Below are 115,002 nucleotides of genomic sequence, written 5' to 3'. Positions count from 1 at the left end.
AGACCGGCTGCCCCTGAGGCGATCCATCGGCGGTTCACGTGAGCAACTCCCCCGGCGCATCGAAGTAGCGATCCCGGATCGCCTCGGCGGTGCGATAGGCCAGCGCGCCGACCGTGCCCGTCGGGTTGTATCCGGCGTTCTGGGGAAAGAGCGCAGCCCCGGTGACGAAGACGTTCGGCGTGTCCCAGACCTGTCCATAGCTGTTGGTGACGCTGTTGCCGGGGTCGGTTCCCATGATCACGCCCCCGGTGGCGTGCGTGCTCTGGTACTCGTCGTAGCGGTAACCCCCGAGTTCCTCCGTCACCGTCATGCGATCGGGGTTCATGGCGCGGAGGATCTCCGTGCCGCGCTCGGTGAGGAAGCGGTACATGTTCCGCTCGTTCTCCCGCCAGTCGAAGGTGATGCGCAGCAGCGGCTGACCGTACGCGTCCTTGTAGTGCGGGTCCAGGTCGCAGAAATTGCCCTCGTAGGCCGGGCTCTCGGCCTCGAAGCCGATCCCGCCGACGCTGTCCCAGTGCTGGGCGATCGCGGCCTTCCATTCGGCTCCCCACTGCCGGTCGGTGAAGCCTTCGAGCAGGGTCGCGACCGTGCCGATCGGCTCGCGCTGCCCGGCGGACGGGTAGAGCCGGCCGCCGCCGATGAAGTCGACCTCGGAATGGTCGAAGTTGTCGCTGTTGAAGTCGTGCACCTGGGGGACGGTGCAGCCGTTGCCCATGTAGAAGTTGAAGTTCCGCCCCTCCCACAGACCTTGCACGGGCTCCTGGTTGAGCTGGTAGGTGTAGTTGCGGCCCACCATGCCGCGATCGTTGCCGATGCCGTCCGGATGGGCGTTGCTGCGCGCCAGCAGGAGATTGCGGATGTTCTCGAGGGTGTACGCCGTGGACATGACGACTTCTGCCGGCTGGAAGTGCTCCTCGCCGTCAGCGTTGACGTAGCGGACACCGGTGGCGCGGCCGTCGGCGTCCGTCTCGATGCGCAGGACGTGCGAGCGAGTCCGGACCTCGTACCGTTCCGTCGCGAGGGCCGGAGGGAGCCACGTGGTGATGGGGCTCGTCTTCGCGCCGACCTCGCAGCCGTAGCGCGTGCAGAAGCCGCAGTAGAGGCAGGCGGCACGAGTGTTGCCGAACGGGTCGGTCCAGCCGCGCGAGAGGATCCCGGCCGGCGTGGGGAACGGGTGGAGGTCCAGCCGTTCGGCAGCCCCTCGGAACAGCTCGCCGAACGCCATCGACGCCAGTGGCGGGTTCGGGTAGCCGCGCTGACGGGGCCCCTCGAACGGGTTGCCACCGTCGATGCGCACGCCGTTGATGTTGCCGGCCTGGCCGGACACGCCCATATCCCACTCGAGCGCGTCGTAGTACGGCTCGAGCTCGTCGTAGCTCAACGGCCAGTCCTGGACCGTCATCTCGTCGGGAATGCGGTCGGCGCCGTAGCGCTCCTCGTGATGGGTCCGATACGCGAAATCGGTGGGGTTGAACCTCCACGTCAGTGCGGTCCAGTGCACCATCGCACCGCCCAGCCCGCTGCCGGGGTGGAAGGAGCCGTACTGCCGCATCGGCAGCGCCGGCACGCCCTCGTGCGGACGCCACGTCCAGGAGACCTTCTCGAGGTCCTGCATCATGGCGAACCGGTTCTGGAACTTCAGGGTGTCGTGATTGTGCTGAAAGTCCGGGTACGTCCACTGTTCGGCGCCTTGCTCGATCGAGACCATCCGCAGATCCGTCGACGGCAGTACGAGGGCCGCGATGATCGAGGCGGTCATGCCGCCGCCGATCGTGACGATGTCTACGGGGTCGTGCTCGATCATCTATCCGTCCTTCACTCCGCGCCGGGCTTGTTCGAGCGCCTCACGGGCCGCGTCGTCGGGTCGGTCGGGATTCATCGGCGGAAGGTGGTCATGGGGCTGCGGGCGCTTGCGAGTTCCGCCGAGCATCTCCCCGGGAGAGTAGGAGCGTTGCGGGCCCGGGAAGCCGATGAGCGTCCAGCCGACCATGTCCTGGTTGCCGCCGTATGACGGGTCCGAGAACATGCCCTCCATCGTGTCGGCGTGCAGCGTGGAGAAGAACTGACCGGGACTCAACTCCCCGAAGGCGTCACGCGCCGCGCCTTCTCGCTCTCCACCCCCCTCAGGACCCGTCGCTTCGTTGCTCGCTCCGGTGCCTTGGTCGTCGCCACCCTCGCTGGTCTGCTGAATGTCGTCGAGCACGGTGAGCAGCGCATCCCGGTCGTCCTCGCCCAGCTGGTGGAACGGCCCGTCGAACTGCGACTGCGCGAACCGGTCGAGGGCCTCCAGACCTTCGCGGTACGTCCGCTGCGGCGTTCCCTCGGACTGATAGCCGTACCGGTAGAGCTCCGATCGCGCGACGACGAGCGGACCCGAGGGCGTGGCGGTCGAGCCCTCCTCGACGACCTCGACGAACGGACCGTCGATGAACGTCGGTTCGGCGAATCCGCCCGCACCGAGCTTGCGATCGATGTAGTCGACGACCCCGGCTTCCCGGGCCCCGGGATCGCCCGCGGACCCTGGGACGAGTCGCTCGACGATCGCGGCCACGGTCACGCGTTCCGCGTCGGTGAAGAAGCGCGGAGGCGGCTCTCCTTGCCCGTCGTGCTCCTCGTGCGATCCGGTTGCCCAGGGAGCGGCGACACCGACGAGCACGAGTCCTCCGGCAGCCGCGCCGGTGGCCAGGAAGGCACGACGCGACAGTCCCCCCTCGGAGCTTGTCGGTTCCGACATGCATCCTCCCGCGCTCGTCGCCGGCCGGTCGTTCGCGTCCAGCCAGCGTAGGCTGACGTGAGCACGGGCACAATCCGGCCGACCACGATCTCGGCCGCCAGCGAGACGGGGGCGAACCTCGCGTGACGTCACGCCAGACCGCCGAAACCCGGGTTCTTCCTGCGCTGCCGCCACGTCTCACGCTCGCGGTGATGAGCGTCGGGGCGCTGGCAGCAGCGATCATCGTCATGACAGCATTCGGCCCGGATTCGGGGTCCCGGCTGCCGGCCACGCTGACGCACCTCGCCGCCATGGCGGCGGCCGTCCTCACCTGCGGGCTCCTCCTCGCCGCCGGATGGCTCCTTCCATTGCATGGCCGATCCCTTTCAGCAGCCGCCTTGCGCCTGTGCCGCATGTCGACAGCGATGGCGCTCGTGGCCGCCCTCGCGGCCGTCACCCATGTCGTGATCGATGTGAGTACGTTCCTCGACGTCTCCCCCGCCGCGGCGGTCACGTCAGACGCCTTCTGGACGCTGCTGGCGGAGGTGCGCGCGTATCGCGGCGATCTCGGCCAGGCTGCGCTGGCGCTGCTGGCCGGAGCGCTCGCGCTTGCCGTGCGACGGCCCGCCGAGACTCTCGTCCCCCTCGGACTCGCACTGCTCAGCACTGCGCTCCCGGCGATCGTGGGACACGCCGCGTCGGGCCACCGGCACGTCCTCGGCACCATGTCGATGGCGGCGCACGCCTGGGCTGCCGCCCTGTGGGTCGGCGGGCTGGCCGCTGTGGTCATCGGCGCGCGTCTCGTGCCGACCGCCGACACCGCCCTCGTCCGCCGTTTCAGCCGGCTTGCCCTCGGTTGTTTCCTCACCGTGGCCGCGAGTGGCCTGCTGTCGGCGGCTCTTCAGCTCAACGGCCCCCGCGATCTTCTGACCACCGACTACGGAGTGGTCCTGACCGCGAAGATCGCCGCACTCGTCGGGCTGGGTTGCCTCGGCCTGATCCACCGACGTCGCGTCATCCAGGCGCCCTCGCGGTCCTCCGGCGACTTCGCCGCTCTCGCCGCTCTCGAACTGCTGATCATGGGCGCTGCGATGGGCCTCGCGGCGGGCTTGACCGCCGTCCAACCTCCGAGCGCGAGCGCAGCAACGCAACCCGGCTCAGCGGCGGAGGCCATCCTCGGCTATGCGCTCGATGCACCACCGACGCCGGCCACCCTGCTCCTACCCGTACACCTCGACCCGTTCGGCCTCCTCGTCACCGTCCTCGTCGGGGTGCCCTACGTCGCCGGCGTTCTCACCCTGCGCCGGCGCGGCGACCAGTGGCCCTGGCACCGTAGCCTGGCGTTCGGGGCCGGCGTCCTGCTCATCGTGCTCGTCACGTGCACCGGCACCGGACGGTACGCGGCCGCACTGCTGAGCGTCCACATGGCGCAACACATGACGCTGAACATGATCGCTCCCGTGCTGCTCGCCCTCGGCGCGCCGATCACCCTCGCACTGCGGGCGCTTCCACCGGCGGGCCGGCGCACGCTGCTCGCGGCGATGCGCTCGCGCGTCGGTCGCTTCCTCACGCTGCCGATCGTCGCCACCGCCATCTTCGTGGGCGGGCTCTACGGGCTGTACTTCACACCGCTGTTCGAACTCGCGATGAGCCACCACTGGGGTCATCTGCTCATGCAGGCCCACTTCCTGGCATCGGGGTTCCTCTACTACTGGATGGTGCTCGGCGTCGATCCCGATCCGCGCCGGTCGTCGCGTCTCCTGCACATCCCGATGCTGGTCCTCGTCATGCTCACCCACACGATCTTCGCGGTCGTGCTCGTCTTCGGCGGCACGCCGATCGGGGGCGACTACTTCGACTCCCTCCAGCTCGACTGGGCACGACCGCTGCTCGACGATCAGGCTTTGGCCGGGGGAATCGCCTGGGCCGTCGGTGAATTCGTGACGATCGCCGTGCTGGCCGGCCTGATCCTCCGCTGGTTCGCCGATGCTGACCGGGCCGACCGTCGTCAACGCGAGCGACGCCGCCCCCAGGGCACGGAGCGGAGGTGAGCGTCGACCAGCGCGAGCCGTCTGTCGTGCCTAGCGTGGTGCCATGATCACCCGCGATGTCGCTGACGGCGTGCACCTCGTGTCGTACGCTCACGTCAACTGCTATGTCATCGAGGACGCTGACGATCTCACCCTCGTCGACGCGGGTCTGCCACGTATGTGGCCCATGGTGCTGGAACTCATTCGGCGGCTCGGACGGCACCCCGACGACATCCGTGCCCTCCTGCTCACCCACGGTCATTTCGATCACGTGGGGTTCGCCGCGATGCTGTACCGCGAGCACGCAGTGCCGGTCTGGGTTCATCGAGACGACGCCCGCCTCGCCGCTCATCCCTACCGGTACCGGCCGCAGAGCAACCGCTTCCTGTACCCGCTGCGGCACCCGCGTTCGCTACCGGTACTCGGGCAGATGGCGGCGGCCGGCGCGCTCACGGTGAAGGGCATCGCGGTCACCCGGGCGATCACCACCGAGTCCGCGCTCGACGTTCCCGGGCGACCGGTCGCGTCGCACACGCCCGGCCACACCGATGGCCATTGCATCCTCCACCTGCCCGAGCGCGACACCGTCATCAGCGGTGATGCGCTCGTGACAATGGACCCCTACACCGGCAAGACAGGTCCGCAGATCGTCGCCTCGGCAGCAACGAAGGACACGCGTCAGGCGATCGCCTCCCTCGACGCGCTGGCTGCCACCGAGGCGAGCGTCGTGCTGACCGGTCACGGGGCCCCCTGGACGCGAGGCGCCGCAGCGGCGGTCGATCAGGCCCGCGTCGTCGGCGAGCATTGACGGCGACGGGTCAGAAGTAGCGGTTCCCGTTGAGCCAGCCGACGAGCACGACACCGACGGTGGCCACCGCGAGGTAGGACCAGGCGTAGATCCTCGGCCGGTCCTTGCCGCTCAGCAGACCGACGACGACCACCGCGGCGAAGGTGCCGAGGAGCACGGCGAGACTCGGGTACGCCGCCACACGCAGCACGTCGACCACACCGAGCGGAAGGTCGGTGAGACCATCACTCACCCGGCCACTGATCAACGGGCGATTCGTACCTGTCAGCGTCGTCCACTGCACCGCGACGGAGTACGCGACGGCGAGCCCGAGGATGACCCCGGACCAACGCCGCCGGGCCGACGGCTCGTCCTTGCCGTGCGCGAGAAAGCGGGTCGCGAGCGCGAACACCATCGCGACGACCAACGGTGCGGCGAACACCAGCACGGACACCCAGTATCCGGGGTGGAGCGGCCACCGTTCGATGACGGCGTCACCGTCGAGCTCGAAGGCACGGGCGAGCCCGTGCACGAGCAACGGCACGAGTTCGACGAGGGCGAGGCCGAAGAACAGCAGAAGTCCCACGGCGGCCCAGACGGTGAACCGGCTGCCGTCACGCGACTGCTTCCGTCGTGCTCGTGACTCTCGCTTCTCGCTCACATCCGGAGCCTACTGGAGCGACGCCCCGAGCAGACGCCCTGACTGCATATCCTGAACTCATGAGCAGCAGCGTGGTGATGGGAGATCAGTTGATCGCGCGCATACCCGTCGACGAGCGGGGCGACGCGCTCATCGACGTCCGGCAGCACGCACCCGAGTTGCGATGGTCGACCCTTTACGCCGAGCCAACTGGCGCCTACTCACGGTTGAGAACCGGTGTGCTCCAACGACTGAGAAAAGCTCGCAACGCCCTCCCTCCGGGTTATGACTTGTTGCTCGTGGAGGGCTACCGCCCGTACGACGTACAACAGCGCTACTACGAGGACCACTGCTCCGAACTTCTGGAGCGATACGGGCCGCTCGAACCGGACACCCTACGAGGACTCGCCAGTCGCCATGTTTCGCCGCCGGACGTCGCGCCCCACGTGAGCGGCGCGGCGATCGATCTCGTCCTCAGCGATGCCGAGGGCAACGCCCTCGACATGGGTACACGCATCAACGCCACCCCGGACGAGAGTGACGGGGCGTGCTACCTCGATGCCCCCAACATCACCGACTTCGCTCGGGGGCATCGCGACATTCTCGCCACCGCCATGGCGACCGCGGGCTTCGCGGCGTATCCGCCCGAATGGTGGCACTGGTCCTACGGTGACAGATACTGGGCCTTTACGCTGGAGGTTCAGTATGCCCTGTACGGACCGGTGCACCCCTGACCACGGGGTTCGCGGCACACCCCGCCGAGGTGACCGACGGGATGCGCCACTCGATGACGCAACGTCACCGAAGCGGCGCGGGTTGGGAGGGACAGGGTTTCGCGCCGCCGAGCCGAACGTACGTGACGGGGAGCGGCGCCCACTCTCCCGAGCGGACGATTCACCCCGAATCTCACCCCGCACACCGTAGGAAGTCGAGGACCCGGCTCTGCAGTGCTTCCGCCGCGGCTTCGTCGTAGCCCGGAAGGGACGGATCGGCGAACAGGTGTTCAGAGCCCGGATAGAGGAAGAGCTCGCCGTCATCGGCCTGGCTCAGAACGTCACGCGCGGCGTCGAGGTCGCCCTCGTCAACGAAGGAACGGTCCGCGTTCATCGCGTGGATCTGCACGGGAACCTCGGGCGGCCAGCGGTCGCCGAACTCCTGGACCGGCGCGCACGCGTGCATGAGGACCGCGCCGCGCGCGCCCTGACGAGTCTGCACCAGGTACTGCGCGGGCAGGACTCCGAGCGAGAATCCGGCATACACCGCCGTGGCGGGGACGTTCTCTGCCGCGGCCACGCCGCGGGCGATGATCTCAGCGAAACCGACGGAGCGGACGTAGTCGAGCCCCTCGTCGAGCGTGGCGAATGCGCGCCCCTCGAACAGGTCCGGCGCATGAACCGCGTGTCCGGCGTCGCGCAGCGTTTGCGCGAACGCCATCACCCCGCGCGTGAGTCCGTGAACGTGGTGGAAGACGACGACCTCGGCCATGAAAGCACGATATGACCGATGTCAGGCCTCCGCTCCCGGAGTACGACGCGTCTCGACCAGCTCCTCCGCCACCTCCGCGAGGCGGGTGTTGGTGTGCTGCGAGACGCGTCGCAGCATCGCGAAGGCGCGCACGGCGTCGAGCTGGTAACGCTCCATGAGGATGCCCTCCGCCTGGCCGATGACGGTGCGGGTCGAAAGCGCCGTCGACAGATTCTGGACGAGATCGATCAGCGCCAGGTGCGACGACGCCTGGGCTGCGAGCAGCTCGGCCTCCTGCAACGCCTGCGCATTGAAAGCGTCGACGCCCTTGCCGTAGAGCTCGAGGACACCGAGAGTCCGATCCCCCACGTACAGGCGCACACTCACCACGCTGTGGTAGCCCGTGCCCATGACGACGCGAGGAGCCCACGTCGGCCACCGCGATTCGTGCTCCAAGTCGACCGCCGAGACCGGGGCATCCGATTGGAGAGCGTCGCTCCCCGGACCCTCACCGAAGCGCCGCTGCAGGTCCCCGGCTCGCCGCGCGCCGTCCTCGGTGTAGGCGACGCTCGGCGTCTGGCCGTCTCGTCGCGCAAGGCTGATCCGCCCAGCCGCACATCCATCGATGGCGGCGGCAGCGAGTTCGGCAATCTCGCGGGCCAGATCGGCGACCGAGTCGATACTCGTCCACTGCCGTGCGGCATCAGCCAGCCTTCGCGCGAAGCTGTCGCTCACAGGTCGTCCTACCCCATGACGCCCGGATGGCCACTTTCTGACCGCGACGTCGCGGAACATAGTGTACGAGATCGCTCGAGTCGACGAACGCAGCGGCTGTAGAGTCTGGATGTGCGTCGGTCTGGCATCATGGCCGGCAGTCATGAAGGAGGCGATCGGCGTGGTGCTGAGCCTCGATGACCTGACGCAGATCGTGAGCGAGCTGAGCGAGCTCGCCGACCTGGACAAATCCCTCGACCTCGTCACCTCGTCGGCGCGCTGGTTGTTCGGAGCCGATGAGGTCGGGGTCACCCTGCTGAAACCGGGCGGCCGCTTGGAGACGGTCGGACCCACCGCTCCGATCGCCGCACGAGCCGATGGACTCCAGCATGAACTCGGCGAGGGGCCGTGCGTCGACGCCGCCACCGAAGCCCGCATCGTCCGCACCGACGACCCCGCCAACGATGAACGATGGCCGCGCTGGGGTCCGGCCATTGCGCAGTTGGGCGTGCGCAGCAGCATCTCCGTCGATCTGGTGAACCGTCAGGTGCGGCTCGGCGCGCTGAATCTCTACGGGAGCCGACACGAGCAGTTCGCCGATGTCGACCCCGAGGAACTGAGGACTTACGCGACGCACGTCATGGCAGTCCTGGGCGCGATGCACCGGATCGAGTCGTTGGAATCAGCACTGGAGAGCCGCACTTTGATCGGTCAAGCCGAGGGCATTCTGATGGAGCGGTTCTCCATCGACGCCGTGACGGCGTTCGCGGTCCTACGGCGCGCCTCGCAGCATTCGAACGTCAAGGTGCGCGACCTCGCCGAGCAACTCGTGCACCGGGGCGACATCTCGGGCATCCTTGGCGATCATGGCCCCTGATCGCGCCCTGCTCCTCATCGACCTGCAGGAGCAGTTCTTCGACCCGCCGGGACTGCAGAAGGTCCGGGGGGACCTCGTGACCGCGGTTCAGCGGCTTCTCACTGCCGCCCGACAGGCCGGTGCACCGATGATCAACGTACGGACCGTGCACCGACGGGACCGATCGACCTGGGCACTCAACATGCTCGAGGACGACCAGCCGATGGTCCTCGAGGGTTCTCCCGGCGCCGCGCCGCTGGTCGAGCTGGACCTCGCCGGGGCGCACGAAGTCCTGAAGACCCGCGACGACGCGTTCTTCGCGACCGAGCTCGATGCGCTGCTGGAGCGGCTGGGCACGCGGGAGCTGGTGCTGACCGGAGTCGAGACCGAGGCGTGCATCGCCCTCACCGCCTCGAGTGCCTACGCACGCGATCTCCGCGTCCATCTCGCCACGGACGCCATCGCCTCGGCCGACGAGGAACAACACCGGCGCACCCTCGAACTCCTCCACGCGCAGTACCGACAGCCGCTCGTCGCTGCCGACGACATCCGCTTCGACTGACGCTTCCCTTGCACCGGGCACTGCCCCGTGAAACAGTGAAACCTCGGTTCGACACCAGCCGCATCGCCCGCGTCCTCGCAAAGGGCACCGATGATCGGGTATTACGCGGACCACGAAGGTCGCGACCACCTGGGCCGGATACTCGCGTTGACCGGCGCGCTCGACGAGCCCGTCACCGTCTTGTCCTCACACAGCCGTCCGCTCGAAGCGTCGATGCCGTGGCTCACCCTTCCCGTCGCACTGGACCATCGCCCGGCACGGCGTCTGGCATCGCGATACGCAGCGACTGCTGGACGAGTCCGATGTGGTGATCTGCCACGCGGGCCAGGACGTCATCGCCGAGGTGAGCGCCCGTCGTCGACCGGCGGTGATCATCCCGCGCGAGCGGCCGCACGAGGAGGAGCTGTGCGCCGCTGAAGCGCTGCGGCGCGGGGCCTGGCCGGCGCTCGTGAGCTGGTCCTTCCCCGCCCGAGGATGGCCAGAGCTCCTCGACGAGGCGCGCAGTCTCGACGGTGCCGCGTGGTCGTCCTGGTGTGACGGGCTGGGCGCACGGCGCTTCGCCGCGACGCTTCAGTCCCTGGTCCTGGCCTGAGCGGACGCCTCCGGTTGCCGGTCCCCTCGATTCAGCTTTGGATGGATGACATGCGCGACCAATCGCTCTCTCTCATCCGCCGCGGCTACGACTTCACGCGCTGGCTTCGCGACGATGATCCGGGACCGGTCACGACCCGACTGATGGGGCGGCCGGCGACGGTCATCGAGGGTGTGGAGGCCGCGCGGTTCTTCTACACCGAGCCCACGCTGTCGCGCAAAGGCGCCGCCCCGCCGATCCCGGCGATGACCCTCTTCGGTCCCGGAGCGATCCACAGCACGGACGACGACGAGCACCGTCATCGCAAAGCACAGTTCGTCGACCTGCTGGACGAGACGGCCGCGTTCGACGTGGCCCGGCGGGCCGGAGCCGAGTGGGACCGCCGGATCGCCGAACTCGGGTTCGTCCCCGACGTTTTCAGCATGGCGTGCGAAGTCCTCTTCACCGCCGTCCGGGACTGGGCCGGGGTGTCCGCTGACGCGGTCGGTGTCCGGCGCGGCACCTCCCAGATGGTGTCGATGATCGACGGTTTCGGTTCCGCGGGGCGCCGTCAGCTCCGCGCGGTCAAGGGCCGCATCGGCGCCCAGCGGTGGGCTCGCGCCGAGATCAAGCGGGCCCGCAAGAGCGGGGAGACCGAGACGCCGCTGGGCACAGTGGCGTCGTGGACGGGACCGGACGGACGTCCTCTGCCGCTGAGCGTCGCCGCCGTGGAACTGCTCAACGTGCTGCGGCCGACGGTCGCCGTGGCCTGGTTCGTCGCGGCCGCGGCCGAGAGCTTCGTGGAGTGGCCGGAGTACCGATTCGCGGTGAAGGTCCGTTCGGTCGATCCGAAGGCCTACGCTCACGAACTGCGCCGCTACTACCCGTTCGTGCCGGTCCTCGCCGCCCGACCGCGCACGGCCGCGTCGTTCGAGGGGCACGAGGTGCCGGCGGGAGGCCGGTTCGTCATCGACATCTGGCAGCACCTCAACGACCCCGAAATCTGGACCGACCCGGAGAACTTCCGCCCCGAACGGTTCAACGATCGCGTGGCCGGCCAGTACGACCTCATCCCGCAGGGCGGCGGTGACAAGCGAGACGGTCACCGTTGCCCGGGCGAGGACGTCGCGATCGAGCTGATCGAGGTGTTCGCCGTCCGGCTCGCCGAGTTCGACGCGATCGAGGGCCATGGCCCTTCGATGCGGGGCAACCACAGTCGGATGCCACCGCGCCCCTACCGGGCGAGCCTGACGCTCTGAGCGAACTCAGATGTCGAGGTCGGTAGTGTCTGTGTCGTCGAACTCGTGTCCGGACATCACCGCGGCCCGCGCGATCGCGATGCCGCCGATCACCGAGGTGATGAGCTGCAGTGCGATGGCGATGACCACCTTGACCGCATCGATGGGGTGAGGATCCACCAGCACCGTTCCACCGACGACGAAGGACACCCCGAGCCCAGCTGCCGTGGCCACAGCAGACGTCCGCATGAACGGATCGCGCAGCTTCAACAGGCCCACGCCGGCGATCACGAAGATCAGCGCGCCGACCACGACGAGGATCTGTCCGAGCAGCTCGTACCAGCTCATCGACGTCCCCTTCCCATGACCCGAGCGAGCGAGACCGCCGACAGGAACGCGACCAGGGTGGCGACGAGAACGAGATCGTAGGTTCCGATGCTGCCGGCTCGGGTGCCGATCAGGGCGATCTCCGCGATGATGCCGAAGCTCAAGAGATCGGCGGCCACGGCGCGATCCGCGGGAGTTGGCCCGAGGACGATACGCACGACCGCGAGGACGATGGCCACCGCGACCACCACGACGGCGATGTCGATACCCGTCATGCGCGATACCCTCCCTTGATCGTCACGGCATTGAGCATCCGGGCCTCCATCTCGCGCAGATGGTGCACTGCGGTGTCTCGGTCCGGGTCGTACATCGAATGCACCAGCAGATCTCGACCGCCTTCTCGCTCCACGACACCGATGGTCAACGTGCCCGGCGTGAGCGTGATCAGCGACGCGATCGCGGTGAGTTGCGCGTCCGTCGTCGACTGGGCGGGCATGCGCACCACGCGTGGAGTGGCTTCGCGTCCTGGGGTGACGATGTCGTGGCTGACCTGCGAGGCGCTCTTGAGTACCTGGCCGATGTACCAGAGCGTGAAGAGGACCAGTCGCCACGGCATCGAGAGTGCGCCCTTCATCGCAGCACCTCCGTCACATAGACCGACGTGTCGCGTAGCCCCTCGGCCGCGACCTCGGTGAGCGGGATGAGCAGCTGAGCCCCTAGCCCGAGCGCGATGGTCACGGCCGCCAGGACCGCCCCCGGCGCGGCAAGCGACCACGGGATGCGCCTGGTCGGCGCCTCGCCCTCCGGGACCGGCGACATGAAGACCGCGTTCCAGATCCGCAGCATCGCCAGCAACGTGACGAGGCTCGCGGCGATGAGCACGACGGCGAGCACCACGTACCCCGCGTCGATCGTCGCGATCACCAGCACCAGTTTCGCCACGAATCCGGAGAACGGCGGCAGGCCCGCGAGCGAGAGGGCTGCGATGGCGAAGGTGGCGGCGACCAGCGGCTCGCGCCGGCCGATCCCCCGCAACCTGTCGATCCGGTCGGTGCCGTAAGTGTCCTCGATCGCGCCCACCGAGAGGAACTGCGACGCCTTCACCACCATGTGGTGCAACAGGTAGAACAGGCCCGCGGCGAGACCTCCGATGGTGAACAGTCCGACGCCGACCAGGATGTAGCCGATGTGGCTGACCATGCTGAACGAGAGCATCGACCGCATCGAGCGTTCACCCGCCGTGGCCATCGCCCCGACGGCGATCGTCGCGCCGAAGATCACCAGCCCGACGAGCAGCCACCGGTCGTCACCGTCGAAGATCACCGCGTACAGCCGGTAGATCGCGTACACCGCGACCTTGGTGTGGAGCCCGGAGAACAATGCCGTGATCGCAGGAGACGTCGACGGGTAGGCCTGCGTCAGCCAAGCGTGGGTCGGCAGCAGCGCGGCTTTCATGCCGAGCGCGGCGAGCGCGATCGCCGCGGCTGCGGCGACGAGCCCGGACTCCTTCGCGGCTCCCGCCAGCAGGCCGAGATTGACCGTGTCGGCGGTGGCGTACACCAACCCCACGGCCATGAGGAACAGCGTCGAGACGAAGAGGTTGAAGCTCACGTAGAGGCGCGACCCGTAGACGGAGCGCTCGGTGCCTCGCCCGCGCCGCGCCAGGATCATCAGTCCGTACGAGGGCATGAGCATGACCTCGATGAAGACGAAGAGGTTGAACAAGTCGGCGGTGAGCAAGGCGCCGTTGACGCCGGCGGTCATCGCCAGCACGAGCGGCGCGAACAACCGGATGCGCCCGACTCCGCTGGAGACCGCGTACCAGCAGCACACCAGCGACAGGCCGCTCGTGAAGGTCAGCATCAGCGCCGAGAGCATGTCGGCGGCGAACGGGATGGCGATGCCCGGCAACCAGCCGCCGACGCCGTCGACGAGCACCTCGCCCTGACGGGTCCCACCGATCAGGCCGAACGACGCCACGAACTGGGCCGCCAGTGTGGCGAAGAGCAGCGCCAAGGGCCAGCGACGTCCCTCGCGGGCGAACGCGGCGATGCCGGCGGCGATGAGCGGCACGGCAATGAACAGCGGCAGGATCGCACCGCTCATCGGTCCTCACCTTCCTCGTCCTCGTCCTCGTCATGGCGACCCGAGATCGCCAGCGAGAGCAGATAGATGGTGATGGCGAAGGCGATGACGATCGCGGTCAAGACGAACGCCTGCGGCAACGGATCGGCGGTGACGGCGGCGTCCAACTCGCTTCCCAGCGGTTCCCCCCGCCGCGCGATCCCGCCGGTGCTGAACAGCAGCAGGTTGGCGGCATGGCTGAGGAGGACGAAGCCGAGCACGACGCGCAGGAACGTGCGGGCGGTGAGCAGGTAGACGGCCCCGGCAACGAGCACGCCGACGGTGATGGCGAGCGTCATCGGCTCTCACTCCCCTTCGTCAGGACGCGAGGAACGCCGAGTAGGTCGAGCGCGCCGAGGATGACGCCGAACACGGCGAGATAGACACCGACGTCGAAGACCAGCGACGACGTCAGGTGGTACCCGAACACGTAGCCGTGCAGCGGTGTCAGGAAGGACTGCTCGGCGAAACCGAGGAAGCCGCTCGCCGCCGCGACCACCACGCCGGCGCCGGCGATCGACAGGTACGGCAGACCCGAACGGGCGTCGTCGTCGGTCGGTGCGGCGAGGTAGCGCAGGGCGAGGGCGGCCGCTCCGATGAGGGCCGCAATGAAGCCCCCGCCCGGTGCGTTGTGACCACGCAGCAGCGCGTAGATCGAGCCGAAGACCATGAGCGGGATGAGCAACCGAGCGAACACCCGGATGAAGACCATGTTGAGCGCGGGCGGCTCGAGCATCCGCGAGGCCGTCGGCAGCACTGGCCGCGTCATCTGGGGGCGGGCCTCGACCAGCGCGGCGATCGCCAGAGCGGCCACCGCGAGGACCACGAGTTCGCCGAAGGTGTCCAAGGCACGGAACTCCACCAGGATCGTGTTGACGACGTTAGATCCGCCCGTGGCCTCCGGACCGTTTTCGATGAACCACCGACCGACGGTCGACAACTCCGAGCCTCCGGTGAACACCAGCGTGGCGAACGTCGCGACGACGCCCGCGGCCACCGCCAGCACCGCCGCGACGATGCTGCGGCCGCGGGGACGCCGCGGGAAGCCCGGTGGAAGATGGCGAAGTACCAGCACCATGATCACGACGGTGAGGATCTCCACGAGCAGCTGCGTCAGCGCAACGTCGGTCGCACCGAGGGTGAAGAACCACAGGGCCACCGCGAAGCCGGCGATCCCGACGGAGATCACGGCACCGAGCCGCGTGCGCGCCAGCAGTGTCGCCAGGACACCGCCCGACACCACCAGCAGCAGGCCCGCATCGACCCAGGTCGACGGCACCGCCTCCCAGGTCGGGCGCAGCATGACCAGGCCGCCGGCACCAATCAGCGCGACGAGCACGAGCGGAACCGCCAGATGCGCGGCCGGCGCGGTCGTGCGACCGAAGTCGCCGAGCCGCCGCCCTCCGACGACCACGCCGTGCTGGATCGCTTCGACGGCGCCGACGCCGGTGATCGGGAAGAGCCGCCGATCGAGTGCTCGATCGACGCCGCGGCGGGCGAGGATCAGCACGACCCCGGCGGCGATGGCCGCGAGGGAGAGACCGAGTGCCGTGTTCACACCGTGCCAGAGCGCGAGGTGCACGTCGGCCGCACCGCCCGACGCCGCCACCGCGCGCCCGACGACGGGATCGAGCACGGGCGCGAACAGTCCGAGCGCGCCGGCGGCCAGCGCCCCGACCGCGATCGCGGCAGCCATGGGCCACGTCCCGCGGGCCGGCGTGAGCGGGGTCGGCGTGCCGGGCAGCGTCGAGACCACCACGCGGCCGCTGTACGCCACGGTGATCGCCGCCGACAGCGCGACGAGCGCCGCGAGCCACAGACCCGTTCCGTGCAGCGCGCCGTCGATGACCAGTTCCTTGCTGACGAACCCGAGCGTCGGCGGGATGCCGCCCATCGCGATCGCCGCGACGAGGATCAAGGCGGACGCGAACGGCATGCTCCGCAGCAGTCCGCGCACCTCGCGGATGTCGCGCGTACCGGCGCGTTTCTCCAACAGTCCGACGTAGAGGAACCCGGCGGACTTGAACGACGCGTGGGCGATGACGTGGACGACCGCGGCGGTGAGCGCCGTGGTGGTCCCGATGCCGATCACGAGGGTGAGCAGACCCAGATGGCTGACCGTCGAGTACGCCAGCAGGGCTTTGAGATCGGTGCGCTGCAGCGCGAAGATCGCCCCGATGAACGAGGTCACGAGGCCCACGCTGATCAGCAGAACCGACCACACCGGGGCGTGCGACGCAGGCTCGGCGAAGCGCAGCAGCAGGTAGATGCCGGCCTTCACCATCGCCGCGGCGTGGAGGTACGCGCTCACCGGTGCCGGCGCCACCATCGCATCGGGCAACCAGGCATGGAAGGGGAACTGCGCGGACTTGGTCATCGCTGCCACCGCGACGAGGACGGCGACCGTCGCCGCGAACGTGCCGTCCTCCGCCCAGGCGGGGTCGGCGAGGGCGGTCGTCAGGTGAGTCGTGCCGGTGCGGACGGTGATCGTCGCGACGGCCGCCAGCAGGCACAGGCCGCCCGCGACGGTGACCAGGAGGGTCCGGGTCGCCGGGGGGCCGGCGTCGGGACCGGAGCGAAGGATCAACAGGTAGGAGCACAGCGTGGTGAACTCCCAGCTCACGAACAGCAGCACCAGATCGTCGGCGAGAACCAGCATGGTCATCGACGCGGCGAACGCCGTCATGAGCGTGTAATAGCTGACCGTCGGTTTACCCCGGAAATACGCCGTGGAGTAGATCATTACCAGCGCGCCGACGACGAGCACGAGGGCCACGAAGACCATCGACAGCCCGTCGAGCCGCAGTCGTAGCGCGATGTCGAGGGAGGGGATCCAGGGGACGGACTGTTCGACGTTCGCGTCGTAGCCGAGCAGGAACGCCATCGCGGCGAGCACCAGCAGGCCGGCGGCCAAGGGCCAGCCGGCGCGGTGGCCGAGCCAGCGAGCGAACAACGGCGCGAGCGCCGTCAGCAGCCAGCCGCCGATGAGCAGGCCGAGCAGGGTCATGAGCACGCTTTCGGGGACGACGACACAACGCCGACCAGTCTTCCCGGCACACCACGAACGCCGCCGAGTCTATCCATGCGCAGGTAAGGTCCCCCTCCCCCGGGTCGCGTCACCATGCTCCTCTCCCAGGGGCTGGGATTCATTCGACGCGCAGGGCGACGAGCGTCATATCGTCGTCGAGGGTGCCGGGCACCGCGTTGACCAGCGCATCCACCCACGAGCGCAGGGACGCTCCGGCCGGTCGGGCGGCACTCGCCTTGCGCAGCACGGCCAGCGATGCGTCGAGCGGGACGTTGCGACGTTCGACCAGACCGTCGGTGAAGATCAGCAGAATGTCACCCGCGCGCAGCTGTTCGACGACCGACACGGCCTCGCCCATCCCGACCCCCAGCAGCGGCCGCGGAGTAGCGCCGATCGGATTGACCGAACCGTCGCGGACGAGCAGCGGCGGCAAGTGCCCGGCGCTGGCGACCTCGACTACCCGGCCCGCGGGCTCGAACACCACGATCACCGCCGTCGCCGTCTGCCCGGGGATGAGCGAGCCCATCAGGTGATCGAGACGATCCAAGCAAGAGGCCGGCGAGTGACCGTCTGCCAGATACGCGCGCAGCGCCGTGCGGACCTGCGCCATCGCGGTGGCGGCACCGACGCCGTGGCCGGCGACATCGCCGACGACGAAGGCAGCGCGGCCGTCCGGCAGGGAAAACTCGTCCCACCAGTCGCCGCCGAGCTGACTGCCTTCCGCGGGACGGTAACGAGCCAGCACCTCGAGTCCTTCGACCTCCGGTGCTTCGTCGAGCACGAGCGTGCGCTGGAGCGATTCGGCGATCGCGATCTGCTCACGCGAGCGCCGCAACAACTTGGCCTCGAGGTACTGACGCAAACGGTCCACCGTCTCCAGCTGCCACGTCCGCCACGGCTCGCTACGGCCTCGTACGACGCCGCGCCACTTCTCGAAGGACTTGCGCGGGCTCAACCGCACGTCCGGCCCTTCGGCCGCTGCGATCTGCTTGTTGCGCGGATCTCCGCCCCAGTCGACGACGCGCACCAACTCCTGGCGCACGAACATCAGGGTCGCGGTGCCGATTTGCGTGACGAGTGCTCCTGCGGGGACGTTCTCCCGCCCGGCCAGATCGGGCTGGAGCACCCCGATCTGGTGACTGCAGTGCACGGGGCTCTCGTTGGTCCGCATCGCTGCAGCGATGCGCTTCAACAAGGCTGGGTCGTCAGGAACGTTTCCGATGGTGAGCAGGTCACCGTCGTGCCACAGCGCTGCGCCGTCGGCGTCCACTAGCTCCAGCAGCCGAGCGTCGTTCATGAGCGTCTTGAGCGGGTAACCCGGGTCGCCCGCGAGGCGGGCGGTGATCCCGGACAGCACCGACTGGGCGACGAGCTCCTCGATCCGCGTGTCCGAACGCTCCCGCTCATCGATGAGCTGCGATGCCGTTTGCCCCAGGAACTCTGCCATGGAGCGGACGTCGTACGGGACGTGATGCGGGCCCGAGTAGTGATGACACGCCACCAGTCCCCACAGTTGTCCGTCGCGCACCATCGACACCGACATCGAAGCCGTGACCCCCATGTTGCCCAGGTACTCGAGGTGGATCGGCGAGACGCTGCGCAGCACCGAGTGGGACAGGTCCAACGGCGAGCCGGAGTGCGGATCGAGCACCGGGTCGAGCGGCACCGGCGTGTAGGCGACGTCGGCGATGAGGCGCGTCCAGTTGGTGGTGTAGAGGCGACGTGCCTGGGCCGGGATATCGCTGGCCGGATAGTGCAGTCCTCGGAAGGAGTTGAGGTCGTCGCGCTTCTCCTCGGCCACGACCTCGCCGTTCCAGTCCTCGTCGAAGCGGTAGACCATCACCCGGTCGAAGCCCGTGAGATCGCGTACCTCGACGGCGAGTCTCTCGCACAGCTCCTCGATGCTCTGCGTCTCGCTCAACCGGCCCATCGCCGCGCGCGCGGCCCGGTACGTCACGCGGTGAGCGCTGAGAACGCGCTCGCGTTCGATTTCGACGAGCACACGGGGGCCGGAGCGGTGCACGACGAGGTCGACGGGGACGCCCAGCAGGTCACCGTGAGCCGGCTCGCCGGGAAGGACCACGTGAAGCGGTTCGCTGAGATCGTCGGCCACCAGCGCATCGCGGATCGCTCCGGCGGCGGCGTGGCCCAGGGCTCGTTCGAGCGGCTGACCAAGGAGGCTCTGGTGATCGGCACCGATGGCAGCGGCACAGTTACTGGAGGCGACCACGATCGTCGCGTCCTCGTCGATCGCCAGCAACACCCCGTGCGGCTGGATCGCACCGGGGATATGGATGGGTTCGCGCTCACACGTCGACAGGTCGACCGGGTCGTAGGCCGGGGTGTGCGCGGCCGGAGGGACATGGGAGTCCACGTAGATCCTCAATCCTTCGATCGCCGGGCCGCCTGCTTTTTCAACCGGTCTGCCTCACCTTAGCGGTCGGGTCACCAGAAGACGAGAATCCGTCCGCGGAAGCTCAGCGTCCGCTAGGCAGGACAGGGGCGTCGACGGTCTTGAGACGTAGTGCGAGAATCATCAGACATGAGCCCCGATCAGCCCGCGATCCTCGCTGCCGAAGACGGTAGCGGCGTCGCCGCGCTGCTCCGGCGGGCGCAAGCCGTGGCCGATCAACTGCAGGCCGATGCCGAAGAGGAAGCGCGTCGGGCGACCGAGAACGCGCAGCGCCTCGAGGAGGAGGCTCAGCGCCTGCACGCCGAGGCGCGCGCGGCGCACGAGAAGGCGACGAGCGACCTGAATCGCGCCGAGTCCCAACTCGACGAGGCGTCCAAGGACGCTCATCAACTCATCATCGACGCGAGTGACCAGGCGAGCGTGCTCATCCAGACGGCCGAGCAGCAGCGCGACGAGATGCTGGCCGATGCTCAGGAGCTCGCCGGTCGGCAGCGCGCGGAGGCCAAGGAGATCCTCGACCGCGCCACGCGCGAGGCCGAGGAAGCACTGCAAGCGGCACAGGACGAGGCGGAGCGTCTCGTCGCCGGGGCCGCCGAGCGGGCACAGGAGCGCGACGACGCCACCGCGGAGCTGGTGCAGGAGCGCACCGACGCGGCCGAGGCGGAGGCCACCGCGATCCTGCACCGCGCCCGCACCCGCGCCGAGGAGCAACTCGGCGCCGCGACCCAGGAAGCCGACCGGCTGCGCACGGAGGCTGCGGACGCTGCACGCGAGCACCGTCAACTGGCTCACGACGAACTGACCGCCGCACGGCAGCAGGCGGCCGCGTTGGTCAATGACGCCCAGCAGGAGGCCGACCGGATCCTCACCGAGGCCCGCGAACAGATGCGTTGGACGCAGGAGACCGTCGCCTCGCTGCTGCAGACGGCCGAGCTCGAGGGCCGGCTGGTCCGGTTGACCGGTCACCGCGACGCCGCCGCCACCGTCCGTCGCACCCGCGCCCGCACCTCCGAGGTCGTCCGGCGTCTTCGCTCGCGGCTGGAGGCGCAGGTGGCTCACGCCGAGCAGGAGGCACAGGAGCTGGCCGACGCCGCCCTCGCCGTGCAGCGGCAGGCCGAGGAACGGGCACAGAGCGTCCGGGCCGAAGCCGACGACCACGCGGCCGCCGTGCGGCGCCGCGCCGACGACTACGCCGCCGCCACCGAGGAGCGGGCCTCCCGCCGGCTCGCGGAGGCCGAGTCGGGAGCCAAGACTCTGCGCACGCGCGTCGCCGAAGAGGTCGTGCGCACGCAGCGGCAGGCCCACGACGAGGTTCAGACCCGGCGCGAGGAAGCCCACCGGCTGCTCAGCGAGGCGCGCGTCGAGGCCGACGAGTTGCGTCGCGAAGCGCGCACCATGCTCGACGACGCTCGCGAGGAGGTCACCCGACTTCGCGAGCGTCGCGACCAGATCACCGCCGAGCTCGGCCAGCTCTCGGGGGTCATCTCCGCGCTGGCCGTGCCCGAACGATCCGACCCGACCCCTGAGGACGAAACGTCATGACTCCCGATTCCCCCTTCGACTTCCGCATGGTCCTGCGGGGCTACGAGCCCGCTCAGGTCGACGCGAAGCTGCAGGCGCTCGCCGACGAGGCTGCGGTCTCGCGTCGGCGCATCAACGAGCTGACCGCGTACATCGAGAAGCTCGAGACGGAACGCGACCTCGCCCGCCAGGAGAGCGAGGGCCCGATCGAACCGCCCTCGTTCGAGCACCTCGGCGCCCGCGTCGGCCAGATCCTCGCGCTCGCCGAGGAAGAGGCGCGCGAGATGCGCGAGCGCGTCGGCGCCGAGTTGGACGCCCGTCGCGCCGAGATCGAGGGATCGGCCCAGCAGATCCGCGACGAGGCCGACCTTTACGCCGAGAAGCGCCGTGCCGACGTCGATGCCGAGGTCGCCCGTCTTCTTGAGGACGCCCGTCGCACCGCCGACGACCGCATCGATTCGGCCGACCGCGAGGCCGCCGGCCGTCTGCAGGAGGCCGAGGCGGTGTACGAGGAGCAGCGCGCCAAGGCCGCCAAGGCGTCGGCGGACTTCGAGAAGACTCTCGCCGAGCGCCGCGCCGCCGTGGAGCAGCAGTTCCAGGAGCAGCTCGCCGACGCCGAGCGCCGCAGTTCGGAGCTGGAGGCGCAGCTGGAGAAGCGTCAGGCCGAGGCCGACGCCGAGTACCAGGACAAGCTCCGCGAGGCGAATCGTCTCCTCGGGGACGCGCAGGAGCGCGCCGAGCAGATCGTCAGCGAGGCCAAGGCGACCGCGGCCAAGGTCCGGGCCGACTCCGAGCGCGAGCTCGCCGCCGCGATGCAGCGCCGCGACAGCATCAACGCTCAGCTCGCCAACGTGCGGCAGATGCTCGCCACGCTCACGGGCGGAAACGTCCCGATCGCCGATCCGTTCGATCCGGAGAACGCCGAGGAGCTCGAGACCTCGGACCTGCCCGTGGACGAGGATGACGTCGACGAGCCGGTCAGCGACAAGACCCAGGAGATCCAGGCCCTCGACGACGCCGAGCACACCCAGGTCCTCGAACTCGACGAACCCGCCGACGACGAAGACAAGCGCAAGTAACCCGCCGAGGCCACGTGGTCTCGATACGTCGGTCGCTGAGCGACCGAAGCGATCTCTAGGTGGTCGAGTAGCGACCGAGGAACGAGGGAGCGGATCGAGACCACGTCACGCAACCTGGTCTCGATACGTCGGTCGCTGAGCGACCTCCTACTCGACCACCTACGCCCGAGTTTGATGGCCGAGTAGCGGCGATCCCTGCATAGGTGGTCGAGTAACCGCGAGGAACGAGCGGTGCATCGAGACCACGTCACGCAACCTGGTCTCGCTCGACTACCTATGGCCGGGTGACGTGGTCGAGGGCGTCGGCGGGGGTGGACAGGACTGTCACCTCATCGGCATCGGTCCAGGGCGGCGGGGTCCGGCGCACGACGACGACGGGAATGCCGCGCTCGGCGGCCACGTCCAGCTTGGGCCGCGTGTAGCTGCCACCGGAGTCCTTCGTGACGACGACGTCGGCGCCGTGGTCGGCCATGATCGCGCGTTCACCGTCGAGCGTGTACGGGCCTCGGCTGGTGAGGACGCGCCAGGCCGCCGGAACCGGCTCGTCCGGCCGGTCCACGACGCGGGCGAGCACGGCGTGGTCGCGCAACGGCTCGACGAAGTGGCTCAGGTGCCGCCGCCCGATGGTCAGCATGGGACGTGCGCCGAGGCGCGCGGCACGACGCGCGGCAGCGTCGTGATCGTCCACCCAGTGCCACTGCTCCGCCCCGGGCGTCCCGCTCCATCCCGGTCGTTCCAACCGGACGTACCTGACGCCCTCGGCGCGAGCCGCGAGGTATCCGTGGCGGGTCATCTGCTCGGCGAAGGGATGCGTCGCGTCGATGACCGACGTGATGTTCTCCGAGCGCAGGAAGGCGCGCAGCCCGTCGATGCCGCCGAAGCCGCCGATGCGGACCGGGCCGACGGGGAGCCGCGGCTCGGCGACGCGGCCGGCGAGCGACGACAGGAACGGCTCCCCTCGCTCCTGAAGCAGCGCCGCCACCGCGCGCGCCTCGCTCGTCCCACCGAGCACCAGGACGGTCATCGGCCCGCTCCGGGAGCGAGCACGGGCAGGCGACCGGGACCGTCGTGGGAGAGCGCGAGCAACGCGTCGAGATCGAGATGCTGCTCGGCGAGGTCGGCGAGCAGGTCGAGCCGCGCCTCCCGGGCGGCGCCGAAGCTGACCGACGACTCGGGCAAGGTCCGCCCCGCGCGTACCGCCACCTCGCGCAGGAAGGCGCGGCGGAAGCCGTCGGACTCGAGGCTGCCGTGCCACATCGTCCCCCAGACGCTCCTGTGATGGGCGCCACCGAGGAAGGGCTCTCCGCCGTGCACGGTGATGCGTCCGTGGTGGATCTCGTACCCCTCGACCGGTTCACCGAGCGCTTGACCCGAGGGGAGTCGGAGCACCTTGTCAACGCCGAAGTCCGTACTGACGTCCAGCAGTCCGAGCCCGTGCCCGATCGCCCCGGCGTCCCCCTCGACACCGTCGGGGTCGCGGATCTCGCCGCCGAGCATCTGGAATCCGCCGCAGATGCCGAGCACCGCTCCCCCGCGGCCGACGTGGTCGAGAACGGCGGCGTCGAGACCCCGCGCGCGCAACCAGGCGAGGTCCGAGAGGGTCGTCCGCGTCCCGGGAAGCACGACGAGATCGACATCGTCGAGAGCCCGGGGATCGCTCGCGAAGCGCACATCCACGCCCGGTTCGAGCGCGAGAGCGTCGACGTCGGTGAAGTTGCTGATCCTCGGCAGCCGCACCACGGCGACCCGCAGCGGATGCTCGGTCCCGCGCTCGCGCCGGCCCTCGAGATCGAGCGCGTCTTCCGAGTCCAGCCACAGACGAGCGTCCCACGGCAGCGTTCCGTAGACGCGACGACCGGTGAGGGTCTCGAGCTGCTCGAGGCCAGGGCGGAGCAGTCGCTCGTCACCGCGGAACTTGTTGACGACGAATCCGGCCACGAGCGCCTGGTCCGCCGCATCGAGGAGCGCGACCGTGCCGTAGAAGGCAGCGAACACGCCGCCGCGGTCGATGTCGCCGACCACCACGACCGGCATCCCGGCGTGACGGGCGAGCCCCATGTTGACGTAGTCGCTGGCCCGCAGGTTGATCTCGGCCGGGCTGCCGGCCCCCTCGGCGATGACGAGGTCGAACCGCGAGCTGAGATCGTCGAACGCGCCGTGGGCGAGCGCCCCGAGATGCCGCCGGCCCTCGACGAAGTCCATCGACGCGATCGTTCCGGCCGGGCGGCCCATCGCCACGACGTGGCTGCGCCGGTCGGTTCCGGGCTTGAGGAGGACGGGGTTCATCGCCGGTTCGGGGCGCACCCGGGCCGCGACTGCCTGAATCCACTGGGCGCGACCGATCTCGGCCATAGTCCCGTCGGCGGCCTCGCACACCATCGAGTTGTTGGACATGTTCTGCGCCTTGTACGGCGCGACCCGGACGCCGCGTCGGGCGAAGGCGCGGCACAACGCGGTCGTGACGATCGACTTCCCCGCGTCCGAGGTGGTGCCGGCCACCATCAGCCGAGCGCTCACGCCGGGCTCCGGAGGAGCGCCAGGTCCATGATCCAGCCGGCGGCGTCCTTGACCCGCTCGCGGGCGGCCCGGATCTCGGGCAGGGCGTCGGCGACGGTGCCGTGGGCCAGCGCCTCGTCGGCCGTGCCGAGGTTGGCGCCCCACCAGATCGTCCAGTCACCGAGCGCGGCGAACGGTTCGATCGACGACAGCAGCATCGCCGCGATGTTGCGCTCCCCCGCCGCGACCGCGTCGGGCAGGTTGCGCCCGGTGGTGAGGTGCAGCGGCTGACCGACCTCGTGCAGGACGATCGCGTGCCGGGCCGCGAGCAGTTGCAGGCTCGAGACGCCGGGGATGACGTCGACCTCCAGCGGGCGCGACGCGGCGACGGTGTCGAGGATGCGGAGCGTGGAGTCGTAGAAGGCCGGATCACCCCAGACCAGGATGCCGACGTCGCCGGGAGCCTTGTCGAGTGCCGCGGCATATCGTTCGGCCCGCGCGGTGTGCCAGTCGGCGACGGCCTTGCGGTACGCGGCGGCATCACCGGCCACCCGCGCGCTTCGGTCCCGTTCGGGATCGCGCACCACGATCGTCGGCGGCGGCTGCGGCACGTGCCGGGCCACGAGTGCCTCGCGGGCGGCCACCAGCGGATCGTCCTCGCGCTTCTCGACGACGAGGTACGCGTCGACGGACCGCAGCGCGTGCACCGCTTCAACGGTCAACTGGTCGAGACCGCCCGGCCCGATGCCGATGACCCGAACCCGCATCACTGTCCCTCCCTCACGCGTTGAGTGTGACGTTTGGCAGGCAGATCAGGCGAATTTCGCTGCCTTTCGTCACACTCAGCGAGTTCTCCGGCGGCGGTCACTGCCGGTCTTCCAGCTCGCCCTCGACCTCGAGGTAGACGGACTGGAGCGCGGCCAGGGTCTCGGGGTCGGGTTCGGCCCACAGCCCGCGGTCGGCGGCCTCGTGCAGCCGCTCGACGATCCCGCGCAGCGCCCACGGGTTCGACTGCCGCATGAACTGCTGCGTCTGCTCGTCGAGGACGTAGGACTGCGCGAGCTGCTCGTACATCCAATCGTGCACGACGCCCGTGGTGGCGTCGAAGCCGAACAGGTAGTCGACCGTCGCGGCCAGCTCGAAGGCGCCCTTGTACCCGTGGCGCTGCATCGCGCCGATCCAACGCGGGTTGACCACGCGGGAGCGGAACACCCGGCTCGTCTCCTCGGCGAGCGTGCGGGTCTTGACCGCGTCGGGCGTCGTCGAGTCGCCGACGTACGCCTTCGGGTCCTTGCCGGTCAGCGCGCGCACCGTGGCGACCATGCCGCCGTGGTACTGGAAGTAGTCGTCGGAGTCGGCGATGTCGTGCTCGCGAGTGTCGATGTTCTTGGCCGCGACCTGGATGCGCCGGTAGTTCGCGCGCATGTCGTCCGCGGCGGGCGCTCCGTCGAGGTCGCGGCCGTAGGCGAACCCGCCCCACGCCGTGTAGACCTCGGCGAGGTCGGCGTCGTCGCGCCAATTGCCCGACTCGACGACCTGGAGGATGCCGGCGCCGTACGAGCCGGGCTTCGACCCGAAGATGCGGGTGCGAGCGCGTCGCTCGTCGCCGTGGTCGGCGAGGTCGGCCTGCGCGTGGGCGCGCACGTAGTTCTGGTCGTCGGGCTCGTCGAGTTCCGCGACCAGCGCGACGGCGTCGTCGAGCATCGCGATGACGTGCGGGAAGGCGTCGCGGAAGAAGCCCGAGATGCGCACGGTGACGTCGATGCGCGGACGGCCGAGTTCCTCGAGACCGATGACCTGAAGGCCGTTGACCCGGCGCGAGGCCTCGTCCCACTCCGGCCGCACGCCGAGCAGCGCGAGGACTTCGGCGATGTCGTCGCCGCTGGTGCGCATGGCCGAGGTGCCCCAGACCGAGAGGCCGACCGACGTCGGGTACTCGCCGGTCTCGTCCAGATGCCGCTGCAGTAGCGAGTCGGCCATCGCGACGCCCGTCTCGTACGCAAGGCGCGACGGCACCGCCCGCGGGTCGACCGTGTAGAAGTTGCGTCCGGTCGGCAGCACGTTGACCAGTCCCCGCAGCGGCGAGCCGGAGGGACCGGCGGGGATGAAGCCGCCGTCGAGCGCGTGGAGGACGGCGTCGAGCTCGTCGGTGGTCTTGGCGAGGCGCGGGACGACCTGAGTCGCAGCGAACTCGAGGACGCGGACGACTTCAGGGTCGTCGTGCAGGCCGGCGGCGGCCGCGGCGTCCCACCCGGCGTCCTCCATCGCCTGGACGAGCTCGCGGGCGCGCTGTTCGATCTCGTCGACCGAGCCGAGCTGCGCGTCCTGCTCCTTGAGCCCGAGTGCGGCGCGCAGTCCGGGCACCGCACCGGTCTCGCCGCCCCACACCTGCTGGGCCCGCAGGATCGCGAGGACGAGATTGACCCGGGCCTCCCCGGCGGGCGCCTGCCCCAGGACGTGGAGGCCGTCGCGGATCTGGGCGTCCTTGACCTCGCAGAGCCAACCGTCGACGTGGAGCAGGAAGTCGTCGAACTCCTCGTCGCCGGGGCGCTCCTCCAGGCCGAGGTCGCGGTGCATCTCGGCGGCGTGCATGAGGGTCCAGATCTCGGCGCGGATCGCCGGGAGCTTGGCCGGGTCCATCGCCTGGATGTTGGCGTACTCGTCCAGCAGCTGCTCGAGGCGGGCGATGTCGCCGTACGACTCGGCACGCGCCATCGGCGGGATGAGGTGGTCGACGATCGTCGCGTGGGCGCGGCGCTTGGCCTGCGCACCCTCGCCCGGGTCGTTGACCAGGAACGGGTAGATCAGCGGCATGCTGCCGATCGCCGCGTCGGTGGCACACGAGGCCGACAGCGCGGCGTTCTTGCCCGGAAGCCACTCCATCGAGCCGTGCTTGCCGAGGTGGACGGCCGCGTGCGCGCCGAAGCCCCCATCCCCGACCGCACTGCCCAGCCAGCGGTAGGCGGCGAGGTAGTGGTGACTGGGGGCGAGGTCGGGATCGTGGTAGATCGCGACGGGGTTCTCGCCGAAGCCGCGGGGCGGCTGGATGAGGATGACGACGTTGCCGGCCTGCAGCGTGGCGAGCACGATCTCCTGCTGCTCGTTGACGAACAGCGAGCCTGGCGCCGGGCCCCAGGCCTCGGTGACCTCCTCGACGAGATCGTCGGGGAGCTCGGACAACCAGCGGCGGTAGTCGTCGGCGCTGATGCGCACGTGGCTCTCGGTCAGCTGACCGGCGGTGAGCCACTCCTCGTCCTGACCGCCGGCGTCGATCAGCGCGTGAATGAGCGCGTCACCGGCGGCGGTGTCGTCGTCGAGGTCGAGACCGGGGATGTCGCCCGGTGCACCGAGGTCGTACCCGGCGTCGCGCAGGCGGCGCAGCAGACGGATGGCGGAGACGGGGGTGTCGAGGCCGACCGCATTGCCGACGCGGCTGTGCTTGGTCGGGTAGGCCGACAGCATGATCGCGAGCTTGCGTTCGGCAGGCGGCGTGTGGCGAAGCCGGGCGTGCGAGACCGCGATGCCGGCGACGCGGCGGCAGCGCTCCTCGTCGGCGACGTATCGCGGGAGGCCGTCGGCGTCGATCTCCTTGAAAGAGAACGGCGCGGTGATGATGCGGCCGTCGAACTCGGGGATGGCGACCTGGTTGGCCGAGTCGAGCGGGGTGACGCCGTCGTCGCTGGCCTCCCACTCGGCGCGGCTCGACGTCAGGCACAGCCCCTGGAGGACCGGGATGTCGAGGGCCGCGATGCGTTCGACGTCCCAAGCCTCGTCGTCGCCGCCCGCGCTCACCGCGCCCGGCACCTGACCGCCGGCTGCGAGCACCGTGACGACGAGGGCGTCGAGCGTGCCGAGCGCCTCGTACAGGTCGTCGGGCGCGGAGCGCAGCGAGGACGAGAAGATCGGCAGGCCGACGGCCTCGCCGGTCGCGTCGATCGCGTCAGCGAGCGCGTGCGCGAAGTCGGTGTTGCCGCTGGCCTCGTGCGCCCGGTAGTAGAGGACACCGATGCGGGGCAGGTCGGCTGCCGGTGCCGGACGGTCCGCCCAGCCCCAGACGGGAAGCACGGCGGGCGGCTCGAAGCCCTCGCCGGTCAGCAGGATCGTGTCCGACAAGAACGCGTGCAGCTGAGCGAGGTTGGCGGGGCCGCCCTCCGCGAGGTACCGATGCGCCTCGGCCGCGACACCCATCGTGACCGTCGAGAACTCCATGAGCTGCGCGTTCGGCTGCTGCTCGCCACCGAGAACGACCCGAGGCACGTCGGACTCCAGCAGCCCGGCGGGAAGGTCGTCGGGCGATCCGAGGATCCGCGCGACGACGAGATCGGCCTCGGCCAGCAGCCCAGCCACGGCGTCGTCGGTCAGCCGGGCGGGGTTGCCGTAGCGGTAGTCCGCCCCGCTCGCGCGAGCGGACAGCAGGTCGGTGTCGGACGTGGACAGCAGCGCGATGCGCGTCATGTTCCTCCTCGGGGTTCTCGCCCCTCTTGGCCGGAATCGTCGCGGTCAGTGTCTGGCTTCGGCCGGGCTGAGCCGGCCTCACAGTGGCGGAACCGCCCCGGATTCGCACCGGGTTCCTGAGATCACGACGACGTGAGTCGCCTCAGCCTAGCCCGTCGGCCGTGCGGGGGCTTACTCCGATCCCGGTCAGGGTCGTCGCGTCGAGCTCCAACACTTGTTCCTCGGCGAGCGATGCGAGGTAAGCAGCCCGCACGGAGGCCACCTCGTCGGCCGGCAACCCGGCGAGGGCACCGACGAATCCCGATCCCGTGACGACGAGCCACGCCAGCTCGTGTCGCACGTGATCGCCGACGCCATCGCGCACGCCCAGGAGCCGGCCACCACCGGCGACGCCGCATCCATATCCGAACAGGAAGTGACACCATGACCGAATCATTCGACCGCCGAGCACCTGGTCAGCGAGCACGAGCACGGCGAGGGCTGCGGCCACGAGGCCGTGGTCCACGACGACCACGTCGACTACCTCCACGACGGGCATCGCCACGCCGCCCACGACGACCACTAGGACGAGCACTGACGCGCAGCGCCGCTGTCATGACCCCGGGGACACCGAGTACTGCCGCAACAGCCCCACCACCCTGACAGCACACTGCTCGGCGTCCTTGGCCCTGAACTGGCGAGGATGCTCCTCGCCGGCCCTCGGCCGCCACCGCCGCACCGCGATGTAGGTGACCTCGGGGTCGTGCGCGTTCGCGGCGCAAGCCTTCCGCCAGCACGCCATACTCAGCAACACCGCGCCAGGAGTCGACCGGACCACCGGCCGCAGCGCGTCGAGGGCGTCGTCGGCCCGCTGCCCGCAGTTCTCGCCTGCACACACGGCGACGAGCACCTCGGGGGCTCCTGCATGGTCACGCGTCATCGTTCCCCCACAGCCGGCCTCGGTCAGACGCCACGAGGCCAAGCGTTATGAGAATGAGTGTCAATAAGCTCCCCGCCGGCAGGAGGAGCGACAGCCTTTTGCCGTTCCCGCAAATTCCCTTGCCCGTTCGGGTCGCGCCCGTCACGCTCATCCCATGGAACAGAGCTATGACGTCCTGATCGTGGGCGGGAGCGCGGCAGGGCTGAGCGCCGCCCTCACCCTCGGGCGCGCGCTGCGGCGCGTCGCGGTGATCGACGCGGGCGAGCCGCGCAACAGGTTCGCCGTCCACATGCATGCCGTGCTGGGCAACGAAGGCCAAGAACCTGGGGCGCTTCTGCACCAGGGACGAGACGAGGCCGCCGCCTACGGCGTCACCTTCCTCGAGGGGAGAGCACGCGGCGTCATCGCCGGTGACCGCGCGGTCACCGTGGCGACGGACCAGGGCGATCTCACCGGGCGAGCGCTCATCGTCGCGACGGGACTAACCGACGAACTGCCGGCACTTCCCGGGCTCGCCGAGCACTGGGGAACATCCGTGCTGCACTGCCCCTACTGCCACGGGTGGGAGGTGCGCGGACAGCGGATCGGCGTGCTGGGAGGCTCGCCGATGTCCACCCACCAGGCCCAACTCGTGCGGCAGTGGACCGATCAGCTCATTTTCTTCACCGCCGGCGGCGACCTCGATCCCGAGCTTCGGCACCGCCTGGAGGCTCGGGGAGTCGAGCTCGTCGACACGCCGGTGAGCACCGTGCTCGGTGAGGACGGCCGACTCAGCGGAGTCCGTCTCGAGGACGGGCGGGAGGTCCCCCTCGACGCGCTCTTCGCCGCTCCGCGGCCCCACCCCAACGACCAGCTGCTCGCCGAGCTCGACCTCGATCGCATCGAGTCCCCGATGGGCAGCTTCCTCAGCGTCGACCCGATGGGCCAGACGAGCCATCCGCGGATCTGGGCGGCGGGCAACGTCGTCAATGCCGCGGCGAACGTTCCCGTCTCGATCGCCGCCGGAACCATGGCGGCGGGGGCCGTCAACATGGCACTGGTGACCGAGGAGTTCGACGACGCCGTCGCGGATCGCGCGCCGGAACCCCATACGTCCGAGGACGTGTCGCCCGAGGACTTCTGGGAGACCAGATACGCCGAGAGCGGCCCCGTGTGGTCCGGCCGGGTCAACCCGACGATGGCCGACGTCGTCGCCGAACTCACCCCGGGCGAGGCACTCGAACTCGGCTGCGGCGAGGGCGGCGACGCCGTCTGGCTGGCCGAGCAGGGCTGGCAGGTGACCGCCGTCGACATCTCGCCCACCGCAGTGGCGCGAGGCGCGCAGGGCGCTCAACAGCGAGGCGTCGCCGATCGAATCACCTGGATCGCCCACGATCTCGCGAGCTGGCAGCCGGAGGGGGCGTTCGATCTGGTGACCGCCTCGTTCTTCCACTCCACGGTCGAGCTTCCCCGGACGGAGATCCTCCAGCGCGCGGCGGCGCAGATCCGCCCGGGAGGCCACCTCCTCGTCGTCTCCCACGTGTTCGAGAACGACGACGACATTCCGCCGTGGGCGTGGCGTCGCGAGCCCGCCGCGGACGATCACGCGAAGGAGCCGACTCTGCTCACCCCGGCCGAGGAGATCGCCGAACTGGCTCTCCACCCTGCCCACTGGGCGATCGTGGTCGAGGAGATCCGCCGGCGAGAGGCCGTCGGTCCCGACGGTCAGACGGCGAAGGTCAAGGACGGCGTAGTGCTGCTTCGGCGGAACGCGTGAGACCGTCAACGGCCCGTCCAGTCGCGCTCCGCCACCGTCGCTGATCAGCTCGCTCGATGCGGACCAGACCCGGCTGCACCTGAGTGAGGACGAGTGGAGGCCGGCGAGAATACCGCTCAGCGCACGGCGTAGACGACGTAGTCGTCGTAGAGCTGCCACGCGGTGCCGACCTCCGCGAAGCCGGCATTCGCCAGCGCCGCAAGACGGAAATCGACGGCGGTAGGCGGAGTGCCGTCGCGTCCGGCGAACCTCCGGTCTCGCTCGGCCGCACGTTCGTCATGACCGGGGCGGACGCTTATTGCGTCCCACCACTCCTGCCACGTGAGGGCACCGGCGGTGAAGGCGGCTTCCTGGGTCCGGCGGTCGTGATCGGCGGCCCACCGACCCACATGCGGCGTGCGCGCGTCGAAGCGGAAGTGGTCGCCGTCGAGGAACACTCCACCTGGGCGGATGAGATCGGCGACGTCGCCGAACAGCCGGACGAGCTGAGCGGGCCACAACCAGTGCAACGCCGTCGTCGACACGGCGGCATCCACCCGCGGAACGTCGAGCACGGATCGCCAGCTCGGATCGGTCAGATCTGCATCGACCACCCGAACGCGATCGCCGTACGGCGCGAGGTACTCCCGCGCAAGGTCGAGCAGTACGGGGTCGTAGTCCACAGCGAGGACGCGCGCGTTCGGCAGCCCGTCCAGAACACGCCGCGCGAGTGACCCTGGCCCGCACGCGAGGTCGAGCACCGTCGCCTCGTCCCCACCAAGGGTCTGCTGCAGCGCGTCGATCATCACCGCAAAGCGCTGCTCGCGCTCGGCGATGTAGGCCGCCTGTTGGGCATCCCACTCCTCGACGGCCTGCCGGGCGTTCACTGGACGAATCCCAGGTCGCGCAGGCCATCGGCCAGCTGTTCGATACCGTCGACGTTGCGAATCGACGGGTCCATCGTCGTACCTCCCAGGATGATGTAGCGGCGGTTCTGCACCGCAGTCAATTGGCTCGTGATCGGGTCGGACTCGAGGAAGGCGATCTTCGCGTCTGCGCTGTCGCCGTCGTCACCACGTTCGAGATCGGCGAGCACGAGGACATCGGGGTCGCGCGCCGCGATGGCCTCCCAACTGATCTCAGGCCACAGTTGCCGCTGATCCTCGAACGCATTGCTGGCCCCGACCGCACGGGTCATGAGCGCCGGCGCGCCGCAGCATCCTGCCATGTACGGGGCGCGCGTCGAGGAGTACCACCACGCTAGCGAGACGTCGTCCAGCCCCAGGTCGGCCGACGCGGCGTCAGCCCGCTCGCGGAGCTCGCCGATCAGTTCCTGGCCGTCCTCCTCGATGCCGAACAACGTCGCGATGTCATCGATCTCGGCGTAGAGATCCTCGAGGGAGAGCTCTGAGGATCGCTCGGCCTCCTGTCCTCCGCATTCGCTCGGCGACTGATAGGTCGGCACGCCGAGTGCCTCGAATCGATCGCGATCACCGATCCCGTCCTGGGTGAAGGCGTAGGCGAAGGTGGAGTAGACGAGGTCCGGTTCCAGGTCTAGCACGCGTTCGAGCGCAGGGAACTCTTCCTGGAACTTGTCGACTGCGTCGAACTCGCCGCGCAGATGCGGCAGCACCTGCTGGTCCGAGACTCCGACCGCGGCGATGCGATCGGCGAGACCCAGGCTCAGCAGAAGCTCGGTGGCCGGCTGGTTGATGGCGACCGCTCGCTCGATAGGGGTCGACACGCTCACCTCGCGATCGCAGTTCTCGACGACGCGCGGATAACCGGGGGCCTCCGGTGACGACGTCGACGTCGAGCCGGGGCTGCATGCGGCGAGTGCCACGGTGGCCATAGCGGCGAGGGCAGATGTGGCAAGTCGCGAGGTCATGAGATGCCTTTCGTTGTGCGAACGCCACGGGGGCGGGCGAGGTCGTCGAGCCGCCGGCCGCCGACGAGGTGCTCGTCGACGAGTCGGACGACGTCGGCGGGTTGCACGGGGCCGTACCAGGCGTCGTCCGGATGCACCGCGACGACGGGCGCGTGGTTGCACGGGAACAGGCACGCGGTCTGGGTGACGAGGACGTCGTCGTCACCCAGGCCGCGATCGTCGAGGGCATCGGCGAGAGCGCGTGCGGTCGCGGCTGCCCCCTTGGCCGAGCAACGCGGCCCGCGACAGACGAGCACCTGGTCCCGAAAGCCCGGCACGTCCTCCCATGCGGCCGATTCCAGCGGCGCTTCGCGCCCGGTCACTGCGGAGGCGACCACCTCCACCTGGACGTCCGCGTGGTCGCGCACCCAGTGCGCCGCGACGCGCCGCAGCCACGAGCGAGCGGGCGCGGGTCCGTGAGCAGGCAACCGCACCAGCCGGATCGACGTCGCACCCTCGGCTGCCAGTGCATCGAGGGCGTCGGTGAGCGAGGGGTCCCCGACCTGCAGGTACGCCAGCGAGGCGCCGACAACCTCGGCCAACTCCGTGAGCGCCGCGTGGTCCGTCACGGCGTCCACGCTCATCGCGACGATCAGGACGGCCGGCGACTCGGGCGTGCCACCCCGGGATGTCCGAGTCAATGGGACACCGTCGGCGGATAGAAGCTGATCGCTACTCGACCGGTGATCGGATTCGGCTCGACCGACGCCTCGACACCGTAGACCGCGCGCAGCAGTTCCGGGGTCAGGACTTCTTCGGGAGCGCCGCTGCTCATCACGCGGCCTTCGTGGAGCACCATCAGGTGGTCGCAGAACATGGCGGCCAGGTTGAGGTCGTGCAACGCCGCCACGACCGTGAGACCGATGTGCTGGACCGTCGCCAGCAGCTGGAGCGCATGCGCGATGTCCAGATGATTGGTCGGCTCGTCCAGCGCTAACACCGTCGGCTCCTGAGCGAAGGCGCGAGCGAGTTGCACCCGCTGCTGCTCCCCGCCAGACAGCCTGTGCCAGGAACGGTCGGCCTTGTCCGCCATCCCCACCTTCTCGAGGTGATGCAAGGCGATCGCGCGGTCGACCTCACTGGACCCCTGCCATGCGGATTGGTGCGGGATGCGGCCGAGCAGCACGACCTGAAGCGCGGTCAGATCGATATCGGTGGTGACGTTCTGCTCCACGAGGGCCAGTCGACGGGCGAGCTCACGGCGAGGAAGTCGCGCGATGTCGTCGTCTCCGATCACGATCGCCCCGCCGTCCGGCGCGAGAAGCCGGGCGATGCTGCGCAGCAGTGTGGACTTTCCGGAACCGTTGGGTCCGATGATCCCGGTGAATCCGCCCTCGGGCACCAGCACGGTGGCGCCCTGCAAGACGGCGGAGCCGCTGAAGCTGACGGTCACCTCCTGCACGGAGAGCGGTTCGCCGGTCGCCAGATGGCTCATGCTGCCCTCTGCCGACGCCGCAACTGCCACACGAATACCGGGACGCCGATGAGGGCGGTCACCACGCCGACCGGCAACTCACGGGGCGCGAACACACTACGGGCGGCGACGTCGACCCATAACAGGAACAAGCCGCCCACCAACACCGACGCCGGTAACAGGTACCGGTGGTCAGCCCCGACCAGGAACCGGACCGCATGTGGAACGAGCAGCCCGATGAACCCGATGGCGCCGCTGACGGAGACCAGAACGCCGGTCAGCAGCGAACAGCCGACCAGCAGTAACCAACGGATCTTATTCACCTCAACCCCCAGGCTCGCGGCAGCGTCGGCGCCGAAGGCGAAGGCGTTCAACGCGCGCGAAGCCCACCAGCAGATCGCCGCCGCCGGAAGCAGCGCCAGCAGGGCGATGAGGACAGAGTCGTGGCGAGCCCCGGCGAGCGATCCTGACAACCAGAACTGCACTCCCAGCGTCTTGTGCGGATCCGCGATCCACACGATGACGAACGAGGTACAGGCCGCGAAGAAGGCACCGACCGCCACCCCGGCGAGGATCGCGCGGTCCGGCCGGATGACCCCCGACGTCTGCGCGATCGTCAGCACCAGCAGGAAGCTGCCTAAGGCTCCCAGGAAGGCGCCGCCGGAAACCGCGACCATCCCGCCTCCGAAGCCGGCGACGATGACGAGCACCGCGCCGAGTGAGGCGCCCGAGGAGATGCCCAGCAGGTAGGGATCCGCCATGGGGTTGCGCATCAACGTCTGCATCACCGCGCCCACCATGGCCAGGCCACCGCCGACCATGATCGCTGTCAGCGCCCGGGGCAGTCGAAGGTTCCACAAGACCGCCGCGTCGATCTGGCTGACCTGAGTCCCGCCCAAGCCCAGAGCATCGACACGCAGAAAGGAGAGCCCGAGCCGGTCCGTCACCACGGTCCACACTTCTCGCAGCCCGATATCGGCTTGACCGACGGCGACCGCCACCAGGCAGGACACGGCCAGCGCCACGACGCCGACGCCGAGAAGCGCCAAGGGGCGTCGCTGCCCACGCTGCGCCAGCTCGGTGCCGCTGCTGCCGTCGACACCCCGGCGCGTCTCGATCGCGGTCACTGAGCGGAATCCCACGTGCTCAGCGCTTCGCTGATGCTTCGAATTCCGTCGATGCTCTGAAGGCCAGGCGTCGTCTGCGAGAAGGGCAGTTCCACGATGCGGTCGTCCTTGAAGGCGCGCAACTGGCTCAGCGTCGTGTCGCCGGCAAGGTACTCGCGCTTCTCCTGCCAGCTTTCGCTGGTGTCGGCCATCACGATGAGGTCAGGGTCGCGGTCGATGACCGCTTCCCAACTGACGTCCGCCCACGCGCCCTCGACGTGACTGAAGATGTTGTCCAAGCCCAGAGCGTCCATGACCATGTCGGGGCCACCGCAGCACGCTCCGGCCGTCAGCTGGTCGGTCCCCATGTCCCACCAGAACACGGTCAACGGCTCGTCGGTCTCAGGAATCGAGGCTCGCGCTTCCTCCAAAGCCGCCCGCTGCTCAGCGACCACCTGCTCTGCGCGTTCGGGCACCCCGAGCAGATCGCCCAGCTCCGTCAGCTCGGCCCAGAAGTCCTCGAATCTCAATTTCTGAGTCGTCTCGCGGTCGGGACAGCGACCCGGCGAAAGGTAGCTCTCGATATCGAGCGCCGCCAGATCCTCCCGCGTCATGATGCCGTCGTTCTCTCGAAAAGCGCTGGGATAGACGGAGTACACGAATTCCGGTTCGTGCTCGAGCATGGCTTCGGCGCTCGGATAGGAGTCACCGCTGGAGTCGATGACGTTCAAGTCGTCGAATTCTTCGCGCAAGTCGGGTTTGATGCCTGATTCCTCGCCGTCCGCCGCAACGATACGGTCTCCAAGACCGAGTGCGAGCAGGTTCTCCACAGCCGAGGAGTTGAGCGCGACGATCCGGGTGGGTGGCTCGTCGAAACTGACCCCGCGCCCGCAGTTCTCGACCGAGACCGGGGTCTCGTCCGATGGGGCGTCGTGTGCAGACGGTGAATCGGCGGCGCCTGCGCACGCAGCGAGCAGAACGGCCGAAGCCAGGGCAGAAGGCAGAAAACGGGTACGGACGACCATTGCGGTCCCTTTCGTCCGAGGCTCGTACGCGGAGCCGTGAGGGGCGGATGACGCACGCGAACGTGCGGCCAGCAGGTCTTCGGACTCGGGATCGATCGAACGGAGCGCCTTCCCAAAACAAGTCCAGTGGCGTGTTGCTCCGCCCGTCACCCTCACCGCTGCGCGTCAGTCCCGGACTCTCACCGGGTTCCCTGGCTCATGCGAGCACGACTGGCGCGAGCAATGTAGCACTCGCACTCAGCCCTGCGCGAGCACACAGTCGCCGCAGTATCCGCCGCCGGGAGTCCGGTAGTACAAGCAGCAGGAGTTCCGGACGAAGCGCCGGTCGACGATCTCGCCGTGCCCGTGCAGCGGTTCGCGGCGCAGTGCATCGAGTGCCAGGCGCGTGGCTCGCGATGCCGGATCCGCGCCGACGCGATGCAGCGCCGCGACGGCTCCGAAGGCGGCCGAGGCGGCGTTGCCCCACAGCACGATGCGCGACAGCGAGAAGGCCTCGGCGAAGCGCTCGACCAGCGGCGCGACGGCGCCGGTGAGGGCGCTGGCCATTGGCTCCACGTCGCCAATGCACTCCACGGCCAGCATCCAGGGCCCCGAGTCGGCCGGTCGCCACCACGTCCTGTCCAGGGTGATCGTGGGCGGGGGTGTGGCCGTCGCGGTCGCTCCGAGCACTGGCGAGACGAGCTGGGAAAAAAGCCCGAGGGCGACGGTCGACGCCGCGACGCGGACATCGTCGGCGGCGTCACCGAGTCCCAGGGCACCGGCGGTGTGCTCGACCCGGGTCTCGAGCGGTCCCGGCTCCAGGAGTGTGGACAGAGGCGCCCAGTCACCGTGCGGCTCGTACCGGTCGACCGCGAAGAACGGACCTAGGGCCGCCAGCGCCGCCAGCGTCCCGTCCAGGTCACCCACGCCCGCACGCTAACACCGCCCGGGGGTGCGGAGGGCCCACGCACTATCGGTGGTCGAGTAGGCCGAAGCTCTGCGGAGTCCTCGTCGAGACCACCTCACCACCTCGCCGATGCGGTCGACCTCGAGGACGTCGTCGGCGACGAGCGGCACGCCGAAGAGCTAGGACTGGTCGCGGAAGATGTCGATCACTGCCACGGCGTAGACAGCGGCGATGTAGCCCCAAGTCCGCGAGTCGAGACGATCAGCTCGCGACATCGCTCATCAGAGGCCATCACGGCGCCACGCTGGCGCGGAGTGAGCGACGCGTGCATCCTCGTCAGAGGTTGAGGTCGCGCAGGAGCGAGGTGACCCGGCTTTGGATGTCATCGCGAATGTCGCGAGTCTGCTCGAGTGTGGCGCCGTCCGGGTCCGGAACGTCCCAGTCGAGATACTGCTTGCCGGGAAAATAAGGGCACTCATCGCCGCAACCCATCGTCACGATCACGTCAGCCGCGTGCAGGACGCTGTCAGTCAGCGGTTTGGGGTAGGCAGCGGTCAGGTCGATGCCGCGCTCCGCCAGCACGGCGACGACGCGCGGGTTGATTTCTCCGGTCGGCGCTGAACCAGCAGAGCGCACATGAATGCGCCCGGGAGCGAGATGCTCGGCGATCGCCGCAGCCATCTGCGAGCGGCCCGCATTGTGAACGCAGACGAACAGGATTTCCGGGACCGGCTTGGGGTGGGTGCCCTCGGCCTGGGCCCGGGCGGTCAGCAGCTCAGTGGCGTAGCGACGCACCAACACCGGCAGATAGGTCTGCACCGTGGCGGTCGGTTCGAGCGCTCGCCGAGCGTTGCTGACGGCGTCCTCGATCTGGGCCCGGGTGAAGACGCCGTCGAACACATACACGAGGTCGTCGACGGTGGCTCGGTGGGCGTCTGGTGCGGTAATGCTCATGCGTTGACTCCTGTCGGTGAGAAGCGGCGTAATCCTGAATCGAGTGGCAGCCATCCTTCGTCCGCAGCGACTGCTCGGACCTGATCGTCCCTTCATCAGATCGATGATCTTCGATCTAGCACCACCGTAACAGCACATCGACGTTTGTCAATGGATCAGCGAGGTGCCGGTCCGCTGGGCGTTGACACGGGTGCGAATGGTCGAGTAGGGCGGACCCTGCGGAGCCCGTATCGAGACCACGTCACGTCTCTTCTGAAGGGATCGCTCGAGGGGTCAGCTGCGTGAGGACGCATCGCCAGCCGTCAGCTCCATGGACCAGGATGTCGGTGGTCCACTCGTCAGCGGCGATCGCCTGGCCGAGGTAGGTGCCGGCGGTGCGACCATGCGTTCGGACGATCGCTACGGATCCGAGGCGTGTGATGCCGAGGATGTCGTGGGTCATGCTGGTGTGCTGGAGCGACCCGTCAGCGACCACCGCGTGAAACCGGGCACGGCTGATGGCTCCTGGCTGGTCGACGAGTATCCAGTCGTCTGTCGTGAAGCGCGCCATTCGGTCGACGTCGTTGGAGACGATCGCTTCGGCCCAGTTGCCGAGAAACTCAGCGATGTCGCGACTGTCGTCGTCGCTCGCGGCCGAGGAGGGTGCAGTGTCGGGCATGTCTCGGTCTCCTTACGTAGGGGCGGTCTGCGGAAGGCCTGGAGGCCCGGTCCACGGCTCGTGTTCGTGCGCAAGCCACACGCGGTCGGGGTTGAGCGCGCGCACCGCCCGCTGGCCTTCGGTCTGCGGGTCGTTGAGCTCTCCCGACCACACCGCGACGTCGCCGGCGACGATCGTCGGACGCACGCCGATCTCGATCACGACGATCTGTGTACCGCGTGTATGGCCGGGGGCGGGGACGAGCCGCAGACCCGGCAACAGCTCGAGTTCTCCATCGACGGGCACATAGTTCACGCCGGGTGGGTCGACCCATTCCCTGATGTACTCGTCGTTCACGCGCGCGTCGTCGAGCTCTCGGCGCTGGACGTAGATGGGCCGGCCAGGGAAAAGGTGGTTGCCGCCGCAGTGGTCTCCGTGCAAGTGCGTGTTGATCACGATGTCGATGCTGTCGAGATCGAGGGCCTGCTCGCTCAGCGGTCGGAGGCGCGGCGCCATGGCGGCGGCACGTGGATGCACCTCGGTCATCCCGGTGTCGACGAGCACGCGGGCCTCGGGGTGCTCGATGCGGTGCACGCAGACCGGCATCACCTCACCTTCCACCGTCAGGTCGGCGACGTGGATCGGTGTGATGGCAGGCGCGGAGGTCGTCGTCACTGGTGGCCTCGGTGGGGGCTCGAGACGGTGAGCTGTCGCGCCAACGGCGAGACGATGATGGTCGCGGCGACGGCGTGCGCCGCGACGAGGACGGCTTTGCTTGCGGCATCGTCAGGGAAGGCGATCGCTGGAACCAGCGAGAAGGCGAAACCGGTAGCCGTTGCGATGAGGAACCGTTTGCGGGTGCGCAGGAGCAGGGCGAGCCCGATGCCGAGAACGGCCCCGACGATGGTCCACATCGCGAAGGCCCCGGGAGGAATCGGAACCGCGTCGACCTCCAGGCTCACGTCGGCCGCCTTCGCGATCACCGCCAGGCCCGTGGTGGCGAGGGCGGCCGCCACCCCGGCGATGGCGCCGGTCTTGGCGAGAGAACCGAGCCTCGCCATGGTCACGCCACCGCCTTCAAATGGAGGGCCAGCCGGTCGAAGATCGGGCGGGTGTCTTCGATCATCTGCGCGAAGAACTCGTTCTCCCAGTCCGCGCCGGTGCCGTAGGCGCTGGTGACGACGCGCACGATCGCGCTGCCGCCCGAGACCGATTCGATGAGAAACTCGGTGGCGATGGGGCTGGTGTGCGCCAGGTCCGCATAGACCTGCTCCAGGGAGGCACCGATGGACTCGAACCACGTCGCCATCTCCGGGTCGACGTCCTCCGGCCCTTCTCCGATCGGCCACGGTTCCTCGTAGGCGAAGCGCTGACGTGGCGTGTAGTCGGTGACGACGCCGCTCGAAGTCATGTCGCCCAGATCGAACGCCACTTCACCACCGACGCGAGGATCGAGTCGCGTCGGCACCATCCAGGCAGAGATGCCCTCTGCCGTGGCGATCGCCTCCCACACCTGCTCGGGCGTCGCCGGGACCTCGTAGGTGAACTCCGCCCGGTGCACCGCCCGTGGCGGTTGTTGCGAGCTGTTCATGGTTCCTCCTGCGGTTTGGGGTAGGACGCGACGGTCAGTCGGTGGGGCCGCCCGTCGTCGTGGTGATAGCGGGAAACGAGGTCGGTCAGCGCCGCCTGCAGCTCGCTCGCAAACGCGGCGCGGTCCTCAGGGGAGGCGAAACCGATGACGGTGTCGACGGTCAGGGTCGGCACCCGGGTCTCGGTGCCCACGCTGGCGGTGATCGCACCGAGTTCGGAGACCGCTCGGCCGCTCACCGCGATCAGGTAGGCCGCAGAGAGGCGGTCGGCGATCTGGCCGGGGTCGATGGCGCTGCGTTGCACGACTCCGGGCGAGACGGCGATTCGGCGGGCGCTGCGACGTACGAAACGCTCCGTGATGCCACCCCAGGCGCGCGTTTCAGCAGGCTCCACGAGGCCGTGAGCCTCGAGTGCCTTGAGGTGGTAATTGACCTTCTGCCGCGTCAGGCCGACTGCTGCCGCAATGGTCGTCGCTGACCCCGGCTCGTCCAGGGCGTCGAGGATCGCCGCACGAACCGGGTCCAGGGCCACCTCGACTGCCTTCGGGTCAGCGAGTACGTGCACGTCACTCATGCGGTCACGCTACGCCTTGACAACTTTCTTTGTCAAGGCGAGACGCAGCTCACCTGCCACCCAGGCGCAGGCGCAGGCGGTCGAGGAGGAGGTCGCTCAGCGACCACACATGGAGCCATCGCAGGCGGGGCGTGGCCGCGATGGAGCGAGACCACGTCACCTCACGTGGTCTCGATACGCGGCTCGTTCCTCGCCGCTACTCGACCACCAACAACTCGGGTGGCGCCGCTACTCGACCACCGAGGATGCGGTCGGCTGGGGCGTGCTGATGGTGCCGTGGGCGAGGTGGAGGACGACGTCGCTGGCGCGCAGGGCCTCTTCGTCATGGGTGGCGTGGAGCACGACGCGACCCTCGGCTGCCAGCTCGGCGAGCAGGTCCGCGACCACCCGCCGCACCTCGCTATCGAGGCCCGTCGTGGGCTCGTCGAGGATGATGACCGGCGCCCCGGTCGTCAGCGCTCGGGCCATGAGCGTGCGCTGGACCTGGCCACCGGAGAGCTCGTCCAAACGCCGCGAGGCGAGAGGATCGATTCCCACGCGCTCCATCGCACCCTGCACAGCACGTCGGTCACTGCGCCGCAGTGGCCGCCACAGGCCGCGGTCGCTCCAGGCCCCCATCATCACGACGTCGCGGACCGTCACCGGCAGCCGCGAGTCGAGATCCGTGCGTTGCGGGACGTACGCGATGCGACCGGGCAACTCGACGGTTCCGCGGTGAGGGCGGCGCACTCCGCACACGATGTCGAGCAAGGTCGACTTGCCGGCGCCGTTGTCGCCGCGCAGCGCGGTGACCTCCCCGGCCCGCACCGACAGCTCGGCACCCTGCAGCACCGGCCTGTTCGGGTAGGCGAACCACACGTCACGCACACGAAGCTCGGCTGTCGTGGCGGCGGACGAGACCAACATGCAGACCCCTATCGAAAACGATTCTCATCTGCATTGTACGGTCGTGCCGTGGACGTTCTGACCGAGCCCTTCGCCGTCTCCTTCGTGAGCCGGGCTGCCGTCGCCGGCATCCTGGTCGCGATCGGGTGCGCCTGCGCGGGAACCTGGGTCGTCCTCCGCGGCATGGCCTTCCTCGGCGACGCGATGTCGCACGGAATGCTCCCGGGGGTCGCCACCGCCTCGCTCCTCGGCGCGAGCCTGCATCTCGGAGCGGCCGTCGCCGCGGGGGCCATGGCGGCGGGCGTGAGCGCCCTGCAGCGCAGCCGGCGGCTCGGCAACGACACGACCATCGGCCTGCTGTTCGTCGGGATGCTCGCGCTCGGCGTCATCATCGTCTCGGCCTCGTCGTCCTTCGCGGTCGACCTGACCGCGTTCCTGTTCGGCGACGTCCTCGGTGTCCGCTCCAGCGAGGTGCTGGTGCTCGCCGCCACGACGGCGGTGATCGTCCTCGTCACCGTCGTGGGACGGCGAGCCTTCCTGCTGGCCGCGCTCGATCACCGCATCGCGCACACCACGGGTCTTCGCCCTCGCCTCACCGAAGGCGTGCTGCTCGCGCTCCTGACGCTGGCGATCGTGTCGTCCTTCAGCGTCGTCGGCACCCTGCTGGTGTTCGGCATGCTCATCGCCCCGCCGGCCGCGGCACTGCTGTGGACCTCACGCGTGTCGTCCGCGATGGTCCTGGCCGCGGTCTTCGGCTGCATCGCGGTGCTCGGCGGCCTCGTCATCTCCTGGCACGCCGCGACGGCCGCCGGGGCGACCATCACCCTCACCGCGGTCGGCATCTTCGCGCTCTCCCTCGGACTCTCGTCCCTGAAGCGCCGCGCGACCTCACCCCTCCCGACCGAAAGGACGCTCGTCTCGTGAAGTTCAGGACCTTCTGCGCCGGCTTCGCCGCCACCCTCCTCCTGGCCGCGTGCTCATCAGCGGGAACCCAGGATCAGGATCCGCCGTCCGGACACGGTCACGGAGCCGTCAGCGGGGCGAGCGAAGAAGCCGAAGCGCAGTACCACCTCGTGGTCGCCGACACCGAATCCGGCGCGGTGGCGGTCATCGACCTGCTCGACGAGTCGGTCGACACGGCGGAGGTGGCTGCTCCGGTGACGTCGCTGGCCTCCGATGGCCGCTTCGCCTATCTCGGCGCCGACGAGCAGACGCACGTCCTCGACACCGGCGTCTGGACCTGGCCGCACGGCGACCACAACCACTACTACCGCGGCGAGCTCACCGACCTCGGCGCTCACGACTGGGGCGCCGGCCACACCATCGGCGGCTTCGGCACGGCGACGGCCGCCTTCGACGACGCGAGCGGTGAGGTGACGGTGGTGGATCGCGACGCGCTGGAGGACGGCGACGTCACGACGACGACGTTCGACGTGGGCGATCCGCACCACGGCTTCGCGCTCGGCGTCGGCGACCGGCTGCTCACGACGACCTCGTCGGGATCGAAGCTCCCCGACGGCCTGCAGTGGCGCGACCACGACGGCGAGGTCGTCGAGGAGCTCGACGTGCCCTGCGCTGACCTGCACGGAGCCGCCCGCGTGCGCGCCGTTGCCGTCGTGGCCTGCGACGGCGGCGCGCTCGTGGTCGATGCCGACGGCACTGCACTGGTGCCGTACCCGGACGGCACCCCGCCCGACGACCGGGCGTGGTCGTTCGCGCAGCGGCCGCACAGCACTGAGCTGGCGGCGCTCCGCGGCGAGGCCGGAGCCTGGCACTTCGACCTCAACGCCCGCACCTGGACCTCCCTCGACGCGCCGAACACCGTCGCCACCGTGGCCCTCGGAACCGGCCTCGGCGTGCTGACGCTGGACGCGTCGGGCACGCTGCGTCACCTCGACGCCACGGGCGCAGTCGTGGCCGAGGCGCCCCTGGTCGACAAGGTCGACCCCGAGAACCCGCCGACCATCGTCGCCGACGCCGCGCGCGCCTACGTCAACGACGCGGATGCGGGCGTCGTGCACGAGATCGACTACGCCGACGCGCTCCGCGTCTCCCGCACGATCGATACCGACGGTGTCACCCCCACCTTCCTCGTGGAGACGGGATGGTGAGGCGCGGCATCGCGCTGGTGCTCGCGGCCGCGCTCGGCACGGTCGGGCTCGCGGGCTGCGCCGGGGACGGACCCGGAGAGGGCAGCATCGTCGTGACCACCAACATCCTCGGCGACGTGGCTCAGCAGATCGTCGGCGACGAGGCCGAGGTCGTCGTCCTGATGCCCGACGGTGCCGATCCTCACTCGTTCGAGATCTCCGCCCGCGACGCCGCCACAGTGGAGAACGCCGCCCTCGTGGTGAGCAACGGCCTGGGCCTCGAGGAAGGCGTGCAGAACTCCGTGGACGCGGCGGCGGAAGCCGGCGTTCCCGTGCTTGCGGTCGGCGAGGAGGTCGACCCGCTGGAGTACCAGGAGGGCAGCTCCCGCGGGCAGGCCGATCCGCACTTCTGGACCGACCCCGAGCGCATGCGCGAGGCCGCGCGGCTCATCGCCGAGCAGGTCCTCGAGCAGGTGCCGGACATCGACGCGGCCGCGGTGCAGGCGCGAGCGGCCGAGTACGACGACGAGCTGGCCGCCCTGGACGACGAGATGCGCGAGGCGTTCGACCGCATCCCTACGGACCAGCGCACCCTGGTGACCAACCACCACGTGCTGGGCTACCTCGCCGATCGGTACGGCTTCGAGGTGCTCGGGGCCGTCATCCCCAGCGGGACGACGCTCGCCTCACCCAGCGCGGCGGATCTCGACGCACTCGCGACGGCCATCCGCGAGGCGGGAGTACCGGCGATCTTCGCCGACTCGTCCCATCCCGACCGGCTGGCGCAGGTGCTCGCCGAGACCGCGGGAGTCGACGTCGAGGTGCACTCGCTGTACTCCGAATCGCTCACTGCCGACGGCGAAGCCGCCACGTACCTCGGGATGATGCGCGCCAACACCGCCACCATCGCGACCGCCCTCACCCCCTGATTCCCGGCCAGATCGGCCACACCCATCGAAGGAGAAACCATGCGAAGGACCCGATCCACCCTCGTGCCGCTCGCGGCCGCGAGCATGCTCGCGCTCGCCGCCTGCGGCAGCACGAACGACGACGCGGCAGGTGACGGAGGCTCGAGCGATCGGTCGATCGACCACCCGATCGTGACGACCTACGACGGCGGCCTGATCGTGCTCGACGGCGAGACCCTCGAGGTCGCCGAGGACATCGAGCTCGACGGCTTCAACCGCATCAACCCCGCGGGCACCGACGACCACGTGATGGTCTCCACGTCCGAGGGCTTCCAGGTGCTCGACGCGACCGCCGGCGAGCTCACCGACATCGTGTTCGAGGCCGACACCCCCGGACACGTCGTCCGTCACGCGAACCTCGCGGTGCTGTTCGCCGACGGCACGGGCGAGATCACGACGTTCGACCCGCACGACCTCGACGGCGGCGAGAAGCCCGCGACGCAGACCTACCAGACGCCCGAGGCCCACCACGGGGTCGCCATCCAGCTGGAGAACGGCGACATGCTGAGCACGCTGGGCGATTCCGAGACCCGTGTGGGTGCCCGGGTCGTCGACGCGGACGGCAACGAGATCGCCCGCGCCGAGAACTGCCCCGGCGTGCACGGCGAGGCGACCGCCCGCGACGAGGTCGTCGTCATCGGCTGCGAGGACGGCGTCCTCACCTACGCCGACGGCGAGTTCACGAAGATCGACAGCCCGACCGAATACGGCCGCATCGGTAACCAGGCCGGCTCGGAGGAGTCCTCGGTTGTGCTGGGCGACTACAAGCAGGACCCGGACGCGGAGCTGGAGCGCCCCACGCAGGTCTCGCTCATCGACACCACCACCAACGAGCTGCAGCTCGTCGACCTGCCGGCGAGCTACACGTTCCGCTCGCTCGCCCGCGGCCCGGAGGGTGAGGCGCTGGTGCTCGGCACCGACGGCAAGATCCACGTCATCGACCCCCAGTCCGGCGAGATCGTCCGGTCGATCGACGTGATCGACGAGGAGTGGAGCGAGCCGCTGGACTGGCAGCAGCCGCGCCCGGCGATCTTCGTGCGCGAGGGCACCGCCTACGTGAGCGACCCGGCCGCACAGCAGATTCACGCCGTGGATCTGGAGTCCGGTGAGATCACCGCGACGGCCGACCTCGAGGTCGCGCCGAACGAGCTCAGCGGCGTGCTCCACGCCCACTGAGCGCCGGCGGGTGCTCACCGCGTGGCACGATGACGCGGTGAGCACCCGCACCCGCGCCGACCGCTGCCCGGGCGTCCTGCGCCCGTGGATCGCGGACGACGGCGCGCTGGTCCGCCTGCGGCTCGCGGGCGGACCGCTGCGGCACCTGCACAACCTGCTCGACCTCGCCGAACGCTGGGGCGACGGCGCCCTCCACCTCACCTCGCGGGCGAACGTCCAGCTGCGGGGCATCGACCATGCCGACGGCTGCGTTCCGCCGGACTTCGTGGACGCCGTGCAGGGGCTGGGTCTGCTTCCCGCGCCCTCGCACGAGCTGGTCCGCAACATCGAGATCTCCCCCCTGACCGGCCGCGCCGGCGGGCGAGCCGACGTCCGCCCGGTCGCCGCCGACCTCGACCGGCTGCTGTGCGCCGAGCCGGCGTTCGCCGCCCTGCCGGGACGCTTCCTCTTCGTCCTCGACGACGGCCGCGGCGACATCGCCTGGCGCCCGCTCGACCTCGGACTCCTCGCCCTCGACGCCGCGACCGTCCAACTGCGGCTCGGCGCCGACCACTGGGGCGCGACCGTGCCGCTGCATGCCGCCGCCAAGAGCCTCGCGGAGTTGGCGCGGCATTTCCTCGATGCACGAGGTGGTGGTCCCGAGGCTGCCTGGCACGTCGATGAACTGGACCACCCCCTCGAACCCGCGGCGCCTCGCGACCCGCGGACCCACGTGCAGGCCCGGCCGTGGACGTTCGGCATCATCGAACAGCGTGACGGCCGGGTCGCCCGGCACGTCGCCGTCCCCGACGGCCGGCTCACCCGCGAGCTGGCCGCGGACCTGCCCGACGAGGTCCTCGTGACCCCCTGGCGCAGCATCGTCGTCCCCGACCTGGAGCCCGCATGACCCTCGACCGCCCGCGCCGCCACTACAACTACGTCGACGACGGCCCGGCCATCTACGTCGACTCCTTCGCCACGATCCGCGCGGAGTCCGATCTCTCAGCGGTCCCGTCCGATGCGGAGAAGGTCGCGGTACGGATGATCCACGGCACCGGCCAGACCGACCTCACCCGCGACCTGCAGATCCATCCACGTCTCGTCGAGGCGGCCCGCGGAGCGCTGGAGTCGGGCGCACCGATTCTGGCCGACGCCCACATGGTCGCCTCGGGCGTGACTCGCACGCGATTGCCGCGCGAGAACGACGTCGTCTGCACCCTGCGCGATCCGCAGGTCCCCGAGCTCGCCCGGGCGTGGGGCACGACGCGGTCGGCAGCCGCGGTGTCGCTGTGGGAGCCCCGGCTCGAGGGCGCTGTCGTCGCGATCGGCAACGCGCCGACCGCCCTCTTCCACCTGCTGGAGATGCTCATCGACGGCGCGGCGCGCCCCGCCGCGATCGTCGGGGTGCCGGTCGGCTTCATCGGCGCGGCCGAGTCCAAGCAGGCCCTCGCCGACCTCGCCGACGATCACGGCATCGACATCCCGTTCGTCACTGTGCACGGCCGCCGCGGTGGCTCGGCCATGGCCGCCTCCGCCCTCAACGCCCTCGCCCAGGAGCGCGAGTGAGCGCCGGGCGGCTCTGGGGCGTCGGTCTCGGTCCCGGCGATCCCGAGCTCATCACCCGCAAGGCCGCACGGCTCATCGCCGCCGCCGACGTCGTCGCCTACCACCAGGGCACCGGCAAGCGGTCCAACGCGCGGCGGATCGCGGCCGAACTGATCCCCGCCGGCGTGATCGAGGAGGTGCTCGAGTACCCGGTGACGACCGGACTCACCGAGCATCCGGGCGGTTACGCGGGCGCGATGGCGGACTTCTACGAGGAGTGCGCACAGCGGCTGGCGACGCACCTCGAGGCGGGGCGCGACGTCGTCGTCCTCGCCGAGGGCGACCCGCTGTTCTACGGCTCCTACATGTACGTGCACGACCGGTTGTCCGACCGCTTCAAGACCGAGGTCGTCCCCGGGGTTCCCGCCTTCGCGGCGGCGACGGCCGTGGCCGCGACCCCGCTCGTGCGGCAGACCGACGTCCTGACGGTGCTGCCCGGCACGTTGCCGACTCCTGAGCTCGCTCGCCGACTCGCCGACACCGACGGCGCCATCATCATGAAGCTCGGTCGGACGTTCGGGTCCGTGGTCGAGGCGCTGCGGCAGGCCGGGCGGCTGGACGACGCGTTGTATGTGGAGCGCGCGTCCATGCCGGAGCAACGCTGGTTGCCGGTCCGCGACGTCGACCCGACCTCGGTTCCCTACTTCTCCCTCATCGTCGTGCCCGGCGACAGCGTCGGAACGCGCTACTCCGACACGACGGAACGCGCTGAGGGTGGGGGTGCCTCCCTGCACGGAGCGCAGCGGAGTGCTCGGGGGAACGTTCTGGCACCAGAATCGGCCGTGACGGAGCACAAACGTCACACTCAACGGGAACTGCTGGTCGTCGGGCTCGGTCCGGGTCCCGATCGCTGGCTGACCGAGGAGGTGCGGGAGGCCCTCGCATCGGTCGAGCACGTGGTCGGGTACGGGCCGTACGTTGATCGGGTGCCGCAGCGCGAGGGCCTGCAACGCCACGCCTCGGGCAACACCGTCGAGGTCGACCGGGCCCGGTTCGCGCTCGATCTCGCCGCGCGCGGCGAGCGGGTGGCCGTGGTCTCGGGTGGCGACGCCGGCGTGTTCGGGATGGCGTCGGCGGTGTTCGAGGCCGCCGAGTCGCCGGAGTACGCGCAGGTGCCGATCCGGGTGCTGCCCGGCGTGTCCGCGGTCCAGGCGGTGGCCGCGAAGGCCGGCGCTCCGGTGGGTGCCGACTTCGCGGTCGTGAGCCTCTCGGACCGACTCAAGCCCTGGGAGGTCGTGGTGAGCCGCCTCGAGCACATCGCCCAGGCCGACCTCGTCCTCGCGGTGTACAACCCCGCCTCGCGTTCGCGTACGACGCAGGTGGCCGACCTGCGCCGGGTGATGCTCGCGCACCGCTCCCCCGAGACGGTGGTGATCGTCGGCCGCGACATCGGCCGCGCCCAGGAGTCCCTCACCGTCACGACCCTCCACGAACTCGACCCCGCGACGATCGACATGAAGTGCCTGCTCATCGTCGGCGCGTCCTCCACTCGCGTGACCTCCCAGGGTCAGGCCTGGACCCCGCGCTTCGTCAGCGACGTTTGAGCGTCCTGTCGCGGGAGGCGGCGTAGAGATAGGACTCGCCGGAGCCGTGGCGGGCGAGGGCGGGGCCGACGAGGATGACTGCCGCCTGACGAAGACCCGCCTGCTCCACCTGCGCGCCGATGTCGTTCAACGTGCCGCGCAGGACCTTCTGCTCTGGCTGGCTCGCGCGGTACACGACGACGACCGGGCACTGTGCGCCGTAGAACGGGGTGAGCCGCTCGGCGAGTTCGGCGGTGCGCGTGATGGCCAGGTGCAGCACGAGGGTGGCACCCGTCGTGGCGAAGCGTTCGAGCTCCTCGCCCTCCGGCATTGCGGTCGAGCGAGCCTGCGCGCGGGTCAGGACGACCGACTGCACGAGTTCGGGCACGGTCAGCTCCGCACCCACGAGCGCCGCGGCGGCCGCGTACGCCGGCACCCCCGGCGTGACGTCCCACGGCACGCCGGCCGCGTCGAGCCGTCGCGTCTGCTCGGCGATCGCGGAGTAGACCGACGGATCACCTGAGCACAGCCGCACCACGTCGAGGTTCTGGTGGTGGGCCCCGACGAGCTCGGCGGTGATCTCGTCGAGGTCGAGGTCCTGCGTGTCGACGAGCCGCGCGCCCTCGCGGCAGTGCCCGAGCACCTCGGCGTCGAGATAGGTGCCGGCGTACACGCACACGTCGGCGGCTTCGAGCAGCCGGACGGCGCGCAGCGTGAGGAGGTCCGCGGCGCCGGGGCCGGCGCCCACGAAGTGCACGGTCACCGCTTGGTCACCGCCCATTGCGTCACCGCGCGCGACGGGGTCCAGCCGCTGAACGCACCGATCGGCTCGACGTGCTCGATGTGGAGACGCGTGAGCTCGCCGCCCTCGTGCCGGTCGTGCCAGCGCATCAACAGCGTCTCGGTCTCGATCGTGACGCCGTGGACGACGAGCCGCCCGGCCGGCACCAACGCGTCCCAGCACGCATCGAGGACACCCTCACGCGACGCGCCGCCACCGACGAAGATCGCCTCGGGACGTTCGAGGTCCGCGAGCGCGTCGGGAGCCGTTCCCTCGATCACCTCGAGGTCGGGTACCCCGAGCCGCGCGGCGTTACGACGCAGCCGGCTCGCGCGGACGGGATCGCGCTCGACGGCGACAGCGCGGTTACGCGGGTGAGCGCGCATCCATTCGATGGCGACCGATCCGGCTCCCGCGCCCACGTCCCACAGCAGTTCGCCGGGGCGCGGTGCGAGCCGGGCCAGCGCGCTCGCCCGGACGTCGCGTTTGGTGAGCTGGCCATCGTGCTCGAAGGCGTCGTCGGGGAGACCCGGGATGCGGCTCCACCAGTGGCCGGCGCCGCGGCACTCGACCGCGAGGACGGTGAGCGGGGGCGTCTTGCCGTGCCAGGTCCGCGCGCTCGAGGATCGGCGCGACTCCGCAGGTCCGCCGAGGTCGGACAGTGCGGTGATCTCACTCTCCCCGAAGCCTTCGTCGGTGAGGATCGCGGCGACGTGGGTGGCGGTCGTGCCGTCGGCCACGAGGACGAGGAGCCGAGCACCGGGTTCGAGGTGCCGCAGGAGTCGGTGCGCGTGACGGCCCACGAGGCTCACCCAGGTGGTGTGCTCGGCCGACCAGCGCATCGCGGCCCGTGCCAGCGCGATCGACGACACCGCAGGGATCACGTCGTGCACCCCCTCGGGACCGAGCACATCGACGAGCGTCGAACCGATGCCGGACAGGAACGGGTCGCCCGAGGCGAGCGCAACGACCTCGCGATCGCCCAGCTCCGACAGCAGGGCGGGGAGCCCCTCGCGCAACGGTGACGGCCACTCCCGCCGCTCCGCCGCGACGTCCTCGGGCAGCAGTTCGAGATGCCGCGCTCCGCCGAGAACCACATCGGCCGCGCGCACGGCGTCACGGCCACGGGCGGTCAGCCCCTCCCAGCCGTCGGCTCCGATCCCGACCACGGTCAGCGTCATGCCCGCCACTGTAACGAGCACCCGCCGCACCGCAGCCCGCCAGCGGCTTCGCTCTGCCTACGAAGCGACAGGCACGACGGCAAGACAGTCGATCTCCACGAGAACACCCACCCCGAGCCCCGCATAAACGGTGGTGCGCGCCGGTTGAGGAGTCTCATCGAAGAACTCCTGATAGACGCGGTTCATCGGCGCGAGGTCCTGGCGATCGACCAGATAGACGGTGACCGCAAGAACGTCGTCGAGTGCGCATCCGAATGCGTCAAGTGCCCGCTGGAGGTTCTGCAAGGCAACGCGCGTCTGTTCTTCGATACCCTCCACAAGGCGCCGGCCAGGTAGATAGCCGCATTGTCCGGAAACCGCGACGAGGCGATCGATCCGCACGCTGGGGGACAACGGTCCTGGGATGTCTACGGGTCCTTCGAAGATGCCGGCGACACGAGACACGAGGCTCTCCTTGAGTTGCACAGCGCAGTTCAGCGCGGTTGATCAGTGCTTCGACGTTAGCCCTCGCTGATCCCAGTGGGCATCCTCCCGTGGGGTGGAGGTGAAGCCAACGCCCCCGCCGCAGGAACTGCGACGGGGGCGCGACCGGCGGGAATCTGCAGCCGTCAGAGCGGCTACTCGGGCAGCTGGACCATCGCACTCCCGCCGCCACGTCTGGTCGGTTCGGCGACAGCTTGCACCCTGCCGTCATCAAGGAAGGCAATCGCATTCATAGAACCGATTCCCTGAGTCATCCCCGTGGTGAACAACTCGTGCCCGTGTTGCGAGCGAAGCGCCTCATACTCGGGTGTATCGGCGAACTCCGGCTCGATGAGCGTGAATCCCAGCAAACTGTGGTTTCGCTGCGCGACGCGCGGCGCCGCGAGCGCATCCGGCAGACTCTGCCCCAAGTCGAGGGTGCGTACCAGAACCTGCAACACGGTGGTCACGATCGTGTCGCCACCCGGCGACCCGAGGGCCATCACCGGCTCGCCGTCCTTCATCACGATCGTCGGCGCTTGAGTGCTGACCGGACGCATACCCGGGCGGGGGGCGTTCGGGTGCCCTTCGGGCGCGTTGTCCGGTGTGCGTCCCGAAAGCTGATTGTTCAGCAGGAATCCGTACCCGGGCACCACCATGGCATTGCCACCGATGTAGCTCAGCGTGTGGGTGAACGAAACAACGTTTCCATCATTGTCGGAGGTGGAGAGGTGGATCGTCGACTCCTGCCCGGGCTCCTCCTCGCCCGACCCGAGCTTGAGGGGCTCGGCAGCCGCTACCGATTCCGGCTGAGCGGCGTCATGGTCGAAGACTGAGAGTTGGTCGATCAGGAACTCGCCTCCACTGCTCGCGCCCCCGGTTGACTCGATCGCCGCGATCTTCAGGGTGCCCGGCCCGGGGATCTCCTCGTCTCCGCGCCAGACAGTCCAGTCGAGCGGTTCAGCCTCACCGTCGGCCCAGACCTTGGCCTTGATTCCGCCGCCTCGGACGCTGAACCGCAGCCAATGCCACCCGTCGTCCATCTCGACGCGAGTTCCCCTCATAGCCCAGGCGGAGTTGCCGTCCCGGACTCGTAGCAACTGGACATTGTCGGCCTCCGGATCGTCCGAGGTCTTGATCTCGACTCCGTAGCCGTGGCTTGGTGCGGCGAGAGTGTTCCAATCGTCCGCCCTCAGCCAGAATCGCAGGCGCCGGTCGTTACCTGGTTCGCCCTTGAACCGGACCAGGATCTCACTGTCCGTGAGCTCTGTCTGTTCGGCCGCGGCCCGGGCGTACGAGAATTTCTCCCCGCTCAGGGTCATCCGCCCCTGCTCGTCCACCACGTCGATGCCGGCGCCCACTTCAGGCTTGCTATTGCCGGTTCCGTGCTGAGTAGTGAACTTCCCAGTGGAATCCCAAGATGCGCCGTCAGTTGCGCCTTCGAACGGGTTGTTCATAGCGGTGGGATTCAGCTCGGTGAGGGTGACCTCGTCGACCGTGAATCCGCCAGCCGAGGGCGCACCGCCGGAGAGCTCGATGGCAGACATCAGCATGGTTCCGGTTCCGCTCACTGAGCTGTCACGCAGCTCACCAGTCCATGACTGCCGGGGTTCCACCTCCGCATCGTTCCAAAGGCGGAACGTCAAACGGTCTCCCTCAACGCTGTACCGCAGCCACTGCCAGTCGATGGAGCGCGGGTGGGTGAAGGTCTCGAGAGTGTGCACCTCATTGCCATCGCGAGTCCGGATGAGCCGGACGGTGTCGTCAGAAGTGGAGATTTCGAGCCCATAACCGTTTCGCGGCGAAGTCGATCTCTCCCAGGTATCGGCACGGAGCCAGATTCGGAGGCGTCGATCTCCTTCGATGTCGTTGAGTCGAAAGCGCACGAGCGCCTCAGAATCAGCCATCGCGTCAGCCGCACTCGCGGCTCGGACATAGGCGTTGCGGGCAGATCCGACAATCATCGAGCCAGCTTCATCCTGAACGCTGATCGCACTTCCCGCTCCGCCGGTCTCAGAACTTGAGAACGCGTTGTCTTGCTCCCATGCGGCGCCGTCGTTGTGTGCGGAGAAGTCGCTGGTCACGCCCATGCGACCGGCGGCGGGCTCGGGAACTGCCGCTGCCGACGGATCAGCATCGAATCGCGAGGGATCGCCCGGCGAGCGCAGCTGGTGGGTAGTAGCCCGCTCCGTGATCTTCTGGCGTACTTGATCCGCGTAACCTTGGCTGAGGAGGCCGTCTACGGGGATGGAACCACTGAAGGTCGTATCGTCGCCGAGATAGTGCTGCTGATCGACGAAAGCATGACGCGCGGCCTCGATGTAGTAATGCCACACCTGCGCCGCCGGCATCGCGGCAAGATCGTAGCCCTCCAGGATATTCAGCGCCTCGCCCACCGTAGTACCTCCGGAGCTGGAGGGCGGAGGCATGTGAACCTGGTAACCGCGGTAGTCCACCGAGATCGCATCTCGCTCGTTCACCTCGTAGCCGGCTACGTCAGCCGCGGTGACGTTTCCAGGAAGGATCGGATAAGGCGGTGCCGCAGTGGTCTGAGGTTGGTTGATCGTGTCGACCATCGCATCGGCGACCTCACCTTCGTAGAAGACGCTGCTCCCCTCCTGCGCGATGAGCTCAAGCGTGTCGGCCAGGTCCGGGTTGGCGAGGATTGTTCCCGGCTGAGGAACAACACACCCGGGCTCGAGATACAACTCGGCTGTGGCCGGGAAGATGCAGAAACGCTCAGCGTTCTCGGAGATCTCGCGCACGAGGTTCTCGTCGGCAGTGAACCCGCCCCGCGCAGCCTCGACGGCAGGCTGGAGCAAGTCGCCGAACGGGATGCCCGAGCCATAGTCATCAACAGCCTGTTCCCAGCCCTTCACCTGACCGGGAATAGCCGCAGCCGGTCCACTCGACGCTCTCACGTCGTCTTCGTGCACGGCCCCAGTTCCTTGGTCGATGAAGGACTGGGGGCCAAATGAGGCCGGGGCTGTGCTCTGGTGGTCCAGCACGACAAACTCGTCGGTTTCCGCTAGATAGATGCTCATGTATCCACCTCCCCCGATCCCTCCGGAAAAAGGCCGGACGACACTTTGTACTGCGGACGCGGCCACAGCCGCATCGACAGCGTTACCACCGGCATCGAGGACGTCGATCGCCGCCTGGGTCGCGAGGGGATGCTCGGTGGCAGCCGCACCCCCATGACCGGTGGCCGTCGAGGAAGTGGTTTCGGTTGTCGCGGCGGCTGGATTGTGGCCCGCGACCGAAGCCCCGCCGACTGCTACGGCGAACGCTGAGGTGAGTATGGCGGTCTTGCGTAAGGTGCGCATTGCAGCCCTTTTCGTCGTGACCGAACAGGTCGATCCATCCGATGTGGTGTGGCTCGCTCGCGCCCAGCATGCAGTATTTACAACTTTTCGTCAATGGATACTGTTCATTAAGGCTTAAGATGGCGGTGTGACCGCCCAGAAGGTGACTGCTGGCTCATCTCCCAGGACGCGCGTTCGGTGTGGAAGCCGACTGGAGAAGTAGATGCTGTCGCCCTCGTACAGCGTGTAGGCGACGTCGTCGATGGTCACCTCATACGTCCCCGAGAGCACCAATCCGAACTCCTCACCCTGGTGCGTGTAGGCCTCACGTCCGTAACCTTCTCCGGGTTGAAGCACGCTCATCGTGACTTCCATCTGACGGTTGAGGTCGGGAGTGAGCAACGAGATGTCGATCTCCGAACCGGCGACTCGTCGCACCCGCCTTTCGTCCTCTCGGATGATGACGGCTGAGGCGACGGCGCCGGTCTCGGACGCGTCGTCGAGCAACGCCCACACCGGGACGTCGAGCACCGTACAAATCCGCTTCAATGTGCCCAGCGAGGCAGACGAACGGCCTCGCTCGAGCTGGCTGATGAAACTCTTGGAAAGGTGAGCCGCCTCGGCCACCCGCTGTTGGCTGTACCCACGCCGTTGGCGCAACTCACGGAGCCGGCGGCCCAAGGCAACGTCGGCGGTCTCTTCGGCCGCCTTGCGGTCATTCATGTGCCCTCACTCAAAACACCGGCGGAAGCGCGACCCAGATCGCCCGTGCGGGCACGGAACCGACAGCTCGAACTCGATAGGTAGTCGTCGGATAGAAGTACATGCTGTCCCGGCGCTTGAGGTGATGAACGTCCTCGTCCAACATCACCTCGTAATCCCCATCGAGCACGAACACGAACTCCTCCGAGTCGCTGCCGAATCGTTCGACATCGCGCCACTGATCGGGCGGGTCGGTCGTCATCGTGACCTCAAGCTGCCGCTGCAGGTCCGGCGTCAGCAGCTCGAGCGGGGCGCCGCCGGAATAGCCGAGCGTCTTGCGTCGATCCTTGCGTGTCACGAAGACCCGGCGATCGAGCAGCGGCGGCGTCCCCTCACTTCGAGCCCCGGCGAGGGAAAAGTCTCCGGGGTCTGCCATCAACGCCTTCGTCGGAAGCCGCAGTGCGGCGCTGATTCTCTCCAGCGTCCCCAGCGACGGTGAGAGCTTTGCCGTCTCGACCTGGCTGAGATAGCTCTTCGAGACGTCGCTGCGTTCGGCGACATCCTGCAGCGTGAGCCCGAGCTGCTGCCGTCGGGACCGAATGCGGGACGCGACGGCACGCATGTCCGCACCGTCGTCAGGCTGCTGAGGAAGTGAGGACATCACGGACTCCACCTGGTGAGGATCACGACGAGGACTGGAGCCAACCTACCGGTCCCAGACTGTTGCGTGGCCTCCTCCGCGCCGCATCGGTTCCGCCACCGCTGTCACGGAGCCGTCCTCGTGCCACTGCAGGCCGTTCGCCGCGCCGATGCCCTCGACCGGCCGCCAGGTATCGAAGGAGTGGCCGCGTTCCCGCAGGGCGCCCGCGACGTCCAGCGCAAGGAACTCCGGCTCGGCCTCCGCCTTGCCATCGGCCCGATTGCGCTGCGTGACACGCGGGTATGCCAGGGCGTCGTGCAGGCTCATCCCGGCTCCCAGCGTCAGGTACAAGATTTGGAGCACGGTCGTGATGATGGTCGTTCCTCCGGGGGACCCGACCGTCTGCACGAGGCGACCGTCCCGGAACACCATCGTCGGGGCCATGCTGCTCAGGGGACGCATGCCGCCCATCGGGCGACCCGCCCCGAACTTCCCACCCCGATCGATGGCGCGGCCAGCGAGCGCATCGTTCAGCAGGATGCCGGTGCCAGGAACGACGATGCCGCACCCTCCCATGCTGACGATCGTCGAGGTGTAGCTCACCGTGCAGCCCTCGCCGTCGGTGACAGTCAGATGGATGGTGCTGGGGCTCTCCGGCTCCCATGCCACCCACGGCGGCGCGCCGCGGCGGACGTCACCGGGCTCGGCGGCGTGGCCACCGGGAAGGCCAGTCTGGCTCGCGCGAGCTTGAAGGTACTCATCGCTGAGCAGCGCTGCTACAGGCACATCGACAAGTCGGTTGTCACCCAGGTAAGCCTCGCGATCAGCGAAAGCCAACCGACAAGCCGTGAGATACCGGTGCAAGTGTTCGGCCATATCGTCGTTGGGGGTGATCTTGCGCTGTCGGTCCAGGATGGCCAGGGCCTCGGCGATCGAGAAGGCGCCGCTGGAGGGCAACGGCGCCCCAGCAAGCTCGTACTCTCCGAAGCGGTAGCGCAGGGGTTCGAGGTGCCGCGCCTGGTAGTGCAGGAAGTCGCCCTGGGCCAGCCGACCGCGCCGGATCGTCCGGGTATTACCGGACGCCTCCGGCGGCTCGTTCACTGCAGCGACGATCGCATCGGCTACCCAGCCGTGGTAGAAACCGTCCATCCCGTCGGCGGCAAGCTTCTCGTACGTCCGCGCAAGGTCCGGATTACGGAGTACATGACCGACAGGGATGGCTTCTTTCTCGGGAGTGAGGTACAGATCGCAGGTCGGCTCGAACATCGCGAAGTCGTTACGACGCACGTGAATTTCGCGTTGCAGGGTTTCGTCGACTTCGAAGCCACGATCAGCCAGTTCGATCGCGGGCGCCAGCACCTCCGCCAGGTCCAGCCGGCCGTACACCTTCAGCGCTTCATCCCAAGCCCGGGCGGCACCGGGAACACCGACACTCTCGCCGTGCACGCGTCGCTCACCGTCCGGAAGCGGGCGTCCGTCCTCGATGAAGCTGTCGGGACCGAACGCCGCGGAGGCCTGCTCACGATGCTCGATCACGACGGTGCGTCCGGTCGGCAGGGTGATGACCATGAAGCCGCCGCCGCCCAGGCCGCCGGACATGGGACGGCAGACACCCTGGGCAGCAGCTCCGGCGACGGCCGCGTCCACTGCATTACCTCCCTTCTCAAGGACCGTGGCGATGGCGTCGAGGACACGGGGGTCCTCCGCGGCTGCGGCGGCTCCGCGGCCTTGGGCCGTGTGCCGGGCTGGGCGGGTCATAGTGTGGATGGGCCTTTCTGGTTGGCGTCAGTGAACGGTGGAGGTATCGCGGCGTACACGACTCGTACTCAACATCGCCGCGAGGAGGGTTTGGGTGTACGGATGCTGGGGCTGCTGATAGATCTGCTCGGCCTCGCCGAACTCGACAAGTTCGCCCTTACACATGACCGCGACGCGGTCGCAGACGGCCCGCACGACGTTGAGATCGTGCGAGATGAGCACGTAGGAAAGGCCCAGGGACTCACGCAGGCTCCGGAGGAGATTGATCACCTGCGCCTGAATCGAGACGTCGAGGGCCGAGAGCGGCTCGTCGAGGACCAGAATCGACGGTTCGACAGCTAGCGCTCGGGCAATGGAGACGCGCTGGCGTTGACCGCCGGAGAGCTGGTGCGGATACCGCTGCGCTGTGCTCGCCGGCAGTCCCATCTGGGTGAGCAATTCGGCGCATCTCTCTTCACGGCGCCCAGCGTGCAGGCCGTAGCGGTTCAACACCTCGTCGATAAGGCGGCCGACCGTCATCTTCGGGTTGAGCGAGCCGTACGGATCTTGATGCACCCACTGGATGGTGCGGCGCAGCTCGTCCCGGTCCGTGATCGGCGCGCCCTGCTCGTCGAATACGGTGATCTGGCCGCAGTCGGGCTGAAGGAGCCCGATCATGAGGCGCCCGAGCGTGCTCTTGCCGCTGCCGGACTCCCCCACGAGACCCAGCGTCTTCCCGCGGGGAACCTCGAACGTGACGTCGTCGACCGCCTTGGTGACGACCTTGCGGTGGCTGGACCAGAACGAGGTTGAGACGAACTCCTTGCTGACGTGGTCGACGCGCACGGCGACACCCTCAACTACCCGCTTCGCGGCTGCGGTTTCGAGCAGCGCTTCGGACCCGCTCAGAGCACTTCGCGCCGGGTCGAGCATCTCCTCGACGTAGTGGCACGCGCTGGTGCGGGTCTCGCTGAGCGTCAGCAGTGTCGGCATCGTGCTCTCGCAGCGCTCCCGTCCGTCTCGGAGCTGGCAGCGCGGATGGAAGACACACCCGGTGGGCCGCGTGGCGGGAGTCGCCGGCTCGCCCGGGATCGCCTGCACGTCCCGGCCCTGTTCGGGTCGGCTCTCCAGCAGGGCGCGCGTATACGGATGCGCGGGCTGCACGAACAGCTCGGCCACCGGGCCGGATTCGAGTACGCGTCCGCCGTACATCACCACGGCCCGGTCGGCGAGCTCGGCGACCAGCCCGAGATCGTGGGTGATGAGCAGCACGCCGGCGCCAACCTCGGCCTGGACCGTGCGCAACAACTCCACGATCTTGACCTGCAGCGTGGCATCGAGCGCCGTGGTGGGCTCGTCCGCGACCACCAGACGTGGGCGGTTGATCAACGCCATAGCGATCATCGCCCGCTGCAACATGCCCCCAGAGAACTGGTGCGGGTACTCCAGCGCGCGTTCCTCTGGACGAGTGATGCCGACATGGCCGAGGGCTTCGGCAGCGAGACGCTGGGCGGCCCGCTTCGACATGCGTTCGCGAATCCGCATCGGCTCGACCACCTGCTCGCCCACGGTCAGCACGGGATTGAAGTTGGCCATCGGGTCCTGGAAGACCATGCCGACGGTGTCACCGCGCAGGCGGTGCAGCGCGGCGTCGTCGGCCCGCTGGGCGTCGATTCCGGCGACTGTCAGTTGTTCGGCGGTGACGCTGAGATTGCACGGCAGGAGTTTGAGCACCGACCGTGCCGCCATCGACTTGCCGGAGCCCGACTCCCCGACGAGCGCGACGGTCTCGTCGAGCGCCACGTCGAGGTCGACGCCGTCGATGATGTTCAGCGGCCTGGGGCCGTTGGTCCGGACACGCAGGTCCCGAATTTGCAGGACCGGATCGGCGGACGCAGTGCTCATTCCTCGATCCAAACGTTCCAGGCGAGGATCGACGAGCCACCCTGACGAGTGACGCCGTGGACCCGATCGCGGTGAGCAATCACGCCGCCGGTGTCACCGATCTTGATGAACGGGACCTGCTCGTACACGGCCTCCTGGAACGCATCGTTGAACTCACGGCGCTTGTCCTCATCGGACTCGCTGATCAATCCGTCGACGATGGCCACTGCCTCGTCGTCACACCACCATCCGACGTAGGAGCACAGTCGCATGAAGGGTTGCTCGACCGGGTCGTACTTAATGCCGAAGTCGCTGATGAACAGCTCCCAAGCGGCCTCGTTCTCGCGGTGCTCCAGCGCCGTTGCCCAGTCGTACGTCTCGACCTCGACGTCCAGGCCCACCGACTCAAGCTGCTGTTCGACAACGACGGCCTGGTTGTAGAACCGCTCCAGATCTCGTGAAGTGACGATGCGAATCGTCTCGCCGTTGTAGTCACTGTCCGCGATGAGCTGCTCAGCCAGGTCAGGGTCGTCCATGTTGTAGTGGTCCTCCCCAACCGTCGAGTGCCACGCCGTTTCCTGGAGTGAGATGCTCGGATCGATGCGGAAATTCCCTGCGCCCAGTCCGGCGGTCAGGATCTCCTCGTGGTCCAGCGCTGCCTGAATGCCCTGCCGCAGCTTGAGATCGGAGGTGATCGGCGACGCGTTGTTGACGAGCATGACTTGCAGACCCGTGGGGTCAACCCGCTCGACGACGAGGCCCCTCGTGCCTTCGAGCGTCTCAAGAGCATCGGCCGACGACCCGTGAATCACGTCGTACTCACCGGTCTGCAGGCCTGCGAGTCGTGAGCCTTCGTTGCTGACCGTCTGGAACTCGATGGCGTCCAAATGCTGCGGCTTATGGCCGCCATAGCCGTCCGGCTCGTCGCCGGGGAGGGCGGAGTAGTCCTCAAAGCGCACCAGCCGCACTGAACGGCCCGGGTCATGCTCCTCGAGCATGTAGGGGCCGGTGCCGACAAGTTCGGCCAGCTCAGTGTCGGTCGACTGTTCGAGTACCGATGCCGGGTAGATCGCGAGTCCCTGAGTGTTGATCGAGATCGCCGACAGGAAGGAGCCATACGGCTCGTCGAACGTGAACACAATCGTCTGGTCGTCAGGCGTTTCGACGTTGGCAAGCCGAGACGCCACCTCACCTCCGCTGGAGCTGATGCGCGACCAGCGCTCATACGAGGCGAGGACGTCGGCCGACGTCATCGTCTCGCCGTTGTGAAACGTCACGCCTTCGCGGAGGGTGATAGTCCAGGTGAGGCCGTCCTCGCTGACCTGCACATCTTCGGCGAGCATCGGCGCGTTCTCACCGTCCGCATCACGGACGAAGAGGAACTCCACCACGTTGTACGCGACGGTGGCGACTACACCGGCGGTCGTCTGCTGGACGTCGAGGGTGGGTAGATCAGCGCCGAGCGCGTAGGTGAGCGTTCCGCCGGTGCTCGCCTCCTGCTCACCGGAGTCCGCGGAACCGCTGGAACAGCCGGCAAGCAGCAATGCGGATACGGCAGAGGCGGCGATGGCAGTGCGCAGCCGTTTCGCGGGCCAGACGGTGGACAAACGGGAGTTCATGGCATTCCCTTCATGTTGCTGACGTGGATGAGGTGAGGTGCGATGACGAGGAGGTATTACGACAGACGATCCGACCGGGGGTCCAGGGCGTCGCGGAGCGCGTCGCCGACCATGTTGAGAGACAACAGCAGGAGCGTGAGCATCAGGCCGGGCGCAAGGGCGAGCCACCACGCGTTACGCAGGTAGGTCTGGCCGTCGTTGAGCATTCCGCCCCAGGTCGGCACGGAGGCGGGCAGGCCCGCCCCGAGGAACGAGAGCGCGGCCTCGGACAGGATCACGGTGGCCGCGCCGAACGTCGCCGCCAGGATCATCGGCGACCTGGAGTTCGCGAAGAGGTAGCGCAGCATGATCGTGCGCCGGCGAAGTCCGAGCGCCGTGGCGAGCTCGACATACGGCGTTTCTTTCACCACCAGCGCCGAACTGCGAATCAGCCTCGCGAAGGTCGGCACCGTCACGATCGACAACGCCGCGATGACGTTGACGATGCTGGGCCCGAGCCGCGCCATGAGCGCGATCGCAAGCAGGACAGACGGAAAGGCCATCAACGCGTCGAGGAACCTCATCACCGGCCCGTCCACGCGCCGGTACATGGCAGAGAGCAGCCCGAGCAGTGTTCCCACCACGACGCTGAGCACGGTGACCGCCGCTGCCACGATCAGTGACGTGCGCCCGCCGACCAGCATCCGCGTGATGACGTCCCGGCCGAACTGGTCGGTGCCCGCCCAGTGTTCCGCGCTCGGACCAGCGAGCCGGTCTACCGGGTCGACGGCCGACGGGTCGTAGGGGGACAGCAGAGGGCCGAACGTGCACGCGAGCACGACGAGCACGAGCAGCCCCAGCCCGAGCGTTCCACGGCGTGTGGACCGGAAGCGGTACCACCAGTCCGGCGGTGTCCGGACAGCGGCGGACTCCGCGGGGATCTCCTGTCCGATGGCAGGTCCGACGGAATTAACGGCCATATCGCACCCTCGGGTCTAGGTAAGCGCAGATGATGTCCACGACGAGCGTGACGAGAACGAAGAGGAAGGCGGAGAGCAAGACGCCGGCTTGGATGACCGGGTAGTCACGCCGCGCAATGCTCTCGACGAGCAGCTGCCCGATGCCTTGAAGGTTGAAGACGTACTCGGTTACCACGGCGCCACCGAGCAGGTTGCCGAAAGCGATGCCGATCACGGTGACCGACGGAATCGCCGCGTTGCGGAGGACGTGCCGTCGGACCACCTGGGGGCGGTTGAGTCCCTTGGCGTACGCGGTCTCGACGAACTCCGACGACATGACGTCGAGCACCGAGGAGCGGATGATGCGCGCGAACGAGGTCAGGGAGATGCCGAGGACGAGGCTCGGCAGCATCATGCACTGCGCGTGCCCGATGAAGTCCTCGGTCGGCGACACGTATCCGCCCGACGGCAGCAGCCCCAAGGTCACCGCGAAGAGCATGATCGCGAGAATCCCGAGAAAGAAGTTCGGGATGCCGTTGATGAGGACGGTGGCGCCCATGACCAGCCGGTCGATGGTGCCCCCACGGCGGACTCCCGAGAGCACTCCCACGGGGACACCGACGAGGATCGCGACGGCGAGGGAGTAGGTCGCGAGCAGCAACGTCGGCTCCAGGTGACGCAGAAGTGCTTCGGATACGGGTATATCCAGGTAGATCGACGAGCCGAAATCGAGCGTCAACAGACCCCCGGCCCACGCGAGGAACTGCTCGATCAGGGGACGGTTGAGTCCGAGCTCCTCTCGCAGCGCCTCTCGCTGCTCGGGGGTGGCGTCAATACCGAGGATCGCAACGGCCGGGTCGCCCGGTGTGAAGTTCAAGATCGCGAAGGTGATCAGTGCGACGATCGCGAGGACGGGGACCAACGACAGGAGACGCGTGAGAACGAAGCGAGCCATCACGCGTCTCCTGCCAGCTCGGTAAGAAGCACGCACCCGGCGGCGGCGGACGTGTCTTCGTCGGACTCGATGGCGATCTGGCCGTTGACGATCACGAGATCCAGACCGGTGCTGTAGTTCTTGGGGTCGTCGAAGGTGGAATGGTCACGCAGTCGCTCCGGGTCGAACAGCAGGAGGTCGGCGGCCAGGCCGGGCGCCAGGAGCCCCCGCCTGCCGGTCCAGCCCAGTCGTCTTGCGGGAAGTCCCGTGCACTTGAAGACGGCCTTTTCCAGTGACATGAGTCCGGGCGCCACCGCCGAGATGAAACGCGGGAAGGTGCCGAAGTTCCGTGGATGCGGAACTCCGGGGATGTCGGGGTGGATGAGGCGAGCATCGCTGCCGACGCCGCAACGCGGGTGGGCGAACACGGTCAGCATGTCCTGCTCACTCATCGCGTGATCGATGATCTGCACCGCTTTGCCCGCGAGCAGGAGCTCGATGACGAAGTCGGCCTGGGTCATTTCGGCCTTCAACGCAGCTTCGGCGAGTCGCATGCCCTCGTACTGGGAGTAGTGGCAGGGAGCGCCGATCTGCGCGATCACCAGGTCGTTGAGATCCGTGGCTACCGGTTCGACCGCCGAGCAACCCGGGAACCGCTCTTCCATGCCCCGGATGAGGCGCGTACGCAGTTCGCCCGGCAGCTCGCCCTCGATCGCGAGCAGGTCGTTCTTGCGCGCCCAGCGCGGGAGGTAGGCCCAAAGGCTCGTGCTGCTCGCCGTGTAGGGGTAGTTGTCCAGCATGACGTCCATGCCCGCGTCGACCGCGTCGTCAACCATTCGGAGGGTCTTGTCGACGCGTCCCCAGTTGCGCCGCCGCTTCGCTTTGTGGTGGCTCAGCTGGACCGCGAGACCCGCCGTGCGACCGATCGTGAGTGCCTCGTCGACGGCCTCGACGAGCGTGTCCTCCTCTCCGCGGATGTGTGAGGCGTAAAAGCCTCCATAGCGGGCAACCACACTGGCAAGTTCGACGAGTTCGTCGGTCGTGGAGAAGCGGCCTGGGTCGTAGATGAGGCCGGTGGACAGACCGTGGGCACCGTCGCGCATGGCCTGCTCGGTCAGGGCGGCCATCTTCGTCAGCTCTGCGGACGTAGCCCGAGCGCTGGGGTCTGACATCGCGGCGCTGCGAATAGCACCATGACCCACCAGCGGCGCGATGTTCACCGCGAGCGGCAGGCTGCGCACGGCGTCGGCGAAATCCGCCAGCGACGACCATCCTGACTCACCGGTGCGAGTGGGAAAGGGGCTCAAGCCGCAGTTGCCGGTGACGAGTGTGGTCGCACCCTGACGCAGCATCCCATCGGCGCGGGGGTAGGTCTCTACCAGCAGGTCGACGTGGCTGTGCAGGTCGATGAACCCTGGGCAGGCGACACGGCCGGCGGCGTCGACAACGCGGCGTGCCGGCATCGAGAGCGATTCCTCGACGGCGACGATGCGATCCCCGGCAATGCCGATGTCACCGGTACGGCTTGGTCCGCCGGCGCCATCGATGATGCGTGCGTCACGGATCAGGAGGGTGAGCTCGCCGGGCAGACCGCGCCCTGACGCGGATTCAGCGGGGGTAGGAGGTGCGGTCATGGGACATGAAAGTACAGTGACAGCCATCACATGTCAATAAATACTTGACGATATTTACAGATACTTGACAGGGTTTCATCCGTGCTAACTTTCTTCGTGCGCCAGCGGGGATCACCGCGTCGCGAGCGCGCGGCGCATGCCGTGGGCGAAGCGATCGGGAGCCAACCAGGGGGCGGGCTCGGGCATGCCGAGGACGGCGTCGGCGATGAGGCGCCCTGTAACCGGCGCGAGGATCATTCCCCACATGCCGTGGCCCGTTGCCACCAGGAGGTTCTCCACGGCCTTCGAAGCTCCGATGACGGGGACACCGTCGGGCGTGCAGGGTCGCTCACCGGCCCAGCGGTCGATGACCAGGGCGTCGCTCAGGGCGGGCAACACCGACCCGGCCACGCGGCGAAGCGCCTCAGCACGCTGCTCGTCCATCGGCCGGCTCTCGTCACCGAATTCGATGGCTCCGGCGACCCGCACCCGATCGGCCAGAGGCGTGACAACGACGCGGTAGTCCTTGATTCGAACGGGCAAGCGGGGCCCTCCGGAGTCGATGGCAAGGTCCACGACGTAACCCCGGCCCCCGCGCAGAGGAAGCGACACTCCCACCCGACCGGCCAGTGGCGCCGCTCCCAGACCAGCGGCGAGAACCACGTGGTCGGCACGGATCGTCCTCGAGGGCGTGGCAACGCCGACGATGCGACCGTGCTCCATCAGCAGACGCTCGACGGTTGTCCCGTACCTCACGTCCGCGCCATGGCGCGCCGCGTCCTCCAGCATCGCCGTGACGAAGCTGCGGCTCTCCAGAGTCCATTCCTCCCCGTCATGCGTGCCGCCGGCACCCGTCGCCAGGGTGGGCTCGAGTCGCAACAGGTCGACGAATGGCACGAACCCACTCGGTTCGCGGCGCGGTTTCCGCAGATAGACGTCCACGGCACCGGTCTTTCGGAGGGTGGGATTGAGCCCCTGCGCGGCCAGCTCGCGATGCAACTCGGTGCTCTCCACGGCGAGCCGCTGAAGCCGCTCCGTGGCGACGCGGGAGCGCCGCGGCGACGCGGAGGCCGAGAGCGCGCCAAGCCACGGGACCAGCGAGGGGTCAGCCTGAACGCGCACCGCGGGAGGGCGGCGCACCATCTGCCGGGGGGCCTCACGCAGCAACGCCGGAGTCGCCAACGGCACCACGTGGTGGGGAGCCACGATGGCCGCGTTGGCATAGGAGCATCCTCCGCCGACACCGGAGGCCTGATCGAGAACCGCCACGCTCACGCCACGGCGCGACAGGTGCTGGGCGATACTCGCGCCGACCACCCCTCCACCGATCACCACGGTGTCGAATCGAGCTGGCCTGGGACGAGTCGTCTGCGCGTTCATTGCGCGATCGTAGGTTCGCCGCGATGACCTCGGCGTCATCCCGGAGGGAGGATTCGCCGGCGGCCGCCGACCGCTCGGCCGACCACGTCACGGTGCTGATGGTCGACGACCATCCGGTGGTGCTCCGCGGGCTCCGCGAGATTTGTGCTTCGGATCCCGGCCTCGTCGTCGTGGGCGAAGCATCCGTCGAAGAAGAGGCGTTGCGCGCGACGAACGATCTTCGGCCCGATGTGGTGGTCCTGCCGATCCGCCTCGGCGGAACCCGTGGCGGCATCGAGTTGTGCCGCTCGATCAAGAGCCTCGGGATCAGCCGAGTTGTCGTTTTTACCTCCTTCACCAGGACGGTTGATGCCCAGGTTGCGCTGCTGGCCGGCGCTGATGCCGTGGTCAGCAAGTCGGCGTCAGTCGACGTCGTGCTCCAGGCCCTGCGCGAGGCGGGGGCCGGCCGGTCGACGTTCTACCTCGGAAGCGCCTCGGCCCCGCATCTGGAGGCGTCGGCGCTCCTCCCCTTCGAGCCCCTCACCGAGCGCGAGCAGGAGATTCTCGAACTCGTCCTCGAAGGGCTGACGAACACGGCGATCAGCGAGCGTCTCGTGATCGAGCTCTCGACGGTGAAGACGCACATGCGCAGTGTCCTTCGCAAGCTCGGGGTGGGCACGCGCCGCGATCTGCTCTGACCGCCGGGTCCGCCTCCCGGCCCCGGCACCCGGCGGCGATCGGGGGTTGGGGCACTGGTCGGGGTGCCCCGTGGGCTACGCTGACCGCACACCTGCGTGAGGTGCCTCCTTGTGGGGAGAATCTGGGAATCCGGTGCAAGTCCGGAACAGGGCCCGCTGCGGTAACTCGTCTCTGACGGGAAGTCCGAAGACCGGCCTCGCGCCTGTGGGGCGGCGCGACCGCGTCGTCCGAACCATTGGCAGAACGAGCGGGAGCCCCACATGCCAGTACGTTTTCCTTTCTGTGCTGTAGCCGGCGCCGACGACATGGCGCTCGCCCTCACCCTCACCGCGATCTCGCCCGACGTGGGCGGTGTCCTCGTGCGCGGCGAGAAGGGCACGGCCAAGTCGACGATGGTGCGGGCGCTCGCCGCGGTCCTGCCGCCGATCGAGGTCGTCGCAGGTGACCGGTTCAGTTCCGACCCGCGCGACCCGCACGCGCTGAGCCCCGACGGCCCCTTCGGTCCCGACGCCGAGACCGAGCAGCGGCCGGTGCGACTCGTCGAGCTGCCGGTCGGCGCTACGGACGATCGTGTCCTCGGCTCGTTGCACCTGCAGACCGCGCTCGCGGAGGGGCGCGCCGAGTTCGAGCCGGGGCTCCTCGCCCGCGCGCACCGCGGCATCCTCTACGTCGACGAGGTCAACCTGCTGCACGATCACCTCGTCGACCTGCTCCTCGACGCCGCCGCGATGGGCCGGGCCACCGTCGAACGCGACGGAGTCTCGGTCGAGTACGCGGCACGCTTCGTGCTCGTCGGGACGATGAACCCCGAGGAGGGTGAGCTGCGGCCACAGCTCCTCGATCGCTTCGGCCTCACCGTCGATGTCGCCGCGCCGCGCGACCCGGAGCTGCGTGCCGAGATCGTCCGGCGTCGCCTCGCGTTCGACGCCGATCCCGAGGGCTTCGCCGCCCGCTACGCCGACGACGAACGCGAGCTGACCGAACGCATCGCGGCGGCCCAGAAGCTGCTTCCCGAGGTCGAGCTCACCGATGCTGCACTGACCCGCATCGCCGAGATCTGCGCCGCGTTCGACGTCGACGGCATGCGCGCGGACATCGTGACGGCCAAGACCGCTGCCGCGCACGCCGCGTGGCAGGGGCGCACGGCCATCGACCGCGAGGACATCGCGGTCGCCGCGCGACTCGCCCTGCCGCACCGTCGCCGCCGCAACCCCTTCGACGCTCCCGGCATCGACCAGGACCAGCTCGAGGACCTGCTCGGCGACGACGAACCGGACGAACCGGACGGTCCCGACGACGACGGCGGATCCGACCCCGGACCCGGCGGCGGAGGCGGCGGCACGCCGGACGACGGCGACGACGGACAGCCCGATGACGGCGCCGAGGCTCCGGCCCCGCCACGGACCCCCACCGGCAACGACGGCGAACCCGACGCGTCCGCACCCACCTCGCAGGTGCGAGCCGGGGACGCCCAGCGCGCCCGCACGTTCCGCGTCGCCGGCGTGGGCCGCGGTCAAGCCGGACGTCGTTCACGCGCGATCACCGACACCGGCCGCCGCATCAGCGCCACCGTCGCGACCGACGGCGGGGTGGTCGACCTCGCCGCGACCGTGCGCGCCGCGATCCCCCACCAGTCGTCCCGGGGCCGCACCGACGGTCGCCTCCGCCTCTCCCCCGACGACCTCCGGGTCGCCGTCAAGGAAGGACGCGAGAGCAACCTCGTGCTGCTGTGCGTCGACGCGTCGGGGTCGATGGCCGCTCGCAAGCGGATGACGCAGGTCAAGACCGCCGTCGTCTCCCTCCTGCTCGACGCCTACCAACGCCGCGACAAGGTCTCCCTCGTGACGTTCCGGGGCGACAGCGGTGAGCTGGTCCTCCCGCCGACGGGTTCGGTGGACGTCGCCAAGGCCAGGTTGGACGACGTCCCCGCCGGGGGTCGCACCCCGCTCGCCGAGGGACTCCTGCAGGCCGCCGAGGTCATTCGCCGCGAGAAGTTGCGCGATCCTCGCCGCCGTCCCTTGCTCGTCGTAGTCACCGACGGACGCGCGACCCACGGGACCGACGCCGTCGCGCGCTCGCGCCGGGCCGCTGCCCACCTCGCGGAGGCGGGCGTGCACGCGCTCGTGGTCGACTGCGAGACCGGACGCTTCAGCATGGGCCTGGCCCGCGAACTCGCCGCTTCGCTGCGAGCCGACTACGTGCCGCTCGGTGACGTGACGGCCGACGGCCTCACCGCCGCGATCAGCGCGCACCTGCCGGAACGGGCGGCCTGACATGCCGAAGGGACAGCCGCTCGTCGTGCCCGACGACGGGCTCACGACGCGACAGCGCCGCAACCGGCCGCTACTGATGGTTCACACCGGCCCGGGCAAGGGCAAGTCCACCGCCGCCTTCGGCCTCGGCATGCGCGCCTGGAACCAGCGATGGCGCATCGGGGTCTTCCAATTCGTCAAGTCCGCCAAGTGGCGAGTGGGCGAGCAGTCGGTGCTCGAGACGCTCGACGAGGTGCACCGCACCACCGGCCAAGGCGGCCCCGTCGAGTGGCACAAGATGGGCTCGGGCTGGTCCTGGTCGCGCAAGCAGGGCAGCGAGGACGACCACGCCGCCGCAGCCGCCGAGGGATGGGCCGAGATCAGCCGCCGGCTGGCGCGCGAGGAGCACGACCTCTACATCCTCGATGAGTTCACCTACCCGATGAAGTGGGGCTGGGTGGACGTCGACGAGGTCGTCGCCACGCTCCGCGACCGGCCGGGACGGCAGCACGTGGTCATCACCGGCCGCGACGCCGACCCGCGGCTCATCGAGGCCGCCGATCTCGTCACCGAGATGACCAAGATCAAGCACCCGATGGACGTCGGGCAGAAGGGCCAGCGGGGGATCGAGTGGTGACCTCGCTGCCGCGGGTCGTCATCGCCGCCCCGGCCTCGGGGCACGGCAAGACGACGATCGCGACCGGGCTCATGGCCGCGCTGCGCCGGTCGGGGCACGAGGTGAGCGGCCACAAGGTCGGGCCGGACTACATCGATCCGGGCTACCACGCCCTCGCGACCGGGCGACCGGGCCGCAACCTGGACGCCCATCTCGTCGGTGAGGACCTGCTCGTCCCGTTGCTGCTGCACGGCGCCCGCGGTGCCGACGTCGCGATCGTCGAAGGCGTCATGGGCCTGTTCGACGGGCAGATCGGTGGTCGCGGTTTCGCTTCGACCGCGCACGTCGCCACACTGACCCGCACCCCGGTCGTGCTGGTCGTCGACGCCTCGCACGCCTCCCGCTCGATCGGCGCGCTCGTGGCGGGCATGCACGCCTACGACCCCGACGTTCCCGTCGCCGGCGTCATCGTCAACAAGGTCGGCTCGGACCGGCACGCACGCGAAGTCGTCGACGCCATCGACCTGCCGGTGCTCGGCGTGATCTCGCGTGACGACGGCATCGTCGCGCCCTCGCGTCACCTCGGTCTGGTGCCGATGGACGAACGCGACGACGCCGCCGCGGCGCTGGATCGGCTCAGCGAGCGCATCGCCCGGGCGGTCGACCTCGACCACCTCCTGGCCATCGCCCGCACCGCCCCGGATCTCGATGCCAAGCCCTGGGCGCCCGCCGTCACCCCGGTCGCGGGGCGGCCGCGTATCGCCGTCGCCGGCGGGCGCGCCTTCACGTTCCGCTACGCCGAGACCGAGGAGTTGTTGCACGCCGCGGGGGCCGAGGTCGTCGCCTTCGATCCGCTCGAGGACGCGCACCTCCCGGACGGCACCGACGGGCTGTACCTCGGCGGCGGCTTCCCCGAGGTTCACGCCGCCGCGATCGCGGCCAACGCACCCATGCGGGCGGCCGTCCGCGAGGCCGTGCTCGACGGCATGCCCACGGTCGCCGAGTGCGCCGGGCTGCTCTATCTCTGCCGGTCGCTCGACGGCGCACCGATGGCCGGGGTGTTGGAGGCGGACGCCCGGATGACGGGCCGGCTCACGCTCGCGTACCGGCACGCCACGGCGCCCGCCGACTCGGTGCTCGGCCCGGCCGGAACCGTCGCGACCGGACACGAATTCCATCGCACCCACGTCACGCCCGAGCACGGGCCGACGGCAGCGTGGACGTCCGACGGTCGCAGACTCGGCTTCGCCTCGGCCTCGTTGCACGCGTCCTACCTGCACCTGCACTGGGCCGGCGCGCCCCACCTCGCCGAGGCCTTCGTGTCCGCAGCGGCGCGTGGTCTCGCTCCGTCGCGCTACGCGCCCACTGCGACGGCTCCATCGCCGCTCGTCCCTCGCGACTACTCGACCACCGATTCCGCTGCTCGAGTGCGGCCGCGGAACGAGGCCGTCGATCGAGACCACACCGCACCCGCCGAACCGCTCCGCCATCACGGCGACGTGGAAGCGGTGGAGGGCCGGCTGGACTTCGCCGTCAACGTCTCCTCCGAGCCACGGCCCGACTGGCTGACCGACGCCCTCCTGCGCGGTGTCGCCCGCGCGGACCGCTACCCGGACGACCGACCTGCCGCACGCGCGATCGCGCACCGCTTCGCCCGTCCGCTCGAGGAGGTGCTGCCGGCCGCCGGTGCCGCCGAGGTGTTCGGCCTCGTGGCGCGCCTGCGCGACTGGCGCCGCCCGGCGATCGTGCACCCGCAGTTCACCGAGCCCGACGTCGCCCTGCAGATGGCGGGACACGAACCGACGCATGTCGTCCTCGCCGAGCCGGACTTCACCCTCGCTGCCGATGTCGTGCCCGAGGACGCCGATCTCGTGCTCATCGGCAACCCCACCAACCCGACGGGACGGTTGCACCGTGCCCGGGACCTCGAGGCGCTGCGGCGGCCAGGGCGGCTGCTCGTGGTCGATGAGGCATTCATGGACGCCGTGCCGGGTGAACGCGAGTCGCTGGCCGCCCGGTCCCTCCCGGACGTCCTCGTCGTCCGCAGCCTCACCAAGCTGTGGGCGATGCCGGGCATCCGCGCCGGATTCGCGCTCGGACCCGCCGATGTGATCGCCGGACTGCGCGCCGTGCAGCCGCCGTGGGCCGTCTCCGCGCCCGCGATCGAGGCGATGGTGGCCTGTCATCGTCCCGAGGCCGCCGCCGAGGCAAGCGGGCGAGCGTCACGCATCGTCCGCCACCGCGCCGTGCTCGCTGACGGCCTGGCCGAGCTCGGGATCGCGGCGGTGCCGTCCGAGGCACCGTTCGTGCTCGCCCGCGTCGGCCAGGGCATCCACGCGAAGCTCGCCGCCGCCGGGTACGCCGTGCGCCGGGCCGACACGTTTCCCGGACTCGATGACCGCTGGATCCGCATCGCGGTCCGTCCCCCCGAGTTGAGCCGCAAGCTCCTGACCGCCCTGAGGATCGAGCTGTCATGACTTATTCGCTGTCGGTCGCCGAGCGTCACGTCGTCGTCATCGGTGCCGGACCCCGCACCGCCGCCACCATCGCCGCGCTGCTCGCCGAAGAAGCCACCGTGACGCTGGTCGCCGACGCCCTCGACGCGACGCTCGAAGACCTCGCCAGTCGCGGACGCATCGCGTGGGAGCGGTCGCTCGACCTCGAGCTCGTCGCCACCGCCGACGTGGTGATCCGCGAGAGCGCGGCGCCAGCGCGAGACCGTCCCGCCGCCACCGCGCTCGGCTCGGTCACCCTCGTCGGCGGAGGACCGGGCGATCCCGGTCTCATGTCGCTGGCCGGGCGCGAGGCGATCGAGAAGGCCGACGTCATCGTGAGCGACCGCCTGGTCCCCCACGCTGTGCTCTCCTGGGCGGGACCCGACACCGAGGTCGTCGACGTCGCCAAGGTGCCGCACGGCCGCTTCACTCCGCAAGAGCAGATCAACCGGATCCTCGTCGACGCGGCGCGCGCGGGCCGTCACGTCGTGCGGCTGAAGGGCGGCGACAACTTCGTCTTCGGCCGGGGTGGTGAGGAGCTCCTCGCGTGCGCCGAAGCCGGCATCCCCGCCCGGGTGATTCCCGGACTGAGCTCGGCCCTCGCCGTGCCGGCGGCAGCCGGCATCCCCCTCACCCACCGCGGTCTCACCCAGGGGTTCGCCGTGGTGTCCGGGCACGTGGCTCCCGACGACCCGTCCTGCACCGTGGACTGGGACGCCCTCGCCACCAGCGGCCTGACGATCGTCGTGCTCATGGGGGTGCGACAGCTCGCCGCGATCGTCGAGCGACTCCTCGCCGCCGGGATGCACGAGGGCACCCCGGGCGCGGTCATCGCCGACGGCACCCTGCCGTCGCAACGCGTGGTGCGGGCGAGGCTCGCCGATCTGGCGGCACGCGCGGACGAGTCGGGGATCGGTGCCCCCGCGATCACGGTGATCGGCCCGGTGGCAGAACTGGAGCTGGTCCGGTGATCGTCTGGATGCGGCACGGGCAGTCCTCGTGGAATGCGGCCGGGCGGATGCAGTACGACGCGCTGCACCCGGAGCTGACCGAGCAGGGCCGCGCACAGGCCGGCTCCGCCGCGGCAAAGCTGCGCGAACGCGGCATCACGGCGCTCTGGTCCTCCCCTGCCGTACGCGCCCAGCAGACCGCGGCGATCATCGCGCCGGAGCTCGGTCTCGAGGTGAACACCAGCGACCTGCTACTCGAACAGTCGTCGCGCGAGACCACGACCGACGTCGCCGACCGTGTCCTGACCTTCACCGCGCAGCTGCCGGACACCGCAGTGACCCTCGCGGTCAGCCACGGCGACGTCATCGCGATCGCCGCCGAGCTCCTCGCCGGCCACCGAGCCGGCATCCTGCCCAACGCGCACTGGATCGAGACCCCCGGGAGCCTGTCGTGACCGCACTGCACCGTCCGCTGCTGGCGCTCGCCACGACGTTCTCGCTCGCGGCCTGCACGTTCTCGTTCAGCACCGGCGGCATGGACGAACCGGCCGAGAACGTCGCGGAAGCCGCGATGGCCGCGCTCGAGGAGGAGGTCGGTCAGCGGCCCGACTCCCTCGACTGCGGCCACGGCGACGTGGCCATCCGCGAGGGCAACCAGATCGCCTGCGTCCTGACCCACGAGGGCGTGGAGTTCGACACCGCCGTGACGATCAGCGACGTCGACGGCTCCCGTTACACCGTGAACGTCGAGGTCGCCTCGACCCCCAACCCGACCGAGGAGGAACCGTCGTGAATCAGCCCAGTCCCGTCACGCCCCCGTCCGCGAGCGCGCGGGCCGCTGCGCAGGACCACCTCGACGCTCTCGCCGTCCCGCGCGGCGCCCTCGGACGGCTCGGCGAACTCGGCGTGTGGCTCAGCGCCGTGCAGGACCAGGTGCCGCCGGCTCCGCCCGCGCACGTGCGGGCCGTCGTCTTCGCCGGCGACCACGGCGTCGCCGAGCACGCGGTCTCCGCCTATCCGCGCGAGATCACCCCGATGATGGTGCGCGCGTTCGTGGCCGGGACCGCCGGCGTCGCGGTGCTCGCCCGTCAGCATGGCGTGGCGCTGCGGGTCCTCGACGTCGCCGTCGACGCCGACCTGTCCGACCTGGACGTGAGCGGGTACAAGGTCCGGCGCAGCAGCGGCGCGATCCACCAGGAGGACGCCCTCAGCACCGAAGAACTCGATCGCAGTCTCGAGGTCGGGGCGACGGTCGCCGCCGAGGAGATGGCGGCCGGTGCCCAGTTGCTGATCAGCGGTGACATGGGCATCGGCAACACGACCCCCGCCGCAGCGCTCATCGCCGCGAGTCTCGGCCTGCCCGCCGAGCTCGTGGTGGGCCGAGGCACCGGCGTCGACGACGCCGGGCTGGCCCACAAGACCGCCGTCGTCGCCCAGGCCCTCGCCCGGCACGACGAGGACGGTGACCCCCGACGCACCCTGGCCGCGCTCGGCTCGGCCGACATCGCGGCGTCGGCGGGCTTCATGGCAGCGGCGGCCCGAGCCGGCGTCCCGGTCGTGTTGGACGGGCTCATCGCCGTGGCGGCCGGCGTGATGGCCGACCGGCTCGCGCCCGGCGCCGCGGCGTGGTTCGTGGCGGGTCACCGCTCGACGGAGCCGGCGCAGTCGCTCGCTCTGGAGAAGCTGGGCCTCTCCCCCGTGCTCGACCTCGACCTGCGTCTCGGTGAGGGCAGTGGAGCGGTGGCCGCGGTGCCGCTGCTGCGGTCGGCCGCGCTGCTCCTGAGCGAGGTCGCGCGACTCGACGCGCTGTGAGTTCAGAGCGTCAACACGCGTCCGGCGATCACCAGCGCGACCGTGTCGCACTCGGCCGCGAACCGCTGGTTCACCCAGCCGAGCGCATCGCGGAAGACGCGGCCCGAGCGGTGCGCCGGGACGACGCCGAGACCCACCTCGTTGGTGACGAGCACGACGTCGCCGTCGTACGTGGCGATCGCCTCCACGGCGGCGTCGAGGCGCGGGGCGAACGCGTCAAGCCAGGTCCGGGACTCCCAGGCATCGAGGTCGTCCAGCTGCGCGGTGGCCCAGGTGCCGAGGCAGTCGATGAGCAACGCACCCCGTGCCGCGGCGGCGGCCCGCGGCAGGTCGGTCTCCTCTACCGTCACCCAGGAAGCCGGACGCCGTGCCTGGTGCGCGGCGATGCGCGCGTCCCAGTCGGCGTCGTCGTAGCGCGGACCGGGAGCCACGTATGTCACGGCGGGAGCGTCTGCGAGCAACGACTCCGCGTGAGCCGACTTGCCCGAGCGCACGCCGCCGGTGACCAGGGTCCTCATGACTCGTCAGCGTACTGCGGGAGGGCCGGATGAGAGACCGCGCCGCCGGCCTCCTCGCCGGTTACGTGCTCGACCGATGGCTCGCAGATCCACGGCGCTTCCATCCGGTCGCCGGCTTCGGCCGGATCGCCGCGACCCTCGAACGCCGAACCTACGCCGACTCGGTCGGTCGCGGCGCCGTCCACACCGCCACCCTCGTCGCCGCGGCTGCCGCGCTCGGCGCGGTCGCCGAGCGCCAGCACCGATTCCTCGCCACGGCCATCGCGACGTGGGCGGTACTGGGCGGTCGGTCACTCGAACGCGAAGCGGCGACGATCGGGGCGTTCCTCGACGCCGGCGATCTGCCCGCCGCCCGACGGCGCCTCACCCACCTCGTCGGGCGCGACCCGAGCGAGCTGTCCGAGAACGAGGTGGCACGTGCCGTCGTGGAGTCCGTCGCCGAGAACACCTCCGACGCCGTCGTCGCTCCCCTGCTGTGGGGCGGACTCGCCGGCGTGCCGGGGCTGTTGGCATACCGGGCCGTGAACACGCTCGACGCGATGATCGGGCACCGGAACCCCCGCTACGAACGCTTCGGCAAGGCCGCGGCGCGGGCCGATGACGCCGCCAACCTGCTGCCGGCCCGTCTCGCCGCCGCCCTCGCCACGGTGCTCGGGTCCGACCGGAGGGGAGCGCTCGGCGCGTGGCGGCGCGACGCCTCAGGGCATCCCAGTCCGAACGCGGGGCCCGTCGAGGCAGCCTTTGCCGGCGCGCTCGGCATCCGCCTCGGCGGCACCAATGTGTACGGCGAGCGGATCGAACACCGGCCCCAGCTCGGCGACGGTCGCCCGGTGGAGCCACGCGACATCGCACCTACCGCCCGACTCGCCCGGCGGGTGGGCCTGGGTGCCGCGATCACGTCCGCGGCTATCGCGTTCGTTCGCCGGCGTCAGCCCTGATCACGCGTCGTCGGCGCTGTCGTCGCTCTGACCGCCACCGCGAGCCTGTTCCATGATCACCTACCCCGGGCATTGGTGGTCGAGTAGGCCGGAGCTCTGCGGAGGCCGTATCGAGACCACATCTCGCACCACGTGGTCTCGATACGCGGCTCGTCCCTCGCCGCTACTCGACCACCTATGGAGAGTTGGGCGCGCCCCTCGTTCCGGTTCCTGAGTAGCCGCGAGGAACGAGCGGCGTATCGAAGGGCGGTCGCTACTCGACCACCTACTGCGGTCAGCCTTGGTCGAAGGCGGAGTCGAAGGATGCGGCCGGGGGTTCGAAGTCGAAGCGGCGCAGGTACTCCAGCGCCTCGGGGGCGCCCTGGAGTCGGTCCATGCCGGCGTCCTCCCACTCGACCGAGATCGGGCCCGTGTAGCCGATCCGGCCCAGCGCGCGGAAGGCGTCCTCCCACGGCACGTCCCCGCGCCCCACGGAGACGAAGTCCCAGCCGCGGTGCTGATCGCCCCATGGCAGGTGCGACGAGAGGATGCCGTTGCGCCCGTTGCCCATCCGCATACGGGTGTCCTTGCAGTCGACGTGATAGATCCGGTCGGCGAAGTCGGTGATGAACGCGACCGTGTCGAGGCCCTGCCAGACCATGTGGCTCGGGTCCCAGTTCAGACCGAACGCCTCACGGTGCCCGATCGCCTCCAGCGTGCGCACCGTCGACCAGTAGTCGTACGCGATCTCCGAGGGATGCACCTCGTGAGCGAACCGCACGCCGCACTCGTCGAACACGTCGAGAATCGGGTTCCAGCGGTCGGCGAAGTCCTGATAACCCGCGTCGATACGGCTCGCGGGGACCGGCGGGAACATCGCGACGTACTGCCAGATCGAGGACCCGGTGAAGCCGACGACGACGTCGACACCCATCGCCCGGGCCAGCCGGGCGGTGTCCTTGAGCTCCTCGGCGGCGCGCTGCCGCACGCCTTCCGGGTCCCCGTCGCCCCACACCCGGGACCCGACGATCGAGCGATGCCGCTCGTCGATCGGGTCATCACAGACCGCCTGGCCCTTGAGGTGGTTGGAGATCGCCCAGCAGCCGAGACCGTGGCGGTCGAGGATCTCCTTGCGACCGGCGATGTACTCCTCGTCGTCCCAGCGCGAGGCGTCGAGGTGCTCACCGGACACGGCGATCTCCAGGCCGTCATACCCCCAGCCGGCCGCCAGTTCGGCGACCTCCTCCAGGGTGAGATCGGCCCACTGGCCGGTGAAGAGCGTGAAGGGTCGGGTCATCGTGGTCTCCTTCGCGGTGGTCAAGATGCCGGAATCGTCGCGCGGCGGTCGCTCGCGGTGCGCTCGACCGCATCGAGCACCCGCTGCACCGCCAGTCCGTCCTCGAACGACGGCGCCGGAGCGGTGCCGGTGCCGATCGCGTGGAGGAACTCCGCGGCCTGGGTGGTGAAGGTGTGGTCCCACCCCAGGATGTGGCCCGGGGGCCACCACGCCTCGAGGTAGGGGTGATGCGGCTCCGTAACGAGCACTCGGGTCCCGCCATCGCCGGTGTCGACCCACAGCTCGTTGAGCCGCTCGAGGTCGAAGGTGAGGGAACCGCGAGATCCGTACAGCTCCAGCCGCAAGCCGTTCTTGCGACCGAAGGCCATCCGGCTGACCTCCACGCTCGCCACCGCTCCGCCGTTGAGGCCGAGCAGCGCCCACGCGGCGTCGTCGACAGTGACCTGCTCGGGGCCGTCGGCTCCCGGACGCGTGGGGACGAACGTCGCCAGGTGCCCCTCGACCCAGGAGATGTCGTCCGCCGTCAGGAAGCGGAGCAGGTCGACGACGTGCGACCCGAGGTCACCGAGCACACCAGATCCGGCCTGCTCGCGGCGCAGACGCCACGTCATCGGGGCCTGATCGTCGGCGAGCCAGTCCTGCAGGTACGCGGCCCGGATCTCGCGCAGCTGACCGATGCGCCCCTCGGCGACGAGGGAACGTGCCAGCGCCAGCGCCGGAACGCGCCGGTAGTTGAAGCCCACCATCGACTGCACCCCTCGGCCGCGTGCCGACGCCGCGGCCTCGACGAGTCGCTCGGCCTCGCTCGTGCTGTTGCTCAACGGCTTCTCGACGAGCACGTGCTTTCCGGCCTCGAGCGCGGCCAGCGCGATCTCGTAATGCAGATGCCCGGGCGTGCACACGTCGACGATCTGGACGTCGTCACGCTCCAGCACGCGCCGCCAGTCCGTCTCCGTCCCCTCCCAGCCCAGCTGGTGCGCCGCCTCACCGACCCGAGTGGCGTCGCGGCCGACGAGCACGCGACGAGCGACCGGCGGGACGTCTGGGTAGAACGCGCTGACGTTGCGCCAGGCGTTGGAGTGGGCCTTGCCCATGAAGGAGTGGCCGACGACGGCGACTCCCAGGGGCGTTGGGGCAGGACTCATGAGATTCCCCCGTTGCGGTGTGCGGTGAGCTCGCGCAGGAACGCGAGGCCGTCGCGGGCCAGGTCGTCCTGCGTGGGTGCCAGCGATCGCCAGATGGAGGCGGCGGTGGCGATGGTCGTGTTCTCGGACGTGAAGCTCTCGATAACGAGCGGGCCGTCGTAACCGGTGGCGTCGAGGGCATCGAGGATGCCCGGCCAGTCGGTCTGATCGTGGCCCGGGGCTCCGCGGTCGTTGCCGCAGACCTGCACGTGGACCAGATGCTCGGCCGCCGCGGTGATGGCCGCCGCGGAGGAGCGCTCCTCGATGTTGAGGTGGTAGGTGTCGAGCGCCAGCCCGAGCGCCGGGCCCAGCAGCCCGTCCAGCCCGGTGAGCGCCTGTTCGACGGTGTTGACGAGGGAGGTCTCGTACCGGTTGAGCGGCTCGATGCCGACGCGGACGCCTCGATGTTCGGCGTGTTCCACGACGGGAGCCAGATGGGTGCGCCAGGTGGCGTAGGCCTGCTCCCGTTGGTCGGGCGTCATCGACCACACCCGCCCGGTGGCGGCGTAGAAGGGCCCGCACACGCTGCGCGCCCCGATGTCGGCGGCCAGATCGATGCAGGCGCGCAGGTACTGCTGCGTGCCCTCGATGGCGCCGGGATCGATGAGGTCGCGGCCGGGTGCCATCGCGCCCACGACACACGGCACCAGGCCCGTCCGCTCCAGCGCGGCGACGACTCGCGTGGCGGACAGATCGCCGACCTGTTCGAGCGGCAGCTCGACGGCGTCGAAGCCGAACGCGGCGACGGCATCGAGCGTCTCGTCGAGGACGTCGTCGGTCAGCGGCGACCGCCAGACCCAGGTGTTGATGCCGATGGGGCGCACGGCGCCTCCCTTCGTGTCCGTAGTGAGCAGGGGGCGGCTGCGGCGGGGATCGCCCGCCGCAGCCGCTGGTGAATCAGCGGTCCTGCCAGGCCTGCGGGAAGCCCGGAAGGTCCTCGCCGCCGAACTTGGCGTAGTGACCGTCGGGCATGCCCTCGTTGGCCGCGAGGTACTCGTCGCGATCGTCCTCGGTGATCGGCGACTGCGGGAGCACCCACTCGGTCGGGACCTCCTCACCGGCGAAGATCTTCTGCACCGCGAGCAGCGGCGTACGCCACTGGAAGTTCGAGTAGACCGGCGCGATACCCGTCAGACCCGTCTCCTCCCACTTCCGCAGGAAGCTCATCTCGTCCTCACCGGTCATGACCGGGTAGTCGACGCCGGCGTCCTCGAACGCCTCGATCGCCGCGACGGCGCCGTCGCCGGCGTCCATCCAGATGCCGTCGACCTGGCCCTGGTTGATGGCGTCGGTGACGATCTGCTTGATCTTGGTGGGATCGGCGTCGGTGAAGTGGTCCTCGGCCTCGATGCCGTTCTCCTCGAAGATCTTCTCGGCGGCGGCCCAGCGGGTCTCCAGCACGTCGACGCCCGGGAGGATGCGCAGCGCGATGACCCGGTCGCCCTCCTCCAGGTTGTCGACGAGGAAGTTGGCCGTGTCGATGCCCCAGGCGTAGCCACCGATGGGGTGGATGAACGTCGTCGGGCAGTCCGTCTCGACGCCACGGTCGAAGATGACGACCGGCTTGCCGGTCTCGCAGGCGCGCTCGACGGCCGGCGTCATCGCGGCCGTGGAGTTCGGCGAGATGACGAAGGCGTCGCAGTTGCCCTCGTTGATGAAGTAGTCGATGTCGGCGATCTGCGTGTCGTCGGAGTCCTGCGCGTCGCGCGTCTCCATCTCGGAGATGACGCCCTGCTCCTGCAGGACCTCCAGCTGCTGCTTCATCGTGATCCAGCCGGTCTGCCGCCACGGGTTGCTGATCGAGGCGTTGGCGAAGCACACCTTCTTCGGGCCCTCGGAGGCGTATTCGGAGGTGTCCGTCATGTCGCCTTCGAGGTACTGCAGCCACGGCTCGCTCTCGTCACCCTGGAAGGTGGCGTCGCGCTGCTCGTTCTGGCGGTCGAAGTCGGCCTGGACGAACCACTCGGTGTCCTGGGATCCGCCGTCGTCGCCGGAGTCGGAAATGTCGTCGGTGCTGCAGCCGGCCAGCACGACGAGCGCGGCGGCGGAGGCGAGGGCCCCCGCTCTCATGGTCCTACGCATCGGATGTCTCCTGTCGTTGCGCCCGAGGTGGGCTGGGTGGGGGTGGAGGGGTCGAGGGGGCGACTCCGCCGCGACGCCGTGGCCGGCGGGTGGCCCGCCAGGTACGGCCTGCCAATGCGACGGCGACGATGATGATGACGCCCTGCACGGTGCTGCGCCACGTGGAGGCGACACCGAGCGACGTCAAGAGCAGGAACAGCAGTTCGAGCGCGAACGCGCCCGCTGCGGCCGACAGCACCCAGCCACGGCCGCCGCCGAGCACCACGCCGCCGATGACGACGGCGGTGATGGCCGCGAACTCGTAGCCGGAGCCGACGGAGGGATGGACGCCGGCGTAGCCGACGAGCAGGATGCCCGCGACGGTGGCCGACAGCGACGAGAGGATGAACGCTCGGGTCTTGAGCCACCACACGGCGGTGCCGGCGTACCGGGCGGCCTCGGCGTTGTCACCGACGGCCACGATCGAGCGGCCGAAGGGACGACGCATGAGCCAGACGGCGAGCGCCGCGAGCACCAGCAGGATGAGCAGGGAGTAGGGGATGATGCCGACGACGGGCACGCCTTCGACGCCGCCGCGACCGATGTTGCGGAACGCGTCGGACGGGTTGCCCGTCGCCGCTCCACCGGTGACGTACCGGACCAAGCCGGTCAGCGCGAGCATCATGCCGAGCGTGACGATGAAGCTCGGGACCTTGAGGATCGTGGTGGCCAGTCCGTTGATCAGGCCGATCAAGGTACCGACGGCGAACATCACGACCAGGCCAGGGAGGATACGCGCCTCGTCCTGTCCGATGAAGTTGCCCGCCAGCACGACCTGCGCCGCGATGACCGCCGCCATCGACAGGTCGAACTCGCCGCTGACGATGACGTAGTACTGCCCCATTGCCGCGATCGCGATCGGCGCGGTGCGTCCGGCGAAGCGGATGAGCGAGCCGGGATCGGCGAAGTTGGGGTTGGACACGACGATCGCGACGAGGAGCACCGCCGCGAGCACGAACACGGCTCCGCCAGGAGTGCGCAGCGCGAGGGCGAGGCGTCGGCCGAAGCTTCCCTCGTACCTCGGGAGGGTGATCTGAGTGCTCATCGCACCTCCTGCGGAATCGGGGACGCCGAGCCGAAGCGGGCGGGACGGCGGTCGATCTCGCGGCGCGCGTACACCGCCACGGCGACCACGATGACCACGCCGCGCACGACGTCCTTGAGGAAGGGGTTGAGCTGCATGACGCCCATGACGTTGTCGAGCACCGCGAAGATCGCGACGCCCGCGAGCGTTCCGACGATGTTGCCCTTGCCGCCGCTCAGCAGCGTCCCGCCGAGCACGACGGCGGCGATGGACATCAGGTCGTAGCCGCCCTGCGATCCGACCGTCGGCTGCCCGACACCGAGCCGGGCGAGGAGCAGGAGACCCGCGACGGCTGACAGCACGGTGCAGATGACGTGCGCCGCGATGATCGGGGTGGCCGTTCGGACGCCGGACATCCGCGCCACCTCGGCGTGGCCGCCGACGGCGTAGATGTGGTGGCCGAGCCGGGTGCGGCGCAGCATGAGGATGGCCAGCAGCGCACATCCGAGCATGATCAGCGTCGCGATCGGGACCGGGCCGATCCGGGTGGCGTCGAGCAGCCGGAAGGCTCGCGGCGCCGCACCCTGATTGCCCTCGAAGTTCGAAGCGAGGTAGCCCGCCAGGATCAGCCCCGTGCCGAGCGTGGCGATGAAGCCATGCACGTGCAGATAGCTGACGATCAGCCCATTGGCGAGGCCGATGACCGCGGCGATCAGCAGCGTGACGAGCACGGCCGGCAGGATGCGTCCGGTCTGGCCCGCCATGATGCCGCCGGCGGTCACGCTCGCGAGGCTCACGACGAACGGCACCGAGAGATCCAGCGAGCCGACGAGGATGACCAGAGTCTGTCCGACGGCGATGAGACCGAGGATCGTCATCGTGGTCAGGACGTTGTCGATGTTGCCGACGCTGAAGAAGTTACGGCCGTTGACCGCGGTGATGATGGTTCCCGCGACGATCGCGAGCACCAGCACCGCGAAGACGATGGTCGTCGAGCTGATCGTGCGGCCCGGCCGCACCGCGATGCTCATGACGCCACCTGCCAGAAGAACCTGATGTTCGCTCGCTGGCGCTCGCTCATGACGCCACCTCATCGACGCCGGTCGCGAGCGCGAGGACGGACTCCTCCGTGGACCCGGCCGGCAGCTCGCCGGCCAGCCTTCCGTCGCGCATGACGAGGATGCGGTCGGACATACCGATGACCTCCGGAAGTTCACTTGAGACCATGAGCACCGCGACGCCCTCGGCGGCGAGCTCGCGCATGACCTCGTAGATGGCGTGCTTGGCACCCACGTCGATGCCGCGCGTGGGTTCGTCGAGCAGGACGATGCGGGGATGGGTCGTCAGCCAGCGGGCGAGGACGACCTTCTGCTGGTTGCCGCCGGAGAGGAACTGCGCCTCCTGGCTGAGCGACCGCGCCGACACCGAGAGCGATCCCAGCAGGCCGGGTACGTCGCGCTGAGCCGCCGGGGTGCGGCCGGGAAACACGCTGCGCACGACGCCCAGTGCGTTGTCGAGGATCGACTGCTGCAGCGCCAGTCCGGTCGCCTTGCGATCCTCGGTGACGAGCGCGAGGCCGGACCGGATCGCCTGCCGGGGCGAGCGGATCGTGACCGGATCGCCGTCGATCAACAGCTGGCCGCGGGTCAGGGGCGCCATGCCGAAGATCGCCTCGAGCAGCTCCGTACGACCCGATCCCTGCAGGCCGGCGACGCCGACGATCTCGCCGGCACGAAGCGCCAGGTCGACGCCGTCGACGTGGTCGTTGCCCGCTTCGCGCAGCTCGAGCCGGATGTCGCCGGGCTGGGTGCCCGGACGTGCGGACGGGAAGAACGAGGACATCGGGCGACCGACCATGAGCCGGACGAGCGTCCCCTCGTCGAGTTCTGCGGCGGGCCGGGTGTCGACCTGCTCGCCGTCCTTGAGCACGGTCACCGTGCGGCACAGGTCGAGCACTTCGCGCAGACGATGGGAGACGTAGATGATCGCGACGCCTCGCGACGTCAGGTTGCCGATGATGTCGTAGAGCAGCGCGACCTCGTGATCGGCGAGCGCAGCGGTGGGCTCGTCCATCTGGATCACCCGGGCGTCGAGACTCACCGCCTTGGCGATCTCGACGATCTGCTGCTCGGCGACCGAGAGGGTGCGCACGCGCCGCGTCGGGTCGAGGCCGGTGATGCCCAGGCCCTCGAGGAGCGAGCGCGCCTCGCGCTCCATGCCGGCCACATCGACGAGCCGACCGTTGCGGGGCTCGCGACCAAGGTAGATGTTCTCCGCGATGGTCCGCTCGGGGAGCAGGTTGAACTCCTGGAACACCGTCGCGATGCCGGCCTGCTGTGCTTGCACGGGATGCCCGAAGGACACCGGCTCACCGCCGATCTCGATCGTCCCGGCGTCGGGCTCGTGGACGCCCGCGAGGATCTTCATGAGCGTCGACTTGCCCGCGCCGTTCTCTCCGACCAGGCCGACGACCTCGCCGGGATGGACGTCGAGGCTGGCGCCGCGCAACACGAGGTTGCCGACGAAGCTCTTCGTCACGTCGCGGACCCGCAACACGGGCAGACCACCTTCCACGGCAGCACTGTGACACACTTCACTGACTTTTGTCGAGTACCCGTCAAAAGATGATTACTAGACCTGCAGAAGCCGCGGTGGTTCAATCATTCCCGTGAAGACCAGTGACGTGTTCGCGCTCCTGCAACGCGAGAACCGGCCGATGACGCGGGCGCAGCTCGCCGCGTCCACCGGTCTCGCGCGTTCCACCGTGGCAGCGCGGGTCGACGTCCTCATGCGCCTCGGCCTCGTCACTCCGTACGGCGACGGACACTCCACCGGCGGTCGACCGCCCTCCCTGCTGGCCGTCAATCCCGCTGCCCGCGTGGTGCTCGGTGTCGACCTCGGGGCCACGCATGCCCGCGCCGCCGTCGCGGACCTCTCCGGCCAGCTTCTCGCCGAGGAACGAGCCGACCTGGACATCGCCGAGGGTCCCGACATCGTGCTCGCGTGGGTCGAGGCGGTCGCCCCCCGGCTCCTGGATCAGGCCCACCGTCCCGTCCATGACCTCGCCGCCATCGGCATCGGTCTGCCCGGGCCGGTCGAGCACTCCACCGGCCGCGCCATCAACCCGCCGATCATGCCCGGCTGGGACCGCTACGACGTGCCGGCTCACGTCCAGCGCGCTTTCCCCGTCCCGGTGCTCATCGACAACGACGTGAACATCATGGCGCTGGGCGAGCAACACACCCAGTTCCCGACTGCCCGGGACCTCGTCTTCATCAAGGCCTCCACCGGAATCGGCGCCGGCATCATCGCCGGCGGGGAGTTGCAACGCGGCGCGCAGGGAACCGCCGGCGACGTCGGGCACATCCGGATCGGCCGCCCCTCGGACGCCGTGTGCCGCTGCGGCAACGTCGGCTGCCTCGAGGCCGTCGCCGCCGGGCCGGCGATCGCTCGAGCCCTGCAGGCCGCAGGCTCTCCGGTACGCGACACGGCCGACCTCGTCCGGCGCGTCAGGGCCGGCGACGTGGACGCGGTGCAGGCCGTTCGCCAGGCGGGTCGCGACCTCGGCGACGTCCTCGCGATGGTGGTCAACTTCATCAACCCCTCGGTGGTCGTGGTGGGTGGCGCGCTCGCCTCCACCGGCGAGCACTTCGTGGCTGGCATCCGCGAGGTCGTCTACCAGCGCTCCCTTCCCCTGGCCACCGAACACCTGCGCATCGTCACCTCCGTCACGGGCGAACGGTCCGGTGTGCTGGGGGCCGCGGCGATGGCGATCGGCCACGTCCTGTCCCCCGAAGCCATCGAGCAGGCGAGTCTCGCGCTCACCTCGTGAGGGGTCCGGTTCGCCGCTAGCGTGGGGGCCATGACGTCCCCCGAAGCTCTCCGGCGGGCGCTCGACGGCAAGTGGCGCCACGTGCGCGAACAGAGCCGAGCCGAGCTCGCTGCCATGGACTTGGCCTACGACCATGCGCTCTCGCTGGACGACGCGAGGAGCCGAGTTCTCGAGCAGCTCAAGCAACTCGTCCCCACCGGCATCCCCGCGGCCGGATTCCGCAGAGAGAACGGCGGCACCGGCGACCCCGGCATGGCGGTCACCGGGATCGAGATGCTCGCGCAGTTCGACCTCTCGCTGATGGTCAAGGCGGGTGTGCAGTGGGGGCTGTTCGGCGGCGCGATCGAGAACCTCGGCACCGAGCGCCACCACGCGATGATCCCGGACATCATCGACCTCGGCCTGCTCGGCTGCTTCGCGATGACCGAGACCGGGCACGGCAGCGACGTCCAGAGCCTCGAGACGACGGCGACGTTCGATCCCGCCACCGAGGAGTTCGTCGTCCACTCCCCGACCCCGAGTTCTCGCAAGGACTACATCGGCGGTGCGGCCAGCCACGCTCGCGTGGCCGCGGTCTTCGCCCGGCTGATCACTCTCGGCAAGGATCACGGCGTCCACTGCTTCGTCGTCCCGATCCGCGACGAGAACGGCGATGACCTGCCCGGTGTGACGACATCCGACTGCGGCCACAAGGGCGGACTCGGCGGCGTCGACAACGGGCGCATCCTGTTCGACCACGTGCGCATCCCCCGCGAGAACCTGCTCAACCGCTACGCCGACGTCGACGAGCTCGGCACGTACTCCTCACCCATCGAGAGCCCCGGTGCGCGCTTCTTCACCATGATCGGCACGCTGGTCCGCGGCCGGGTCAGCGTCGGCGGATCGGCCAGCGCCGCCACCGAGGTCGCGTTGAGCATCGCCGGACGGTATGCGCTGCAGCGCCGGCAGTTCGAGGGCCGCGAGGGCGAGGAGACCGTTCTCATGGACTACCGCCTGCACCAGCGCCGGCTGCTGCCGCTCATCGCGACCTCCTACGCCTTCCGCTTCGCGCAGAACCAGCTCGTTGCGCGAATGCATCGGCTGCAGACCGAGCCCGAACCTGACCCGCAGCAGCAGCGGGAGCTGGAGAGCCGTGCGGCGGGCCTGAAAGCGATGCAGACCGAGCACGCGACCCGGGCTATCCAGGAGGCGCGCGAAGCCTGCGGGGGCGCGGGCTACATGGCCGAGAACCGGCTCACCACACTCAAGGCCGACACCGACGTGTTCACGACGTTCGAAGGCGACAATCACGTCCTCCTTCAGCTCGTCGCCAAGGAGATGCTGACGGCCTACGCGAAGGAGGTCACCGGGCTCGATCCGCTCAGCATGGTGCGCTTCGCAGCCGAGTCGGTCGCCGACATCGTCAAGGAGCGGACCGCGGCCGGCGCACTGATCCAGCGGTTGATCGACGCGCGCCCCGGCGGCGGGGACGAGCACGACCTCCTCGATCGCGGCACCCAGTTGAGCCTCTTCGAGGACCGCGAACAACACGTCATCGAAACCGCCGCTCGCCGCTTGCAGCGAGCACGTCAGGAGCCCGAGCGCTCGTTCGAGATCTTCAACGAAGCGCAGGACCATGTGCTCAAGGTCGGCCAGGTGCACATCGAACGCGTGGTGCTGGAGGCGTTCACCGCTGGCATCGCCCGCTGCGAGGACCCCGAGGCGCAGGAGTTACTGCGCGACGTCTGCTCGCTGTACGCGCTCAGCTCGATCGAGCGGGACAAGGCGTGGTTCATGGAGCACAACCGGCTGTCCACGGAGCGCGCCAAGCAGGTCACCGTCGAGGTGAACGCGCTGTTGGAGAAGCTGCGCCCCCACACGCTGACGCTCGTCGAGGGCTTCGGTGTGCCGCCCAGCACCCTCAACGCCGCCATGCTCGACACCTGAGCGCCCCTCGGTGGTCGAGTAGCGACCGCCCTTCGATACGCCGCTCGTTCCTCGCGGCTACTCAGGAACCGGGACGAGGGAGCGATCGAGCCGTCGCATGAGGGGCGTAGGCTCCATGTCGGTCGCTGAGCGACCTCCTACTCGACCACCTATCGGGTCCTACGGCGCGGCGGTGAGCGCGTGGGCGTCGCAGCCGGGATCGGTGTCCATGCAGGCGTCGCAGCGGGCGAACTGCCGCACGCAGGCGACGTCGACGCAGTCGCGCACATCCTTCGTCGGGCCGGCGCAGCGGTCGCACGTGCCGACGATCTTGGCGTGGTCGGAGAAGTCCGTCGCGATGCGGCCGTCGAACACGTACAGCGAGCCCTCCCACAACCCGTCGTCGCCGAACGTCTCGCCGTACCGCACGATGCCGCCGTCGAGTTGGTACACCTCGCGGAAGCCGCGCTGCTTCATCAACGGTGTGAGGACTTCGCAGCGGATGCCGCCGGTGCAGTAGGTGACCACCGGGCGGTCTTTCAGATGGTCATAGGCACCGGAGTCGAGCAGGTCGAGGAACTCGCGCGTCGTCTCCACCGGGGGCCGGACCGCTCCGCGGAAGCGCCCGATCTCAGACTCGATGTGGTTGCGACCGTCGAAGAACACGACGTCCTCGCTGGCCACGAGCTCGTGCAGGTCCTCCGGGGTCAGCTTCGTGCCGCCGTCGACCACGCCGTGCTCGTCGACCGTGAGCGCATCGGGAGCTCCGAAGGCGACGAGCTCCTCGCGGACTTTCACGCTGAGCCGCGGGAACAGGGCCGTAGTGCCGTCGGACAGGGCGGCGCCCGGGCTCCATTTGATGTCGGCGTCCTTGAACGGCGCGTACGACCGCAGGCCGCGAACGTACTTCTTCAGTTCGACCACGTCGCCGCCGAGGGTCCCGTTGATGCCGTGCCGCGAGATGATCACGCGGCCGCGCAGTCCGAGCGAATCGGCCAGGGTGTGCTGCCAGAGCCGGATCGCCTCCGGGTCCGGGAGCGGCGCGAAGGCGTAGTACAAGATCACTTTCGGCGTGGCCACCGCTCGAGTCTAAGACCCTAGGCTGGGCGCATGAGCCGCGAGTTGCACGACCTCGACGCCCACGACCAGGCGGAGCTGTTGCGCCGCCGCGAGATCACCAGCAGCGAACTCGTGCGTCATCACCTCGACCGCATCGACGCCGAGGAGTTCGGCGCCTTCGTCACCGTCACCCCGGACGCGGCGATCGAACAGGCGACCCGCGCGGACCGGCTGCTCGAGCGGGGCGACGCGCCGCCGTTCTGCGGAGTGCCGACGGCGATCAAGGACCTCACCGCCACCGCGGGAACCCGGACGACGCTGGGCTCGCGGCTACTCGGCGAGGATGTTCCCGAGGAGGACGCTCACGTGGTGACCCGCGTCCAGGAGGCGGGATTCGTCAGCCTCGGTAAGACCAACACACCGGAGTTCGGATTGTCGTCGTTCACCGACAATGACCTCGTCGGCCCGACCGTGACGCCCTGGGACACCACGCGCAACGCCGGTGGTTCCAGCGGCGGTGCGGCTGCCGCAGTGAGCGCGAGGCTTTTGCCCGTCGCCCTCGGCAGCGACGGCGGCGGGTCGATTCGCATCCCCGCCAGCAGCTGCGGCATCTTCGGGCTCAAACCCAGTCGAGGGCTCATCAGCGCGGGGCCACTCGGCGTGCAGTGGAACGGCCTGGCCAGCGACGGCGCGCTGACTCGGACGGTCCGTGACGCCGCCGCCCTCCTGGACGTGCTCGCCGGACCGATGCCCGGCGACTCGCGGATCAGCGCGGCGCCGTCGACGCCGTTCCGTGAGCAGGCGAGTCGCGACCCCGGCCCGCTGCGCGTCGCCCGATGGAGCCGCCCCTACCTCGACTTCGCCGCGTCGTCACCTGAGTCGATCGCGGCGTGGGAGCGCGCGAGCGAGCTTCTTGCGGCTGCCGGCCACGAGATCGTCGACATCGATAATCCGTGGGCGCCGGAGCTCGAGGCCCAGTTCAACGTCGTGTGGTCGGCCGGAATGGCGGCCGCACCGATCCCACCCGAAGCCGAGGGGCTGCTCCGGCCCACGACGCGCTACTGGCGCGAGCGAGGCGGCCGGGCGAGCGCGCCGGAGCTGGCCGCCGCCATGGGCTTCCTCGAACTCACCACGCGCGCCACGCTCGCCCAGCTCGCGGAGTTCGACCTCTTCCTGACGCCGACGCTGGCGCTGCCCCCGCAGCCCACGGACTGGTTCACCAGCCCCGAGGACCCCCTGGAGATCCACCGCCGCGAGCTGCTCTTCACGCCTTTCACGGCGCTCATGAACATGAGTGGGCAGCCCGCGGCGAGCTTGCCGGTGTATGCGACCGAGCCGTCGGCACAGGCGCCGTCACTGCCGATCGGCGCGATGCTCGCCGCTCACCCCGGGAGTGACGGCCTGCTCCTCGCGGTGTGCGCGCAACTCGAGGACGCCTTCCTCACCACGCCCCCTGAGCGGTAGGTGAGGTCCCACGGCGACGCCGCCCGTGGGACCTCACCTACCGCCCGAGTCGGGGGTCAGGATCGCTGGGTCATGACGATCGGGTCACCCTCGGTGATCGCGATCGTGTGCTCACTGTGCGCGCCGCGCGAGCCGTCGGCGCTGCGGATCGTCCATCCGTCCGCATCCATGACGATCTCGTCCGTGGTGGCGAGCAGCCACGGCTCGATCGCGATGACGAGCCCGGGCTTGAGCGGGAACCCACGGCCGGGACGACCATCGTTGGGCACGTGCGGGTCGCCGTGCATCGTGCGCCCAACACCGTGACCGCCGAACTGGGTGTTGACGGAGTAACCGGCGCCGCGGGCGATCTCGCCGATCGCGTGACCGATGTCGCCGAGCTTCTTACCGGGCCGCGCCACCTCGATCGCCGCAGCGAGGGCGCGCTCCGTGGTCTCGATGAGCCGGACGTCCTCCTCACGCGGCGTGCCGACGATCGCGCTGACCGCGGAGTCGCACACCCAGCCGTCCACGCTCACGGCGAAGTCGAAGCTGACGAGATCGCCGTCCTTGAGCTTGTACGGGTGCGGGAGGCCGTGCAGGACGGCGTCGTTGACGGAGGTGCACAGCACCTTGCCGAAGGGGCCGCGCCCGAACGATGGCGCGTAGTCGATGTAGCAGGACTCGGCACCGCGGTCCTTGATCATCTGGTGCGCGAGGTCGTTGAGATCGAGCAGGTCCACCCCCACGTCGGCGGCGTCGACCACCGCGGTCAGCACGTCGCCGACGAAGCGCCCGGCCGGACGCATCTCCTCCAACTGGGCAGGGGACAGCAACTCGATCGCCATGCCGCCAGCCTACGCGGCGGCCGGAACGCGCTGAGTGTGACGTTTGGCGGGTCGATCACCCGATTTCAGCCGCCAAACGTCACACTCAGCGCGTTACCGCCCTTCCAGCGACGCGCGGTACCGCTGCATGCCGGTGAGCCAGCGGTCGGGGTCGGCAGCCTTCTGGGCGTACATCCGGCCCACCTCGTGATGCGGCAGCGCGTGGAAGCGTCCCGCATCGATCGCCTCCAGGAGGGTCTGTGCGACGGTGTCGGCGTCGAGCACCTCGCCGGCGGTCGAGACCGCCTTGTGGCCGAGCCGCGCCTCGCTCTCCTGGCGGCTCTCGCCGCCCTCGATCATGGGTGTGGCGACGCCCATGGGGCACAGGCAGCACACCTGCACCCCGCGGTCGCCGTACGTGGCGGCCAGCCACTCGGCGAATCCGACGGCCGCGTGCTTGCTCACCGAGTATGTCGGAGACCCGAGCTGGGTGAGCAGCCCGGCCGCCGAGGCCGTCACCGCGAAGATTCCGCCGTCGCCGTCCACCCAGCGCGGAACGAGTGCCCGCGCGGCCCGCACGTGCGCCATGACGTTGACGTCCCACGACAGCGCCCAGTCCGATTCGCGCGCGTCGAGCCCGAACCCGCGGAACACCCCGGCGTTCGCGACATACAGGTCGACGCCACCGAACTCCTCGTCGGCCCGGGCGAGCAGCGCGGAGATCCCCTCGTCGGCAGCGACGTCGGCGACGACGTACGGCTGGCCGAGGTCCGTGGCCGCCTCCGCGAGACGCGCCTCGTCGAGGTCGGTCAGCACAACCCGGTCCCCCCGCGCGACGAGCGCCCGCGCGACGGCCAGTCCGATGCCGCCGGCCGCGCCGGTGACGATCGCCCGCCGGCTCATCGCGCGAGCTGCTTACGGATCTCGGCGCGCGCCAGGGAGTTCTTGTGCACCTCGTCGGGACCGTCGGCGAAGCGCAGCGTGCGGATGCCCGCGAACATCTCGGCCAGCGGGAAGTCCTGGCTCAGCCCACCGGCGCCGTGCACCTGGATGGCCTTGTCGAGGATCCACTCGACCGTCTGCGGGGTCGCGATCTTGATGGCCTGGATCTCGGTGTGCGCGCCCTTGTTGCCCACCGTGTCCATCAGCCACGCGGTCTTGAGGGTGAGGAGACGCAGCTGCTCGATCTTGACCCGCGACTCGGCGATCCAGTCGCGCACCACGCCCTGATCGGAGATCGGCTTGCCGAACGCGACCCGCTCGCTCGCCCGCTTGACCATCATCTCGACCGCGCGCTCGGCCAGGCCGATCGAGCGCATGCAGTGGTGGATGCGGCCCGGGCCGAGACGGGCCTGAGCGATCGCGAAGCCCTCACCCTCGCCGCCGATGAGGTTGGCGGCGGGGACGCGGACATCGGTGAAGCGCAGTTCGGCGTGACCGCCGTGATCGCGATCGTGGAAGCCGAGCACGTGCATGCCGCGCACGACCTCGAGGCCCGGGGTGTCGCGGGGCACCAGGATCATCGACTGCTGACGGTGGCGCTCGGCCGTCGGGTCGGTCTTGCCCATGACGATGAAAACTTTGCAGTTGGGGTTCATCGCGCCGGTGATCCACCACTTGCGGCCGTTGATGACGTACTCGTCACCGTCGCGCACGATCGAGGTCTCGATGTTCGTGGCGTCCGACGACGCGACATCCGGCTCGGTCATCGCGAACGCGGAGCGGATCTCACCGGCGAGCAGCGGTTCGAGCCAGCGCTGCTTCTGCTCGTCCGTGCCGAACATGTGCAGCACTTCCATATTGCCGGTGTCCGGCGCGGCGCAGTTGACGGCCGGTGGCGCCAACTGGATGCTGCGGCCGGTGATCTCGGCGAGCGGCGCGTACTGGAGGTTGGTCAGTCCCGCCCCCTTCTCACCGGGCAGGAAGAAGTTCCACAGGCCGCGGCGCTTGGCCTCGGCCTTGAGGTCCTCGATGACCGCCGGCGGTTCCCAGCGGTCCTCGCGGTAGTTGCGTTCGATCTGCTCATGCGCCGTGGATTCGGCCGGGTAGACGACCTCGTCCATGAACGCGTTCATGCGCTCGATGAGGTCCTGGGTGGTGCTGTCGAAGGCGAACTCCATGACTCAGGCTCCGTCCCCGGCCGACATGACGTAGACGACCTCTGCGATGCAGGCGGGCTTGTCGACGCCCTCGATCTCGATGACGAAGGAGATGACGGCCTGCGTGCCGATGGCGATGTCGCTCGTCTCCTTCAGCGTCCCGGTGGCCCGGACACGCGAGTCGACGGGAACGGGGTGCGGGAAGCGGACCTTGTTGGCGCCGTAGTTCACGCCGAAGGCGAGACCGTTGACGGCGTAGATCTGCTCGGCCAGCGTCGGCAGCAGCGACAGCGTCAGGTAACCGTGAGCGATCGTCTTGCCGAACGGCCCGGACGCCGCCCGCTCCGGGTCGACGTGAATCCACTGGTGATCGCCCGTGGCGTCGGCGAACGTGTTGATCCGCTCCTGGCTGACCGTCAGCCAGTCACTGGTGCCGAGTTCTTCTCCGGCTGCGGCCTTGAACTCGTCGAGGCTCTCGAACACGCGAGGCATGGGCGACTCCTTCGTCACAGAATTGACTAAGCGCTTGCTTAGGTCGAACGCTAGCCGACCGCCTGTGGTCCGCGCTACCCCGCATCGCTGGAAGCGGTAGGTCTGGTCCCACGCTTGCGCCTTCCGTGGGACCTCACCTACCGCTCAACGGCAGCGGTGGGATCTCACCTACCGCTCAGAGGTCAGCTGCCGTAGGGGCCGACGCTGGTCACCCGGAGGACGGCTTCGCCGGCCTCGTCGCTCGCGGCGAGGTCGACCTCCGCGGAGAAACCCCAGTCGTGGTCACCCTCGGGATCGTCGAAGGTCTGCCGCACTCGCCACGACTCCTGCCCGATCTCGACAGTGAAGAACGCGGGACCGCGGGCCTCGGGGCCGGTGCCGAGGTCGGCGTACTCCTCGAAGTACTCCCCCATCGCTTCCGCCCAGTCGATGTCGGGGTCGAGGTCGGCGAGTGCCTCCCAACGCTTCAACGCCGCGAGTTCGACCCGGCGGAATGCCGCGTTGCGAACCAGCACCCGGAACGCCCGCTCGTTCCGGGTGACCGGACGCGGCGTGTCGGCGCCCTCGGCGAGGGGTCGCACGGCCTCGGGATCGTCACCGCCGGCGATGAGCTGCTCCCACTCGTCGAGCAGGCTCGAGTCGGTCTGCCGCACCAGCTCGCCGAGCCAGGCGACGAGATCGGACAGCTCCTCGTCCACGTACGACGGTGGCACCGTCCGCACCAGTGCCCGATAGGCGTCGGACAGGTAGCGGAGCACGACCCCCTCAGACCGGGCCAGCCCGTAGTCCGCGATCAGCTCGGCGAAGGTCATGGCCCGCTCAGCCATGTCGCGCACCACGGACTTGGGCCGCAGCTCGTGTTCGCCCACCCACGGATGCCCGGCGCGGTAGGTCTCGTAGGCCGATTCCAGCAGGTCGCGCAGCGGCTGCGGGTGCTCGACGTCCTCGAGCAGCTCCATCCGCTCCTCGTACTCGACCCCGTCGGCCTTGAGCTCGGCCACGACCTCGCCCCGGGCCCGAAACCGTTGTGCCGAGATGACCGGGCGCGGGTCCTCAAGCGTCGCCTCGATGACTGAGACCACGTCCAGGGCGTAGGTGGGGCTTTCGCGATCGAGCAGTTCGAGACACGCCACCGCGAACGGTGAGAGCGGCTGATTGAGTGCGAAGTTCTCCGGCAACTCGACGGTCAGCGCGAGCCCCTCATCCGCGCGCTCGACGACGCCCCCGGCGAGCAACGCCTCGATGATCGCCGCTGCCTCACGGCGAAGCCGCTCCTTGCCGTCCTCGGACTCGTCGCACTCGGCGATCAGGCGCTCGATCGCGGCTTCCGTGTCGCCGGGTCGGGCGAGCAGGTCGAGGACCATCGAGTGGCTCATGCGCATGCGCGACACGAGCGGTTCCGGCGTCCCGTGGACGAGCCGCTCGAAGGCCTGCTCGTTCCAGGAGACGAAGCCCTCGGGCGGCTTCTTGCGCACGACCTTGCGACGCTTCTTCGGGTCGTCGCCCGCCTTGGCGAGTGCCTTGAGGTTCTCGATCTCGTGCTCGGGCGCTTCGACCGCGACGTGACCGACGGTGTCGAAACCGGCCCGACCGGCGCGTCCGGCGATCTGCTGGAACTCGCGCACCTGCAGCGTGCGTTGACGCGTCCCGTCGAACTTGCCGAGACCGCTGAACAGGACTGTGCGGATCGGCACGTTGATGCCCACGCCGAGGGTGTCGGTGCCGCACACGACCTTGAGCAGCCCCTGTTGCGCCAGCCGCTCCACGAGACGGCGGTATCGCGGAAGCATGCCCGCGTGGTGCACACCGATGCCCATGCGGACGAGCCGGGACAGCGTCTTGCCAAAGCCCGAGCGGAAGCGGAAGGCGCCGAGCGCCTCGGCGATCGCGTCGCGCTCCTCGCGCGAGGCCACTTTGACGCTCGTCAGGGCTTGCGCTCGCTCCAGTGCGGACGCTTGCGTGAAGTGCACGACGTACACCGGCGCCTGTCCGGTGGTCACGAGCTGCTCGATCGTCTCCTGGATCGGGGTGGTGACGTACTCGCTGACCAACGGGACCGGCCGTTCGGCTGAAGACACGACCTGGGTGGCGCGGCCGGTCCGCCGCGTGAGGTCGGCCTGCAGCCGCGTGGTGTCGCCCAGCGTGGCCGACATCAGCAGGAACTGCGCGCGCGGCAGTTCGATCAACGGGACCTGCCACGCCCACCCGCGGTCCGGGTCCGCGTAGTAGTGGAACTCGTCCATGACGACGAGCCCGATGTCGGCCTCCGCACCCTCGCGCAGCGCCATGTTGGCGAGCACCTCCGCGGTGGCGCAGATGATCGGAGCGTCGGCGTTGACGGCAGCGTCGCCGGTCACCATGCCGACATCGTCGGCTCCGAAGATCTCGCACAGGTCGAAGAACTTCTCGCTCACGAGGGCCTTGATGGGCGCGGTGTAGACCGCGCACTCGCCGCGCGCCAGGGCCGCCGCCATCGCGGCCGTGGCGACGAGACTCTTGCCCGACCCCGTCGGCGTTGCCAGCACGACGTTGGAGCCCGAGACGAGTTCGAGGATCGCCTCGTCCTGGGCGGGGTAGAGCGTCAGGCCGCGGCTTTCGACCCACGTCCCGATCGCCTCGTAGACGGCGTCTTCGTCGCCGCGCTCGGGCAGGACGTCGGTGAGGCGCATGCTCACCATTGTCCCCGAGGGGGCGAATCGGTGGCCCCGGCGTCGATACCTCCGCCGCTCGAGCAGGGCGGAGCCGGCCGAACCGGAATCCGAGGGGCAAGCTTCTCCGCCGTCCCGACCTGGCCTTTCCTACACTCGTGGGGTGAGCGCGTGGGATGAGCTGGTGACGCTGGTCGAAGCCGGCGCTCGTGGTGGAACCCTGGGCGCGCCGGCCGCCGACCTGATCCACCTCGTGCAGCGCGCCATCGACGAACGCTCGGTCGATCCAGAGCTCGACGCCGATTCCGTTGCGCGCTGGCTGCCGGGCCTCGTCGCGGGTTATCGCGAGATCCAGGACGTCTCCGACCGCGGCGATGACGCGGCGATCGCCGAGCTGCTGCGGATCCTCACCAGGTGGCTTCACCCGGCTCGCCCGCGCGGTATCGCCACCCTCTGACTGACGCCTTTCAGCGCCATGCATCCGTCCGCGAGGCACGCGACCGGCACGCCACCTATCTCTCCGACGATACTGTCTCGCTTGCCATAGTGTGTCTCACACACTATGGTGTGACCCATGGATGTTGATCCGTCGCCGGACCCCGTCGTCGCCGGCCATCTGCAGGAGCTGCGCCGCGGCACCGTCGTGCTCGCCGCGCTCGTGGCCCTGCGCACCCCGGGCTACGGCTACGCGTTGCTCGAGAGCCTCAATGAGCACGGGATCGGGGTCGACGCGAACACGCTGTACCCCCTGCTGCGACGCCTGGAGAAGCAAGGCCTGCTGACCAGCGAGTGGAACACCGACGAGTCTCGGCCCCGCAAGTTCTACCGAACGAGCGACGAGGGTGACGACCTCGCCGCCACTCTCATCGCCGACTGGCACCGGCTCGACGCGAGCCTGCGGCACCTCACCGAGGAGACCCCATGAGTACCCTGACCGACCGTTACGTCCACGCGGCCACCCGCTTCGTCAGCGCCGAGGACGAGCGCACCGAACTCGCGCTCGAGCTGCGCGAGCGGATCGCCGATACGATCGACGACCTCCGCGCCCGCGGCCTCGCGGAGGAGCAAGCCGAGTGGCAAGCGCTAAGCGACCTCGGCGACCCGCTGCGACTCGCCGCCGAGTACCGCGGCCGGCCGATGCAGCTCATCGGGCCGCGCTACTACTTCATCTGGTTGCGGCTCCTCGTGACACTACTGGCGATCGTGCCGGCCGCCATCGGCGTCATCGCCGCGCTCGCCGCCGCCGGCGCGCGAGAGCCCGCCGGAGACATCATCGGCACCGGCATCAGTGCGGCGCTCAGCGTCGCGCTGCAAGTCGCCTTCTGGACGACGGCCGTCTTCGCGTTCATCGAACGCGCGGCACCGGACGGCACGGAGGAGACAGCGTGGAGTCCGGAGAAACTGCCCGAGTTGCCCGATGCCTCTGAGCGGCACCGCCGCAACGATCTGGTCGCGAGCCTCGTCTTCATCACCACGATGGCGGCGCTGCTGGTGTGGCAGTACGTCGGCTCGCCGTTCTTCGATGGGGAGACACGGCTCCCGATCCTCGCGCCGGACCTGTGGCCATGGCGGGGCGGCGCCCTGCTCGCTCTCCTCGCCCTCGAAGCAGGCCAGGCGTTGTGGCTCTACCGACGCGGTTGGACGTGGCCGGGCGCGATCGCGAACATCGCGATCTCCCTCGCCTTCGGCGGCCTCCTGGTCTGGCTCTTCCTCACCGACCGACTGCTCAATCCCGCCTTCATCGAGCACGTCGGCTGGGACCAGTCTTGGGTCGACTCCGCGACGCCGTTCGTCGTGGTCGCCACCGTCGCCATCGTCGCCTGGGAGAGCATCGACGCGCTGCTCAAGGCAGGACGCCGCGGCCGGGCGGTCAGCTCGTGACCGACCGCAGCTGCGCGAGGTAGACCAAGGCCGCGACCGTGCCGGCGAGGTTGAGCAATCCGAGCGGGCCGCTGCCGACGAAGACCAGGTGGACCGCGACGGACAGCCCGAGGATCACGAGCCACGCCTTCTTCTGCAGCGTGCCCGCGAGCTCGAAGTCGTACGGCCGGCGGCGGATGCAGTCGATGAGGGCGAAGGCCTTGACGCACAGCAAGATGACCGACAGCGCCAGTGCCAGGTAGCCGTACGCGGTGAACATGGCAACACCCTAACGACACGACGAAGCCGGCCGCTTCCGCATGCCGCGAGTGGTGCCGATCCGTCACCGAACGCAGGGGTCGGGCAACGCATCGGCACCGCTCGGCGGACCCGAGGAGTCAGTCGTTCGAGGACGACGTGGTGCCGGCCGAGGCGTCGGTACCGGTGCCGGACGTCTTCTTCGGCGTCGACTTCTTGGCGGGAGTCGACGACTTGGTCGGCTTCGGCGTCTGCGTCGCCGCATTGCTGCTGCTCGTCTTCTTGGCGGGCGTCTTCTTGGACGTGCTGGTCTTCTTCGCCGCGGCGCCCGACTTCTTCGCCGGAGTCTTCGTGGCCGTCGAGGCAGCCTTCTTGGCCGGCGCCTTCTTGGCCGGCGTCGACGTCGACTTCTTCGCCGGAGCCTTCTTCGCCGGGGAGTTCTCGGCAGGAGCGTTCGTCACCGCCGATTGCGCCGCAGAGGCGGTGGCCTGCTGCGCTGCCGCGGCGGCGGTCGCCTCGGCATTCGGCGGCGTCGTGCCGGGCTCGGTGCCGCGAGCCGGATCCTCGGCGTCGGGGGCCTGCGCGGCCGCGTCGTCGACGACCTCGGCGGCCTTGCCGGTGAGGAAGGCGGCGCGCTCCTGAAGCTCCTCGACGAGGTCCTCGACCCGGTCCTTGAGCTCGTCGACGAGGCCGTCGGCGCGCTCGGAGAAGTCCTCGACGGCCTTCTTCAGGTCATCGACCTTGGCGTCGTCGACCCGTCCGCGCACGGCGGCGACGAGGTCGTCGGCTCGCTGAGCGAGATCGTCCACCGCCACCCGCAGGTCGGTGAGCGTCATGTTCTTGGCCTTGGCCACGAGATCGTCACTACGGGTGGACAGGTCGGTGTACGCGGCGGTCGCGGATTCGACGGCCACCTGCGCGAGACCCTCGGCCTTCTTCTGCAGTTCGGCGACGTCGATGCCCTTGACGGTCGCGGGCAGGGCTTTGATGTCGGCGATCAGCGACATGAGTTGGGCGTTCACGGTGTCGGCAAAGCTCATGAGTCCTCCTTGGCATGGGTGAGCTTCTCGGTCAATTCGTCGCTCGAGGCGTCGTTCATGCCGACGAACGATCGGTAGATGTCCACGAGCGCGGACTTCTGGCGCGCGGTGAGACGGGGATCGAGGGCGATGGCATCCTCGACCATGCGGGGGCCGATGTCCTCGCTGTCGAGGATCCCGGCCCGGACGTAGAGCGACTCCGCCGAGATCCGCAACGCCTTGGCGATCTGCTGCAGCACCTCGGCGGAGGGGCGCCGCAACCCGCGCTCGATCTGGCTCAGGTACGGATTGGAGACGTCAGCGAGTTCGGCGAGCTGACGCAAGGAGAGCTGCGCCTGCTGGCGCTGCGTCCGCACGTACTCGCCGAGGTTGCCCACGGCGCCGTGCATGCTCAACTTGGCCATGTCTCCATGGTGCTAACAAAAGTTAGCAGTTGCAAGCTCCCAGCTAAGTGCGCTGGCTCACACTAGAACGCGACGCGGATCTCGCCGACCGGCTCGCCGCCCCCGAGGACCGCAGGCCGCTCGGTGAGGACCGGGGCGGACCACCCGGCGAGCTCGACCGCACGGCCGGCGACGGCGAGCAGGGCTCGTTCGCCACCGTCCTCGACCTTCACGACGATCGCGGTGCCGTCGGGAAGTCCCACGACGAAGACGGCCTCAGCACCGGATTTGGCGAGCACCCCGGGCATTTCGGTCATGAACCGTGCCTCCCCGCGCCGCGTCCCGCTGACGTACGTGGGGTGCGTCATCATGGCGTCGCGCAAGCGGGCCTCGTGGGTGCCGTCCGGAGCCTGAGCGATGCGGGCGATGCCGGTAGCGAGATGCCGGACGCTCGTCGCGTGCTGCGGCGCGCCGCACCCGTCGATCCCGATCACCGGCGGACGACCCTCGGTCAACTCCGAGAACACCTCGGTGATCGCCTGCTGCAGCGGATGCTCGGAGTCGAGGTAGTCGTGCGTCGACCACCCGTTCTCGACGCACGTGAGCAGCATCGCGGCGTGCTTGCCCGAGCAGTCGTGCCGAATCCGCAGACGGCCACCACCGGCCCGCAGCACGTTGGCGTGCTCGTGCGGATCGGCCGGATACGAGGGCGGAGTCTGCAGCGCTTCCTCCGTCAGGCCCGCTCGCCCCAGCACCTCGCGCACCGCTGCGAGATGAAAGGGCTCGGCGGAGTGGCTCGCCGCGGCGAGCGCGAGGTGCTCGTCGGTCAGCGGCAGGCCGGCGCGCAGCATCGCGAGCGCCTGGAACGGCTTGTTGGTGGAGCGCGGGTAGATCACCGTGTCGGGTTCACCGATCGCCCAGATCACCGCGCCCTCGGCGTCGACCCGCACCGCAACTCCGCGGTGGCGGCTTTCGACGAGACCGGAACGTTCCACTTCGGCGATGACATCCACGCCCGACAGCCTACGAGCGATCCACCCCCACGCAGCACAGCCGCGCGCGAGCCCTCCCAGCTCAGGTCGCCGATCCCCCAGGCATAGGTGGTCGAGTAGGGCGGAGCTCTGCGGAGGTCGCATCGAGATCGCGTCGCACCGGCTGGTGTCGATACGCGACCACGTACAGCCTGCGTAGGTATCGAGTAGGAGGTCGCTCAGCGACCGACGCATCGAGACCACGACCCGTCGACTGGTCTCGTGAGGGGCGGGTGCTCGCCGCTTTCCCGGGGGAGTAGCTTAGCCTCACCTAATAACGACGCTGGAAGGTGAAACGAGGCGAGATGTCCATCAAGCGCCGGATTGGCCCCCTGGCTGCCCTGGTCCTGTCGCTGGCCGTGGCAGGGTGCGGGGCTTCCGAACCCGTCGCCGCTACGCATGCTGTCGAACAGGGCGAGGGCAAAACTGAATATCCGTTGACGTTGGAGAACTGCGGGCGCGAGATCATGATCGAGGCGCCACCCCAGCGTGTGGTCTCGCTTGACCAGAATTCGACGGAGATCCTGCTCTCACTCGGACTCGAGGACCGCATGGTGGGCACCGCTTCGTGGACCGATCCTGTGCTCGATTCGCTTGCTGCGGCCAACAAAGAGGTCCCCCGGCTCGCGAACGACGCACCGACCTACGAGGTCCTGCTGGACAGCGAGCCCGACTTCGTCACGGCGTCGTTCGGGCGTCACTTCAACGAACAGGGTGGCGTCGTTTCACGGGACAGGCTTGCGGAGAGCGGCATCGGGTCTTATCTGTCACCCACGGACTGCGAGGACGGGAAAAGCGTGAACGGCGGCGTAACACGCACGCAGCCGTTGACGCTCGATGTGCTGTACCAGGAGATTCGCGAGCTGGCGACAATTTTCGACGTACCAGCGCGTGGCGAGCAGCTCATCGCCGCGCTGGAGAAACGCACCGAGGCGGCTCTCCAGGACGTCGACCTGAGGGGTGCGTCTGTCGCGTTCTGGTTCGCCGACACCCGAACCCCCTACGTCGCCGGTGCGCTCGGGTCGGCCTCGCTGCTGGCTGCATTGACCGAGATGGACAACGTCTACAGCGACGTGCCCGACGACTGGCAGGCGTCGGGGTGGGAGGCGTTCGTGGGGAAGGAGCCGCAGATCATCGTGCTCGGGGACCTGCATCGCGACCGCTTCCCCGGCGACCGACTCGACGACAAGATCCGCTTCCTGCAGACCGACCCTCTCACCAGCACGCTGCGTGCGGTCCGGAACGAGTGCTTCATCTCGCTCCATGGCGCGGAGATGAACCCGTCCATCCGGTACGTCGACGGGCTCGAGAAGATCCGAGCGTGGGCGTCCAGTCCCGACTCGAAGAGGTGCGGCGCCGGTGCCCGCTGAGACGACTGAGCGGCCTCTCGCGATCCCATCGCAGACCACTGCCGAATCGAGGCGAGGCGCGCACCCCCGCGTCGGCCCGATCGTAGTCCTCGTCACGACAGGCATTGCGTTGTTCGTCCTCTCTGTCGGGGTGGCCGTGACGCTCGGGCCAGCAGACGTGTCACTAGTCAATGTGCGCGACATCGTGTCGAACCACTTGGGCTTGACCGACATTCCGGTGCGGGTCTCGGAGGACGCGATCGTGTGGCAGGAACGGCTGCCTCGTGCTCTCGTCGCGGCTGCGTGCGGGGCCGGACTCGGCTTGTGCGGTGCCATGTTGCAGTCACTGCTGCGCAATCCTCTGGCTGACCCGTTCGTCCTCGGCATCTCCTCTGGAGCGTCGACAGGCGCAGTGCTGATCGGTGTGCTCGGGCTCGGCGGCAGTGTCGTCGGACTGTCCGGAGGCGCGTTCATCGGAGCCGTACTTTCGTTCATGCTCGTGCTGCTGCTTGCTCGTTATGCCAACGCCGGCACGGGCAGCATCGTGCTGGCGGGAGTTGCCAGTACCCAGCTGTTCACCGCGCTGACGTCGCTCGTGACGTTCGGTTTCGTGGATTCGGACGAGGCGAGAGGGGTCATGTTCTGGTTGCTGGGGTCGTTGGAAGGAATGCGGTGGAATGACGTGGCGCTGACGGGAACTATTGCGCTGGCAGGCACGGTTGCCGCGCTGGCTCAGACGCGTTCCTTGGACGCCTTCGCTTTCGGTGATGACGTCGCCGCATCCCTCGGCATTCACGTCAGTCGCACTCGGATCGTCCTGCTGGTGGTGACCGCACTGGTCACGGCGACGCTCGTGAGCGTCGCCGGCGCGATCGGGTTCGTCGGCCTCGTGTTGCCCCACGCTGCACGCCTCTTGGTCGGACAACGGCACGCGCGAGTCATCCCTATGACGGCGACGATGGGGGCGATCTTGATGGTGTGGGTAGACGCTGTGTCCCGCGTCGCGTTCGCGCCGACCCCCCTGCCGGTCGGCGTCGGGACCGCACTGGTCGGAGTGCCCGTATTCGTCGTCCTCCTCGTGCGAAAGAGGACGCGAGCATGACGCTGCGTATCGATAGCGTCTCGTGGCGGCGTGGCGGGGTTCTCGTCGTCAACGACGTGACACTGCATCCCCGACCGGGCGAAACGGTGGGCCTGCTCGGACCGAACGGATCCGGAAAGTCGTCGCTCTTGAGGTTGATGCAGGCCGCGTCACGCCCTGACGCCGGGTCGATCCTCCTCGACGGCGAACCGATCAGCACGCTGCCGCGCCGGGCCGTGGCGCAGCGGATCGCGGCCGTCACACAGCAGGCTGAGACGGACACTGACATCACCGTTCACGATGTCGTTCGGCTCGGTCGGACCCCGCATCGCGGCCTTTGGGGAGGGGCATCCGCCCGCGACGACGCTGCCATCTACGAGGCGCTCGACCGCGTAGGACTCGTCGACCAGGCCGGGAGGTTCTGGCGTTCCCTCTCCGGCGGAGAACGCCAACGCGCGCATATCGCACGCGCACTCGCACAGGAACCACGCGAACTTTTGCTCGACGAGCCCACGAACCACCTTGACATCCGACATCAGCTTGACCTTCTCCACCTCATCTCCACACTCGACGTGACAAGCATCATCGCCCTGCATGATTTGAACCTCGCCGCGATGTTCTGCGACAGCATCCTCGTACTCAAACGGGGTCGTGTCATCGCCGCCGGGGAACCCCGAGATGTCCTCACGCCGCCGCTGATTCGCGAGGTGTACGACATCGAAGCGGACGTCACCGTAGTGAACGAGACCGGTGGCGTTTCGGTGAGCTTCAAGCGAAGTTCCTGCTACCGATCTCTACCTGCCACCCGTCTCTGACCAGCCGAGAACTCCACGGCGCACTCAAAGCCGACCTCCGAGCACGTGACCGACTAAGGGAACGTCCACGTGACGCAACGTGGTCTCGATACGCTCCCTCGTTCCTCGGTCGCTACTCGACCACCAACATGTCGGTGGTCGAGTAGGGCGGAGCTCTGCGGAGCCCGTATCGAGACCACGTCGCCAACACAGCGGGCGGGAGTTGGGTAGTCTCGCGGCACGGATGAGCTGAAGGAGTCCCGTGAGCCGACTGCACGCGATCGTCCCCGCGGGGGGCGCCGGGACGCGATTGTGGCCGCTCTCGCGCGCCAGCCACCCCAAGTTCCTGCTCGACCTCACCGGCAGTGGTCGCACGCTGTTGCAGCAGACCTGGGATCGCCTCCTCCCGTTGGCCGGCGCCGAGGGCATCCACGTCGTCACCGGGCAAGCGCACGCGACCGCCGTCGCTGATCAGCTCCCCGCCGCCGACGTGCTCGCGGAGCCGTCACCACGTGACTCCATGCCGGCGATCGGGCTCGCCGCAGCCGTCATCGCGGCGCACGAGCCCGACGCCGTGGTCGGGTCCTTCGCCGCCGACCACGTCATCGGCGACGACGAACTGTTCCAGGCTGCGGTGCGAGAGGCCATCGACGTCGCAGCGACGGGCAAAGTCGTGACGATCGGCTTGCAGCCCACCTTCGCCTCGACGGCGTTCGGCTACATCGAGGCCGCCGAGCCGCTCCCGGGCATGCCCACGGCTCGCGCAGTGTCCCGTTTCGTCGAGAAGCCGGACGCGACGACGGCCGGCGCCTACGTGGCGTCGGGCGCGTTCTCCTGGAACGCCGGCATGTTCGTCACCCGCGCCGATGTACTGCTCGGCCACCTCGAGCGGCTTCACCCGCCGCTGCATACCGGCCTGCGAGCGATTGCCGACGCGTGGAACACCCCGCGACGCGATGCCGCGCTTCGCGAGCACTGGCCGCGGCTCACTCGCATCGCGATCGATCACGCGATCGCCGAACCCGTGTCGCTCGACGGCGGCGTCGCGGTGGTTCCCGGTCGCTTCCCCTGGACCGACCTGGGCGACTTCGCAGCGCTGGCCGACACGGCAGCCAGCGACGACGCGGTCTGGGTCGACGCCGACGGCTTCGTCGCCAACCAGACGTCGCAGGCGGTGAGCGTCGTGGGAATCGAAGATGCGGTCGTCGCCGTCACGGACGATGCCGTGCTCGTGACCACGCGGGCGCATGCACAACGCGTGAAAGCCGTCCCTGTCGCCTGGCAGGAACGAGGGCGCGACGATCTCGTCTGACGCAGGCGATGTCACATCGCGGACGACTAGGGGTCGCTTCGGTTCCCCCGTTAGGCTGGCCTAAGGCCAATTGGCCGATCTCGTCGTGATTGCAGGAGTGACATGAGCAGGAAGCTGCGGGTGGCCGTCGTGGGCGCCGGGCCGGCCGGCGTGTACGCCGCCGACATCCTCACGAAGACCGAAGGGCTCGACGCCACCGTCGACCTCATCGACCGCGACCCCACGCCGTTCGGGCTCATCCGCTACGGCGTGGCGCCTGATCATCCGCGCATCAAGGAGATCATCAAGGCGCTCAAGCGGGTCATGAGCAACCCCGACATCCGTTTCTTCGGCAACGTCGCGTTCGGCGACGACGTCAAGCTGGAGGACCTGCGTCAGTTCTACGACGCCATCGTCTTCGCGACCGGTGCCCGCCGCGACCGCGAACTGGACATCCCCGGCATCGACCTCGACGGCTCGTACGGCGCGGCCGACTTCGTGTACTGGTACGACGGTCATCCCGACGTCGACCGCGAGTGGCCGTTCCAGCCGCACGCCAAGGAGGTCGCGGTGCTCGGCGTCGGCAACGTCGGGCTCGATGTGTCGCGCATCCTGGCCAAGACCGCCGACGAGCTGCTGGTCACCGAGATCCCGGACAACGTCTACGAGGGCCTCAAGAAGAACGCCACCACCGACGTCCACGTGTTCGCGCGTCGCGGTCCGGCGCAGGTCAAGTTCACGCCGATGGAGCTGCGCGAGCTGAACCACAGTCCCAACATCGACGTCATCGTCCACCCCGAGGGCTTCGAGTTCGACGAGGGCTCGATGGAGGCGCTCAAGGCCGCCAAGAGCCAGAAGCTCGTCGTCGACGTGCTCACCAAGTATCTCGCGGCCGAGCCCAGCGGCGCCCCGCACCGCATCCACATCCACTTCTGCCAGAACCCCGTCGAGATCCTCGGCGAGGACGGCCGCGTGGCGGGCCTGCGCACCGAGATCACCGAGCTCGACGGCACCGGCAACGTCCGGGGCACGGGCGAGTACAAGGATTGGCCGGTCCAAGCCGTCTACCGTGCGATCGGCTACTACTCCGACGTGCTGCCGGGCCTGCCGTTCGACACCGCCGCGGGTGTCGTGCCCAACGACGGGGGCCATGTCATCGACCTCGACGGATCGCCGCTGCAGGGCGTCTACGTGACCGGCTGGATCAAGCGCGGACCGGTCGGCCTGATCGGTCACACCAAGTCCGACGCCGCTCAGACCATCGGCATGCTGGTCGAGGACATCGATGCGCTGCCGGCTCCCGAGCACGGTGAGCCTGAGGCATTCGACCGCTACCTCGATTCGCGCGGCCTGGAGTACACCACGTGGGAGGGCTGGGAGAAGCTCGACGCCCACGAGCAGGCACTCGGCGAAGCTCACTCGGTCGAGCGTGAGCGCGTCAAGGTCGTCCCCCGCGACGAGATGGTGCGCATCGCACGTTCCTGACCCGCACTTCTCTGACGTCATACGTCCTGAGGGCTCCAGCCCTCAGGACGTATGACGTTAACGAGGTTCAGCGCGCGAGCCGCACGACGGTGACGCGGCAGGTCGGCTCCTCGCCGGTCACGGGTAGTTCGGCGATCTCGAACGTGGAGGCCTCGTCGGGCTGAATCGACTCCACGGTGGTGGTCTTCGCGTTGCCGGCCTCGGTGTCGGATACGAGCACGGCGACCTGATAGCTCTCCGACGTCGGCGCCGTGTTCTTGACAACCCCGGTGGCCGACCACACGCCCTCGCCGTCCGCGCGGCACGTGAAGCTCTCCAGCGCGTCGGCCGCAGCCTCACCCTCGCCCAGGGTGACGTCAGTCGGTTCCGGCTCGGGCGACGGCGCCGGCTCCTCGCCGGTTCCGGTCCCGCCGCAGGCGGCGAGCACAGCGACCATCAGGACGGTGACCCAGGCACGGCGGAGCATGGTCCTATCCCACCACCTCGCACCGGCCGCCCGGCGGCGGCACTCCGAGGACTAGGATCGAAGCGCAAACATGAGAAGAACCTCACATTGGGAGCGAGAAGCATGACGATCGAACGCATGGGAGTCATCGGCGGCGGCCTGATGGGATCGGGCATCGCCGAGGTCAACGCCCGGGCGGGCCTCGACGTCGTGCTCGTCGAGGTCTCGGAGGAGGCCGCGCACGCCGCCCGCGGGCGCATCCAGGCGTCGCTGGACAAAGCGGAGAAGCGCGGCAAGATCAGCGCAGCCGACGTTGCCGCGACGATGGAGCGCATCCGCGCCGTGAGCGACCTCGGGGTGCTGGCCGACCGCCAACTCGTCGTCGAGGCGGCCAGCGAGAACGAGCAGATCAAGCTCGACCTCTTCACCAAGCTCGGCGCGATCCTCACCGACGACGACGCGATCCTCGCCTCCAACACCTCGTCGATCCCCATCGTCAAGCTCGGTGCCGTCTCCGGACGGGCCGGGCGCGTGCTGGGAGTGCACTTCTTCAACCCCGCACCGGTGATGAAGCTCGTCGAACTCATCCCCTCGCTCACCACGTCGCCGGAGACGCTGGAGACGATGCGGGGTTATGTCAGCGACCAGCTGGACAAGCAGCCCATCGACGCGACCGACCGCGCGGGCTTCATCGTCAATTCGCTGCTCGTGCCCTACCTGCTGTCGGCGATCCGCATGTACGAGGCCGGCTACGCGTCCGCGGAGGACATCGACCGCGGCATGGTGCTCGGCTGCGGGCACCCGATGGGCCCGCTCGCGCTGAGTGATCTCATCGGGCTGGACACCATCAAGGCGATCGGTGAGTCGATGTACGAGGAGTTCAAGGAGCCCCTGTACTCCCCGCCGCCGCTGCTCGACCGCATGGTCGACGCCGGGCTCCTCGGCAAGAAGTCCGGCCACGGCTTCTACCCCTACGACTGACGTTCCGAGGCAGTAGCCGTCCTTGCGTCATACGTTCTGTGGGCTGGGCCCCTCAGAACGTATGACGCAAGGACGCTGGCCTTCGCGCGTGACGTTCACCGCTGGAAGGTGTCCGTTCACCGCAGGTGAGTGGCTGCGCGGGGCGGGGTGCGGCACGATGAGCGTGACCCGCACCACATCGTGAGGAGCGCTCCATGAAGGTTCCGTTCAGTGTCCGCGACTTCCTCGACCGCGCCTATACCGTGTACCCCGACCGCGTCGCGGTGGTCGACGAACCACGGCAGCCCGCCCCGTCCTGGGGAGAACTGACCTATCGCGACGTCATGCGGCTGGCCCGATCGCAAGCAGCCACGCTCGACGATCTCGGGATCGGCCGTGGCGCACGGGTCGCGATGGTGTCGCACAACGCCGCCCGCATGCTGGTGTCCTTCTTCGGCGTCTCGGGCTGGGGTCGGGTGTTCGTCCCCATCAACTTCCGCCTCGCCGCGGCCGAGGTCGAGTACATCGTCGAGCACTGCGGCGCCGAGGTGGTGCTGCTGGACCCCGAGCTCGCTCACCTCGCCGAGGTCGTCGACGCCCCGCATGTCTTCGTCCTCGGCGATGACGACGAGCGGATCTGGGCGAGCACCGGCGACCCGGAGCCCTGGGAGCCTGACGAGGACGCGACGGCGACCATCAACTACACGTCGGGGACCACGGCGCGCCCCAAGGGCGTGCAACAGTCGCACCGCGCCCTGTGGGTCAACGCGACGGTCTTCGGCTGGCAGGCGTCCGTGAGCGACCGGGACGTCTACCTGCACACTCTCCCGATGTTCCACTGCAACGGCTGGGGCCAGGTGTACGGCGTGACCGGCATGGGCGCCCAACACATCGTCCTGCGGCAGATCGACGGCGCTGAGATCCTCCGGCGCATCGAGGAGCACCAGGTGACGTACCTGTGCTGCGCCCCGGCGGTTCTCTCGATCGTTCTCGACGCCCTCAAGGAGTGGGACGGGCCGACGGGCCGGGACCGGGTCCGGTGCGTCGTGGCCGGGGCGCCGCCGCCGACCCGCACGATCGAGCGGGTGCGGGAGGAGCTCGGCTGGGAGTTCATCCAGATCTACGGACTGACCGAGACCGCTCCGCTGCTGACGATGAGCCGGATGCGCGCGGAGTGGGAGGACCTCGACCCGGGCGAGCAGGCCCGCCACCTCGGCCGCGCGGGGGCGCCCGCCCTGTCGACCTCGGTGATGGTGGACGACTCCGGGGAGATCCTGGTCCGCAGCAACACGGTGTTCGAGGGGTACTGGGAGAACCCGGAGGCTACGGACGAGGCGCTCGCCGGCGGCTGGTTCCACACCGGCGACGGCGGCACGTACGAGGAGGGCTACGTGGCGATCTCGGACCGAAAGAAGGACGTCATCGTCTCGGGCGGGGAGAACGTGTCATCCATCGAGGTGGAGGACGCTCTGGCCTCCCACGACGCGGTCCGCGAGGTCGCGGTGATCGGCATCCCTGACGATCGCTGGGGTGAACTCGTCACGGCGCTGGTCGTCGCAGATGGCGACGTCACCGAGGACGAGCTCAAGACGCACGCGCGCGAACGGCTGGCCGGCTACAAGGTGCCCAAGCGGGTGCTCTTTCGCGAGGAGCTCGCTCGTACCGCCACCGGGAAGCTGCAGAAGTTCAAGCTCCGCCAGGAGTTCTGGGAAGGCCGCGACCGCACGGTCAACTAACGACGCGGCAGCCCCGCGGCCTGCGCCAGGACGTCGAGCTGGGCGTCGAAGAGCGCCTCGGCCGCGCGGATCGTGCCGTCCCCGTACTGCCCGAACACCTCGAAGCTCACGGCGCCGAAGAGACCGGTCCAGACGACGGTGGCCGCGACCAGCGCAGCGTCGGACAGGTCGAGCGCGTACTCCTCACGAATGACGGCCAGATCAGGAGCCAGTGCGCCGTCGACCTCGTAGGGACGCGGCTCGAGAACACCCGCCCGCGCCGCGCGCTCGAGGATCGCGAGCAGCGCGACGATCACCCGCGTGCCGGGCTCGGTCGTGCGCTCCCCCGGCGCCTCATAGCCCGGCACCGGCGTACCGAAGACGAGGGCGTATCGCGCCGGTTCGGTCAGCGCCCAACGGCGCACCGCTCTCCCCGCCGCGAAGAACTGCTCACGCGGCTCCGCCCCGGCCCGGGCGATCGCTTCGTCGACGGCGTCGCCCAGCTCGTCGTACGCGTCGACGATGAGCAGCGTCAGCAACTCGTCGCGGCTGGCCACGTACCGGTAGATGGCTGACGACACGATGCCCAGGTCGCGGGCGATGGCGCGCAATGACAGCTGGGCGGGACCGACGGCCGCGAGGTGCTCACGGCCGAGGCGGAGGATGTCGCGCATCGTCTGCTCGCGTGCACGTTCGCGCGGGGTGGACATGACAGCAGCATACCGGAGCACGAGAAACTAAAGCGAGCACTGCTCTTGCTTTTCATGTTCCGATCGCTCATCCTGAAAACAGAGAGCACTGCTCACACAAGGAGAAAGCGATGACCCATCTCGTCCTCGGCGCCGGACCGATCGGCACCACCCTCGCCCTGCGGCTCGCCGAGCGCGGCGACCACGTTCGCCTCATGACCCGCAGCGGCAGTGGCCCCGAGCATCCCGCGATCGAACGTGTCGTCGGCGACGCGACCGACAGCGAGGCGGTCGAACGTGCAGCTCGTGGCGCCGAGACGATCCACCACTGCATCCATGCCACCGCGTACCGGGCGGACGTGTGGCGGCGTGAGTTGCCTGCGGCCGAACGCGTCGTGCTCCGCGCTGCCGAACGAGAAGGGGTTGTCGTGACGTTCCCCGAGAGCCTCTACGGCATGGACGCGGCACCGCAGCCGTTCACCGAAACGTCAGCGCGGACGCCCGGTTCGGCCAAAGGCGCCGTGCGGGTGGATCTGCTCGCGGCGCGCGAGTCCGCGCCCGTGCGCACCGTGAGCATGGCCGCCTCGGACTACTTCGGGCCGTGGGCTCGCGCCAACGCGCACGCGGGAGAACGGATGATCGTCCCGATCCTGCGGGGACGCACCGTGCGGCCGCTCGGGTCCGCCGACCAACCGCACTCGTTCACCTATCTGCCCGACCTCGCCGAGGCGATGATCCGCGCGGCTGAGGACGATCGCTGCCGTGGCTTGATGTTCGCGCCGACCGGTCCGCCCGTGACGCAGCGAGAGCTGATCACGCGCTATGCCGCTGCGGCAGGAGTGCCGGTGCCGAAGATCCGGCCGGTTCCCGGCGGTGCGTTGCGTGCGCTCGGCCGCGTCCATCGCGACACGCGTGAACTCGCCGAGATGCTGCACCAGTGGGAGCGCCCCTTCGTGATGGACTCCACGCACTCCGAGGCGGTTCTCGGCCTCGAGCCCACCGCACTGTCGAGCGGCGTCGACCGCACGATCGGCTGGTGGCGTACCGGAGCATGAACGCCGGTGGGGCCGGCCCCGAAGGAACCGGCCCCACCGATCGATCATCGATCGCTCACTCAGGAGAGGACGTCGTCGCCTTCGCGTCGACGACCGCGCAGGGTGAGCGCAGCACCGCCGAGCGCCATCAGCACGAGCCCCAGGCCCACCGCGGTTCCGGTGAGCTCGGCACCGGTGGAGGGCAACCAGCCGCCCTTCTCCTGGTCCTCGCCGGGTGTCGCCGCCGGCGGGTTGCTGTCGACCGAGACCGTCGAGGGCTCGGAGGTCAGCGTCCCACCACCCGGCAGCCCGCCGGTCGCGGTAGCGGTGTTGCTGAGCTCGCCGCTGGCGAGGTCGGCGGCCACCACCGTGTAGGTCGCGCTGCAGGTCACGGAGTCACCGGGTGCCAGCGCTTCCGCGTCGTCCGGGCACGTCACCGCCGAGAGGTCGCCTGCTCCGGAGAACTCGACCTCGTTCACCGTCGCATCCGTGATCGTCACATTGCCGATGTTGCGGACCTCGAACGCGTAGGTGACGACCTGGCCGACCTTCGTGATCTCCTCGACGTCCGCGGTCTTCACGACCGACAGTGCCGGCATCGGGTCGGTCGTCACCGTCTCCGTCGACGGCGTCGACGTCACCGGATCGCCCGTCGGCGACGTGCCGCTGACGGTGGCGGTGTTCGTCACCTCGCCGGAGTCGATGTCGGCCTGCGTCAGCGTGTACGTCGCCGTGCAGGTGATCTCCTCGCCCGGCGCCAGGGTGTCCTCGTCCGGGCAGCTGATCGCCGAGAGGTCACCGGTACCGGAGAACTCCGTGTCGTTGACCGTGGGATCGCTGATCGTGACGTTGCCGGTGTTGGTCACGAGGAACGAGTAGGTGATCGTCTGACCCACCTCGCCGGCATCGACGTCCGCGGTCTTGAGCACCGACAGTGCCGGCGACTGGGTGACCTCCACGGTCGATGTCGAGGGCGTCGACGTGAGCGGCGTGCCATCCGGAGGCGTTCCGGTGACCGTCGCAGTGTTGGTCAACGAGCCGCCGGCGTCGACGTCGGCCTGCGTCACGGTGTAGGTGGCGGTGCAGGTCACCACTTGACCGGCGTACAAGGTCGCCGTCGGGCAGTCGACCGCCGACAACTCGCCGCTGCCGGAGAAGTCGGTCTCATTCACCGCGACGTCAGTCATCGTCACGTTGCCGGTGTTGGTGACGAGGAACGAGTACGTCACGGTCTGACCGGCGGCAGCGATCGTGCCCGGGTCGGCCGACTTCACCACCGAGATGCCCGGGTCCGCGGGCAGCGGGATCGTGTACTCCGACGGCGCCGAGGTGACCGGCGTGCCGTCACCGGGAGTGCCCGTCGCGGTGGCCGTGTTGGTCACCTCGCCGGCGTCGACGTCGTCCGTGGTGAGGGTGTATGTCGCTTCGCACACCACCTGAGCGCCTGCCGCGAGCGTCGTCGTGGGGCAGGTGATCGCCGAGAGGTCGCCCGTGCCCGAGAACGCGACCTCGTTGACGGCGACATCCGCCAGCGGCACGTTGCCGGTGTTCGTGACCACGAAGCGGTAGGTCACCTCCTGGCCGGGCTGGTAGCCGGCGTCCAGGTCGGCGGACTTCACCACGGTGATACCCGCTGCGGGTGCTTCGGTCGGCGTCGTCGTGGTCGACGGCGCGGAGGTGAGCTGATCTCCGTCCGGGGTCGTCCCGGTCACCGTCGCAGTGTTGTCGACCGAGCCGTTCGCGACGTCCTGGGCGGTGATCGTGTAGACGGCGTCCGCCGCGCAGGTCTGCGAAGCGCCCGGCGCGAGGGACGCTTGCGGGCACGTGACCGCGCCGACGAGCGGATCGTTGACGGTCAGATCGGTCATCACGACGTCGCCGGTGTTCGTGACCTCGAACGTGTACTGGATCGTGTCGCCGGCGTCCGTGATGCCGTTGGCGTTGACATCGGTCGGCGTGCCGGCCTCCTTCAGCACCGACAGTCCAGCCGGGTCGCTGGAGTTGGTCGACGTGTTGTTGTCCGGGGTCGGATCTTCCTCGTTCGCGGTCACGGTTGCCGTGTTCTCCACCGTGCCGTCGACGTCGTCGGGTACCGACGCGGTGATCGTGTAGCTCACCGAGTCTCCGGCGACGAGCCGGCCGCCCACGCATTGCACGGCGTTACCGGTGACCGTGCACCCCGCGTCGACGGTCGCGACGTTCGTCAACGGGGCAGGAACCACGTCGTCGACC

106 protein-coding genes, 2 pseudogenes and 3 riboswitches (1 of these 111 cut by a window edge) are annotated in these 115,002 nt (G+C 69.2%); of the genes and pseudogenes, 42 read left to right on the top strand and 66 right to left on the bottom strand.

The window, feature by feature from the left end; genetic code table 11:
* Positions 1–34: 34 nt before the first annotated feature.
* Entirely contained in the window at positions 35–1,804 is a 1,770-nt protein-coding gene (locus D9V41_RS07535; protein ID WP_121793931.1) for a GMC family oxidoreductase, read from the bottom strand.
* A complete protein-coding gene (locus tag D9V41_RS07530; protein ID WP_121793930.1) occupies positions 1,805–2,734 on the bottom strand; it encodes a gluconate 2-dehydrogenase subunit 3 family protein in 930 nt (309 codons plus the stop codon).
* Positions 2,735–2,856: 122 nt separating this feature from the next.
* On the opposite strand from D9V41_RS07530, the gene D9V41_RS07525 reads away from it, so the two are divergent.
* Positions 2,857–4,764, top strand: a complete 1,908-nt coding sequence (locus D9V41_RS07525) for a bifunctional copper resistance protein CopD/cytochrome c oxidase assembly protein (protein ID WP_121793929.1) — start codon at positions 2,857–2,859, stop codon at positions 4,762–4,764.
* A 43-nt stretch (positions 4,765–4,807) separates the two neighbouring features.
* Positions 4,808–5,551, top strand: coding sequence for an MBL fold metallo-hydrolase (locus tag D9V41_RS07520; protein WP_121793928.1), 744 nt, complete (start codon positions 4,808–4,810; stop codon positions 5,549–5,551).
* A 10-nt stretch (positions 5,552–5,561) separates the two neighbouring features.
* Here D9V41_RS07520 and D9V41_RS07515 read toward each other — a convergent pair whose 3' ends face one another.
* A complete protein-coding gene (locus D9V41_RS07515) occupies positions 5,562–6,191 on the bottom strand; it encodes a hypothetical protein (RefSeq protein WP_121793927.1) in 630 nt (209 codons plus the stop codon).
* A gap of 59 nt (positions 6,192–6,250) precedes the next feature.
* Here D9V41_RS07515 and D9V41_RS07510 point away from each other — a divergent pair, with 59 nt between their 5' ends.
* Complete coding sequence (locus D9V41_RS07510) at positions 6,251–6,904, top strand: M15 family metallopeptidase (RefSeq protein WP_121793926.1); 654 nt, start codon at positions 6,251–6,253, stop codon at positions 6,902–6,904.
* Positions 6,905–7,076: 172 nt separating this feature from the next.
* Here D9V41_RS07510 and D9V41_RS07505 read toward each other — a convergent pair whose 3' ends face one another.
* Positions 7,077–7,655, bottom strand: coding sequence for a dienelactone hydrolase family protein (locus tag D9V41_RS07505; protein ID WP_121793925.1), 579 nt, complete (start codon positions 7,653–7,655; stop codon positions 7,077–7,079).
* A gap of 21 nt (positions 7,656–7,676) precedes the next feature.
* Positions 7,677–8,369: a GAF and ANTAR domain-containing protein gene (locus D9V41_RS07500; protein WP_166375949.1), complete on the bottom strand. Its 693-nt coding sequence runs from the start codon at positions 8,367–8,369 to the stop codon at positions 7,677–7,679.
* Positions 8,370–8,511: 142 nt separating this feature from the next.
* On the opposite strand from D9V41_RS07500, the gene D9V41_RS07495 reads away from it, so the two are divergent.
* The 4 genes from D9V41_RS07495 to D9V41_RS07480 all read left to right on the top strand — a co-directional run bounded on the left by D9V41_RS07495 (position 8,512) and on the right by D9V41_RS07480 (position 11,596).
* Entirely contained in the window at positions 8,512–9,225 is a 714-nt protein-coding gene (locus D9V41_RS07495) for a GAF and ANTAR domain-containing protein (protein ID WP_166375948.1), read from the top strand.
* The gene (locus tag D9V41_RS07490) at positions 9,215–9,766 is read left to right on the top strand and encodes a cysteine hydrolase family protein (RefSeq protein ID WP_121793923.1); all 552 of its coding nucleotides are present in this window, start codon (positions 9,215–9,217) and stop codon (positions 9,764–9,766) included. The genes D9V41_RS07495 and D9V41_RS07490 overlap by 11 nt, the downstream gene beginning before the upstream one ends.
* Before the next feature lie 247 nt (positions 9,767–10,013).
* Complete coding sequence (locus tag D9V41_RS07485; RefSeq protein WP_121793922.1) at positions 10,014–10,358, top strand: glycosyltransferase; 345 nt, start codon at positions 10,014–10,016, stop codon at positions 10,356–10,358.
* 50 nt (positions 10,359–10,408) lie between these two features.
* Positions 10,409–11,596, top strand: a complete 1,188-nt coding sequence (locus D9V41_RS07480; RefSeq protein WP_166375946.1) for a cytochrome P450 — start codon at positions 10,409–10,411, stop codon at positions 11,594–11,596.
* Between the two features lie 6 nt (positions 11,597–11,602).
* Here the strand turns inward: D9V41_RS07480 and D9V41_RS07475 are convergent, their stop codons facing one another.
* The 7 genes from D9V41_RS07475 to D9V41_RS07445 all read right to left on the bottom strand — a co-directional run bounded on the left by D9V41_RS07475 (position 11,603) and on the right by D9V41_RS07445 (position 19,428).
* Positions 11,603–11,923, bottom strand: coding sequence for a cation:proton antiporter (locus D9V41_RS07475; protein ID WP_121793920.1), 321 nt, complete (start codon positions 11,921–11,923; stop codon positions 11,603–11,605).
* Complete coding sequence (locus D9V41_RS07470; RefSeq protein WP_121793919.1) at positions 11,920–12,177, bottom strand: MrpF/PhaF family protein; 258 nt, start codon at positions 12,175–12,177, stop codon at positions 11,920–11,922. Before D9V41_RS07470 ends, D9V41_RS07475 begins: the two co-directional genes overlap by 4 nt.
* Positions 12,174–12,536, bottom strand: coding sequence for a Na+/H+ antiporter subunit E (locus tag D9V41_RS07465; RefSeq protein ID WP_121793918.1), 363 nt, complete (start codon positions 12,534–12,536; stop codon positions 12,174–12,176). Before D9V41_RS07465 ends, D9V41_RS07470 begins: the two co-directional genes overlap by 4 nt.
* Positions 12,533–14,008, bottom strand: coding sequence for a monovalent cation/H+ antiporter subunit D family protein (locus D9V41_RS07460; RefSeq protein ID WP_121793917.1), 1,476 nt, complete (start codon positions 14,006–14,008; stop codon positions 12,533–12,535). Before D9V41_RS07460 ends, D9V41_RS07465 begins: the two co-directional genes overlap by 4 nt.
* Positions 14,005–14,325, bottom strand: a complete 321-nt coding sequence (locus tag D9V41_RS07455; RefSeq protein ID WP_121793916.1) for a sodium:proton antiporter — start codon at positions 14,323–14,325, stop codon at positions 14,005–14,007. Before D9V41_RS07455 ends, D9V41_RS07460 begins: the two co-directional genes overlap by 4 nt.
* Entirely contained in the window at positions 14,322–17,033 is a 2,712-nt protein-coding gene (gene mbhE, locus D9V41_RS07450) for a hydrogen gas-evolving membrane-bound hydrogenase subunit E (protein WP_121793915.1), read from the bottom strand. The genes D9V41_RS07455 and mbhE overlap by 4 nt, the downstream gene beginning before the upstream one ends.
* Before the next feature lie 139 nt (positions 17,034–17,172).
* Positions 17,173–19,428 carry a SpoIIE family protein phosphatase gene (locus tag D9V41_RS07445; RefSeq protein ID WP_133434134.1) on the bottom strand — a complete coding sequence of 752 codons (2,256 nt, stop codon included), beginning with the start codon at positions 19,426–19,428 and terminating at the stop codon, positions 17,173–17,175.
* A gap of 168 nt (positions 19,429–19,596) precedes the next feature.
* Between D9V41_RS07445 and D9V41_RS07440 the strand changes: the two genes are divergently transcribed.
* Together D9V41_RS07440 and D9V41_RS07435 are read left to right on the top strand one after the other, a co-directional pair.
* Positions 19,597–21,009: a coiled-coil domain-containing protein gene (locus D9V41_RS07440; protein WP_121793913.1), complete on the top strand. Its 1,413-nt coding sequence runs from the start codon at positions 19,597–19,599 to the stop codon at positions 21,007–21,009.
* Complete coding sequence (locus D9V41_RS07435) at positions 21,006–22,067, top strand: coiled-coil domain-containing protein (protein ID WP_121793912.1); 1,062 nt, start codon at positions 21,006–21,008, stop codon at positions 22,065–22,067. Before D9V41_RS07440 ends, D9V41_RS07435 begins: the two co-directional genes overlap by 4 nt.
* 274 nt (positions 22,068–22,341) lie before the next feature.
* Here the strand turns inward: D9V41_RS07435 and D9V41_RS07430 are convergent, their stop codons facing one another.
* From D9V41_RS07430 to D9V41_RS07400, 6 genes are all read right to left on the bottom strand, one after another.
* Positions 22,342–23,091 carry a cobalt-precorrin-6A reductase gene (locus D9V41_RS07430; protein WP_121793911.1) on the bottom strand — a complete coding sequence of 250 codons (750 nt, stop codon included), beginning with the start codon at positions 23,089–23,091 and terminating at the stop codon, positions 22,342–22,344.
* Positions 23,088–24,569 carry a cobyric acid synthase gene (locus D9V41_RS07425; RefSeq protein WP_121794026.1) on the bottom strand — a complete coding sequence of 494 codons (1,482 nt, stop codon included), beginning with the start codon at positions 24,567–24,569 and terminating at the stop codon, positions 23,088–23,090. Before D9V41_RS07425 ends, D9V41_RS07430 begins: the two co-directional genes overlap by 4 nt.
* Before the next feature lie 11 nt (positions 24,570–24,580).
* Positions 24,581–25,330, bottom strand: coding sequence for a precorrin-6A synthase (deacetylating) (cobF, locus tag D9V41_RS07420; RefSeq protein WP_121793910.1), 750 nt, complete (start codon positions 25,328–25,330; stop codon positions 24,581–24,583).
* Positions 25,331–25,427: 97 nt separating this feature from the next.
* On the bottom strand, positions 25,428–29,018 hold the full coding sequence (cobN, locus tag D9V41_RS07415) for a cobaltochelatase subunit CobN (RefSeq protein ID WP_121793909.1): 3,591 nt from the start codon (positions 29,016–29,018) through the stop codon (positions 25,428–25,430).
* 26 nt (positions 29,019–29,044) lie between these two features.
* Positions 29,045–29,178: riboswitch (cobalamin riboswitch) on the bottom strand.
* Positions 29,161–29,547 carry a hypothetical protein gene (locus D9V41_RS18310; RefSeq protein WP_208006777.1) on the bottom strand — a complete coding sequence of 129 codons (387 nt, stop codon included), beginning with the start codon at positions 29,545–29,547 and terminating at the stop codon, positions 29,161–29,163. Its footprint overlaps the riboswitch before it by 18 nt.
* Before the next feature lie 63 nt (positions 29,548–29,610).
* The gene (locus D9V41_RS07400; RefSeq protein ID WP_133434133.1) at positions 29,611–29,937 is read right to left on the bottom strand and encodes a hypothetical protein; all 327 of its coding nucleotides are present in this window, start codon (positions 29,935–29,937) and stop codon (positions 29,611–29,613) included.
* Positions 29,938–30,091: 154 nt separating this feature from the next.
* Between D9V41_RS07400 and D9V41_RS07395 the strand changes: the two genes are divergently transcribed.
* Complete coding sequence (locus D9V41_RS07395; RefSeq protein ID WP_121793906.1) at positions 30,092–31,693, top strand: FAD-dependent oxidoreductase; 1,602 nt, start codon at positions 30,092–30,094, stop codon at positions 31,691–31,693.
* Positions 31,694–31,809: 116 nt separating this feature from the next.
* Here the strand turns inward: D9V41_RS07395 and D9V41_RS07390 are convergent, their stop codons facing one another.
* The 14 genes from D9V41_RS07390 to aztA all read right to left on the bottom strand — a co-directional run bounded on the left by D9V41_RS07390 (position 31,810) and on the right by aztA (position 42,690).
* The gene (locus D9V41_RS07390; protein ID WP_243697191.1) at positions 31,810–32,559 is read right to left on the bottom strand and encodes a class I SAM-dependent methyltransferase; all 750 of its coding nucleotides are present in this window, start codon (positions 32,557–32,559) and stop codon (positions 31,810–31,812) included.
* Entirely contained in the window at positions 32,556–33,524 is a 969-nt protein-coding gene (locus D9V41_RS07385; protein ID WP_243697190.1) for an ABC transporter substrate-binding protein, read from the bottom strand. Before D9V41_RS07385 ends, D9V41_RS07390 begins: the two co-directional genes overlap by 4 nt.
* A 32-nt stretch (positions 33,525–33,556) precedes the next feature.
* Positions 33,557–34,240: a (2Fe-2S) ferredoxin domain-containing protein gene (locus D9V41_RS07380; protein WP_208006776.1), complete on the bottom strand. Its 684-nt coding sequence runs from the start codon at positions 34,238–34,240 to the stop codon at positions 33,557–33,559.
* Positions 34,237–35,034 carry an ABC transporter ATP-binding protein gene (locus D9V41_RS07375; protein WP_121793903.1) on the bottom strand — a complete coding sequence of 266 codons (798 nt, stop codon included), beginning with the start codon at positions 35,032–35,034 and terminating at the stop codon, positions 34,237–34,239. Before D9V41_RS07375 ends, D9V41_RS07380 begins: the two co-directional genes overlap by 4 nt.
* The gene (locus D9V41_RS07370) at positions 35,031–36,140 is read right to left on the bottom strand and encodes a FecCD family ABC transporter permease (protein ID WP_243697189.1); all 1,110 of its coding nucleotides are present in this window, start codon (positions 36,138–36,140) and stop codon (positions 35,031–35,033) included. The genes D9V41_RS07375 and D9V41_RS07370 overlap by 4 nt, the downstream gene beginning before the upstream one ends.
* Positions 36,137–37,144, bottom strand: coding sequence for an ABC transporter substrate-binding protein (locus D9V41_RS07365; protein WP_121793902.1), 1,008 nt, complete (start codon positions 37,142–37,144; stop codon positions 36,137–36,139). Before D9V41_RS07365 ends, D9V41_RS07370 begins: the two co-directional genes overlap by 4 nt.
* A gap of 53 nt (positions 37,145–37,197) precedes the next feature.
* A riboswitch (cobalamin riboswitch) is annotated at positions 37,198–37,374 on the bottom strand.
* A 7-nt stretch (positions 37,375–37,381) separates the two neighbouring features.
* A complete protein-coding gene (locus D9V41_RS07360; protein ID WP_121793901.1) occupies positions 37,382–38,050 on the bottom strand; it encodes a (2Fe-2S)-binding protein in 669 nt (222 codons plus the stop codon).
* A 316-nt stretch (positions 38,051–38,366) separates the two neighbouring features.
* Positions 38,367–38,984, bottom strand: a complete 618-nt coding sequence (locus tag D9V41_RS07355) for an arsenate reductase ArsC (protein ID WP_121793900.1) — start codon at positions 38,982–38,984, stop codon at positions 38,367–38,369.
* A gap of 241 nt (positions 38,985–39,225) precedes the next feature.
* Positions 39,226–39,642, bottom strand: a complete 417-nt coding sequence (locus tag D9V41_RS07350) for a nuclear transport factor 2 family protein (protein ID WP_121793899.1) — start codon at positions 39,640–39,642, stop codon at positions 39,226–39,228.
* A gap of 12 nt (positions 39,643–39,654) precedes the next feature.
* A complete protein-coding gene (locus tag D9V41_RS07345) occupies positions 39,655–40,296 on the bottom strand; it encodes an MBL fold metallo-hydrolase (protein WP_243697187.1) in 642 nt (213 codons plus the stop codon).
* Complete coding sequence (locus tag D9V41_RS07340) at positions 40,293–40,682, bottom strand: DUF6069 family protein (RefSeq protein WP_121793898.1); 390 nt, start codon at positions 40,680–40,682, stop codon at positions 40,293–40,295. Before D9V41_RS07340 ends, D9V41_RS07345 begins: the two co-directional genes overlap by 4 nt.
* A gap of 2 nt (positions 40,683–40,684) precedes the next feature.
* Complete coding sequence (locus D9V41_RS07335) at positions 40,685–41,212, bottom strand: SRPBCC family protein (RefSeq protein ID WP_121793897.1); 528 nt, start codon at positions 41,210–41,212, stop codon at positions 40,685–40,687.
* Positions 41,209–41,784 carry an ArsR/SmtB family transcription factor gene (locus D9V41_RS07330; protein WP_121793896.1) on the bottom strand — a complete coding sequence of 192 codons (576 nt, stop codon included), beginning with the start codon at positions 41,782–41,784 and terminating at the stop codon, positions 41,209–41,211. The genes D9V41_RS07335 and D9V41_RS07330 overlap by 4 nt, the downstream gene beginning before the upstream one ends.
* Positions 41,785–42,012: 228 nt before the next feature.
* A complete protein-coding gene (gene aztA, locus D9V41_RS07325; protein ID WP_121793895.1) occupies positions 42,013–42,690 on the bottom strand; it encodes a zinc ABC transporter ATP-binding protein AztA in 678 nt (225 codons plus the stop codon).
* A 48-nt stretch (positions 42,691–42,738) separates the two neighbouring features.
* Between aztA and aztB the strand changes: the two genes are divergently transcribed.
* The 7 genes from aztB to D9V41_RS07290 are packed head-to-tail and all read left to right on the top strand — an operon-like array spanning position 42,739 to position 50,031.
* Complete coding sequence (gene aztB / locus D9V41_RS07320) at positions 42,739–43,593, top strand: zinc ABC transporter permease AztB (RefSeq protein WP_121793894.1); 855 nt, start codon at positions 42,739–42,741, stop codon at positions 43,591–43,593.
* Positions 43,590–44,780 carry a hypothetical protein gene (locus D9V41_RS07315; RefSeq protein ID WP_121793893.1) on the top strand — a complete coding sequence of 397 codons (1,191 nt, stop codon included), beginning with the start codon at positions 43,590–43,592 and terminating at the stop codon, positions 44,778–44,780. Before aztB ends, D9V41_RS07315 begins: the two co-directional genes overlap by 4 nt.
* A complete protein-coding gene (aztC, locus tag D9V41_RS07310; RefSeq protein WP_121793892.1) occupies positions 44,774–45,688 on the top strand; it encodes a zinc ABC transporter substrate-binding protein AztC in 915 nt (304 codons plus the stop codon). Before D9V41_RS07315 ends, aztC begins: the two co-directional genes overlap by 7 nt.
* 39 nt (positions 45,689–45,727) lie before the next feature.
* Positions 45,728–46,903 (top strand): zinc metallochaperone AztD, encoded by a 1,176-nt coding sequence (gene aztD, locus D9V41_RS07305; RefSeq protein WP_121793891.1) that lies wholly within the window; start codon positions 45,728–45,730, stop codon positions 46,901–46,903.
* Positions 46,904–46,940: 37 nt separating this feature from the next.
* Positions 46,941–47,789: a sulfite reductase subunit beta gene (locus D9V41_RS07300; protein ID WP_121794021.1), complete on the top strand. Its 849-nt coding sequence runs from the start codon at positions 46,941–46,943 to the stop codon at positions 47,787–47,789.
* Positions 47,786–48,448, top strand: a complete 663-nt coding sequence (locus tag D9V41_RS07295) for a precorrin-8X methylmutase (RefSeq protein WP_121793890.1) — start codon at positions 47,786–47,788, stop codon at positions 48,446–48,448. The genes D9V41_RS07300 and D9V41_RS07295 overlap by 4 nt, the downstream gene beginning before the upstream one ends.
* Positions 48,445–50,031, top strand: a complete 1,587-nt coding sequence (locus D9V41_RS07290) for a precorrin-2 C(20)-methyltransferase (RefSeq protein ID WP_121793889.1) — start codon at positions 48,445–48,447, stop codon at positions 50,029–50,031. The genes D9V41_RS07295 and D9V41_RS07290 overlap by 4 nt, the downstream gene beginning before the upstream one ends.
* Here the strand turns inward: D9V41_RS07290 and cobM are convergent.
* From cobM to D9V41_RS07225, 13 genes are all read right to left on the bottom strand, one after another.
* Complete coding sequence (gene cobM / locus D9V41_RS07285) at positions 50,018–50,791, bottom strand: precorrin-4 C(11)-methyltransferase (RefSeq protein ID WP_243697185.1); 774 nt, start codon at positions 50,789–50,791, stop codon at positions 50,018–50,020. The genes D9V41_RS07290 and cobM overlap by 14 nt on opposite strands.
* Complete coding sequence (cbiE, locus tag D9V41_RS07280; RefSeq protein WP_121793888.1) at positions 50,770–51,972, bottom strand: precorrin-6y C5,15-methyltransferase (decarboxylating) subunit CbiE; 1,203 nt, start codon at positions 51,970–51,972, stop codon at positions 50,770–50,772. Before cbiE ends, cobM begins: the two co-directional genes overlap by 22 nt.
* Positions 51,973–52,029: 57 nt before the next feature.
* A complete protein-coding gene (locus tag D9V41_RS07275; protein ID WP_121794019.1) occupies positions 52,030–52,416 on the bottom strand; it encodes a RidA family protein in 387 nt (128 codons plus the stop codon).
* 173 nt (positions 52,417–52,589) lie between these two features.
* Positions 52,590–55,760, bottom strand: a complete 3,171-nt coding sequence (locus tag D9V41_RS07270; RefSeq protein WP_121793887.1) for a gamma-glutamyltransferase — start codon at positions 55,758–55,760, stop codon at positions 52,590–52,592.
* 114 nt (positions 55,761–55,874) lie between these two features.
* The gene (locus D9V41_RS07265) at positions 55,875–56,462 is read right to left on the bottom strand and encodes a helix-turn-helix domain-containing protein (protein ID WP_121793886.1); all 588 of its coding nucleotides are present in this window, start codon (positions 56,460–56,462) and stop codon (positions 55,875–55,877) included.
* A 10-nt stretch (positions 56,463–56,472) separates the two neighbouring features.
* Positions 56,473–57,102, bottom strand: a complete 630-nt coding sequence (locus D9V41_RS07260) for a helix-turn-helix domain-containing protein (RefSeq protein WP_121793885.1) — start codon at positions 57,100–57,102, stop codon at positions 56,473–56,475.
* Between the two features lie 45 nt (positions 57,103–57,147).
* A complete protein-coding gene (locus D9V41_RS07255) occupies positions 57,148–58,839 on the bottom strand; it encodes a gamma-glutamyltransferase family protein (RefSeq protein WP_121793884.1) in 1,692 nt (563 codons plus the stop codon).
* A 27-nt stretch (positions 58,840–58,866) separates the two neighbouring features.
* A complete protein-coding gene (locus D9V41_RS07250) occupies positions 58,867–60,723 on the bottom strand; it encodes a dipeptide ABC transporter ATP-binding protein (protein WP_121793883.1) in 1,857 nt (618 codons plus the stop codon).
* Complete coding sequence (locus tag D9V41_RS07245) at positions 60,720–62,321, bottom strand: ABC transporter substrate-binding protein (RefSeq protein ID WP_121793882.1); 1,602 nt, start codon at positions 62,319–62,321, stop codon at positions 60,720–60,722. The genes D9V41_RS07250 and D9V41_RS07245 overlap by 4 nt, the downstream gene beginning before the upstream one ends.
* 56 nt (positions 62,322–62,377) lie before the next feature.
* A complete protein-coding gene (locus tag D9V41_RS07240; protein ID WP_121793881.1) occupies positions 62,378–63,280 on the bottom strand; it encodes an ABC transporter permease in 903 nt (300 codons plus the stop codon).
* Positions 63,270–64,214 (bottom strand): ABC transporter permease, encoded by a 945-nt coding sequence (locus D9V41_RS07235; RefSeq protein ID WP_121793880.1) that lies wholly within the window; start codon positions 64,212–64,214, stop codon positions 63,270–63,272. The genes D9V41_RS07240 and D9V41_RS07235 overlap by 11 nt, the downstream gene beginning before the upstream one ends.
* Positions 64,214–65,827: an N-acyl-D-amino-acid deacylase family protein gene (locus D9V41_RS07230; RefSeq protein WP_166375945.1), complete on the bottom strand. Its 1,614-nt coding sequence runs from the start codon at positions 65,825–65,827 to the stop codon at positions 64,214–64,216. The genes D9V41_RS07235 and D9V41_RS07230 overlap by 1 nt, the downstream gene beginning before the upstream one ends.
* Positions 65,828–65,938: 111 nt before the next feature.
* Positions 65,939–67,186, bottom strand: coding sequence for an NAD(P)/FAD-dependent oxidoreductase (locus tag D9V41_RS07225; RefSeq protein WP_166375944.1), 1,248 nt, complete (start codon positions 67,184–67,186; stop codon positions 65,939–65,941).
* 23 nt (positions 67,187–67,209) lie between these two features.
* On the opposite strand from D9V41_RS07225, the gene D9V41_RS17555 reads away from it, so the two are divergent.
* From D9V41_RS17555 to cobT, 9 genes and pseudogenes are all read left to right on the top strand, one after another.
* On the top strand, positions 67,210–67,863 hold the full coding sequence (locus tag D9V41_RS17555) for a response regulator (protein WP_133434131.1): 654 nt from the start codon (positions 67,210–67,212) through the stop codon (positions 67,861–67,863).
* A gap of 82 nt (positions 67,864–67,945) precedes the next feature.
* Positions 67,946–68,077, top strand: a riboswitch (cobalamin riboswitch).
* 47 nt (positions 68,078–68,124) lie between these two features.
* A complete protein-coding gene (locus D9V41_RS07210) occupies positions 68,125–70,137 on the top strand; it encodes a VWA domain-containing protein (protein WP_121793876.1) in 2,013 nt (670 codons plus the stop codon).
* A gap of 1 nt (position 70,138) precedes the next feature.
* On the top strand, positions 70,139–70,753 hold the full coding sequence (gene cobO, locus D9V41_RS07205; protein WP_121793875.1) for a cob(I)yrinic acid a,c-diamide adenosyltransferase: 615 nt from the start codon (positions 70,139–70,141) through the stop codon (positions 70,751–70,753).
* A complete protein-coding gene (cobBC, locus tag D9V41_RS07200) occupies positions 70,747–73,209 on the top strand; it encodes a bifunctional hydrogenobyrinic acid a,c-diamide synthase/histidinol phosphate aminotransferase CobBC (RefSeq protein WP_424922791.1) in 2,463 nt (820 codons plus the stop codon). The genes cobO and cobBC overlap by 7 nt, the downstream gene beginning before the upstream one ends.
* Positions 73,206–73,412: pseudogene (locus D9V41_RS18650) on the top strand (NAD(P)-dependent oxidoreductase); the annotation flags it as partial. The gene cobBC and the pseudogene D9V41_RS18650, both read left to right, overlap by 4 nt.
* A 9-nt stretch (positions 73,413–73,421) precedes the next feature.
* A complete protein-coding gene (gene cobA, locus D9V41_RS07195) occupies positions 73,422–74,198 on the top strand; it encodes a uroporphyrinogen-III C-methyltransferase (RefSeq protein ID WP_279432334.1) in 777 nt (258 codons plus the stop codon).
* A complete protein-coding gene (locus D9V41_RS07190; protein WP_121793872.1) occupies positions 74,195–74,632 on the top strand; it encodes a histidine phosphatase family protein in 438 nt (145 codons plus the stop codon). The genes cobA and D9V41_RS07190 overlap by 4 nt, the downstream gene beginning before the upstream one ends.
* Entirely contained in the window at positions 74,629–74,970 is a 342-nt protein-coding gene (locus tag D9V41_RS07185) for a DUF4333 domain-containing protein (protein ID WP_121793871.1), read from the top strand. The genes D9V41_RS07190 and D9V41_RS07185 overlap by 4 nt, the downstream gene beginning before the upstream one ends.
* The gene (cobT, locus tag D9V41_RS07180) at positions 74,967–75,989 is read left to right on the top strand and encodes a nicotinate-nucleotide--dimethylbenzimidazole phosphoribosyltransferase (protein ID WP_121793870.1); all 1,023 of its coding nucleotides are present in this window, start codon (positions 74,967–74,969) and stop codon (positions 75,987–75,989) included. The genes D9V41_RS07185 and cobT overlap by 4 nt, the downstream gene beginning before the upstream one ends.
* Before the next feature lie 2 nt (positions 75,990–75,991).
* On the opposite strand, the gene D9V41_RS07175 is transcribed toward cobT, so the two are convergent.
* Positions 75,992–76,507, bottom strand: coding sequence for a bifunctional adenosylcobinamide kinase/adenosylcobinamide-phosphate guanylyltransferase (locus D9V41_RS07175; protein ID WP_121793869.1), 516 nt, complete (start codon positions 76,505–76,507; stop codon positions 75,992–75,994).
* A 29-nt stretch (positions 76,508–76,536) separates the two neighbouring features.
* On the opposite strand from D9V41_RS07175, the gene D9V41_RS07170 reads away from it, so the two are divergent.
* The gene (locus D9V41_RS07170) at positions 76,537–77,445 is read left to right on the top strand and encodes a cobalamin biosynthesis protein (RefSeq protein ID WP_121793868.1); all 909 of its coding nucleotides are present in this window, start codon (positions 76,537–76,539) and stop codon (positions 77,443–77,445) included.
* Between the two features lie 274 nt (positions 77,446–77,719).
* Here D9V41_RS07170 and D9V41_RS07165 read toward each other — a convergent pair whose 3' ends face one another.
* The 7 genes from D9V41_RS07165 to D9V41_RS07135 all read right to left on the bottom strand — a co-directional run bounded on the left by D9V41_RS07165 (position 77,720) and on the right by D9V41_RS07135 (position 85,561).
* Complete coding sequence (locus D9V41_RS07165; protein WP_121794018.1) at positions 77,720–78,721, bottom strand: sugar phosphate isomerase/epimerase family protein; 1,002 nt, start codon at positions 78,719–78,721, stop codon at positions 77,720–77,722.
* Positions 78,722–78,741: 20 nt separating this feature from the next.
* Positions 78,742–79,866, bottom strand: a complete 1,125-nt coding sequence (locus D9V41_RS07160) for a Gfo/Idh/MocA family protein (protein WP_121793867.1) — start codon at positions 79,864–79,866, stop codon at positions 78,742–78,744.
* Positions 79,863–80,729 (bottom strand): sugar phosphate isomerase/epimerase family protein, encoded by an 867-nt coding sequence (locus D9V41_RS07155; RefSeq protein WP_121793866.1) that lies wholly within the window; start codon positions 80,727–80,729, stop codon positions 79,863–79,865. Before D9V41_RS07155 ends, D9V41_RS07160 begins: the two co-directional genes overlap by 4 nt.
* Positions 80,730–80,802: 73 nt before the next feature.
* Positions 80,803–81,987 (bottom strand): substrate-binding domain-containing protein, encoded by a 1,185-nt coding sequence (locus D9V41_RS07150; RefSeq protein WP_121793865.1) that lies wholly within the window; start codon positions 81,985–81,987, stop codon positions 80,803–80,805.
* A complete protein-coding gene (locus D9V41_RS07145; protein WP_121793864.1) occupies positions 81,980–83,071 on the bottom strand; it encodes an ABC transporter permease in 1,092 nt (363 codons plus the stop codon). The genes D9V41_RS07150 and D9V41_RS07145 overlap by 8 nt, the downstream gene beginning before the upstream one ends.
* Complete coding sequence (locus D9V41_RS07140) at positions 83,068–84,081, bottom strand: ABC transporter permease (RefSeq protein WP_121793863.1); 1,014 nt, start codon at positions 84,079–84,081, stop codon at positions 83,068–83,070. The genes D9V41_RS07145 and D9V41_RS07140 overlap by 4 nt, the downstream gene beginning before the upstream one ends.
* 46 nt (positions 84,082–84,127) lie before the next feature.
* Complete coding sequence (locus D9V41_RS07135; RefSeq protein ID WP_424922792.1) at positions 84,128–85,561, bottom strand: sugar ABC transporter ATP-binding protein; 1,434 nt, start codon at positions 85,559–85,561, stop codon at positions 84,128–84,130.
* Between the two features lie 157 nt (positions 85,562–85,718).
* On the opposite strand from D9V41_RS07135, the gene D9V41_RS07130 reads away from it, so the two are divergent.
* The gene (locus D9V41_RS07130; RefSeq protein ID WP_243697184.1) at positions 85,719–86,882 is read left to right on the top strand and encodes an ROK family transcriptional regulator; all 1,164 of its coding nucleotides are present in this window, start codon (positions 85,719–85,721) and stop codon (positions 86,880–86,882) included.
* Positions 86,883–86,912: 30 nt separating this feature from the next.
* A complete protein-coding gene (locus tag D9V41_RS07125) occupies positions 86,913–88,808 on the top strand; it encodes an acyl-CoA dehydrogenase family protein (RefSeq protein WP_121793861.1) in 1,896 nt (631 codons plus the stop codon).
* Between the two features lie 159 nt (positions 88,809–88,967).
* Here the strand turns inward: D9V41_RS07125 and trhO are convergent, their stop codons facing one another.
* Positions 88,968–89,867, bottom strand: a complete 900-nt coding sequence (trhO, locus tag D9V41_RS07120) for an oxygen-dependent tRNA uridine(34) hydroxylase TrhO (protein WP_121793860.1) — start codon at positions 89,865–89,867, stop codon at positions 88,968–88,970.
* A 30-nt stretch (positions 89,868–89,897) separates the two neighbouring features.
* Between trhO and D9V41_RS07115 the strand changes: the two genes are divergently transcribed.
* Positions 89,898–91,310: an amidase gene (locus D9V41_RS07115; RefSeq protein ID WP_121793859.1), complete on the top strand. Its 1,413-nt coding sequence runs from the start codon at positions 89,898–89,900 to the stop codon at positions 91,308–91,310.
* Between the two features lie 56 nt (positions 91,311–91,366).
* On the opposite strand, the gene map is transcribed toward D9V41_RS07115, so the two are convergent.
* The 5 genes from map to D9V41_RS07090 all read right to left on the bottom strand — a co-directional run bounded on the left by map (position 91,367) and on the right by D9V41_RS07090 (position 97,376).
* On the bottom strand, positions 91,367–92,137 hold the full coding sequence (gene map / locus D9V41_RS07110; protein ID WP_121793858.1) for a type I methionyl aminopeptidase: 771 nt from the start codon (positions 92,135–92,137) through the stop codon (positions 91,367–91,369).
* Positions 92,138–92,230: 93 nt separating this feature from the next.
* Complete coding sequence (locus D9V41_RS07105; RefSeq protein ID WP_121793857.1) at positions 92,231–93,019, bottom strand: SDR family oxidoreductase; 789 nt, start codon at positions 93,017–93,019, stop codon at positions 92,231–92,233.
* A complete protein-coding gene (locus D9V41_RS07100; RefSeq protein ID WP_121793856.1) occupies positions 93,016–94,236 on the bottom strand; it encodes an acyl-CoA dehydrogenase family protein in 1,221 nt (406 codons plus the stop codon). The genes D9V41_RS07105 and D9V41_RS07100 overlap by 4 nt, the downstream gene beginning before the upstream one ends.
* A 3-nt stretch (positions 94,237–94,239) precedes the next feature.
* A complete protein-coding gene (locus tag D9V41_RS07095) occupies positions 94,240–94,707 on the bottom strand; it encodes a MaoC family dehydratase (RefSeq protein ID WP_121793855.1) in 468 nt (155 codons plus the stop codon).
* 182 nt (positions 94,708–94,889) lie between these two features.
* Positions 94,890–97,376 (bottom strand): DEAD/DEAH box helicase, encoded by a 2,487-nt coding sequence (locus tag D9V41_RS07090; RefSeq protein WP_121794016.1) that lies wholly within the window; start codon positions 97,374–97,376, stop codon positions 94,890–94,892.
* Positions 97,377–97,518: 142 nt separating this feature from the next.
* On the opposite strand from D9V41_RS07090, the gene D9V41_RS07085 reads away from it, so the two are divergent.
* The 3 genes from D9V41_RS07085 (at position 97,519) to D9V41_RS07075 (ending at position 99,236) form a co-directional block, all read left to right on the top strand.
* On the top strand, positions 97,519–97,812 hold the full coding sequence (locus tag D9V41_RS07085) for a hypothetical protein (protein WP_121793854.1): 294 nt from the start codon (positions 97,519–97,521) through the stop codon (positions 97,810–97,812).
* A 117-nt stretch (positions 97,813–97,929) separates the two neighbouring features.
* Positions 97,930–98,280, top strand: a complete 351-nt coding sequence (locus D9V41_RS07080) for a PadR family transcriptional regulator (RefSeq protein ID WP_121793853.1) — start codon at positions 97,930–97,932, stop codon at positions 98,278–98,280.
* Positions 98,277–99,236, top strand: coding sequence for a permease prefix domain 1-containing protein (locus D9V41_RS07075; protein WP_121793852.1), 960 nt, complete (start codon positions 98,277–98,279; stop codon positions 99,234–99,236). The genes D9V41_RS07080 and D9V41_RS07075 overlap by 4 nt, the downstream gene beginning before the upstream one ends.
* Here D9V41_RS07075 and D9V41_RS07070 read toward each other — a convergent pair.
* From D9V41_RS07070 to D9V41_RS07055, 4 genes are all read right to left on the bottom strand, one after another.
* A complete protein-coding gene (locus D9V41_RS07070; RefSeq protein ID WP_121793851.1) occupies positions 99,226–99,495 on the bottom strand; it encodes a DUF2516 family protein in 270 nt (89 codons plus the stop codon). The two genes, D9V41_RS07075 and D9V41_RS07070, sit on opposite strands and share 11 nt — an antisense overlap.
* A 118-nt stretch (positions 99,496–99,613) precedes the next feature.
* Entirely contained in the window at positions 99,614–100,513 is a 900-nt protein-coding gene (locus D9V41_RS17745) for a hypothetical protein (RefSeq protein ID WP_166375943.1), read from the bottom strand.
* Positions 100,510–100,917 carry a helix-turn-helix domain-containing protein gene (locus D9V41_RS07060; RefSeq protein WP_121793850.1) on the bottom strand — a complete coding sequence of 136 codons (408 nt, stop codon included), beginning with the start codon at positions 100,915–100,917 and terminating at the stop codon, positions 100,510–100,512. Before D9V41_RS07060 ends, D9V41_RS17745 begins: the two co-directional genes overlap by 4 nt.
* 62 nt (positions 100,918–100,979) lie before the next feature.
* A complete protein-coding gene (locus D9V41_RS07055) occupies positions 100,980–101,909 on the bottom strand; it encodes an asparaginase (RefSeq protein WP_243697183.1) in 930 nt (309 codons plus the stop codon).
* Positions 101,910–102,232: 323 nt separating this feature from the next.
* On the opposite strand from D9V41_RS07055, the gene D9V41_RS07050 reads away from it, so the two are divergent.
* The 6 genes and pseudogenes from D9V41_RS07050 (at position 102,233) to D9V41_RS07030 (ending at position 107,927) form a co-directional block, all read left to right on the top strand.
* A complete protein-coding gene (locus tag D9V41_RS07050) occupies positions 102,233–103,297 on the top strand; it encodes an ABC transporter substrate-binding protein (RefSeq protein WP_121793849.1) in 1,065 nt (354 codons plus the stop codon).
* 109 nt (positions 103,298–103,406) lie between these two features.
* Positions 103,407–104,378: a FecCD family ABC transporter permease gene (locus D9V41_RS07045; RefSeq protein ID WP_121793848.1), complete on the top strand. Its 972-nt coding sequence runs from the start codon at positions 103,407–103,409 to the stop codon at positions 104,376–104,378.
* A pseudogene (locus tag D9V41_RS18465) lies at positions 104,375–104,815 on the top strand (ABC transporter ATP-binding protein); the annotation flags it as partial. The gene D9V41_RS07045 and the pseudogene D9V41_RS18465, both read left to right, overlap by 4 nt.
* 114 nt (positions 104,816–104,929) lie before the next feature.
* The gene (locus tag D9V41_RS18460) at positions 104,930–105,172 is read left to right on the top strand and encodes an ATP-binding cassette domain-containing protein (RefSeq protein WP_243697198.1); all 243 of its coding nucleotides are present in this window, start codon (positions 104,930–104,932) and stop codon (positions 105,170–105,172) included.
* A gap of 241 nt (positions 105,173–105,413) precedes the next feature.
* Positions 105,414–106,463 carry a mannose-1-phosphate guanylyltransferase gene (locus D9V41_RS07035; protein ID WP_208006775.1) on the top strand — a complete coding sequence of 350 codons (1,050 nt, stop codon included), beginning with the start codon at positions 105,414–105,416 and terminating at the stop codon, positions 106,461–106,463.
* Between the two features lie 102 nt (positions 106,464–106,565).
* Positions 106,566–107,927 carry an FAD-dependent oxidoreductase gene (locus D9V41_RS07030; RefSeq protein ID WP_121793846.1) on the top strand — a complete coding sequence of 454 codons (1,362 nt, stop codon included), beginning with the start codon at positions 106,566–106,568 and terminating at the stop codon, positions 107,925–107,927.
* A 67-nt stretch (positions 107,928–107,994) separates the two neighbouring features.
* On the opposite strand, the gene D9V41_RS07025 is transcribed toward D9V41_RS07030, so the two are convergent.
* On the bottom strand, positions 107,995–108,393 hold the full coding sequence (locus D9V41_RS07025; protein WP_121793845.1) for a hypothetical protein: 399 nt from the start codon (positions 108,391–108,393) through the stop codon (positions 107,995–107,997).
* Positions 108,394–108,495: 102 nt separating this feature from the next.
* On the opposite strand from D9V41_RS07025, the gene D9V41_RS07020 reads away from it, so the two are divergent.
* Complete coding sequence (locus tag D9V41_RS07020; protein WP_121793844.1) at positions 108,496–109,353, top strand: 3-hydroxybutyryl-CoA dehydrogenase; 858 nt, start codon at positions 108,496–108,498, stop codon at positions 109,351–109,353.
* Between the two features lie 194 nt (positions 109,354–109,547).
* Complete coding sequence (locus D9V41_RS07015) at positions 109,548–111,068, top strand: AMP-binding protein (RefSeq protein ID WP_121793843.1); 1,521 nt, start codon at positions 109,548–109,550, stop codon at positions 111,066–111,068.
* On the opposite strand, the gene D9V41_RS07010 is transcribed toward D9V41_RS07015, so the two are convergent.
* Entirely contained in the window at positions 111,065–111,757 is a 693-nt protein-coding gene (locus D9V41_RS07010) for a TetR/AcrR family transcriptional regulator (protein ID WP_121793842.1), read from the bottom strand. The genes D9V41_RS07015 and D9V41_RS07010 overlap by 4 nt on opposite strands.
* A 110-nt stretch (positions 111,758–111,867) precedes the next feature.
* Here D9V41_RS07010 and D9V41_RS07005 point away from each other — a divergent pair, with 110 nt between their 5' ends.
* Complete coding sequence (locus D9V41_RS07005) at positions 111,868–112,791, top strand: NAD-dependent epimerase/dehydratase family protein (RefSeq protein ID WP_121793841.1); 924 nt, start codon at positions 111,868–111,870, stop codon at positions 112,789–112,791.
* 59 nt (positions 112,792–112,850) lie between these two features.
* Here the strand turns inward: D9V41_RS07005 and D9V41_RS07000 are convergent, their stop codons facing one another.
* A protein-coding gene (locus D9V41_RS07000; protein WP_121793840.1) for a DUF11 domain-containing protein crosses the window boundary here: on the bottom strand, positions 112,851–115,002 show its 3' portion. 947 nt of this gene lie beyond the right edge of the window; only the last 2,152 of its 3,099 coding nucleotides appear in the window; the start codon falls outside the window, past its right edge — the gene reads right to left on this strand; the stop codon is at positions 112,851–112,853.

Source organism: Aeromicrobium phragmitis (assembly GCF_003674095.1).
In the GTDB taxonomy this organism is placed as follows: Bacteria; Actinomycetota; Actinomycetes; order Propionibacteriales; family Nocardioidaceae; genus Aeromicrobium; species Aeromicrobium phragmitis.
This window is presented reverse-complemented; position numbering and strand designations above follow the sequence as displayed.

Coding starts and splice junctions, on each gene's coding strand:
- D9V41_RS07535 (WP_121793931.1), bottom strand. CDS start 1,804: ATGATCGAGCACGACCCCGTAGACATCGTCACGATCGGCGGCGGCATG.
- D9V41_RS07530 (WP_121793930.1), bottom strand. CDS start 2,734: ATGTCGGAACCGACAAGCTCCGAGGGGGGACTGTCGCGTCGTGCCTTC.
- D9V41_RS07520 (WP_121793928.1), top strand. CDS start 4,808: ATGATCACCCGCGATGTCGCTGACGGCGTGCACCTCGTGTCGTACGCT.
- D9V41_RS07510 (WP_121793926.1), top strand. CDS start 6,251: ATGAGCAGCAGCGTGGTGATGGGAGATCAGTTGATCGCGCGCATACCC.
- D9V41_RS07505 (WP_121793925.1), bottom strand. CDS start 7,655: ATGGCCGAGGTCGTCGTCTTCCACCACGTTCACGGACTCACGCGCGGG.
- D9V41_RS07495 (WP_166375948.1), top strand. CDS start 8,512: ATGAAGGAGGCGATCGGCGTGGTGCTGAGCCTCGATGACCTGACGCAG.
- D9V41_RS07490 (WP_121793923.1), top strand. CDS start 9,215: ATGGCCCCTGATCGCGCCCTGCTCCTCATCGACCTGCAGGAGCAGTTC.
- D9V41_RS07480 (WP_166375946.1), top strand. CDS start 10,409: ATGCGCGACCAATCGCTCTCTCTCATCCGCCGCGGCTACGACTTCACG.
- D9V41_RS07475 (WP_121793920.1), bottom strand. CDS start 11,923: ATGAGCTGGTACGAGCTGCTCGGACAGATCCTCGTCGTGGTCGGCGCG.
- D9V41_RS07470 (WP_121793919.1), bottom strand. CDS start 12,177: ATGACGGGTATCGACATCGCCGTCGTGGTGGTCGCGGTGGCCATCGTC.
- D9V41_RS07465 (WP_121793918.1), bottom strand. CDS start 12,536: ATGAAGGGCGCACTCTCGATGCCGTGGCGACTGGTCCTCTTCACGCTC.
- D9V41_RS07460 (WP_121793917.1), bottom strand. CDS start 14,008: ATGAGCGGTGCGATCCTGCCGCTGTTCATTGCCGTGCCGCTCATCGCC.
- D9V41_RS07455 (WP_121793916.1), bottom strand. CDS start 14,325: ATGACGCTCGCCATCACCGTCGGCGTGCTCGTTGCCGGGGCCGTCTAC.
- mbhE (WP_121793915.1), bottom strand. CDS start 17,033: ATGACCCTGCTCGGCCTGCTCATCGGCGGCTGGCTGCTGACGGCGCTC.
- D9V41_RS07440 (WP_121793913.1), top strand. CDS start 19,597: ATGAGCCCCGATCAGCCCGCGATCCTCGCTGCCGAAGACGGTAGCGGC.
- D9V41_RS07435 (WP_121793912.1), top strand. CDS start 21,006: ATGACTCCCGATTCCCCCTTCGACTTCCGCATGGTCCTGCGGGGCTAC.
- D9V41_RS07430 (WP_121793911.1), bottom strand. CDS start 23,091: ATGACCGTCCTGGTGCTCGGTGGGACGAGCGAGGCGCGCGCGGTGGCG.
- D9V41_RS07425 (WP_121794026.1), bottom strand. CDS start 24,569: ATGGTGGCCGGCACCACCTCGGACGCGGGGAAGTCGATCGTCACGACC.
- cobF (WP_121793910.1), bottom strand. CDS start 25,330: ATGCGGGTTCGGGTCATCGGCATCGGGCCGGGCGGTCTCGACCAGTTG.
- cobN (WP_121793909.1), bottom strand. CDS start 29,018: ATGACGCGCATCGCGCTGCTGTCCACGTCCGACACCGACCTGCTGTCC.
- D9V41_RS07400 (WP_133434133.1), bottom strand. CDS start 29,937: ATGACGCGTGACCATGCAGGAGCCCCCGAGGTGCTCGTCGCCGTGTGT.
- D9V41_RS07395 (WP_121793906.1), top strand. CDS start 30,092: ATGGAACAGAGCTATGACGTCCTGATCGTGGGCGGGAGCGCGGCAGGG.
- D9V41_RS07385 (WP_243697190.1), bottom strand. CDS start 33,524: ATGGCCACCGTGGCACTCGCCGCATGCAGCCCCGGCTCGACGTCGACG.
- D9V41_RS07375 (WP_121793903.1), bottom strand. CDS start 35,034: ATGAGCCATCTGGCGACCGGCGAACCGCTCTCCGTGCAGGAGGTGACC.
- D9V41_RS07365 (WP_121793902.1), bottom strand. CDS start 37,144: ATGGTCGTCCGTACCCGTTTTCTGCCTTCTGCCCTGGCTTCGGCCGTT.
- D9V41_RS07355 (WP_121793900.1), bottom strand. CDS start 38,984: ATGAGCATTACCGCACCAGACGCCCACCGAGCCACCGTCGACGACCTC.
- D9V41_RS07350 (WP_121793899.1), bottom strand. CDS start 39,642: ATGCCCGACACTGCACCCTCCTCGGCCGCGAGCGACGACGACAGTCGC.
- D9V41_RS07340 (WP_121793898.1), bottom strand. CDS start 40,682: ATGGCGAGGCTCGGTTCTCTCGCCAAGACCGGCGCCATCGCCGGGGTG.
- D9V41_RS07335 (WP_121793897.1), bottom strand. CDS start 41,212: ATGAACAGCTCGCAACAACCGCCACGGGCGGTGCACCGGGCGGAGTTC.
- D9V41_RS07330 (WP_121793896.1), bottom strand. CDS start 41,784: ATGAGTGACGTGCACGTACTCGCTGACCCGAAGGCAGTCGAGGTGGCC.
- aztA (WP_121793895.1), bottom strand. CDS start 42,690: ATGTTGGTCTCGTCCGCCGCCACGACAGCCGAGCTTCGTGTGCGTGAC.
- aztC (WP_121793892.1), top strand. CDS start 44,774: ATGGTGAGGCGCGGCATCGCGCTGGTGCTCGCGGCCGCGCTCGGCACG.
- aztD (WP_121793891.1), top strand. CDS start 45,728: ATGCGAAGGACCCGATCCACCCTCGTGCCGCTCGCGGCCGCGAGCATG.
- D9V41_RS07295 (WP_121793890.1), top strand. CDS start 47,786: ATGACCCTCGACCGCCCGCGCCGCCACTACAACTACGTCGACGACGGC.
- cobM (WP_243697185.1), bottom strand. CDS start 50,791: ATGGGCGGTGACCAAGCGGTGACCGTGCACTTCGTGGGCGCCGGCCCC.
- cbiE (WP_121793888.1), bottom strand. CDS start 51,972: ATGACGCTGACCGTGGTCGGGATCGGAGCCGACGGCTGGGAGGGGCTG.
- D9V41_RS07270 (WP_121793887.1), bottom strand. CDS start 55,760: ATGCGCACCTTACGCAAGACCGCCATACTCACCTCAGCGTTCGCCGTA.
- D9V41_RS07265 (WP_121793886.1), bottom strand. CDS start 56,462: ATGAATGACCGCAAGGCGGCCGAAGAGACCGCCGACGTTGCCTTGGGC.
- D9V41_RS07260 (WP_121793885.1), bottom strand. CDS start 57,102: ATGTCCTCACTTCCTCAGCAGCCTGACGACGGTGCGGACATGCGTGCC.
- D9V41_RS07255 (WP_121793884.1), bottom strand. CDS start 58,839: ATGACCCGCCCAGCCCGGCACACGGCCCAAGGCCGCGGAGCCGCCGCA.
- D9V41_RS07250 (WP_121793883.1), bottom strand. CDS start 60,723: ATGAGCACTGCGTCCGCCGATCCGGTCCTGCAAATTCGGGACCTGCGT.
- D9V41_RS07245 (WP_121793882.1), bottom strand. CDS start 62,321: ATGAACTCCCGTTTGTCCACCGTCTGGCCCGCGAAACGGCTGCGCACT.
- D9V41_RS07240 (WP_121793881.1), bottom strand. CDS start 63,280: ATGGCCGTTAATTCCGTCGGACCTGCCATCGGACAGGAGATCCCCGCG.
- D9V41_RS07235 (WP_121793880.1), bottom strand. CDS start 64,214: ATGGCTCGCTTCGTTCTCACGCGTCTCCTGTCGTTGGTCCCCGTCCTC.
- D9V41_RS07230 (WP_166375945.1), bottom strand. CDS start 65,827: ATGACCGCACCTCCTACCCCCGCTGAATCCGCGTCAGGGCGCGGTCTG.
- D9V41_RS07225 (WP_166375944.1), bottom strand. CDS start 67,186: ATGAACGCGCAGACGACTCGTCCCAGGCCAGCTCGATTCGACACCGTG.
- D9V41_RS17555 (WP_133434131.1), top strand. CDS start 67,210: ATGACCTCGGCGTCATCCCGGAGGGAGGATTCGCCGGCGGCCGCCGAC.
- D9V41_RS07210 (WP_121793876.1), top strand. CDS start 68,125: ATGCCAGTACGTTTTCCTTTCTGTGCTGTAGCCGGCGCCGACGACATG.
- cobO (WP_121793875.1), top strand. CDS start 70,139: ATGCCGAAGGGACAGCCGCTCGTCGTGCCCGACGACGGGCTCACGACG.
- D9V41_RS07175 (WP_121793869.1), bottom strand. CDS start 76,507: ATGAGGACCCTGGTCACCGGCGGCGTGCGCTCGGGCAAGTCGGCTCAC.
- D9V41_RS07170 (WP_121793868.1), top strand. CDS start 76,537: ATGAGAGACCGCGCCGCCGGCCTCCTCGCCGGTTACGTGCTCGACCGA.
- D9V41_RS07165 (WP_121794018.1), bottom strand. CDS start 78,721: ATGACCCGACCCTTCACGCTCTTCACCGGCCAGTGGGCCGATCTCACC.
- D9V41_RS07160 (WP_121793867.1), bottom strand. CDS start 79,866: ATGAGTCCTGCCCCAACGCCCCTGGGAGTCGCCGTCGTCGGCCACTCC.
- D9V41_RS07150 (WP_121793865.1), bottom strand. CDS start 81,987: ATGCGTAGGACCATGAGAGCGGGGGCCCTCGCCTCCGCCGCCGCGCTC.
- D9V41_RS07145 (WP_121793864.1), bottom strand. CDS start 83,071: ATGAGCACTCAGATCACCCTCCCGAGGTACGAGGGAAGCTTCGGCCGA.
- D9V41_RS07140 (WP_121793863.1), bottom strand. CDS start 84,081: ATGAGCATCGCGGTGCGGCCGGGCCGCACGATCAGCTCGACGACCATC.
- D9V41_RS07125 (WP_121793861.1), top strand. CDS start 86,913: ATGACGTCCCCCGAAGCTCTCCGGCGGGCGCTCGACGGCAAGTGGCGC.
- D9V41_RS07115 (WP_121793859.1), top strand. CDS start 89,898: ATGAGCCGCGAGTTGCACGACCTCGACGCCCACGACCAGGCGGAGCTG.
- map (WP_121793858.1), bottom strand. CDS start 92,137: ATGGCGATCGAGTTGCTGTCCCCTGCCCAGTTGGAGGAGATGCGTCCG.
- D9V41_RS07105 (WP_121793857.1), bottom strand. CDS start 93,019: ATGAGCCGGCGGGCGATCGTCACCGGCGCGGCCGGCGGCATCGGACTG.
- D9V41_RS07100 (WP_121793856.1), bottom strand. CDS start 94,236: ATGGAGTTCGCCTTCGACAGCACCACCCAGGACCTCATCGAGCGCATG.
- D9V41_RS07095 (WP_121793855.1), bottom strand. CDS start 94,707: ATGCCTCGCGTGTTCGAGAGCCTCGACGAGTTCAAGGCCGCAGCCGGA.
- D9V41_RS07090 (WP_121794016.1), bottom strand. CDS start 97,376: ATGCGCCTCACCGACGTCCTGCCCGAGCGCGGCGACGAAGACGCCGTC.
- D9V41_RS07080 (WP_121793853.1), top strand. CDS start 97,930: ATGGATGTTGATCCGTCGCCGGACCCCGTCGTCGCCGGCCATCTGCAG.
- D9V41_RS07075 (WP_121793852.1), top strand. CDS start 98,277: ATGAGTACCCTGACCGACCGTTACGTCCACGCGGCCACCCGCTTCGTC.
- D9V41_RS07070 (WP_121793851.1), bottom strand. CDS start 99,495: ATGTTCACCGCGTACGGCTACCTGGCACTGGCGCTGTCGGTCATCTTG.
- D9V41_RS17745 (WP_166375943.1), bottom strand. CDS start 100,513: ATGAGCTTTGCCGACACCGTGAACGCCCAACTCATGTCGCTGATCGCC.
- D9V41_RS07060 (WP_121793850.1), bottom strand. CDS start 100,917: ATGGCCAAGTTGAGCATGCACGGCGCCGTGGGCAACCTCGGCGAGTAC.
- D9V41_RS07050 (WP_121793849.1), top strand. CDS start 102,233: ATGTCCATCAAGCGCCGGATTGGCCCCCTGGCTGCCCTGGTCCTGTCG.
- D9V41_RS07030 (WP_121793846.1), top strand. CDS start 106,566: ATGAGCAGGAAGCTGCGGGTGGCCGTCGTGGGCGCCGGGCCGGCCGGC.
- D9V41_RS07025 (WP_121793845.1), bottom strand. CDS start 108,393: ATGCTCCGCCGTGCCTGGGTCACCGTCCTGATGGTCGCTGTGCTCGCC.
- D9V41_RS07020 (WP_121793844.1), top strand. CDS start 108,496: ATGACGATCGAACGCATGGGAGTCATCGGCGGCGGCCTGATGGGATCG.
- D9V41_RS07015 (WP_121793843.1), top strand. CDS start 109,548: ATGAAGGTTCCGTTCAGTGTCCGCGACTTCCTCGACCGCGCCTATACC.
- D9V41_RS07010 (WP_121793842.1), bottom strand. CDS start 111,757: ATGTCCACCCCGCGCGAACGTGCACGCGAGCAGACGATGCGCGACATC.
- D9V41_RS07005 (WP_121793841.1), top strand. CDS start 111,868: ATGACCCATCTCGTCCTCGGCGCCGGACCGATCGGCACCACCCTCGCC.